The sequence below is a fragment of the Frondihabitans sp. 762G35 genome (genome assembly GCF_002074055.1).
Taxonomy (GTDB): Bacteria; Actinomycetota; Actinomycetes; order Actinomycetales; family Microbacteriaceae; genus Frondihabitans.
Map to the genome: position 1 here is coordinate 1419231 of NZ_CP014619.1, position 115343 is coordinate 1534573.

The following is a 115343-nucleotide window of genomic DNA, read 5'->3' on the forward strand; positions in this document are numbered from 1 at the left end:
TCGGTCCCGCACTACGTGCACAACGCCCCGTCGCCCAAGGCCTCCCTCGCGATCCTCGACAAGGTCCAGGAGATCACCGGCGTGGCGGTCCCCCGCGACGAGCTCGTCGAGGAGGCCGAGGCCTGGGAGAGCGGCATCGACGCGCTCGCCGCCGACGACGACGACATGGCCGGCTACATCGAGCAGCTCGAGCAGGCCCGCGACACCGTCGATTCGCCCGAGGCGAGCGGCGAGGCGATCGCTCAGGAGTTCGAGCGCTACCTGCGTCGACGCGACGGCAAGTCCGGCGACGACCCCTGGCGCCCGCCCGCCGTCTGAGTCGCGCATCACAGACGGCGCCCGAGCGATGGCTCAGGAGCGCGGAATCAGGCGCGCAGGTCGATGCCCAGCAGGGCGTGCACCGCGTCGACGTCCACGCTCGTCGGCGGCACGTCCTCGACGACGGCGCGCTCGACGGCCGCCACGGCGTTCGGCGTGTCGAGATCGTCCGCCAGGGCGTCCCGCAGCGCGGCGACCAGGGGTGTCGCCTCCGCCCCCGGCGTCGCGTCGGCCGCCCAGGCGACCCAGTGCGTGATCCGGGCGATCGACGCGGTGACGTCGTCGTCGAACCACTCCCAGTCGCTCCGGTAGTGGTGCTGCAGGAGCGCGAGCCGCACGGCGCGAGGATCGACGCCCGAGGCGACGAGCTCGCTGACCTTGACGAGGTTCCCGAGCGACTTCGACATCTTCTCGCCCTCGTACGCGACCATGCCGGCGTGCGCGTACAGCGATGAGAAGGTCTCGCCCGTGAGGGCGGTCCCGTGCCCGGCGGACATCTCGTGGTGCGGGAAGATCAGGTCGCTTCCGCCGCCGTTGACGGACAGGGGCAGGCTGAGGTGCTCGAGCGCGATGACGGTGCACTCGATGTGCCAGCCCGGGCGCCCCTCCCCGAGGACGGTCGGCCAGGACGGCTCGCCGTCGCGAGCCGCGCGCCAGAGCAGCGGGTCGAGTGCGTTGCGTTTCCCGTCGCGGTCCGGGTCGCCGCCGCGCTCGCGGAAGAAGCGCATCATCGTCTCGGGATCGAGGCGGCTCTCGATCCCCAGGTGCCAGAGCGTCTCCTGCCCGGCGCGGTCGACGTCGAAGTAGACGTCGTCGCCCGCGGACGAGTCGGGCGTGTCGACGCGATAGGCGAACGACGACTCGAGGAGGGCGGACACGGAGCGGGCGACGTCGTCGACGACGTCGGTCACGGCCACGAAGTGGTCGGGCGGGATCACGCCGAGGTGCTCCATGTCGGAACGGAAGAGGTCGGTCTGCGACGCGGCCAGCTCGCGCCAGTCGACCCCGGTGTCGCGGGCGCGCTCGAGGAGCGGGTCGTCGACGTCCGTGGTGTTCTGCACGTAGGTGACCTCCACGCCGGCGTCGCGCCAGATCCGCCCCAGCGTGTCGAAGGCGAGGTAGGTCGACGCGTGGCCGAGGTGGGTGGCGTCGTAGGGAGTGATCCCGCAGACGTAGAGCTGACCGCCCCGCGACACGTCGGTGACGTGCTTCGAGCCCGTCGCCGTGTCGTGGAGGGTGGGGAGCGGTGCGGATCCCGGGAGGGACGGGAGGGCGGGGACGTTCCAGGAGCGCATCAGCCGATCACCCCGGTGCCGAGCAGCACGAAGAGGACCGCGCCGAGTGCGATGCGGTAGACGACGAACGGCAGGAAGCTCCGCTTCGAGATGTAGTTCATGAAGAACGCGATGACCACGAAGCCGACGACGAACGCCACCACGGTCGCCGCCGCGGTGTCGACGAGGGAGTACGGGTTCGAGGCGTTCGAGTGGATGGCCTGATACATCTCGAACAGGCCGCTCCCGAAAACCGCCGGGATCGCCAGGAGGAACGAGTAGCGCGCCGCCGCCGGACGGGTGTAGCCGAGCGCCAGGCCGGCCGACGTCGTCGCGCCCGAGCGGGAGACGCCGGGGATCAGCGCGAGCACCTGCGCGATGCCGATCCCGACGCCGTGCGACCACCTCATGCGCTCGAAGGGCAGCTGCTTCCTCCCGAGGACGTCGCACGCGCCGAGGACGACGCCGAACACGACGAACACGGTCGCGAGGAGCCACAGCGACCGGAAGTCCGTTGCGATGAGATCCTGCGTGAGGTAGCCCACGACGATGATCGGGATGGTCCCGATGATGACGAGCCATCCCATCCTGACGTCGGGGTCGCGGCGGTCCCAGCGGCCGATGAGCGCCAGGAACCAGCGCGACACGATCCGCGAGACGTCCTTCCAGAAGTAGATGAGCACCGCCAGCTCGGTGCCCAGCTGGATGATGGCGGTGAACGCCGCACCGGGGTCGAACTCCTTGCCCGCGGCGTGCGGGAAGAACAGACCGACGAGCCGAATGTGAGCGCTCGACGAGACGGGGAGGAACTCCGTCAGGCCCTGGACGAGGCCGAGCAGGAGAGCTTGGAAGAAGTGGTCCACGTGCGGCTGACGCCTCTCAGTATGTCGCGAGGAGATCGCGCAGGACGCGGGATCCGAAGGTTAGTGCGTCGAGGGGCACTCGCTCGTCGACGCCGTGGAACATCGCCGGGAAGTCCATCTCCTCCGGCAGACGAAGCGGAGCGAAGCCGTAGCCCTCGATCCCCAGGAGGCTGAGGGCCTTGTTGTCCGTCCCGCCCGAGAGGAGGTACGGCAGGACCGGCGCGCCGGGGTCGTGGCGCCCGAGGGTCGACACGATCGCCTCGACCAGAGGGCCGCCGAACTCCGTCTCCAGGCCGATGTCGGTGTGCAGGGTGACGATCTCGATGTCGTCGCCCACCAGCTCCTGCACCTGGGCGAGCACGGCGCCCTCCTCCCCCGGCATGCAGCGGATGTCGATCAGAGCCGACGCCTCGTCGGGGACGACGTTGTGCTTGTACCCGGCGGTGAGGACCGTCGGATTGGTCGTCACCCGCAGGCTGCCGCGGATGAAGCCGGACGCCGTGCCGGTCTTCAGCACGAGCTCGTCGGGGCTCGTCGACGCAGGATCGACGCCCAGGATGCGCGCGACCTCGGCCAGGAGCTCCGTCGTCGTGTTCGTCATCTGGACCGGCCACTCCTGCCGACCCAGGACGGCGACCGCCTCGGCCAGACGCGTGACCGCGTTGTTCCGGATCATCTGCGACCCGTGACCCGCCGTGCCGCGGGCGATCAGCTTGATCCAGACGAGGGCCTTCTCCCCCGTCTGCAGGAGGTACGCGCGCTTGCCGTCGATGAACGTCGAGTACCCGCCCACCTCGCTGATCGCCTCGCCCATCCCGTCGAAGAGCTCGGGATGGTTCTGCACCAGCCAGTGCGACCCCAGGACGCCGCCCGCCTCCTCGTCGGCGAGGAACCCCACCACGAGATCGCGCTCCGGCCGCTCCCCCGCGCGCAGCAGGTCGCCGAGAGCCGTCAGCATCATGGCGTCCATGTTCTTCATGTCGACCGCGCCGCGACCCCACAGCATGCCGTCGCGCACCTCGCCGCCGAACGGATCGACCGACCAGTTCGCAGGATCCGCGGGCACCACGTCGAGATGCCCGTGGAGCACCAGACCCGGCTTCGACCGGTCGCGCCCCTCCACCCGGGCCAGGACGCTCGTGCGACCCGGCTCCGACTCGAACACCTGAGGCGTCACACCCAGCTCGACGAGCTTCGCCTCCACGTACTCCGCGGCGTCCGCCTCCCCGTTCGATCGGCCGGAACCGTAGTTCGTCGTGTCGAAACGGATCAGGTCGCGCGCGATGAGGGCTGTCTCGTCGAGTTCGGTCATGCCACCACGCTACCCGGGGACGACCGTGTCAAAACCGCCCCCGGGATCGTGCTAATGTTTCGAGGCGGCAAAACGCCGCGAACACTCGTCCGGGTGGCGGAAATGGCAGACGCGCTAGCTTGAGGTGCTAGTGCCCGTATAGGGCGTGGGGGTTCAAGTCCCCCCTCGGACACGAACGAAAAAAGGCCATGCCCTCCAAGGGGCAGGGCCTTTTTTCGTTCGTCGCCTTCTGCGACGCTGTCCGCGTCGCGTCGCTCCGCTGGGGTCCTCCGGACACGTGGCACGGGGGACGGCGCTTCGCGCGTCGTGGGCACGAGGTGCGGCGGCACGGGGGACGGCGCTTCGCGCGTCGGGGGCGCGAGGTGCAATGGCACGGGGGACGGCGCTTCGCGCGCCGTGGGCACGAGGTGCGGCGGCACGGGGGGCGGCGCTTCGCGCGCCGTGGGCACGAGGTGCGGCGGCACGGGGGGCGGCGCTTCGCGCGCCGTGGGCACGAGGTGCGGCGGCACGGGGGGCGGCGCTTCGCGCGCCGTGGGCACGAGGTGCAATGGCACGGGGGACGGCGCTTCGCGCGTCGTGGGCCGGGGGCCGCGCGTCGGGGGATCGTGGCTCGGGACGCTCCGGCAGGAGCCGACGTTAGTTAGGCAGGAGTTCGCTCGGTTTGGCGCGCACTCCGCAGGAGAAACGGCTCCTGCGGGATCGTGACGCAGGACGGTGACGCGGAAACTCCTGCTTTAGGGGCACGGGGGACGGCGCTTCGCGCGTCGGGGACGGGCAGCGAAAAGGCTGCGGGGCTGGGAACGGCTCGGGGGGCGGTCGTAGGGTCGGGGCATGGACTATGTGCGACTGGGAACGAGCGGCCTGCAGGTGTCGGCCGTGACGCTGGGAATGATGAGCTACGGCGACCCGAAGAGGGGCGGCCACGAGTGGAGCCTCCCCGAGGAGGAGAGCCGGCCCTTCATCCAGCGGGCCCTCGAACTCGGCATCACCACCTTCGACACCGCCAACGTGTACAGCGACGGATCGAGCGAGGAGATCACGGGCCGCGCGCTCGCCGACTTCGCCCGCCGCGACGAGGTCGTCATCGCGACCAAGCTCAACGGGAGAATGCGCCCCGGACCGAACGGCGCTGGGCTCTCGCGTCTCGCCGTGATGACCGAGGTCGACAACAGCCTCCGCCGTCTCGGGACCGACTACATCGACCTCTACCAGATCCACCGCTTCGACCCGGAGACCCCGGTCGAGGAGACCATGGAGGCCCTCCACGACGTCGTCAAGGCCGGCAAGGTGCGCTACATCGGCGCCTCCAGCATGTGGGCCTGGCAATTCGCGAAGATGCAGTACACCGCCGACCTCGCGGGGTGGACGCGCTTCATCTCGATGCAGGATCAGTACAACCTCATCCAGCGCGAGGAGGAGCGCGAGATGCTTCCCTTCTGCCTCGACCAGGGCGTCGGCGTCCTCCCCTGGAGCCCTCTCGCTCGAGGCCGCCTCACGCGCGACTGGGACGAGAAGACGGCCCGGAGCGAGACCGACCTCTTCGGCAAGACCCTCTACCGTCAGCAGGAGCAGGGCGATCGGGCCATAGCCTCCGCCGTGGCCCGCGTCGCCGACAACCGCGGCGTCTCCCGCGCGCAGGTCGCCCTCGCCTGGGTCCGCCAGCAGGATGCCGTCACCTCACCCATCGTCGGGGCGACGAAGCCGCACCACCTCGACGACGCCGTCGCCTCCGTCGACCTGGTTCTCACCGACGACGAGCTCGACGCGCTCGAATCGCCCTACGTCGCCCGGAATCCCGAGGGATTCTGACGTCGGACCGACCAAACCACCGCCGCCCCTCGACCGCGAGGGGCGGCGGGGGGCATCATGGGGGAATCCATCGGCGACGACGCCGACGAGACTGACGAAGGGTACCGACCGTGACGGATCACGCGACCACTGAGAGCCCCGACGACGGCAAGGCCCGCGAGGCGCAGTCCGGGCAGGAGCAGACCGACCACGGCACCGACGCGCCCCTGAACGGCGGCGAGCACGTCGAGTCGGGGTCCTACACCTCCACGAAGGAGCACGGCGTCGAGTACGACGGCGCCTTCACCGACAGCGACATCCCCTCCGAGGGCGTCAAGCCCGGTGAGACCGACGCCGACCGCGCCGGCTTCGAGGGAAGCTACGTCGAGAGCGACGGCACCGAGTAACACGAGCCCGGGCCGACCCGAGGGGTCGGTCCGTCGGGCGTGACGATGTCGAGGGCGGAGGCCGGGCATCCTGCGCTGTCATTTTTCCGCCGCGGAGCGAATCGACCCCGCGTGCGGAGTACCGTCGAGGCATGACAACACGAATCGTTATTCTGGGTGGTGGTTCGGCGGGTCTCCACACCGCGCTGTGGCTCCAGCGGAAGCGTCCCCCGCAGAGCGCGAGCATCACGGTCATCGACCCGAGCCCGTACATGACCTATCAGCCGTTCCTTCCCGAGGTCGCCGGCGGCCACATCGATCCGAAAGACGTGACCGTCCCGCTGCGGAAGACGCTGCGCCGGTCGAAGTTCATCCAGGGCGCCATGACCGGGATCGACACGGCGGCCAAGACCGTGACCGTCTCGCACGTCGAGGGAACGACCTCCGAGGTCGCCTACGACCACCTGGTGGTCGCCCTCGGAGCCGTGACACGCACGTTCCCGACACCCGGCCTCGCCGAGAACGCCGTCGGCTTCAAGAGCGTCGAGGAGGCGTTCTACGTCCGCAACCGCGTCCTCGCGAACATCGAGAAGGCCGCGTCGACGACCGATCCCGCCGAGCGGGCGAAGCTCCTCACCATCCTCTTCGTCGGCGGCGGCTACACCGGCGTCGAGGCGCTGGGCGAGCTGAACGACGCCGCCAACGCCGCCGTCGACCAGTACCCGCAGCTGTCCCGCCACGAACTCCGCTTCGTCCTGGTGGAGGCGCTCGACCGCGTCGCCCCCGAGGTCGGCCCGGAGCTCAGCAAGTGGACCCTCGGCGCTCTGCGCGCGCGGGGCATCGACATCCGGCTCAAGACCACGATGCCCTCCTGCGAGAACGGCGACTGCGTCCTCAGCGACGGCGAGACGATCCCCGCCGGCACGATCGTGTGGACGGCCGGCGTCAAGCCGAACCCGGCGCTCGACGCGACCGACCTCCCCCGCGGACCGAAGGGTCACGTCAACGCGAACGCGCGCCTCGAGGTCGTCACCGACGAGGGCAAGCGCGTCGACGGCGTGTGGGCTCTGGGGGACAACGCGCAGGTTCCTGACCTGACCGCGGCCAAGCAGCCGGCCTACTACCCGCCGAACGCTCAGAACGCGGTCCGCCAGGCCCGCACCGTCGCCGAGAACATCCTCGCGTCCATGGCCGGCGAGCCGCTGGCGGAGTACCGCCACGAGTCCGTCGGGACCGTCGCCAGCTACGGCATCGGCAAGGGAGCGGCCCTGATCCAGGGCGTGCACCTCAAGAACGTCCTGGCGTGGCTCGCCCACCGCGGCTACCACCTGCTGGCGATGCCGACCTACACGCGCAAGTGGCGCATCCTGACCGGCTGGATCACGAACTTCGTGAGCGGCCGCGACGAGACGACGCTGGAGAACCTCACCGACCCCCGGGCGTCCTTCGTGGCAGCCGCCGGAGGCGTCAAGGAGTAATCGAGACACCTCTCGGCCACCGAGGCCCCCGCTTGCTGTGCGAACCATAGTGAGCGGGGGTTTCTTCTGTCAATCAGGGGATTTCGGGTGACGTTTCCCGTCCAGAGGGTCCGCCGCGTCTTTCCGAGATCACCCGTCTCACCCGTTGCAACCATTCGGGGTACACGAACTGCGGTCATTGGGGAGGACTCCCGTCCGGGGGGTCTCGACGACCCTCGACGGGGACCCCCCGATCGGCCCTGCGGTTGAGGAACGGGCCCGGAACCCCGATCCCTGCAGGCATGGGGATCGAACGGGGTCCCGAACCGAACGGATCGGTCGCCCGACGACCGGAGCACCGCTCCGCCCCGACGACTCCCCCGGGGCCTCCCGCACGCCTCACCCGGGCCACGGGTCCACTCACCCGTTTCGCTCACCCGACGAGGCACGAGCGGAGTCCCCCGAAATGGGGGCATGTGCTTCGTGTGTCGGATGCAATACCGTCAGAGCACACCCGGTAGAACTGGGGAAGTACCACACCCGAAGAAACACCCGCGGTCCAGCCGCGGAACACCCGTAGAACACACCCGAAAAGCTGCACCCGACACCCGAAATCGTCGACGCGCTCCGAGCCTCGAGACAAGCCGTACCCGACGGCCCCTCACCGGATCAGACATCGCGTCGTCGCCCGGGTGGACGACTGGAACCCGATCTCCGCTCGTCCACTCGAACCCGGCCGCCGATCACTCCCGAAAAGTGATCTGTCGGCACAGCGCCGCCTACCCGAACCTGAGATCCATGCTTACCCTGCAGCCCTCCCGTGCGCTTTCGCGTACCCACAGCCGCCCCGAATCGGTTGTGGAATCATGACCGGCCTCGGCCGCGACATCGGCCAGACCCGCCGTGCCGCGTTCCCCGTGCCGGTGCGATCAGCGCAGGCGGAGTGGGCGGATCCAGGCGATCGGGTGGGCGGCGCCTCCGGAGTCGGCTGGGCGGTGCGCTACCGGCGCCGCCTCCTGGCCACGGACGCGATCATCGTCACCCTGAGCGTCGTCGTCGCCTCCTTCGTTGAGGCGTTCCGCGAGGGCCTCGACAAGACCGCGGCCGGCATCGCCGCGGCCGCTCCCGAGTCGGTCTTCGAATCGATCGGCTACCCCGTCGGGATCGGCGTCCTCTGGGCGCTCTGCCTGGCCGTCCACCGGACCCGCGACCTCGCCGTCGTCGGGACCGGCGCCGCCGAGTACAAGCGCGTCGTCAACGCCACCGTCCTGACGTTCACCGTGATCGCCCTGATCATCTCGATCACCGGCCACCAGAGCATGCGGGCGTACTTCTTCGTCGCGCTGCCCGGGGGTGCGCTCGGCCTCATCGCGTCGCGCTTCACCCTCCGCCGGTGGCTCGTCCGCCAGCGCACGATGGGCAACTACCTGTCCCGCGCCGTCGTCGTCGGAAGTCGCGCCGACGTCCGCTACGTCATCGACCGCATCGACGAGAAGCCCGGCGCGCTCTACGACGTCGTCGGAGCCGTCGTCGACGACGAGGACGTGTCCGGCATCTCCATCGGTCGACGCGTCGTCCCCGTGGTCGCGGGCCTCGACGACGTCTCTCGGGCCGTCTGGCGGATGAACGTCGAGAGCGTGATCGTCGCCGGCGATCCCCGCCACGGCACCGACTACCTCCGCGACCTCGGCTGGAGCCTCGAGGGTCGGGCGACGGAGCTCGTGATCGCCTCGCGGCTCGCGAACGTCGCCGGTCCCCGGATCCACTTCCGTCCCGTCGAGGGCCTTCCCCTGATGCACGTCGAGCTGCCGCAGTTCGACGGGCCGAAGCACCTCATGAAGCGCGCCACGGACGTCGTCCTGTCCGGGATCGCCGTCCTCCTGGCCCTTCCCGTGCTCGCCGTCATCGCGATGCTGGTGCGTCTCGACAGCGACGGCCCGGTCCTCTTCCGTCAGGAGCGCGTCGGTCGCGACGGCCAGCGCTTCACGATGCTGAAGTTCCGCACGATGGTCGTCGACGCGGAGGAGCGCCTCGCCGCGCTGCAGTCGCAGTCCGAGGGCGCCGGCCTCCTGTTCAAGATGCGCGACGACCCGCGGGTGACCCGGGTCGGCCGGATCCTGCGCCGCTACTCGCTCGACGAGCTGCCCCAGCTGTTCAACATCCTCGGCGGCTCGATGAGCATCGTCGGACCGCGCCCGCCGCTCCCCCGCGAGGTCGAGGGCTACGCCGATCACGTCCACCGCCGCCTCTACATCAAGCCCGGACTGACCGGGATGTGGCAGGTGAACGGACGCAGCGACCTCAGCTGGGAGGAGAGCGTCCGCCTCGACCTCTACTACGTCGAGAACTGGTCGATGACCGTCGACTTCGTCCTGATGTGGCGCACCGTGAAAGTCATCCTGAAACCGACGGGAGCCTACTGATGAGCGAATCGACGACCGAGCGAGAGATCGACCGCCCCGTCACCCGGCACGGCGCTCGTCGCAGCCGCGTCCTTGTCGTGCACTCCTCGGACGAGATGTACGGGTCCGACCGCATCGTCCTCGAAGTGGTCTCCGAACTCGTCTCCACGGACGACCTCGACGTGACGGTCTGGCTCCCCACCGACGTGGAGCCCGGCCGTCTCGGCCCGCTGCTCAGCGAGCTCGGCGCGAGGGTGGAGCGGCACCCGCTCCCCATCCTGCGCCGCATGAAGCTGACGCCGGGAGGCTTTCTCCGCCTCGGACGCGATGCCGTCCGGACGCTGGCCCGACTCCAGGGACGCCACTTCGATCTCGTCTACTGCGCCACGAGCGCCTGTCTCCCCGTCGCCCCGCTGGCCCGCCTCGTCGGGATCCGCCGGGTCGTCGGTCACCTCCAAGAACCATGGGGTGCGAAGGACCGGGTAGGTCTTCGCCCCCTGGCGCGCGCGTGCACGGCCCTCGTGGCCGTCTCGCGCTCGGTCCTCGGCGCGTCGGGTCTCGCCGAGGACGCGCGGGCGGTGGTGGTACACAACGGGGTACCCCACCGCTCGCGTGATCTTCCCGCCGAGGCTCCGGCGCACCCGCGACCGCACTACGTCGTCGCCAGCCGCTGGAACCCGCACAAGGGCCACGCGACCCTCCTCCGGGCCTGGGAGAAGGCAGGATGCCCGGGCGAGCTCGTCATCCTCGGCGCCGCTCCCGAGGTGGGTCTCGGCGTCGACGTGCCCGAGCTCGTCGCCCGCCACGTGTCGCGGCCCGAGACCGTCGTCGTCGTCGGCGAGGTCGACGACGCCACCCCGTACCTGCAGGCCGCCGACGCCGTCATCCTGCCGACCGACACGCTCGAGGGCTTCGGCCTCGTCGCCGTCGAGGCCTTCAGCGAGGGTCGCGCCGTGATCGCCAGCCGCTCGGGCGGGCCCGAGGAGGTCATCCGAGAGGGCGAGACCGGCTGGCTGTTCGACTGCCGCGACGTCGATGCACTCGCCCACCTGCTGGCGTCCCTCGACGTCGCGACGCTCGCGGAGGCCGGCAAGCGCGCCCAGCAGGCGTACCTCGACGAGTTCACCCCCGAGCGCATGCGTCGTCGCATCAGCGCCGTCGTCGACGGCGAACTCCACGGTCGTGCCGCGGCACGGTCGCTGGCGGTGGCCTCGTGAGCGCCACCTCCACCTCCTCGCGGACACCGCAGGAGTCTTACTCGCAGTCCCTCGCCCGCCTCGCCTCCGCCCAGAAGTCGTCGAGCGGCGCCCCGGCGTACTCGCGCTTCGTCAACCGGCGCCTCGGGCGCTACTTGGCGGCCCTCGCCTACCAGCTCGGGGCGACGCCGAACCAGGTGACCGCCGTCAGCGCGCTGTTCACGTTCGCGGGCATCGCGGTGATCGCGTTCGTTCCCGTGTCGGTCCTCGGTGCCGTGGCCGTCGTGCTCCTGCTCGTCGCCGGTTACGCCCTCGACTCCGCCGACGGCCAGCTGGCGCGCCTCCGCGGAGGCGGCAGCCCGTCGGGCGAATGGCTCGATCACGTGATCGACGCGACCAAGATCGGCACGCTCCACCTGGCGGTGTTCCTGAGCTTCCTGCGCGCGCCCCAGGGCCGCGAGGCCGTCCTCGGCGTGCCGCTGGTCTACATGGTCGTGGCCGCCGTCGCCTTCTTCGCCATCGTGCTGACCGACCTCCTGCGCCGCGCCGAGAACGTGCGCACCGGCGTGCCGACGCGCGGGAGCCGCTCGACCAGCGCCCTCTACTCCCTCGCCGTCGTGCCGACCGACTACGGCCTGATGTGCCTGTCGTTCATCCTGCTGGCCTGGCCTCTCGGCTTCACGGTCGTCTACCTGGCGTTCTTCGCCGCCAACACGCTCTACCTCGTGCTCGCGCTCCCGAAGTGGTTCCGTGAGCTCAAGGGCCTCGGCGAGCTGCCCTCCCGCGAGGACCGCCCGTGACCGGCCCCGCGCGGGACCGGTCGGGCATCTTCGACGTCGCGGCGCAGCTGCGCCGGCGCTGGGCCGTGCTCGCAGGATCCGCGCTCATCGGCCTCGTCGTGGGCGTCGCGGCCCTCCAGGTCGTGCCCCGCGGGACCGCGCCGGTCGACGCGCCCAACGCCGTCGTGGCCGTCGTCCTGCTCGTCTTCGTGGCCCTCGGCATCGCGGGAGGGGCCGTCGTCGGGCTCGTGCTCGTCCACCTCCACCCGAGGGTCACGACCGTCGACGACGTCCGCCGCGTGACCGGTCTGCCGGTCGTCGCGCTCCTGCCCGCCGCGACCATCGACCCGGACGACGTCGACGACAGCGCCTTCGGCCAGCGGGGGTCGTCGCGCCGCATGCGCACGTCCCTCCGCGAGGGTCTGCTCAACACGCGAGCCCTCTTCGGCGGCGCCCTGCCCGAGCGGATCGTCATCGCCCGCACCGACAGCGTCGCCGAGACCTCCGGCGTCGACGCGGGCCTCGCCCGCGCTCTCGTCGAGAGCGGGTACGTCCCCGCGCTCGTGCGCACCGACTTCGAGAGCAGGATGCTCGCCGGCGAGTCACCCCTCGTCGAGGAGCCCCTCGGCCAGACGACACGCCCGGACTCGCACGGCTACGAGCGTCTCGGCGTCAGCGACCGCGTCTCCTCCGCGCGGCCCGCGGACCGCCTCCACGAGGTCGACCGGTTCCTCGGCGCCCTCGGGGAGCGCTACGACGTCACGGTCTCGCAGGCCGCCAGCAACTCGCTCCCCGTCCCGCTCCGGAGCATCGCTCCCGCGGCCTCGGCCGTGCTCCTCGTGGTCCGGTCCAACCGGACGACGGTGGAGTCGCTCGTGTCGCTCTACGCCGAGCTGATCGCCCTCGACGTCGAGCCGCTCGGCGTCGTGATGACCGCGGTCGCTCCGCGCCACCGTGTTCTGCTGCGCCGCACGTGGATGCCCACCGACTTCCGAGACGCCTCCGCGGGCTCACGGGTCGAGACGTCGTTCCGCGCCGCGTCCTCGGCTCCCGCCCCGGTGCCCGCTCCGGTGCGCAGCGGCTTCTCGATCGCCGACCTCGCGCGACCCCTCGACGACAGGAAGGATCCGTCATGACGTCTCTTACCCCCTCCTCCCCCCGGGTCGGCTACGCCGCCGGCGCGTACGACCTGTTCCACATCGGCCACCTCAACCTGCTCCGCCACGCGAAGAGCCAGTGCGACGAGCTGATCGCCGGGGTGGTCTCCGACGAGATGCTCCAGCTCACCAAGAGCATGTCGCCGATGGTGCCCCTCGCGGAACGCCTCGAGATCGTCAGCCACATCGACTTCGTCGACCGCGCCTACGCCGAGACCGTGCCGGACAAGCTCGACGTGTGGCGGGAGCTCCGCTTCGACGTGTTCTTCAAGGGCGACGACTGGCGCGGCACGGAGAAGGGCCTGCGGCTCGAGCGGGAGTTCGCCGCCGTCGGGGTCGAGGTCGTGTACTTCCCCTACACGATGTCGACGTCGAGCACCGTCCTCCGCCGAGCCGTCTCTCGGCTCGACGACGCCGACGCGGCGTCCGCGGGCGGTCGGTAGCGACTCCGGCGGGTTCGCCTCGCGCCCGGGTTCGCCTCGCGCCCGGGTTCGCCTCGCGCCCGGCGCCGTCTCGTGGTCGGCATCGTCTCGTCGTCGGCTTCGTCTCGTGGTCGGCATCGTTCCTCCACAGGCGGCGCTGGCGCGCAGGATGCCCGGGGCCCTGTGGAGAACAGCGTCGCGCCTCGCCCCCGTGACCGATGCTCGTCGCATGACACTCACCGCACCCTCCAACGCCTCCCGCCCCGTCGCGTCGTCGTCCCCGTCGTCGTCTCCCTCTTCAGGGTCCTCCTCGGCGATTCCTTCTCCGTCGCCCGACTCCTCGACCTTCGACTCCCACCGACCGCTGTCCACGCGCTGCGACCTCGACGCCCGCGTCCGGCAGCTGGTGCCGTGCGCCGTGCAGCGGCAGCTGTGGCTCCTGCTGCTCGACGCCGACGACGTGCAGCTCCCGGTCATGGTCCCCCTGGGTGACATCCCCCTCCGGGGAGGCAGCGCCGACGGCGAGGGTCTGATCGAGATGCTGCGCTCGCTCGCGCGCGAGTTCGCGGCGGCGTCCTTCGTCTTCATCCTGGAGCGCCCCGGTCCGCCGTCACCGCGCTACGACGACCGCCTCTGGCTGACGATGCTGCTCACCATCGGTCCGACCGAGACGTTCGGCGTCCGGGCGGCCTTCCTGGCCCACGACGCCGGGATCACCGGCTACGACGTCGGCGATCTGCCCGATCTCGCCCCCGCTCCGACTGCCGGGTGCGGCGCCTCCGCATCCCGGGCGCTCGTGCAGGACGAATGCTGCGCCCGCTGTGCACCGGGCGCCGACGTCCGGCCGATTCAGGCGTCCTCGGACGAGTCCCGGTGCCGCCACCAGGCCGTCTCGGCGAGTTCCTTCGAGGTGTAGACCCCGAGCGGGTGCCGCTCCGACTCGACGAGAGACCACGCGGTGAGCTTGTATCCGCGCGCGAAGGCCTCGACGAGCGCCTCGGGCGGGCTCGAGTCGTGCCGGCGGACGAGCCAGCTGTCGGGTCCGCTTTCGTCGAGCATCCTGCGATCGTACTGGCTGGGCGCGGGGTCGCCCTCTGCGGTGGGCGACCGGCCTGGTCGGCGCCCGGGTCGCTGCACTTTCGTGTCGGCCCCGGCGGCGGGCGGCCCCGCGCGCGCTGCGATTCCACGTTTTGCCACGTGGGCGGAATGTGAGCGGCGTGTTGTGGAGTCTCGCGGGGTGGGGCGTGGCCGCGTGTGGCCGACGCGTGTTGCGACTCCACGTTTTGCCACGTGGGCGGAGGCTGAGCGGCGTGTTGTGGAGTCTTGCGGGGTGGGGCGTGGCCGCGTGTGGCCGGCGCGTGTTGCGACTCCACGTTTTGCCACGTGGGCGGAATGTGAGCGGCGTGTTGTGGAGTCTCGCGGGGTGGGGCCCGGCGGCGCGGGGCCCGGGCGTGCTGCGACTCCACGTTTTGCCACGTCGGTGGAACGTGAGCGGCGTGTTGTGGAGTCTCGCGGGGTGGGGCGTGGCCGCGTGTGACCGATGCGTGCCGCGACTCCACGTTTTGCCACGTCGGTGGAACGTGAGCGGCGTGTTGTGGAGTCTCGCGGGGTGGGGCGTGGCCGCGTGTGACCGATGCGTGCCGCGACTCCACGTTTTGCCACGTGGGCGGAAGCTGAGCGGCGTGTTGTGGAGTCTCGCGGGGTGGGGCCCGGCGGCGCGGGGCCCGGGCGTGCTGCGACTCCACGTTTTGCCACGTCGGCGCAAGGTGATCGGCGTGTTGTGGAGTCTCGCGGGGTGACCGGCGGCGACCGGCGCCGGGGCAGGGGCAGGGGCGGGGCCGCGACCGCGCTAGCGGCGGCTGCCGATCCGGCCGCGGAGCACGTCGATCCGCTTCTGGATCTGCTCCGTGGAGGCCTGAGCGACGGCGGGGCCGCCGCTGATCCGGCGCAGGTCGGCGTGGATCGTGCCGTGGGGTTCGTTCGAGTGGCGCGACCAGATCGAGACGAGGCGGCTGAGCTCCTGCCGCTGCTCCTTGATGGTCTGGTAGAGCGGCCGGGCCTCCTGCACGACCTGCGTCGGCAGACCCGTCTTCGGGGCGCGTTTCGCGCGGCCCGCCTGGGTGGCCTGGCGCTGACGGAGGAGGTCGCGCACCTGGTCGGGCTCCAGGAGCCCGGGGATGCCGATGAAGTCGAGCTCCTCCAGGCTGCCGATCTCGCCGCCGGAGCCGAACTCTCCGCCGTCGTAGAGGACGCGGTCGAACGAGGCCTGCGCGTCGAGGGCCTCGAACGGCTGCTGCTCGAGAAGGCTGGACGCCTTCTCCTCGCGGTTGGCCTCGGCGACGAGGGCGTCCTCCTCGGGGGTGAAGAGCCCGTCGTCGGCGTCGGTGGGTCGGTCGAGGGCGTGGTCGCGTTCGAGCTCGAGTTGTCCGGCGAGAGCCATGAGGCTCGGGACGCTCGGAAGGAAGATCGATGCGGTCTCTCCGCGGCGTCGGGCACGGACGAACCGGCCCACCGCCTGGGCGAAGAAGAGCGGCGTGGAGGCGCTGGTGGCGTAGACGCCGACGGCCAGCCGGGGGACGTCGACTCCCTCGGAGACCATTCGGACAGCGACCATCCAGCGGCTGTCGCCGTCGGAGAACGCCTGGATCCGGTCGCTCGCGGCCTTCTCGTCGGAGAGGACGACCGTCGGTCGCTCCCCCGTGAGCCGGGTGAGGATCGTCGAGTAGGCGCGTGCGGCCGTGTGGTCGGTCGCGATGACGAGGCCGCCGGCGTCGGGGACGCCGCGCCGGACCTCGGTGAGCCGCTTGTCGGCGGCCGACAGCACGGCCTGCATCCAGTCGCCCTGCGGGGACAGGGCCGTTCGCCAGGCCTGCGCGGTGATGTCTTTGGTGACGGCTTCGCCGAGCGTGGCGCTCATCTCGTCGCCCATCCGGGTGCGCCAGCGCATGGCTCCGGCGTAGGCCATGAACAGGACGGGGCGCACGACGCCGTCGGCGAGGGCCCGACCGTACCCGTAGGAGTAGTCGGACTGCGAGGTGCGGATGCCGTGCTCGTCGGGCGCGTACTGGACGAACGGGATCGGAGCCGTGTCGGAGCGGAACGGGGTACCAGTGAGGGAGAGCCGTCGGGTCGCTCGGCCGAACGCCTCGCGGATGCCGTCGCCCCAGGTGAGGGCGTCGCCGCCGTGGTGGACCTCGTCGAGGATGACGAGGGTGCGCCCCGCCTCCGTGATGGCCCGGTGGACCTCGGGCTTCATCCCGACCTGCGCGTAGGTGATCGCGACGCCGTGGTAGTGCCGCCCGAAGGTGCCGTCGCCGTTCTTGAACATCGGGTCGAGCCGGAGGTTGACGCGGTCGGCGGCGTCGGCCCACTGGCGCTTGAGGTGCTCCGTCGGGGCGACGACGACGACGCGGTCGATCTCACCGCGCGAGAGGAGCTCGGTCGCGAGGCGGAGGGCGAAGGTCGTCTTGCCGGCGCCGGGTGTCGCGGCGGCGAGGAAGTCGCGCGGCGACGTCGCGAAGTACTTCTCCAGCGCCTCGGCCTGCCAGGCGCGCAGCTTGCCCGCGGTGCCCCAGGCGGCCCGCTCGGGGAAGGCGGGCGAAAGGTGCTCGGCGGCCGAGTTCCCGGCGGAGACGCCCGCGGATTCGACGGACTCCGCCTGGCCCAGATCGGGGCCCTGCGGCTCGTCGGGAGGGGTTGTGCTGGCGATGCTCACTTCGCCCGATTCTACTCGGGGCGCCACGGCGGCTCCGACACGTCCGGGGTGTTGCGGGGAACGACGGGGGCCTGCGCCGGAGCCTCGGGCGTGTCGCGACGCTCGGGCCGCGTGCCGCGCGACAGGCGCTTGGTCGACGTGCCCAGGAGGCTCGCGGACGTCACGCTCCCGGGGCCGAAGCGGGCGCGAAGGGCGTCCATCGTCGTCTCCGCCTCGCGCCAGTCGGCGTCGTCGTCCCAGAGCCCCACGGCTCCGGAGGAGCCGCCCTCGAGCGTCAACTGCTCGAGCCGCACGCCGACCAGGCGGATCGGCGTCAGCTGCTTGCCGGAGGCCTCGTAGACGCCGCGCACCTCCTCGTAGATGCGGCGACCGAGGTCGGTCGGCTCGGCGAGCGTCTTCGAGCGCGTGATCGTCGTGAAGTCGCCGAAGCGCAGCTTGAGCACCACCGTGCGCCCGGACGCGCCCGCCGCGCGGAGTCTCCTGCCGACCTGGTCGCTCAGCCGGAAGAGCTCGCGCCGGATCTGGTCGGCGTCGGCCACGTCGTGCTCGAACGTGACCTCGTGACCGACGCTCTTCTCGTCGACCCTCGTCTCGATCCGCCGGGGGTCGCGCCCCCACGACAACGCGTGGATCTTCGCCCCGCCCGCCTGCCCGATGGCGCGCTGCAGGAACTCGAGGGGCGCGTGCGCGACGTCGCCGATGGTCGCGAGGCCGTAGCCCCGCAGCACCTCTTCGGTGCGACCACCGACGCCCCAGAGCGCCCCGATGGGCCGAGGGTGGAGGAACGCGATCGTCTCGTCGTGCGGGACGATGAGCAGCCCATCGGGTTTCGCGACGCTCGACGCGAGCTTCGCGACGAACTTCGTCGACGCGGCCCCGATGCTGCAGTGCAGTCCCGTCTCGGCGAAGACACGGCGGCGGAGCGCCGTCGCGATCTCGAAGGTGGAGCCCAGGAGCCGCCGGGAACCGGTCACGTCGAGGAACGCCTCGTCGATGCCCAGGCGCTCGACGAGCGGGGTGACGTCGTCGAACATCGACATGACGACCGACGAGAAGTGCCGGTAACGCTCGAAGTGCGGTTCGAGGACGATCGCCTGGGGACAGCGCCGAAGGGCGACGGCCATCGGCATCGCGGAATTGACGCCGTACTTGCGGGCCTCGTAGGTGGCCGCCGTGACGACCGACCGCTGCGAGCGATGACCCACGACGACCGGCAGGCCGACCAGCTCGGGGTGCTCCAGCAGCTCGACGGAGGCGAAGAAGGCGTCCATGTCGACGTGCAGGATGCCCGCCGTCGCGTCGTCGGTCGCGTACGCCGTGACCTGCCGACCGCTGCCGTCCTGTTTGCTCACCCGCCGCCTCCTTCGAGACCATGCTCACACGAGCCACCGACACCCGTGAGCACGAGCCACCGACCCCCGCGAGACGACGGAGCAGGGTCCCGCCGACGCCGCGGGGGACGCCGGAGCCTCGCCTACAGCGGCCCGAGCAGCCTCTGCGCCACGGTGGCGTGCGCCGAGTCGGTCGACGACGGGTGGAACCGTCCCGCCAGCACGTCGCGGTACAGCCGTCCCAGCTCGGTGTCGGCCCGGAAAGACGACCCGCCCGCGATCGTGATGGCCTGGTCGACGACGCGCGCGGCGGTCTCGGTGGCGCGCACCTTGAGGCCGACGAGCCTCGGGAACCAGTCCGCTCCGTGATCGACGAGGGCGTCCACATCCTGCGCTACGCGGTCGACCTGAGGTTCGAGGCCGTCGACGTCGATGGCGGCGTCCGCGACGCGCCACCGGACGACGGGATCGAGGGCCAGCGAGGCGCCACCGGCCCGCCGCGAGGTGCGCGCGGAGGCGGCGTCGACCGCGAGTCGGAGGGCCCGGCGGGCGATGCCCCGGTAGACGGCGGCGATGAGCGTCTCGAAGGCGGCGAAGATCCCGAACACGAGCGGATCCGCGCTCGGGCCGACGGGCAGGACGCGGACGATCCGCGAAGCGGCGACCGGCGCGCCGTCGAGCACCGTCGTGTGGCTCTGCGTAGCCCGCATGCCCACCGTGTCCCAGTCGCCGAGCGAGCGGTGCCCCGGGTCGTCGCGCCGGAGGAAGCCGTGCACGATCGTGGGTGCCGCCTCGTCGGAGTCGTCGCGGCCGAAGACGCCGAGCCGCGTCCACACGGGAGAGAGCGAGGTGAAGATCTTCGTGCCCGTGAATCGGTAGCCGCCGTCTCCTGCGGGCTCGGCGCGGGTGACCGAGTCGAACAGCACGAGGTCGTTGGACGGTTCGCTCACCCCGAAGGCGAACACCTCCCCGGCGGCCGCGTCGTCGAGGACCAGCCCCAGCGAGTCGTCTCCGCGGGCCCTCAGGATGCTCGCCGTCGCGGTCCAGACGAGGTGCATGTTGACCGCGAGGGCCGTCGCGGGTGCCGCCTCGGCCAGCCGGCTCTGGAGTCGGGCGATATCCTCGAGGCCGAGCCCCGAGCCTCCTGCGGCCACGGGAACGGCGAGACGCAGGTAGCCGAGGGCGCGCAGCTCCTCGAAGTCCTCGGTCGGGAATTCGTTGCGCTCGTCGTACCCCGCGGCTCGCGAGCGGAAGCGCTCGAGGAGCGCGTCGTCGAGGAGGAGGGTCGGGTCGACAGGGGCGATGGTCACCCGACCACGCTATGCCGAAGGCGTACCGTTGGGAACATGGCTCGTCTTCATCCGTGGTCCCGCTACGTCGCCATCGGCGACTCGTTCACCGAAGGGGTCGGCGATCCCGAGCCCCGCGTCCCCGGAGGCATGCGCGGCTGGGCCGATCGCACGGCCGAGGTGCTGGGCTCGTCGACGGACGACTTCGCCTACGCCAACCTCGCGATCCGGGGCCGGCTCCTGCAGCAGATCATCGACGAGCAGACGGACGCGGCCCTGGAGCTCCGCCCCGACCTCGTCACCGTCTCGGCCGGCGGCAACGACATCATCCGTCCCGGCACCGACCCCGACGAGGTCGCCTCCCGCCTCGAGGGGCTCGTCGCCCGCCTCGGTGCCGACGGCGCGACGGTCGTCCTGTTCACCGGCCCGGACATCGGGCAGACGCCCGTGCTGGGGCGGATCCGCGGCAAGGTCGCGATCTACAACGAGAACATCCACACGATCGCGCTCCGTCACGACGCCGTGGTCGCCGACATGTGGGCTCTCCGCGAGCTCGCCGACAGCAGGATGTGGGCGCCCGACCGCCTGCACTTCTCGCCGCTCGGCCACCACACGATCGCGCGCATGGTCCTGTCGTCGCTCGCCGTCGAGAACGACCTCCAGCCCTACGAGCTCCCGCCCGCGGAACCGCAGCTGTGGCGCGCGGCGCGGCGCGAGGACATCGGCTGGGCCCGGGAGTACCTCGTGCCGTGGGTGCTCCGGCGGGTCCGGCACCAGTCGTCGGGCGACGGCCGGTCCGCCAAGCGTCCCACGCCGCTCGCGGTCTTCCTGGGCGACGACAGGGCGGAGTGACGCCTCCTCTCGCGCCGGGCGTCAGCCGAGCTGCGGGTTCGTGATGCGCCACCACGCGGTCGGCGCCGTCAGGGCGCGGTCGAGCCGGAGCGGCACGGCGACCTTCTCCCCCGCGATCGCCACGTCGAGCGTTCCGACGCGCTCGCCGGCAGTCCCCGAGCGCAGCCGCTCGGTCGAGACCTCCGTCGAGATCGCAGGAGCCCCGTACACGAGCCGCGAGACGGTCGCGTCGGCCTCGGCCCGTGCCGTCGCGCCCCACTTCGTCGAGTAGGTCCCGACGACGTCGCCCTTCTTCACCGGGGTGACGGTCCGGAACCCGGCCCTGACGGAGGCCAGCAGCCTCCGGACGTCGGTGTCGAGGGAGTCGTGGTCCTTTCCGCCGAGCATCACCCCGACGATGGTCACCTCGCGCCCCGCGATCGTCTCGCGGGAGGCGAACAGGAGGCAGGCGCCCGCCTCGTCGAGGGTGCCGGTCTTGATCCCCTCGACGCCGTCGACGCCGAGCAGCCGGTTGGAGTTGGTGACGACCCCCACGCCCGGGATCGACACGCGCTCGGTGGCCACGATGGCCTTCACGTCGGGGTTCTGGAGGGCGAGGGTGCCGAGGCGGACGAGATCGGCGGCGGTGCTCCTGTTCCTCGGGTCGAGGCCCGTGGGCTCGACGAGCGTCGTGTTCGAGAGGTGGTTCTCCCGGAGCCAGGTGCGGGTCGCGGCGACGAACTGGTCGTTCGACCCGAAGGCCCAGGCGGAGAGCGCCCCGGCGTAGTTGTTCGCCGACTTGATGAGCGCGACCTGGAGCGTCTGCCGCTCGCTCAGCCGCGCACCCGTCGCCATCGGTGCGACCTCGCCGTTCTTCGCGAGGTAGGTGTCGTAGAGCGCGTGGTCGGCCGCGGTGAAGGTGATCGTCGGCCCGGACCCGCCCCGGAGGGGCCGCTTGTCGAGCACGACGAGCGCGGTCACGATCTTGGAGATCGACGCGATCGAGCGCGGTCTCGTGTCTCCGGAGGTGGTGAGGCTGTCGTCGAAGCCGAGGGCCTCGACGCCGGTCGCCCCGTAGGTCGGGAAGGTCGGGTCGACCGGGGACGAGGACGGTGGAGCGGGCGAGGTCACGGAGGCGGCGGCGGTCGGCGGCGGTGCCAGGAGCGTCGCCGGGAAGTAGACCGCCGAGGCGACCACGACGACGGCGAGGAGCGCCCCGACGAGCCGGCGCCGCACCCGGTGGGCGCCGGAGCCCGACCGGCTCACGCCTCGGCTCCTGCGGAGGGGGTGGCGCCGACGCGGAGCGCCCACAGCGCGACGGCGGAGGCGGCCGCCACGTTGAGGCTGTCGACGCCGTGGAGCATCGGGATGGTGACGACGCGGTCGGCGGCCCGGAGCGCGTTCGTCGACAGGCCGTCGCCCTCGGTGCCGAACAGGAGCGCGACGCGCTCGGGTGGATCGGCCGCGTAGGCGTCGAGGGTCACCGCGTCGTCGCTGAGGGCAAGCGCCGCGATCTCGAAGCCGGCCGCCCGGAGCAGGTCGCTGCCCTCCGGCCAGTCCGGCAGGCGGGTCCACGGCACCTGGAGAACCGTCCCCATGCTGACGCGGACGCTCCGCCGGTAGAGCGGATCGGCGCAGCGGGGGGTGACGAGGACCGCGTCGGCGCCGAGACCCGCGACGGCGCGGAAGATCGCGCCCACGTTGGTGTGGTCGACGATGTCCTCCAGGACGACGACGCGCCGGGCATCCTGCAGGATCTCGGCCACCGTCGGCAGGGCCGGACGGTGCATGGACGCCAGGGCGCCCCGGTGGAGGTGGTACCCCGTCAGCTGCTCGAGGAGCGCAGGCTCCCCCACGAAGATGTCGCCGTCGAACTCGCGGACGAGAGGCTCGATGTCGGCCAGCCACTTCTCGCCGAGCAGGATCGAGCGCGGCCGATGCCCGGCCGCGAGGGCCCGGGAGATGACCTTCGACGACTCGGCGATGTAGAGGCCGTCCTCCGGTTCGCGCTTGCGACGCAGGGCGACGTCGGTGAGTCGCGAGTAGTCGTCGAGCTCCGGCCGATCGAGGTCGGAGATGGGGGTGATGCGCACGGCACGCTCCAGGAGGAGACCCCGGCGCAGCGACGGTCGGAGGACCACGCACAGGAGTCGGAAACATATCGGAAAGAGACGTTGTTTAGGCTAACGTCACCCGCCTTTGAGGAGCACCACCCATGCCGGACCCAGCCACCACCCACGTCGCAGGGCCTCCCGCCGACCACGGAGCCGCCCTCGACCGAGGTCTCGACGAGGCCGTCGCCGTCCTCCGGGGCCGCCGCGTCGCTGTCCTGACGGGCGCCGGCGTCTCCACCGACTCCGGGATCCCCGACTACCGAGGCGAGGGGGCACCGGTCCGGCACCCCATGACGTTCCAGCAGTTCGTGGCGAGCGAGGAGCGCCGCAAGCGCTACTGGGCGGGCAGCCACCTTGGCTACCGCGCGTTCGCGTCGGCTCGGCCCAACCCGGGGCACCGGGCGCTCGCGGCGCTCGAGGAGGCGGGCATCACCAACGGCGTCGTCACGCAGAACGTCGACGGCCTCCACCTGCGGGCAGGATCCGCGCGCGTCGTCGACCTGCACGGCACCGTCGACCGCGTGGTCTGCCTCGACTGCGGGCAGGAGTTCGCCCGCGACACGATCGCCGCGCGCATGGCCCTCGAGAACCCGTGGCTCGAACACCCCGAGGAGGTGCGCCTCAACCCGGACGGCGACGTCGAGGTCTCCGACATCGACTCCTTCGAGGTGCCCGCGTGCACCGTGTGCGGCGGCGTCCTGAAGCCCGACGTGGTCTTCTTCGGCGAGTTCGTCCCGGTGGAGCGCTTCGCCGAGGCGAAGGCGATGGTGCAGGGCGCCGAGGCGCTGGTGATCGCGGGGTCGTCGCTGGTCGTGAACTCCGGCATCCGGCTCCTGGAGGCGGCCCTCCGCCGCAAGGCGGCGGTGGTGATCGTCAACCGGGGCGTCACCAAGGGCGACGCCCGGGCCAGCGTTAAGCTGAACGCCGGCACGTCGGAGACTCTGGCGCGCCTTCTCGAACGGCTCGTCGACGCGTAGTCCCCCCGCAGCGCGACGCCGCCGCGGAAAGGACGACACCCGATGACCCTCCTCTACCTGGTGCGACACGGCGAGACCGACTGGAACAGGGCGCGCAGGATCCAGGGCGCCACCGACATCCCCCTCAACGACCTCGGTCGCGAGCAGGCCCGAGCCGCGGCCGATCTCCTCTCGCGCCGCCGCTTCGACCGGGTCGTCGCGAGCCCGCTGGTCCGCGCCCACGAGACGGGGGCGATCATCGCTTCGCGCCTCGGCCTCCCCGAGCCGACTCCGGCGCCCGGCATGGTCGAGCGCAGCTACGGCGAGGCGGAGGGCCTGACCTTCCAAGAGGTGGAGGCCCGATTCCCGGACGGCACGGAGGTGCCGGGTCGCGAGAGCCGGGCCGACCTCCTCGTGCGCGTGGAGCGCTCGCTCCTCGAGATCGCCCGGGAGGCCGCCGGCCGGTCCGTCGTCGTCGCCACCCACGGAGCGGTGATCCGCGCGATCGTCAGCCACGTGGCTCCCGACGAGGAGGTGGCCGTCGGCGTACCGATCCGCAACGGTTCGATCCACTCGTTCGAGGTGGTCGACGGGGCTCTCGCCCTGGTCACCTTCGACGACCCGATCGAGGTCGAGTCGGAGGCCGCCGGGCGCTACGCGTTCGACTACCAGAACGCCCTGGAGGGCCGAGGCGACCTCTGAGCGCTTCGGCGGCTCCTGTCAGCGCGGCGCGCGGCCGACGCGCTCCAGCACCTCCAGGAGGGCCTGGGCCGAGGTCTCCCAGCTGAACGAGGACGCCTGATCGATCGAGGCCGCGCTCCTCCGGTGCCACTCCCCCGGCGCCTCGAGGAGCCGGACCGCCTCGGCGATCGCGCGGGGCGACTCCTGGTCGAAGTAGATCGCGGCGTCGCCGCCGATCTCGCGGAAGATCGGGATGTCGCTCGCGAGGGCGGGCGTGCCGACGCTCATGCCCTCGATGAGCGGGATGCCGAAGCCCTCGGCCCGCGAGGCCGACACGACGGCCGTGGCACCGAGCAGGGTCTCGAAGTACTCCTCGTCGCTCGACCCGCCGTGGAAGACCAGCGACGACGCCGGTGCGAGGCTCTCGAGCGTCTCGCGCTCGCGCTCGCTCACACGGCTCATCAGGTGCAGCCGGTACCCGTCGAGGAGCGGGAGAGCCCTGGCCAGGGTCTGGACGTTCTTGTAGGGCATGAACGAGCCCATGTAGACGAGGTCCCGGCTCCGGGGCCCGTCGCGCTCGGGGACCTCGACGGGCGAGGGATCGGCCGCGTTCGTGACGACCGTCACCCGGCGTCGGGTGAGGTGGTGCTCCGCGATCTCGCTCGCCGTCGTGCGGCTCACGGTCACGACCTCGTCCGCGCGGTTCAGCAGCAGCCGCTGGGGCCACCACGCGAGGTGGTAGAGCCGCCAGAGCAGCCGGATCGGGGCCGCGAACTCCGGCGGCGGCGTGCGGTTGGTGTAGTAGATCAGGTCGTGCAGGGTCAGCACGAGGCGGTAGCGCCGCCCCAGGGATCCCATCGTCTGCATCGGCGACCAGACGACGTCCGGACGGAGCCGGTTCACCTGCAGGGCGACGAGGGGCTCCAGGATGCTCGTGGGCGCCGAGACCAGCCGGTGCGGCGCCTCCGGCAGCTTGTCGAGCTGCCGCACGTCGCTGATCAGCATCGTGACCTCGTGCCGCTCGGCGAGGGCCCGGACCACCCCCGCGGTGAACCGGGAGATGCCGTCGTGGCGGCCCACCCGCACGTAGCGGCAGTCGACGACGATGCGCAGGGCGGGAGGCGTCATCGGAGGAAGTCCTCGATCGCGATCGCCGCCTCCCGCGGCTTCTCGTAGTGGATGAGGTGGCCGACACCGTGGATCACGTCGAGCTGCGCGTCGGAGAACAGCGTCTGCAACGTGTACTGCGCCGGCAGCGCCGTGATGTCGTCGCGGTCCGCCGCCACCAGGAGCACCGGAACGTCGATGCGCGACGCGTACGTCGACACGTCGCTCGACACGCTCGCGCGGAACGCTTCGAGAACCACCTGGCGGGACGCGAACCTCGAGAAGTAGCTGTCGTGCTGGTCGTGGATCCACGCCCGGAGCGAGGTCGACCTCGTCTTGGCCATGGCGACGCTCGCGACGCGGGTGACGATTCGGCTGCGGAGAGCCGCCTGCCCGATCCGCTCGGGGAGCGCCGCGCCCGCCCAGTAGTAGAAGACCGCGAGGCGCGTCAGCACCCCCCGCGGACCCTGGAGCGCAGGAGCCGCGATCGGGTTCACGAGGATCAGCTTCGCCGCGCGCACCCCCTGCGCCAGCGCCGCCGCCGACACGATCGAGCCGAAGGAGTGCCCCAGTACGACGACCGAGTCGCGGGCGGACCCGGCGGTCCGCTCGAGGAAGCCGTCGAGCCACGACGCGTACGTGGCGACGCTGTGCTCGCGGCCCGGGAGAGCCGGCGACTCGCCGAAGCCGGGGAGATCCGGGGCGAGCACGCGGATCCTGCCCTCGGCCACGCCGTCGAGGAACGCCACGACCGGCTCGAGACCGTGGTGCTCGCCGCGGAAGCCGTGCACGGCCACCAGGGTCAGCGGGGCGTCGTCGCTGCCGTAGACCCAGTAGTGCGCCGTGGTGCCGAAGACGTCCACGGCGCGCCGCACCGTCGGGATGGCCGAAAGACGCGCGGCGTAGGGCGATTCGACGGTGGGCTCGGGGGAAGTCGGGGCACTCACCCGGCCAGTCTAGGGACGTGACCCCGCGTGTCCCGGCCCGGCGGAGGGCGAGTGTGAACGTCGGGGCCGCGGGCGGTTGTAGCGTTGGTGGGGTCCAGACCGTCCGGTGACACCCCCACTCATCGAGGAGACAGGTGAGCTTTACCGCCCCCATCCAACTGCCCGGCCTCACCCTCGACCCCCAGTGGTATCGACGCAGCGTCTTCTACGAGGTGATGGTGCGCTCCTTCGTCGACAGCAACGGCGACGGTGCGGGCGACATCGCGGGGTTGGCCTCGAAGCTCGACTACCTGCAGTGGCTCGGCGTCGACGCCCTCTGGATGCCGCCGTTCTTCCAGTCGCCCCTCCGCGACGGCGGCTACGACATCTCCGACTACAAGGCGATCCTGCCCGAGTTCGGGACCCTCGACGAGTTCCGCGACCTCGTCACGAAAGCGCACGAGCGCAATATGCGCATCGTCATCGACATGGTGATCAACCACACCTCCGACGCGCACGAGTGGTTCCAGCAGTCCCGCGAAGATCCGGACGGCCCCTACGGCGACTTCTACGTCTGGAGCGACACCGACGAGAAGTACGAGAACATCCGCATCATCTTCGTCGACACCGAGGAGTCCAACTGGACCTTCGACCCGGTCCGACGCCAGTTCTTCTTCCACCGCTTCTTCTCGCACCAGCCCGACCTCAACTACGAGAACCCGAAGGTGCACGAGGCGATCTACGACGTCATCCGGCACTGGCTCGACCTCGGCGTCGACGGCATCCGACTCGACGCGATCCCCTACCTCTACCAGTCCGACGAGGGCAACGGCGAGGGCGAGCCCGAGACGCACGAGTTCGTCAAGCGCCTTCGCACGATGGTCGACGAGGAGTACCCGGGCCGGATCATGATCGCCGAGGCCAACCAGTGGCCCCGCGAGGTCGCCGCGTTCTTCGGCACCGAGGAGGAGCCCGAGTGCCACATGGCGTTCGACTTCCCCGTGATGCCGCGCATCTTCTACTCGCTGCGCTCGCAGAGCGCCGGCGAGCTGACGCGGATCCTCTCCGAGACGACCGACGTCCCCGAGTCCGCCGGCTGGGGCGTCTTCCTGCGCAACCACGACGAGCTCACGCTCGAGATGGTCTCGGAGGAGTACCGGCAGGCGATGTACGGCTGGTACGCCTACGACCCCCGGATGCGGAGCAACATCGGCATCCGGCGTCGCCTCGCACCCCTGCTCGACAACTCCCGGGCCGAGCTGGAGCTCGTGCACGCGCTGCTCTTCTCGCTCAAGGGGTCGCCGTTCCTCTACTACGGCGACGAGATCGGGATGGGCGACAACATCTGGTTGAACGACCGCGACGCGTCGCGCACGCCGATGCAGTGGACCCCCGACCGCAACGCCGGGTTCTCGACCGCCGACCCCGGGAAGCTCTACCTCCCGGTCGTCCAGTCGCTCGTCTACAACTACGCCCTGGTCAACGTCGAGAGCCAGCTCGCGCAATCGCGATCGCTGCTCCACTGGATCCGCAACGTCATCCACGTGCGGAAGGCGCACCCGACCTTCGGCCTCGGCACGATGACGGTGCTCCCCACCGACCACGAGTCGGCGCTCGCCTTCGTCCGGTCGTACGCCGGATCCGGCACCCAGTTCGGCGACTCGGCGGAGGACGTCCTGTGCGTCTTCTCCTTCGCGCACAACCCGGCGTCCGTCACCATCACCGAGCCCCGGTTCGCCGGTCGCACCCTCTACGACCTCTTCGGAGGCGGGACCTTCCCGTCGTTCGACGACGAGGGGCGGGTGACGCTCACGATGGGCACGCAGGCCTTCTTCTGGTTGCACGTCGGCGGTCCCGCGGCGCCGACGGTGCTGGCGGCTCTGCCTCCGGTCGGAGATGTCGGTGGCGGGCTCTAGGCTTTCCGCGTGAGTGAATCGGCCGTGATCCTGCCTCCGGGCGCCCTGCCCTCATCGTGGTGGAAGGCCCTCGGCGTCTTCGACCTCGAGACGACCGGCATCGACGTCGAGACGGCGCGGATCGTCACCGCCCACGTCGGCCTGATCGACGCCACGGGCGCGTCGATCGCGCACGGGGAATGGCTCGCGGATCCCGGGGTCGAGATCCCGGAGCAGGCGGCCGCGGTCCACGGCGTCTCGACCGAGCAGGCCCGAGCCGAGGGGCGGCCGGCCGCGGAGGTCGTCTCCGAGATCCTCGAGGCCGTGCGGGCCGTCTTCGCGCGCGGCGTCCCCCTCGTGATCTACAACGCGCCCTACGACCTCACCCTCCTCGACCGGGAGGCGCGACGCCACGGGCTCGAGCCTCTCGACCTCTCGACGGGCACGGTCGTCGATCCGCTCGTGATCGACAAGGCCGTCGACAAGTGGCGGAAGGGCAAGCGGACCCTCGAGGCCGCCGCCGTCTTCTACGAGGTCGTGCTCGACGACGCCCACAACGCCGGGGCCGATGCCATCGCCGCGGGCCGGGTCGCCCAGGCCATGGCGAAGCGGTACCCCGACCGGCTCGACATCCCGGCGACCGACCTCCACTCGCTGCAGGTCGGTTGGTGCGGCGAGCAGGCCGCGAGCTTCCAGGAGTACATGCGACGGAAAGACCCGACGTTCACCACGTCGGGCGCGTGGCCCGTGCGTCCGCTCTGAGCGCACTCCGCCCGACGCTCCCCCCGCCCGACGCTCCCCCCGCCCGACGCTCCCCCCGATCGCACACGGCTTCCCCCGCAAACGACTGGACCCGTCAAACGACTGAACCCTCGTGTTCGGCCGGCGCGGTGGTCCTAGGACCACCCGCACGGCCGAACACGAGGGTTCAGCAGGGGTGCGAGGCTGTTACGCCTTGCCGCCGAAGTTCTTGAAGCGCTGGTTGAACTTCTCGACGCGACCGGCCGAGTCGAGGATGCGCTGCTTGCCCGTGTAGAACGGGTGCGACGCGGACGAGATCTCGACGTCGATGACGGGGTACGTGGCGCCGTCGAGCTCGATCGTCTTGTCGCTGGTCGCGGTGGAGCGCGTGAGGAACGTCTCACCCGACGCGAGGTCGCGGAACACGATCGGGTTGTAAGCGGGGTGCGTATCGGTCTTCATGGGGTTCCTCAGAGTCTCAGGGTGCGCTGGTTTTTGCCAGCGCGGAATGGGTGGCCAGGGCCAACTGGAGAGCTTACCAGAGCGGCGCACAGGAACTGAAGAGGTCGCCCTGTGCAAGCATGGATGCCCGTGAGCACCAGACCAGAGACCGACGTCGAGCCGGAGAACGACACCCGTTTCTTCGGACAGCCCCGTTCCCTCGCGACCCTCTTCGGGGTCGAGCTGTGGGAGAGGTTCTCCTTCTACGGAATGCAGGGCATCCTGCTGCTCTACCTGTTCACCTCGACCGCGCAGGGCGGCCTCGGCATCGACCAGGCCACCGCCGCGGGCATCGTCGGTGCCTACGGCGGCGGGGTGTACCTCTCGACCGTCCTCGGCGCCTGGATCGCGGACCGTCTGCTCGACGCGCAGCGCACGCTCCTCGGCAGCGCCACGATCGTCATGCTCGGCCACATCGCCCTCGCCCTGCTCCCGGGCGTGTCGGGTGTGACGGTGGGCCTCATCCTGATTGCCGTCGGCTCCGGCGGGCTCAAGGCGACGGCGACGAGCCTCGTGGGATCCCTCTACGGCGAGCAGGATCCCCGCCGCGACGCCGGCTTCTCGCTCTACTACCTCGGCGTGAACCTCGGCGCGTTCTTCGGGCCGCTGCTCACGGGCCTACTGCAGGTGACCTGGGGCTTCCACGTCGGCTTCGGCCTCGCCGCGATCGGCATGGCTCTCGGCCTCGCGCAGTACGCGGTGGGCCGCAGGAACCTCCCGGCCGTCTCGCGCCGCCTGCCGAATCCCCTTCCGCGGCGACTGCTCCCCCGCGCCGTGGCCGCCGCCGCCGTGGGCGTCGCGGCCGTCGTCGTCCTCGTGGCGACCGGCGTCATCACCGCTTCGAACCTGGCCGTGATCGTCATCGCGGTGACGGCCGTCGCGGCGGTGGCCTACTTCGTCGTCATCCTCTCGAGCCGCTCCGTCGCGCCGGACGAGCGCAGTCGCGTGGTCGCGTTCATCCCGCTCTTCCTGGCGAGCACGGTCTTCTGGTCGATCTATCAGCAGCAGTTCACCGTGATCACGATCTACTCCGCGGAACGTCTCGACCGGTCCGTCCTCGGGTGGGAGTTCCCGGTCGCGTGGGTGCAGTCGATCAATCCCGTCTTCATCATCGTGCTCTCGGGCGTGTTCGCGGCGCTCTGGACCCGGCTCGGGCCGCGTCAGCCGTCGACGCCGGTGAAGTTCGGACTCGGGACCCTCGTCGTGGGACTCGGCTTCCTGCTGTTCCTGCCGTTCACGGGGACCGGGCCGCACGGGACGCCCGTGGTCGCCCTGGTGGGTATCCTGCTCGTGTTCACCGTCGCGGAGCTCCTGCTCTCGCCCGTCGGGCTGTCGGCCTCGACGAAGCTGGCACCGGCTGCGTTCCGGACCCAGATGGTGGCGCTCTTCTACCTGTCCGTCGCGCTGGGGTCGGCGATCTCCGGTCAGCTCGCCGGGCTCTACGCCACCGGCTCGGAGGTGCCGTACTTCGGCGTTCTCGGAGTCGTCGCCATCGCGGCGGGCGCGGTTCTGCTCCTGCTTTCGCGGCTCGTTCTGCGGCTCATGCGCGGGGTCCGCTGAGGCGGCTCCGCTCGAGCAGCGACGACGCGGGATCTAGGAGATGGCGCGGGCGGTGTAGCGCCCGCCCTCCTCGGTCACCGTGAGCGCCAGGCCGAAGGCCTCGCCGAGCGTCTCGGCGGTGATGACCTCGGCGAGAGGACCGGCCGCGATCACGGAGCCCTTGCCGAGCAGCAGGGCGTGCGTGAAGCCTCGCGGGATCTCCTCGACGTGGTGAGTGACCATGACGATGGCGGGGGCACCCTCCGAGGAGGCGTAGCCGCCGAGCATCTGCAGGAGCTCCTCGCGGGCGCCGAGGTCGAGGGAGGCGGCGGGCTCGTCGAGGAGGAGCAGCTCGGGGTCGGTCATGACCGAGCGGGCGATCTGGACGCGCTTCTGCTCCCCGTCGCTCAGTTCGCCGAAGAGGCGCTCGGAGAGGTGGTCGAGCTTCCACTCGTCGAGGACGCGGTGCGCACGACGGACGTCGACGCTCTCGTACTCCTCGTTCCAGCGACCGGTGACCGAGTACGCCGCGGTGAGGACGACGTCGACGACCTTCTCCTTGGCCGGGATGCGGCGGGCGATCGTCGTCGAGGCGAACCCGATGCGGGGCCGCAGCTCGAAGAGGTCGACGCTCCCGAGGTCTTCGCCGAGGATCTCGACGTCGCCCGAGGACGGGTGCGTCTGCGCTGCCGCGACCTGGAGGATGGTGGTCTTGCCCGCGCCGTTGGGCCCGAGCACGACCCAGCGTTCGTCGGAGTCGACCGTCCAGGAGACGGAATCGACGACCCGGGAGCCTTCCCGGACGACGGACACATCGGTGAGCTGGAGAACGGTCGGCATGGGTCGACTCTATTCCACGCCGGCCGTGTGGGCCGCGCACGGACCGGGTCTGTGGACAACTCGTGTCGCGGCCCTCGCCCTCCGCGTCAGACGAGGGAGCGGTAGACCTCGAGGGTGCGGTCGGCGATGTTCGACCAGCTGAAGTCCTGCTCGGCGCGGGCGCGACCGGCGCGTCCCATGAGGGCGGCGAGACCCGGATCCTGCACGGTCTCGATCAGTTTGTCGGCCAGGTCGCGGACGAACCTCTCCGGGTCGAGGGGGGTGCCGGTACCGTCGTCGGCCTGCTCGATCGGGACGAGGTGACCCGTGAAGCCGTCGGCGACGACCTCGGGGATCCCGCCGGTGGCCGTTCCGACCACGGGCAGCCCGCACGCCATGGCCTCGAGGTTGACGATGCCGAGGGGCTCGTAGACGGAGGGGCAGACGAAGACGGTCGAGGCGGAGAGGACCGCGCAGAGCTCGTCGCGGGGCAGGATGCGCTCGATCCAGACGACGCCGGTCCGCGACTCCTGCAGCTCCTCCACCAGCCCGGTCACCTCGCGCATGATCTCGGGGGTGTCGGGAGCGCCGGCGCAGAGGATCAGCTGGACCTCGGGCGGCAGCAGCGCGGCGGCCCGCAGGAGGTACGGGAGGCCCTTCTGGCGCGTGATGCGGCCGACGAACACGACGGCGGGGCGGTCGGGGTCGATGCCGAGGGAGCGGACGATCTCTGGCTCGTCGAGCCGGCGCCAGCCCTCGAGGTCGATGCCGTTGTAGACGACGCTCACCTTGGACTCGTCGATCGACGGGTAGGACCGCAGGATGTCGCGTCGCATCCCCTCGCTGACGGCGATGACGGCGTCGGCCGTCTCGTACGCCTGCTTCTCGATCCAGCTCGACACGCGGTAGCCGCCTCCGAGCTGCTCGGCCTTCCAGGGCCGGAGCGGCTCCAGGGAGTGCGCGGTCAGGACGTGCGGGATCCCGTGGAGCATCTGCGCCAGCTGACCGGCAGCGTTGGCGTACCAGGTGTGCGAGTGGACGACGTCCGCGCCCTCGACGTCCTGGGCGATGGCGACGTCGACGCCGAGGGTCTTCAGGGCCGGATTCGCGTGGGAGAGCTCGGCCAGGTCGGGGTAGCCGGTCGTGCCGTCCTCCTCGACGGCGTTCCCGAACGCTCGGACGCGCACGTCGATCGACGGACGGAGGGCTTTGACCAGCTCCGTGGCGTGGACTCCGGCGCCTCCGTAGACGTTCGGCGGATATTCCTTGGTGATCACATCGACTCGCACGGCCCTAACGTAGTCGCCCGCGTGTCAAACGTGCCATTCTGGCTCCATGGCATCAAAGAAGATCTTCGGCATCGTTCTCGCTGGCGGAGAGGGCAAGCGGCTGATGCCCCTGACGGCGGACCGCGCGAAACCCGCCGTCCCCTTCGGCGGCAACTACCGTCTCATCGACTTCGCCCTCTCCAACCTCATCAACTCCGGCCTCCGGCAGATCGTCGTGCTGACGCAGTACAAGTCGCACAGCCTCGACCGCCACGTGTCGCAGACCTGGAGCATCGAGGGTCTCCTCGGCGCCTACGTCGCGTCGGTGCCGGCGCAGCAGCGCCTGGGCAAGCGGTGGTTCGCCGGATCCGCCGACGCGATCCTCCAGAGTCTCAACCTGCTCCGCGACGAGAAGCCCGACATCGTCGTCGTGGTCGGCGCCGACCACGTCTACCGGATGGACTTCGCCCAGATGGTCGAGGCGCACATCGCCTCCGGCAAGAGCGCGACCGTCGCCGCGATCCGCCAGCCGATCTCCCTGGCCGACCAGTTCGGTGTCATCCAGGTCGACCCCTCGGACGCCACGCTGATCGACAAGTTCCTCGAGAAGCCCAAAGACCCGGTGGGCCTCAGCGACTCCCCCGAAGAAGTGCTCGCGTCGATGGGCAACTACGTCTTCAACGCCGACGCCCTCATCGACGCCGTCCTCCGCGACGGCGAGAACCCCCTGTCGAACCACGACATGGGCGGCGACATCATCCCCGACTTCGTCTCGCGCGGCGACGCGGCGGTCTACGACCTCAACCGCAACGACGTCCCGGGATCGACCGAGCGCGACCGCTACTACTGGCGCGACGTCGGGACGATCGACTCCTTCTACGACGCTCACCGCGACCTCATCGCCGCGCTCCCCGTCTTCAACCTCTACAACACGGCGTGGCCGATCTTCAGCCAGCAGCTCAACTCGCCCCCGGCGAAGTTCGGGCGCGACGAGCACGGGAACCCGGGCTCGGTCATCGAGTCGATCGTCTCCCTCGGGACCCTCGCCGTCGGCTCGCACGTCGAGCGGAGCGTCGTCGGGCCCTGGAACACGCTCGACTCGGGCTCGCGGGTCGTCGACTCCGTCCTCTTCGACCGCATCTACGTCGGGAAGAACTCGATCGTCAACCGCGCCATCCTCGACAAGGACGTCGTCATCGTCGACGGGGCCCACGTCGGCCTCGACGCCGAAGCGGACCGGGCCCGCGGGTTCACCGTGACCCCGTCGGGCATCACGGTCGTCGGCAAGGGCGTCCGCGTCGAGCCGTGAGCGCCCCGTTCTCCGGTCGCCGTGACGCCGTGCCCGCAGGCCTGACCGGCCGGACGACCCGCGAGGCGTAACACTGCCGCTCAGCCGCTAGCGTGGAGGAGTGCCGCGCTTCCTGGTCGTCCTCGACGTCGACTCCACTCTCATCGAGAACGAGGTCATCGAGCTCCTCGCCGACGTGGCGGGGTCCCACGGAGCCGTCCGCGACATCACGGAGCGGGCGATGGCGGGGGAGCTCGACTTCGCGGAGAGCCTCCGGGAGCGGGTCGCGACCCTGCGGGGGCTGACGGAGGCCGACGTCGACGGCGTCGCCACGCGGATCCTGCTGACCCCGGGGGTCCCCGAGATGATCGCCGGCGTCCACGCCGCCGACGGACTCGTCGCCGTCGTCTCGGGCGGATTCCACGAGCTGCTCGATCCGCTCGCGGAGCGGCTCGGCCTCGACCGCTGGCGGGCGAACCGGCTCGAGGTCTCCGGGGGCGTCCTCACGGGCCGTGTCGCCGGGCCGATCGTCGACGCCGCCGCCAAGGCCGCCGCCCTGACCGAGTGGGCGCAGGAGTCGCGGGTCCCCTTGTCGAGGACGGTCGCCGTGGGCGACGGCGCCAACGACCTCGAGATGATGCGTGCGGCCGGCCTCTCGGTCGCCTTCGACGCGAAACCGCGTGTGCGCGAGCGGGCCGACGTCTCGATGGCCAGCCGCGACCTCTCGCAGGTGCTGCCGCTGCTCGGGCTGCGCGGCTGAGCCGAATTCCGCGTCCGACCCGATCCTGCCGTCGCCGCCCGATCGGAGAGCGCTAGCGCCGGTCGGGGATCAGTGGCCCATCCCGAGGCCGCCGTCGACGGGGATGACGGCTCCCGAGACGTAGCCGGCGTCGTCGGACGCGAGCCACGTCACGGCCTTGGCCACGTCGTCGGTCGATCCGAAGCGGCCCGCGGGGATCGACTTCTTGTACTCCGCCTGCTGCTCGGCGGGGAGCACGGCCGTCATGTCGGTCTCGATGAAACCGGGGGCGACGACGTTGGCCGTGATGCCGCGGGCGCCGAGCTCGCGGGTCACGGAGCGGGCGAAGCCGACGAGGCCCGCCTTCGACGAGGCGTAGTTCACCTGGCCGGCGCCGCCGTAGAGGCCGACGACGCTCGAGATGAGGACGATCCGGCCGAAGCGCGCCTTCAGCATGCCCTTCGACGCGCGCTTGACGACGCGGAACGCGCCTCCGAGGTTGGTGTCGAGCACCGAGGTGAAGTCGTCCTCCGACATCCGCATCAGCAGGGTGTCCTTCGTGATGCCCGCGTTCGCGACGACGACCTCGACGGGCCCGAGGGCACCCTCGATCTCGGTGAAGCCGGCGTCGACGCTCGCCGAGTCGGTGACGTCGGCGCGCACGGTCAGGCTGCCCTCGGGACCCTCGCCCGATCGGGCCGTCACCGCGACCCGGTGGCCGTCGGCGACGAACTGCTGCGCGATCGCGAAGCCGATGCCGCGGTTCCCACCGGTGACGAGGACGGTCCGGGGCGTGGTCATGTGGTCTCCAAGTTGTTCGATGACGAGTGATCCGCCGCGGGAGATGCTTCGAACCTCGACCGCTGCGACCCCGACAAGCCTAGTCTCGGGACAGACGACTTAGCATTGACCCGAGCGTCACCCCCGAATCCCCCAAGCAGATGAAGACCACCATCAAGACTCCCCACCGGGGCCGGAAGGCCGCCCCCATGAACTCGATCACGACCCTCCCGCCGTCGCCCGCCGACGAGCGCCGCGGTCGCATGATCCGGTACTCCCTGGCGATGCTCGTGCGCATGGTCTGCATCATCGTCGCGTTCCTCGTCCCCGGATGGTGGGCGCTGGTCCCCGCGATCGGTGCGATCGTCCTCCCCTACGTCGCGGTCGTCCTGGCCAACGTCGGCCAGGAGGGCGAGCGCGGTCAGGTGGAGGCGCCGGGCGGACTCCAGATCTACCGGCCCGAGCCCGTGTTCGACCCCGCCGACTACGAGCCCTCGCCGCGTGACCCGTTCGCCTCCGCCGACAGTGCGGCGAGCGACAGGCGGCCCCGAGCCGGAGGCACGGGCGAGACCCAGCCCAGTCCTCGATGATCCTCGGCTCCCCCGGGCCCGACGTCGTCCAGTGCTCCCGCGCGGGCTGCCGCGCGGACGCCACCCGCGCCGTCCACTGGAGGAATCCCAAGATCCACTCCGTCGACCGAGTGAAGACCTGGGCGGCCTGCGACGAGCACGTAGACTTCCTCGAGGGTTTCCTGCGGTCCCGCGACTTCCCCGTGGTGGTGACCGCACTGGGTGTGACCGTCGAATCGGTCGGAGCGGAGGCGTCCTCGTGAAGGAGTGGCGATTCGCGCTGTCCCGCAAGTGGCTGGGGTACTTCGCGGTCGCCGTCGTCTTCGCCATCGTGTGCGCGTTCCTCGCCCACTGGCAGTGGCAGCGCCGGGCCGAGAACCTCGCCCTGCTCGACCGGTTGAACGCCAACTACAGCGCCCAGCCCGTCGCTCTCACGAGCATCCTGCCGGAGCTCTCGTCGTACAGCGACGCCGACGAGTACCGCCCCGTGAAGGTCACCGGGACCTACCTCGTCGACAAGACGTTCCTCGCCCGCGACCGCAGCTACAACGGCTTCCCGGGCTTCGAGGTGCTCGTCCCCCTCCAGACCGCGTCGGGAGACGTCTTCATCGTCGACCGCGGCTGGGTCCCCACCGGCAACCGGCAGGACGCCCCGGACTCGATCCCCGCTCCCCCGAGCGGAACCGTCACCGTCGTCGCCCGCCTCGCCCCCGCCGAGCCGACCGTCCCCGGTCGCACCGACATCCCGGGCACCAACCAGCTCGCCGTCATCAAACCCGGCGACATCGCCTCCCGGATCCAGCTCCCCACCTACACGGCCGCCTTCGGTCAGCTCCGCAGCGAGTCGCCCAAGGCCGCCGACCTGCCGAAGCTCGCGCAGAAGCCGCAGGTCGACTACGGGCTCAACCTCTCGTATGCGATCCAGTGGATCCTGTTCGCCCTCGCCGCCTTCGCCTTCTTCGGCTACGTGATCCGCCAGGAGTACGACGCGATCCACAGCGACGAGGAGGACCAGCGCTGGCTCGAGGAGGCCCGGGCGTACCGCCGGTCGCGCCGGGGCCCCGACGACGCCGAGATCGAGGACGACCTCCTCGACGAGGTCGGCTACGAGGGGTCGGAGCCGGGCACCAGGATCGGGCGCTGACGCCGGCTCCGCCGGCGTCCTGCGCCTTCCGGTCACGCCAGCGTGATCAGATCCGAGTAGTCCTTCGTCCAGTGGTCCTCGGTGCCGTCGGGCATGATCAGGACGCGCTCGGGGTTCAGCGCCTCCACGGCACCCTCGTCGTGGCTCACGAGGACGACCGCGCCCTCGTAGTTGTTGAGCGCGTCGAGGATCTCGAGGCGGCTCGCCGGGTCGAGGTTGTTGGTGGGCTCGTCGAGCAGGAGCACGTTCGCCCCCGACACCACGATCATCGCCAGCGCCAACCGCGTCTTCTCGCCGCCGGAGAGCACACCGGCGGGCTTCGCCGAGTCGTCGCCGGTGAAGAGGAATGAGCCGAGGACGCGTCGCGCCTCCATCTCGGTGATGTTCGGCGACGACGACACCATGTTCTCGAGCACGCTGCGCTTGACGTCGATGGTCTCGTGCTCCTGCGCGTAGTAGCCGACGCGCAGCCCATGACCCGGTTCGAGCTGCCCGGTGTCGGGCTCGTCGACTCCGGCCAGGATGCGGAGCAGGGTCGTCTTGCCGGCACCGTTGAGCCCCAGCACGACGACCTTCGATCCGCGGTCGATCGCGAGGTCGACCGCCGTGAAGATCTCCAGCGATCCGTAGCTCTTGGAGAGGTTGGACGCCATGAGCGGGGTGCGACCGCAGGCCGCGGGAGTCGGGAAGCGCAGCTTCGCGACGCGATCGACGGCGCGCACCTCCTCGAGACCCGCCAGGAGCTTCTCGGCCCGCGCCACCATCTGGTGAGCGGCGGCGGCCTTCGAGGCCTTGGCGCCGAAGCGGGCCGCCTGCTTCTGCAGGGCTCCCGCCTGCTTCTCGGCGGTGGCGCGCTCCTTCTTGCGACGCTCCTCGTCGGACGCGCGCTGGCGCTGGTAGTGCTTCCAGCCCATGTTGTAGATGTCGATCTGCTGGCGGTTCGCATCGAGGTAGAAGACGCGGTTGACGACCTCGTCGACGAGCTGGATGTCGTGGCTGATGACGATCACCCCGCCCTGGTAGGTCTTGAGGTACTCGCGCAGCCAGACGACGCTGTCGGCGTCGAGGTGGTTGGTCGGTTCGTCGAGGATCATCGTGTCGGCGGCCGAGAACAGGATGCGGGCCAGCTCGATGCGACGTCGCTGACCGCCCGAGAGGGTCGACAGCGGCTGCTCCAGGATGCGATCGGGCAGGCTCAGATTGCTCGCGATCGACGCGGCCTCCGCCTCGGCCGCGTATCCGCCGAGGGCGTTGAACCGGTCGTCGAGGTCGCCGTAGCGCTTCATGGCCTTCTCGGCCACGACCGGATCGGGCGACCCCATCTGCTCGGTCGCCTCGCGGATGCCGAGCAGGATCTGGCCGAGCCCCCGGGCGTCCAGGATGCGGGTGCGCGCGAGGTCCTCCGGGTTGCCGGAGCGGGGATCCTGCGGCAGGTAGCCGATCTCGCCCGTCTTCTCGATGGTGCCGCCGGTCGGCAGGGTCTCCCCCGCCAGCGTCTTGGTCATGGTCGTCTTGCCGGCGCCGTTCCGGCCGACCAGGCCGATCTTGTCGCCCTTGTCGACCCGGAAGGTGACGTCCTCCATGAGGAGGCGGGCGCCCACGCGAATCTCGAGGTCGTGCACGGAAAGCACAGCAAAAGTCCAATCATCTGAGGAGGTGTCCACAACGCTGCCCGCCGATGGGCCGCCCCTAGGATGATAGGGATCGAGCGTGGAACCGCTGATGAACGCGTTAGGCGTCGGTCAACCTACCCATTCTAGGAGATTGCATGACGAACACCGCCGCACCCGCTCTCCGGCCCGTCCTGGCCGACCGTTTCGTGACGCGCAGCCTCGCCACCGACGCCGCCCTGATCGCGGGCGGCGTGGCCGTCATGGGCGTCCTCGCGCAGGTCACGGTGCCCCTGTGGCCCGTCCCCGTCACCGGGCAGACCCTCGGCGTGCTCCTGGTCGGCGCCACCCTCGGGGCGCGCCGCGGTGCGCTCTCCCTGCTCGCCTACATGCTCGTCGGGCTCGTGGGCCTTCCGATCTTCGCCGACGCGAACGGCGGGTTCTCGAGCATCCTGCTGCCCAGCTTCGGCTTCGTGATCGGATTCGTCCCCGCCGCCTTCGCCATCGGCTGGCTCTCGGAGCGCGCCTGGGACCGCCACGCCGCCCGATCGCTCGTCGGTTTCTTCCTGGCGAGCCTCATCCCGTTCGCGATCGGCCTGCCGTGGCTCGCCGTCGCGCTCGGCAACCTCGGCTACCCGAACGACTTCGCCGCGGTCATGGCCGCCGGGTTCACGCCGTTCATCGTCGGCGGGCTCGTGAAGTGGCTCATCGCCGCAGGGGCTCTGCCGCTGGCCTGGCGCCTCACCGGGCGTCGGTAGCCTCCGGGCGCACGCCCCCGCGGCGTGCGCCTCCCCTGCACACGACGAAACCCTCGGTTCCGGCTTCCGCGGTGGTCCTAGGACCACCGCGTCGGCCGGAACCGAGGGTTTTCGCGTCGATGCGCGTGCTAGATGCTGAAGCCGATGGCGCGCATCATGTCGCGACCGTCGTCGGTGATGCGGTCGGGGCCCCACGGCGGCATCCACACCCAGTTGATGCGGAAGGCCTCCACCACGCCGTCGAGGGCGTTGGCGGTCTCCGACTCGATGACGTCGGTGAGAGGGCAGCCGGCGCTCGTCAGCGTCATGCTGATGATCAGGGCGTCTTCGTGCTCGTCGTCCATGGCCAGGTCGTAGATGAGGCCGAGGTCGACGATGTTGACGCCGAGCTCCGGGTCCATGACCTCCTTGAGCGCCTCTTCGACCTGGTCGAACTTCTCCGGAGCGAGTGCGACGGCCACGGTCAGCTGCCGTTCGCGGCGGCGGCCGCGGTGACGTAGCGGTCGTAGCCCTCGTTCTCGAGCGTGTCGGCGAGCTCGGGGCCACCCTGCTCGGCGACACGGCCGTCGACGAAGACGTGGACGAAGTCGGGCTTGATGTACCGCAGGATGCGCGTGTAGTGGGTGATCATCAGGATGCCCAGATCGGTGGCCTGGTGGGCGCGGTTCACGCCTTCGCTGACGATCTTCAGTGCGTCGACGTCGAGGCCGGAGTCGGTCTCGTCGAGGATCGCGAACTTCGGCTTGAGGAGCTCGAGCTGCATGATCTCGTGGCGCTTCTTCTCGCCGCCCGAGAAGCCCTCGTTGACATTGCGCTCGGCGAAGCTGGGGTCCATCTTGAGGTCGCTCATGTGCGAGCGGAGGTCCTTCACCCAGGTGCGGAGCGCAGGAGCCTCGCCGTCGAGGGCGGTCTTCGCGGTCCGGAGGAAGTTCGCGACCGTGACGCCCGGGATCTCGACCGGGTACTGCATGGCCAGGAAGAGACCGGCCTTCGCGCGCTCGTCGACCGACATGTCGAGCACCTCGACGCCGTCGAGGCGGATGGAGCCGCCGTCGACCTTGTAGCGGGGGTGCCCGGCGATCGTGTAGGCGAGGGTCGACTTGCCGGAGCCGTTGGGGCCCATGACGGCGTGGATCTCACCCTTCTTGATGGTGAGGTCGACACCCTTGAGGATGGGCTTGTTGCCCTGGTCGGTGTCGATCGAGACCTGGAGGTCGCGGATTTCGAGGGTGGACATCGTGTTCCTATCTGTGGCGCTGAGAAGAAATCGGGGTGCGGTCTACGAGGCGATGTTGACGCTCGTGTCGACGTACACGTCGCCGTCGACGACGGAGACGGCGAAGACCGGCACGGGCTCGTAGGCGGGGAGGGTGAGCGGCTTGCCCGACGTCAGCTCGAACTTCGAGCCGTGGGCCCAGCACTCGAGGCTGTCGTCCTCGACGAAGCCCTCCGAGAGGGAGATGTCTCCGTGCGTGCAGGTGTCGCCGATGGCGTGCAGCGTTCCGGAGGAGTCGCGGACGACCGCGACGGCGACACCGTCGACGACGACCTTGATCGCCTCGGCGACGCTGACGTCGGAGTCGGAGCAGACCTTCGTCGCCATCAGAGGGTCGCCCCGGGCTGGCTGTCGACGTAGGGCGCGCGGACCGGAGCCGTGGCTCCTGCCTGCGCTCGCGCCTCGGCGCCGTCGGTGAGCTCGGCCTCGAGGGAGGCGATCAGTCGCTCCTGCAGGTCGGAGTCGCCGATGCGCTGGACGATCTCGCTGAGGAAGCCGAGGACGACGATGCGTCGGGCCTCCTCCTCGGGGATGCCGCGCGACTCGAGGTAGAAGAGGTGCTCGTCGTCGAACCGGCCGGTGGCGCTGGCGTGACCGGCTCCGAGGATGTCGCCGGTCTCGATCTCCAGGTTGGGGATCGAGTCGGCGCGCGTGCCCTCGGAGAGGACGAGGTTGCGGTTCTGCTCGTAGCTGTCGGTGCCGGGGGCGGTCCGCCCGATGAGGACGTCGCCGATCCAGACGGTGCGTGCGCCCTCGCCCTGGAGCGCGCCCTTGTAGTTCACGCGGCTCTTGGTGGTCGGGGCGTCGTGGTTGACGTAGACCTGCTGCTCGAGGTGCTGGCCGGCGTCGGCGAAGTAGACGCCGTTGAGGTCGGCGTCGGCGCCCTGCTCCGCGAGGTGCGAGGAGGTGTTGACGCGCACGATCGACCCGCCGAGGCTGACGACGAAGTGCTTGAGGACCGCGTCGCGACCGAGGCGCGCACGGTGGCTCGCGAGGTGGATCGCCTCGTCGTCCCACTCCTGGACGCTCACGACGGTGAGCTGCGCCCCCTCGTCGACGACGATCTCGACGTTCTCGACGAGGTTCGCGGGCCCGGAGTTCTGCAGGATCACGATGCTGGAGGAGTTGGCCGTCGCGTGGACGATCGTGTGACCCGCCCGGGCGCTCGTGTCGAGGCCGGACCGGCCGATCGTGATCGACGACGGCTCGTCTCCCGTCAGCGTGACGAGGAGGACGTTCTCGACGTTCGACGCGGCGTTCGCAGCGGCTTTGTCCTCCGGCGCGCCGGCCCTGCCGACGAGCTCGTGCGACGTCGACACCCACTCGACGGCGGCCCCGGGCGTCTCGCGCGCCAGGTAGGCGTAGGGCGAGCCGTCGAGGGGACCGTCGATGAGATGACGGAGGCGCGACACGGGGCTGAGCTTCCAGTCGACCTCGCGACCCGTGACGTCGGGGAACGCGGTCGGGTCGGACGACGTGAAGCGCTCGGACCGCGTCTGCACGGGGATCCGGCTCCAGCCGCCGTCGCTGTGGGCCTTCGCGCCGTGCTGGACGGGCTCGACGAGGGGGGTCTCGGTTGCTGCGGGAGTTGCGGACATCTATCCGACGGATCCTTCCATGCTCATCTCGATGAGCTTGTTCAATTCGAGGGCGTACTCCATCGGGAGCTCACGGGCGATGGGCTCGATGAAGCCTCGGACGATCATGGCCATGGCCTCGTCCTCCGCCATGCCGCGCGACATCAGGTAGAAGAGCTGCTCCTCGCTGACGCGCGAGACGGTCGCCTCGTGGCCGAGCTGCACATCGTCGACCCGGATGTCGATGGCCGGGTACGTGTCGGAGCGGGAGATGGTGTCGACGAGGAGAGCGTCGCAGCGGACCGTGTTGGCGGAGTGGTGCGCACCCTCGTCGACGCGGACCTCGCCGCGGTAACCGGCGCGGCCACCTCCGCGGGCGATCGACTTCGAGACGATCGACGACGTCGTGTACGGCGCCATGTGGATCATCTTCGCGCCGGCGTCCTGGTGCTGGCCGGGGCCGGCGAAGGCGACGGACAGGGTCTCGCCCTTGGCGTGCTCGCCGGCCAGGTAGATCGAGGGGTACTTCATCGTCACCTTGGAGCCGATGTTGCCGTCGATCCACTCCATGGTGGCGCCCTCGTGGGCGATGGCTCGCTTGGTCACGAGGTTGTAGACGTTGTTGGACCAGTTCTGGATCGTCGTGTAGCGGACGCGGGCGTTCTTCTTCACGATGATCTCGACGACGGCGGAGTGCAGCGAGTCGCTCTTGTAGATGGGAGCGGTGCAGCCCTCGATGTAGTGCACGTAGCTGCCCTCGTCGGCGATGATCAGCGTGCGCTCGAACTGGCCCATGTTCTCGGTGTTGATCCGGAAGTAGGCCTGCAGCGGGATCTCGACCCGGACGTTCTTCGGCACGTAGACGAAGGACCCGCCGGACCAGACGGCCGTGTTGAGCGCGGCGAACTTGTTGTCGCCCGCCGGGATCACGGTGCCGAAGTACTCCTTGAACAGCTCGGGGTGCTCGCGCAGCGCCGTGTCGGTGTCCATGAAGATGACGCCCTGGGCCTCGAGGTCCTCGCGGATCTGGTGGTAGACGACCTCGGACTCGTACTGAGCCGCGACGCCGGCGACGAGGCGGTTGCGCTCCGCCTCGGGGATGCCGAGCTTCTCGTACGTGGCCTTGATGTCGTCCGGGAGCTCCTCCCAGCTGCCGGCCTGCTTCTCGGTCGAGCGCACGAAGTACTTGATGTTGTCGAAGTCGATGCCGGAGAGGTCGGCTCCCCAGGTGGGCATCGGCTTGCGCTCGAAGAGCGCGAGGCCCTTGAGGCGGTTGGCGAGCATCCACTCGGGCTCGCTCTTGAGGTTCGAGATGTCGGTGACGACCTCGGGGTTCACGCCACGGCGCGCGGACGCGCCGGCTGCATCGGAGTCGGCCCAGCCGAACTCGTACTGGCCGAGCCCTTCGAGTTCCGGTCGGTCAATCAATACGTCGGACATACCTAAACCTCTTCCTGTGTCTGACGAACGCGCTCTGCCTGAAGAACGCGAGGAACACTCGGGGCATTCCCTCTTCGGCACGACAGAGCTCGCAGCTTGCGCTGCTTAGAATCGTCGAGTAGCTCCGCTGCTCCCTCTGATGAGGGTGCAGTCGGCTGAGGCCCGTGAATGCGGCCCCGGCTGGTGGTCTCTCGACTCGGCGGTCGCCGTCGACCCGCCCGTTCCGGATGTATTCCCGAACCCCACGATTCTACAGGTCGAGGCTCGAAAAGTGACGAAGGGCAGCAATCCGTGAGCAACGCACAGGCAACGGCCACCGGACTGGTTTCGCGAGTATGGTCCTGGCTGCCCGACACCGTCGACCGCCGCGTGCGATTCCTCGCCTGGGCGTCGTTCGTCTGCCAGGTGGTGCTCATCGGCACCGGCGGGCTCGTGCGCCTCACCGGGTCCGGACTCGGCTGCCCGACCTGGCCCCAATGCACCGACGGGTCGTTCGTCTCGACGCCGGAGATGGGCATCCACGGGATCATCGAGTTCGGCAACCGGTTGCTCACGTTCGTGCTCGTGATCATCGTGATCGCGGCGTTCGTCAGCATCCTGCGATTCCGTCGCCAGCGGCGGGACCTCTTCCGCCTGACCCTGATCCAGGGACTCAGCATCCCGTTCCAGGCCGTCGTCGGCGGTCTGAGCGTGCTCGCCAAGCTGAACCCGTACGTCGTCGGCTCGCACTTCGTGATCTCGATGATCCTCGTGGCCCTGACCGCGACGCTCGTCTACCGGGCCTACCGCGGGCCGCGCGGGACCTCGTCGGCGACGCCGTCGTGGTACGCCACGTTGGCTCGTGTGGCAGCGGTGTTCGTCGGGATCACGGTGGTCCTGGGCATCCTGACCACTGGTGCCGGCCCCCACGCCGGAGACGCCAACACGCATCGCAACGGATTCGACACGACCGTCATCCAGCACGTGCACGCGATCCCGGCGTACGTGCTCTTCGCCCTGACGCTCGTGCTCGTCGTCGGGGCGCTCCGCTCCGGGCTGCCGCGACGGTTCCCGTCTCTCCTGCTCGGTGTCGAGCTGCTGCAGATCGTCGTGGGGCTCACCCAGGCGCGGACGGGACTCCCCGCCGGGCTCGTCGGCACGCACATGGTCCTGGCAGGCCTCCTCGTGGGGGCGATGACGGCGGTCGTGCTGACGCTGCGGGCTGACGCCGACCTGACGAAGCCGGTGCCCGAGGCGGCGGAGGTCGCTGCGGCCTGACGTTCGGCGGCGCGCCGAGGGACCGCAGGATGTGAGACTCCACGTTTGGCCACGCCGGGCGAAGGTGAGTGGCGTGTCGTGGAGTCTCGCCGGGGGCGTGGGCGCAGCGCGCGCGGGATTGCGTGACGTGAGACTCCGCGTTTGGCCACGCCGGGCGAAGGCGAGTGGCGTGTCGTGGAGTCTCGCCGGGGGCGTGGGCGCAGCGCGCGCGCGGGGTGGAGCTGCCTAGAAGGGCAGGAGCGGGTCGATCCCGACCGCGAGGAAGATCAGCGTCAGATACGTGATCGACGAGTGGAAGACCCTCATCGGCTGCACCTCGGCGACGTGCTGGATGGCACGACCGTAGAGGCGGTGCGACTCCCAGATGAACCAGGCCCCGCTCGCCACGGCGACCGCCGTGTAGACGACTCCCATGTGCGCGACCGGCACGAGCAGCAGCGAGCACGCGACGGTGGCCCACGCGTAGAGGATCACCTGGAGGCCGACGTGGGCGCGACCGCGGACGACGGCCAGCATCGGCACGTTGACCGACGCGTAGTCGTCGCGGTAGCGCATCGACAGCGGCCAGTAGTGCGGCGGGGTCCAGAGGAAGATGACGAGGAACAGGATGACCGGGGCCCAGGTGAGCGACCCGGTGACGGCCGCCCAGCCGATGAGGACCGGCATGCATCCGGCGATGCCGCCCCAGACGATGTTCTGCGGGGTGCGGCGCTTGAGCCAGAGCGTGTAGACGAAGACGTAGAAGAGGATGGCGCCGAGCGACAGGGCGGCGGAGAGCGGGTTGACCGTGAACCAGAGCCAGACGATCGAGGCGACGCCGATGACGTAGGCGAACACGAGAGCCTCGCGATCGCTGACGTCGCCCGTGACGAGCGCGCGATCCTTGGTGCGCTTCATGATGCGGTCGATGTCGCGGTCGATGTAGCAGTTGAACGCGGAGGCGGAGCCGGCGCTCAGGGCGCCGCCGATCAGCGTCGCCGCGATGAGCCAGAGATTGGGCACGCCGCCCTGGGCGAGGAACATCGTCGGAGCGGTCGTGACGAGCAGGAGCTCCATGACCCGGGGCTTGGTGAGGGAGACGTACGCACGGACCTTGCGTTTGACGCCGATGCGGGCTCGACCCGCTTCGGGGCCGGAGCGAGTGTCGAGTGCAGCAGTCATACGTCCTCTGGGAAACGGGCCCCGGAGTGGGGCGGGCGGCCGTCGGAGAGCCCGACCTCGGCCTTGGCAGAGTCTAAACGATGAATGTCTACGCTCACGGCGATAAGCACGACGTCGAGCGGACGGCGGAACCCGGTACCTCCCTATACTGGCAGGTGCTTGCCAGTTGCAGCACCCGGGCGCCGACCTCACTGATCGTGTCGATGTCGCCCTAGACGCATGTCTGCAGCGGGGCCGATAAGCCTGAGTCGACGGAGCCTCGGCAGGCGCCATGTCAGTGCGGGGGCGAAACCCGTGCTATCTCGCATCAAGAAGGGTCATCTTCAAGTGGCAGATCTGCAATGGGAATCCATTGACAACAAGGCGGTCAACACGGTTCGCGTCCTCGCGGCCGATGCGGTGGAGAAGGTGGGAAACGGCCACCCCGGAACGGCGATGAGCCTGGCACCCGCTGCCTATCTCCTCTTCCAGAAGGTCATGCGGCGTGACCCCAGCGACAGCACCTGGATCGGTCGCGACCGGTTCATCCTCTCCGTCGGGCACTCCTCGCTCACGCAGTACATCCAGTTCTACCTCGGCGGCTACGGCCTCGAGCTCGAGGACCTCGAGGCGCTCCGCACGTGGGGCTCCAAGACCCCGGGCCACCCCGAGTTCGGCCACACCGACGGCGTCGAGATCACGACCGGCCCGCTCGGCCAGGGTCTCGCCAGCTCCGTGGGCATGGCGTACGCGGCACGCTTCGAGCGCGGTCTCTTCGACCCCGAGGCTCCTGCCGGTACCAGCCCCTTCGATCACTTCGTCTACGTGATCGCCGGCGACGGCGACATGCAGGAGGGCGTGACCAGCGAGGCCGCGTCCCTCGCGGGCCACCAGCAGCTCGGCAACCTCATCGCGATCTACGACTCCAACCAGATCTCGATCGAGGACGACACCAACATCGCCTTCACCGAGGACGTCCACAAGCGCTTCGAGGCCTACGACTGGGACGTCCAGGTCGTCGACTGGAAGAAGACCGGCGAGTACGTCGAAGACGTGCAGGAGCTCAACGACGCCATCGACCGCGCCAAGGGCGTGACCGACAAGCCGTCGCTCATCATCCTGAAGACGATCATCGCGTGGCCCTCCCCCACCAAGCAGAACTCCGGCAAGTCGCACGGCTCCGCCCTGGGTGCCGAGGAGATCGCCGCGCTCAAGCGCGTCGTCGGCTTCGACCCCGACAAGTCGTTCGACGTCGACCCGGAGGTGCTCGAGCACACCCGCAAGGCCGTCGAGCGCGGCCAGGCGCAGCACGCCGAGTGGAACGCCCGTCTCGACGAGTGGGCTGCGGCCAACCCCGAGAAGAAGGTCCTCCTCGACCGGATCCTCGCGGGCGACCTGCCCGAGGGCCTCGCAGAAGCCCTCCCGGTCTTCGAGCCCGGCAAGGACGTCTCGACCCGAGCCGCCTCCGGCAAGGTCATCAACGCCATCGCCGGCGTCGTCCCCGAGTTCTGGGGCGGATCGGCCGACCTCGCCGAGTCGAACCTCACGACGATCACGAACGCGCAGTCGTTCGTGCCGACCGAGTGGTCGACTCACGAGTGGACGGGCAACCCCTACGGACGCGTCCTCCACTTCGGGATCCGGGAGCACGCCATGGGTGCGATCCTCAACGGCATCGCCCTCCACGGCAACACGCGCCCGTTCGGCGGCACGTTCCTGATCTTCAGCGACTACATGCGCCCCGCGGTCCGCCTGGCGGCCCTGATGAAGTCGCCGGTCACCTACGTCTGGACCCACGACTCCGTGGCGCTCGGCGAGGACGGCCCGACCCACCAGCCGGTCGAGCAGCTCGCCGCCCTCCGCGCGATCCCGGGGCTCGACATCGTGCGTCCCGCCGACGCCAACGAGACCGCCTACGCCTGGCTCACCATCCTGCAGCGTCACTCCGGCCCCGCCGGTCTCGCGCTCAGCCGCCAGAACCTCCCCGTGTTCGAGCGCGGCGACGGCGACGCCGAGGGCGAGACCTTCGCGTCGGCCAAGAACGTCGCCAAGGGCGCCTACGTCCTCGCCGAGGCCCCGGGCGGAACGCCCGACGTCCTCCTCATCGCCACCGGCAGCGAGGTCCAGATCGCCGTCGAGGCCCGCGAGGTCCTGCGCGGCGAGGGCATCAACGCCCGCGTCGTCTCGGCCCCGTCGCTCGAGTGGTTCGACGAGCAGAGCGCCGAATACCGCGAGTCGGTCCTCCCCGCCGGCGTCAAGGCGCGCGTCTCCATCGAGGCCGCCGTGTCGATGTCCTGGAAGGGCATCGTCGGTGACGCCGGACGCAGCGTCTCGATCGAGCACTTCGGTGCCTCGGCCGACTACAAGACCCTGTACGAGAAGTTCGGGATCACCACGGAAGCCGCCGTCGCCGCGGCCAAGGATTCGCTGGCCGCTCTCTGAGCGCCCGGCCAGTACAGAAGGTAACGACACACATGACCGACACATCCACCTCCACCCCCACCCCCACCGCAGAGCTCTCGGCCGCGGGCGTCAGCATCTGGCTCGACGACCTGTCGCGCGAGCGCATCAAGGCCGAGGGCCTCCAGAAGCTGATCGCCGAGCGGAACGTCGTCGGCGTCACCACGAACCCGACCATCTTCGCGTCGGCTCTCGCCAAGGGCGAGGCCTACGACGAGCAGGTCGCCGAGCTCGCCAAGGCCGGCACCGGGGTCACCGATGCCGTCTTCGAGATCACGACTGACGACGTCGCCGACGCGTGCATCGTCTTCAAGCCGATCTACGACGCCACCGCCGGCTACGACGGCCGCGTGTCGATCGAGGTCGAGCCCGGCCTCGCCCACGACGCCGCCGGGACCATCGAGCAGGCGAAGAGCCTGTTCACGAAGGTCGACCGCGAGAACGTCCTCATCAAGATCCCCGCGACCGTCGAGGGACTCGAGGCCATCACCGCCGTCATCGCCGAGGGCATCAGCGTCAACGTCACGCTGATCTTCTCGCTCGAGCGCTACCGCGCCGTGATCAACGCCTACCTGACCGGTCTCGAGCAGGCCAAGGCCGCGGGCAAGGACCTCACGAAGATCCACTCCGTCGCCTCGTTCTTCGTGTCGCGCGTCGACACCGAGATCGACAAGCGCCTCGACGCGATCGGCACGGACGAGGCCAAGGCCCTGAAGTCGAAGGCCGGCGTCGCGAACGCCCAGCTCGCCTACCAGGTGTACCAGCAGGCCTTCGAGACCGAGCGCGCCCAGGGCCTCATCGCCGCCGGCGCCAACAAGCAGCGCCCGCTGTGGGCGTCCACCGGCGTGAAGGACCCCGCGGTCCTCGACACGACGTACGTCGTCGAGCTCGTCGCGGCCGACGTCGTCAACACGATGCCGGAGAAGACCCTCGAGGCCACCTTCGACCACGGCGTCATCGCCGGCGACACCATCACCGGGTCCTACGCGAAGGCCAACGAGGTCATGGACGCCATCGCGGCCCAGGGCGTCTCCTACGACGAGGTGACCGCGGCTCTCGAGTCCGAGGGCGTCGAGAAGTTCATCGTCTCCTGGAACGAACTGCTGGACACCGTCACGGCCGCTCTGGAGGCCGCCAAGTGACCGTCGCCATCACCGCGAGCGGCGACGCTCTCGAGGCCGTCAAGCGCGTCGTCCCGATCCTCGTCGACGACATGGTCGCCTCCGGCATCACGGCACAGAACCCCAGCCTCTGGGGTCCCGACGCCGAGTCGGAGTCGGCGAAGCGTCTGGGCTGGACCGAGGCGGTCGCCGTCTCCGCCCCGCTCGTCCCGCAGATCGTCGAGCTCCGCGAGAAGCTCGCCGCCAAGGGCCTGACGCGCTTCGTCCTGGCCGGCATGGGCGGCTCCTCGCTCGCACCCGAGGTCATCACGCGGACCTACGGCGTCGACCTCGTCGTGCTGGACGCGACCGAGCCGACCCAGGTCCTGACCGCACTCCACGAGGACCTCGAGCACTCGGTGCTCGTCGTCTCGTCGAAGTCGGGCTCGACCGTCGAGACCGCCAGCCAGCGCAAGACCTTCGAGAAGGCCTTCGGAGACGCCGGCTACGACGTCACGGAGCGCATCGTCGTCGTCACCGACCCGGGCTCGCCGCTCGATCGGTCGGCGCGCGAGGCCGGCTACGTCGTCTTCAACGCCGACCCCAACATCGGCGGTCGCTACTCCGCGCTGTCGGCCTTCGGCCTCGTGCCGTCGGGCCTGGCCGGAGCCGACATCGGCGAGCTCCTCGCCGAGGCCGACGCGGTCACCGTCGAGCTCGCGCAGGATCGCGCCGACAACCCCGGCCTCGTGCTGGGCGCGGTGCTGGGTGGCACGAAGCCCCTCCGCGACAAGATCGCCATCGTGGCCGACGGCACCCACATCCTGGGCTTCCCGGACTGGGCAGAGCAGTTGATCGCCGAGTCGACGGGCAAGCTCGGTCGTGGGCTCCTGCCGGTCGTGATCGGTCTCGACGCCCCGGAGATCACGGAGGGCCTGCACGACGTGCAGATCGTCCGTCTTGTCGCCAACACCGAGGAGACGCGCGACGTCGCCCCCGGCGAGGTCGAGATCTCGGGATCGCTCGGCGCTCAGATCATGGTCTGGGAGTACGCGGTCGCCGTCGCCGGTCGACTGCTCGAGATCAACCCGTTCGATCAGCCCGACGTCGAGTCGGCCAAGATCGCCACGCGGGCCCTCCTCGACGACCGTCCGGAGCCGGCTCCCGCCGCCTTCGAGGTCGACGGTGTCGAGGTCCGCGAGGTCGGCGGAGTCGAGCTCGGCGACTCGCTCGCCAGCGCGGTCGAGGGGCTCCTGTCCCAGCTGACCGACGAGGGCTACGTCTCGATCCAGGCCTACGTCGACCGGGTTCACAACCCGGAGCTCGAGGAGACCCGCGACGTCCTCGCGGCGCGCACCCAGCGCCCGGTGACGTTCGGCTGGGGACCCCGGTTCCTGCACTCGACCGGTCAGTACCACAAGGGAGGCCCGGCCAACGGCGTCTTCCTCCAGATCACGCAGGTCGCCGAGACCGACCTCGAGATCCCCGACAGCCCCTTCACCTTCGGCACCCTCGTCGCGGCTCAGGCCGCGGGCGACGCCAAGGTGCTCTCGGAGCACGGTCGACCCGTCCTCACCCTCACGGTGAAGGACGTAGCGGCAGCGTTGCCGGCCATCCTCAGCGCACTCCGTTGATCGTGGGGCGGGCGCAGGGCATTCCTCCTGCGCCCGCCTCTCCCGGTTCCGGAGTACCACTCGAGCACCACAACGCAAGGACACAGACACCACACATGGCACCGGTGGAAATCACGCCGGAGTTCAACCCCCTGAGGTTGCCCTCCGATCGACGACTCAACCGAATCGCCGGTCCGAGCGGCCTCATCATCTTCGGCGTGACGGGCGACCTCTCGCGCAAAAAGCTGATGCCGGCCGTGTACGACCTGGCCAACCGCGGTCTCCTCCCCCCGGGCTTCGCACTCGTCGGCTTCGCCCGACGCGAGTGGGAGGACCAGGACTTCGAGCAGGTCGTCTACGAGGCGGTCAAGCAGCACGCCCGCACCCCCTTCGACGAGGACGTCTGGCGGCAGCTCAAGGAGGGCATCCGGTTCGTCCAGGGCAACTTCGACGACGCCGAGGCCTTTGCCCAGCTCAAGGCCACCATCGACGAGCTCGACGTCGCCCGCGGAACGATGGGCAACCACGCCTTCTACCTCTCGATCCCGCCGAAGTTCTTCCCGCTCGTGACCGAGCAGCTCCGCAACTCCGGCCTCGTCGACGACGACGCGTCCAGCGACAGCGTCGAGCGCCCTTGGCGCCGCGTCGTGATCGAGAAGCCCTTCGGCAGCGACCTGAAAACGGCGCGCGAGTTGAACGCCGTCGTGGAGACGGTCTTCGAGCCCGACTCGGTCTTCCGGATCGACCACTACCTCGGCAAGGAGACGGTCCAGAACCTCCTGACCCTCCGCTTCGCCAACCAGATGTACGAGCCCCTCTGGAACTCCAAGTACGTCGACCACGTCCAGATCACCATGGCCGAGGACATCGGCGTGGGCGGCCGCGCCGGCTACTACGACGGCATCGGCGCCGCGCGCGATGTCATCCAGAACCACCTCCTGCAGCTCCTCGCCCTCACCGCGATGGAGGAGCCGGTCAGCTTCAAGGCCAAGGATCTCCGGGCCGAGAAGGAGAAGGTCCTCTCCGCCGTGCGGATCCCCGAGGACCTCGCCACGGGCACCGCCCGGGGTCAGTACTCCGGTGGCTGGCAGGGCGGCGAGAAGGTCCTCGGCTTCCTCGACGAGGCCGGCATGAACCCGGAGTCGGTCACCGAGACGTTCGCCGCGATCCGTCTCGAGATCGCCACGCGCCGCTGGTCGGGCGTTCCGTTCTACCTCCGCGCCGGCAAGCGACTCGGTCGCCGCGTAACGGAGATCGCCGTGGTCTTCAAGCGCGTCCCCGAGAACGTCTTCGGCCTGCAGGACGGCGCCGAGCTCGGCCAGAACGCGCTCGTCATCCGCGTGCAGCCCGACGAGGGCGTCACGCTCCGCTTCGGCTCCAAGGTCCCCGGCATCGGCACGCAGGTGCGCGACGTCACGATGGACTTCGGGTACGGGCACGCCTTCACCGAGGCAAGCCCCGAGGCCTACGAGCGACTCATCCTGGACGTGCTCCTCGGCGATCCCCCGCTCTTCCCCCGCCACGAGGAGGTCGAGCTCTCGTGGAACATCCTCGACCCGATCGAGGAATTCTGGGCGACCCAGGGGCAGCCGGAGCAGTACCGCCCCGGCACCTGGGGCCCGCATTCCGCTGACGAACTGATGGCCCGTGACGGCCGCACCTGGAGGCGTCCGTGATCGTCGATCTTCCCGACAGCACCATCAGCCGCGTGTCGAAGGCGCTCGTCAAGATCCGGGAGGAGGGCGGCGTCGTCGCCCTCGGCCGGGTCCTGACGCTCGTCATCTCCACGAACCTCGGACACGAGGAGGAGGCCATCGAGGCCGCCAACGAGGCGTCCCGTGAGCACCCGATGCGCGTCATCGTCATCTCCACCGACGTCGACGGACCGGGTCAGGCGGAAGCGCGGCTCGATGCCCAGATCCGGGTCGGCGGAGACGCCGGCGCGAGCGAGGTCATCCTCCTGCGCGCCTACGGCGACATCGCGACCGACGAGGAGGGGCTCGTCACGGGCCTCCTGCTCCCCGACGCACCGGTCGTGGCCTGGTGGCCCGGCAAGGCGCCGAGCGTCGTCTCCGAGTCTCCCCTCGGGCGCATCGCCCAGCGTCGCATCACGGACGCCGCGGCACAGAGCAACCCCCGTCAGTCGATCGTCGACCTGGCCAAGACGTACGAGCCCGGCGACACCGACCTCGCCTGGACGCGCCTCACCCTCTGGCGCACACAGCTCGCCGCCGCCCTGGATCAGCCGCCCTACGAGCCCGTCACGGCGGTCGAGGTGAGCGGCGCTGCGGATTCCCCCTCGACGCTGCTCCTGGCGGCGTGGCTGCGGCTCCAGCTGCAGGTGCCGGTGAACCACGAGCTGACGACGCGGGCCACCGGGTCGAGCGGGATCCACGGGGTCCGCCTGATCCGCGCATCCGGCCCCATCGAGCTCGAGCGCTCGCTCGTGAACGTCGCGACCCTCTCGCAGCCGGGACAGCCGACCCACGACTTGGCTCTGCCACGCCGCAACCTGCGCGACTGCCTGGCCGAGGAACTCCGTAGACTCGACCCTGATTCCCTCTTCGGGAACGTCGTGAAGACGGGCGTCGCCCAGCTGGGCGCCGACCGAGAGAACAACTGATCCAGAGCGATCTGATCCCCGAGAGTAACTGAGGCAGACTGAGACGTGACGAACGAACGCCGGGTGCTGGTTCACCCCGACAAGGAATCACTGGGCGCATCCGTCGCCGCTCGATTCATCACCAAGATCATCGACGTCATCGAGGAGCAGGACTACGCCTCGATCGTCCTGAGCGGCGGGTCGGTGAGCACGCTCGTGCTGGCGGCCATCAACCACTCGGGTGCTCGCGACAGCGTGGACTGGTCGAAGGTGTCCGTGTGGTGGGCCGACGAGCGCTGGGTCGGAGCGGACGACGCCGATCGCAACGACCGCCAGAACGGCGTGGACCTCCTCGACCACATCGGGGTGCTCCCCGAGAACGTCCACCGCTTCAAGGCGGTCGGCGAGGTCGAGAGCATCGAGGAGGCCGCGTCCGCCTACATCGCCGAGCTGAAGGCGCACGCGCAGGGTGACGACGAGTCACCCCGCTTCGACATCACGCTCCTCGGTGTGGGCCCCGACGGACACGTCGCGTCGCTCTTCCCCGACAAGCCGCAGGTGGGCATGACCGAGCCGACCGTGCTGACGATCGACGACAGCCCCAAGCCGCCGCCGGAGCGTCTGACGCTCAGCCTCCCGGCCATCAACAACTCGCAGCGCGTGTGGATGATCCTCGCCGGTGCCGAGAAGGCCTCCTCGCTGGGCCTCGCCCTGGCGGGCGCCGGTGCCGACCAGGTGCCCGTCGCGGGCGTCAAGGGCCGCAAGCGCACGGTCTTCTTCGTCGACCAGGATGCCGCGGCCGAGGTCCCCGAGCAGCTCATCGCCTCCACCTACTGAGACGGCTCCACTGAGACGTCGCCGGTTGCGGTGTCTGTCCCCCGCGGATGTTCCCGCGGGGGATTTCTCTTTGCCGAAACGCCACAGCGCCGCACCGTGCCGGCGGCCCGCAGGATCACGACGGAAGGCCCGGCACGAATGCCGGGCCTTCCGTCGTCGCCGTGACGCTACTTCTTGGCGGGAACCTTGCCGCGCCGCTCGCGCAGAGCCTGCAGGGCCTCGTCGAGGAGCTGAGCCGCCTCCTCTTCGGTGCGGCGCTCCTTCACGTAGGCGAGGTGAGTCTTGTAGGGCTCGAGCTTGGCCACGACGGGCGGGTTGTCCTTGTCGCGCCCGGCGGGGAGACCGCTCGACGGCGAGTCGACGGTCTCGGGGATCTCCTCGTCGGGGACGTTCGCCGCGAAGTGACGGACGACCTCGTTACCGAGGGCATCCCAGTAGGAGATGGTGATGCGCTCGGCGTGGTAACCCCGATCCTGCTCCCCCATCGGCCCGGCTCCGACACGCGAGCCTCGGATTGCACTGCCACCTGATGCCATTAGGACCCCGCTGAGAATTTGGTGATGAGCCCGAGGACCACGATGCACGCGATCCAGATGAGCCCGAGGATGACTGTGATCCGGTTGAGGTTGCGCTCGGCCACACCCGACGCGCCGAGGTTGCTGGTGACACCGCCGCCGAACATGTCGGAGAGGCCGCCACCGCGACCGCGGTGAAGCAGGATGAGCAGGGTCAGCAGGAGGCTCGTGATACCGAGCAGCACCTGCAATACGACCTGGAGAATTAGCACGGAGAACCTTTCACGTGGCGGATGGCCGCTAACGAGTATAACCGGGGCTGTGCCGGTTCTCAGACTCCGACGTGGTTCTGGTAACGGACGATGCTGGCGAACTCCGGGATGTCGAGACTGGCACCGCCGACGAGGGCGCCGTCGACGTTCGGCTCGCGCATGAAGGTCGCGATGTTGCCGGACTTGACGGAACCGCCGTAGAGGATCCGGGTGCTCGAGGCGGCGTCGGCCCCGAGGACCTCGGCCAGCGTCTCGCGGAGCGCTGCGGCGACCTGCTCGGCCTGATCGGGCGTCGCCGCCTGGCCGGAGCCGATGGCCCAGACGGGCTCGTAGGCGACGACGATCTCGGCCGTCTTCGGAAGCGACGCCAGTGCGGCCCGGAGCTGGGCCGTGGGCACGGCGCTGGGGCCGTGCTTCTCCAGGTCTTCGGCGGTCTCGCCGACGCAGAGGACCGGCACCAGACCGTGGCGGTGGGCCGCTGCCACCTTGGCGGCGACTATCTCGTCGGTCTCCCCGTGCAGGGTCCGTCGTTCGGAGTGCCCGACGATGACGTACTTGACGTCGAGTCGAGCGAGGAAGGCCCCGGAGATGTCACCCGTGAAGGCGCCGGAGTCGTCGGCGGACAGGTCCTGCGCGCCCAGCTCGAGATCGAGCTTGTCGGCGTCGATCAACGTCTGCACGGAGCGCAGATCGGTGAACGGCGGGAAGATCGCGGCCTCGACCTTGGCGAAGTCGTGCTTGGCGTCTTTGAGGCTCCAGGCGAGCTTCTGGACGAACGCGATCGACTGCAGGTGATCGAGGTTCATCTTCCAGTTGCCGGCGATGAACGGGCGACGTGCGGTTACCATCCGAGGACCTCCAGTCCGGGGAGCTTCTTGCCCTCGAGGAACTCGAGGCTGGCTCCACCACCGGTGGAGATGTGGCCGAACTGGTCGTCGCGGAAGCCGAGCGCGCGGACCGCCGAGGCGGAGTCTCCGCCGCCGACGACGCCGAGGCCGTCGACCCGCGTCAGTGCGTCGGCCACGACGCGCGTGCCTGCCGCGAACGCGTCGAACTCGAAGACGCCCATGGGTCCGTTCCAGAAGACCGTCTTCGACGACGCGATGATGTCGGCGAAGGTCTTCGCGGTGTCGGGCCCGATGTCGAGACCGATGCCGGACGCTCCGAACGAGGTCGACTCGATGGCCGAGGCCTCGACCGTCTCGTGCTCGGCGTCGGCGGAGAAGCTCTCCGCCACGACCACGTCGGTCGGCAGGACCAGTCGGATGCCGCGGGACTCGGCGTCGCGCAGGTAGCCGCGGACCCGCTCCAGCTGGTCGCTCTCGAGGAGGCTCTTGCCGACCTGGTGGCCCTGCGCCGCCAGGAAGGTGAACAGCATCCCACCGCCGATGAGGAGGTTGTCGACGCGGGGCAGCAGGTGCTCGATCACACCGAGCTTGTCGCTGACCTTCGAGCCGCCCAGGACGACCGTGTAGGGCCGCTCCGGCTTCTCGGTGAGGCGCTCGAGCACGTCGAGCTCGGCCGTGATGAGCGATCCTGCTGCACTCGGGAGGAGCCGGGGCAGGTCGTAGACGCTGGCCTGCTTGCGGTGGACGACACCGAAGCCGTCGGAGACGAAGGCCTCGCCGAGAGCGGCGAGCTGCTCGGCGAAGGCCTTCCGCTCGGCGTCGCTCTTCGAGGTCTCGGCCGCCTGGAAGCGGAGGTTCTCGAGCACGATGATCTGGCCGTCCTCGAGCGAGTGGACGGCCGAGGCCGTCTCGTCGCCGACGGTCTCCGGAGCGAAGCCGACGGAGGTGCCGAGCAGCTCGCCGAGTCGCTGCGCGACGGGAGCGAGGCTGTACTCCGGCTTGACCTCCCCGTCGGGTCGACCGAGGTGGGAGATCACGATGACGCGAGCCCCCTCGTTGATCAGGGTGTCGAGGGTTCCGAGCGAGGCGCGGACACGCCCGTCGTCCGTGATCGCGCCGTCTTTCAACGGCACGTTCAGGTCGCAACGGACGATGACGCGCTTACCGGCCAGGGAGCCGAGAGACTCGAGAGTGCGAAGAGGCATCGGTGCAGCGGCGCCTAGAGCTTCGCCGCGACGTACTCGGCGAGGTCGACGAGGCGGTTGGAGTAGCCCCACTCGTTGTCGTACCAGGACGTGATCTTGACGAGGTTGCCGATCACCTTGGTGAGACCGGAGTCGTAGATCGAGGAGTGCGGGTCGGTGCGGATGTCGCTCGAGACCAGCGGGTCTTCGGAATAGAGCAGGATGCCCTTCAGCTCACCCTCCGCGGCGGCCTTGTAGGCGGCGTTGATCTGGTCGACGGTCACCGGGGTCGAGGTCTCGAGGGTGACGTCGGTGATCGAACCGGTCGGCACCGGGACGCGCAGAGCGTAGCCGTCGAGCTTGCCGGAGAGCTCCGGGATGACCTGGCCGATGGCCTTGGCGGCACCGGTCGAGGTCGGCACGATGTTGAGGGCCGCGGCGCGTGCGCGACGGGGGTCCTTGTGCGGGCCGTCCTGCAGGTTCTGGTCGGCCGTGTAGGCGTGCACCGTCGTCATGAGACCGCGCTCGACACCGAAGTTGTCGAGGAAGACCTTCATCAGGGGCGCCAGGCTGTTCGTGGTGCAGGAGGCGTTCGAGATGATGTGGTGGTTGGCGGGGTCGTAGGTCGACTCGTTGACGCCGAGCACGATTGTCGCGTCGTCGCCGGTGGCCGGAGCCGAGATGATGACCTTCTTGGCGCCCGCATCGATGTGCTTCTGCGCGTCGGAGGCCTTCGTGAAGAAACCGGTCGACTCGATGACGATCTCGACGCCCAGCTCGCCCCAGGGGAGGTTGGCGGGGTCGCGCTCCTCGAACACGCGGATCGGCTTGCCGTTGACGACGATGGTGTCGCCGTCGAGCTCGACGGTCGCGTCGAGGCGACCGGTGATCGAGTCGAACTTGAGGAGGTTGGCGAGGGACGCGTTGTCGGTCAGATCGTTGACGGCGACGATTTCGAGGTCACTCCCCTTCGCGAGGGCGGCCCGGAAGTAGTTGCGGCCGATGCGGCCGAAGCCGTTGATTCCGATCTTGACGCTCAAGGGAACTCCAGATTTTCAGGCGTCTGTCGACGCGGTTGTGTACAGCGAAAAACGGCGGCTGCGACCTCGCGCTTCAGCCTTTACGACAGTAGCAGGAGGCACCTCGTGTGTCAGAAGACGAGGAGTCCGTCGGTCTTGGTGGTGGCGGTGGTGTAGCGGGCCTGGACGTTCTCCCACGAGACGACGTTCCAGAACGCCTTCACGTAGTCGGCGCGCACGTTGCGGTAGTCGAGGTAGTACGCGTGCTCCCACACGTCGAGCATCAGCAGCGGCACGATGCCCAGCGGCACGTTGCCCTGCTGGTCGAACAGCTGGAACACCAGCAGCTTCTTCCCGATGGTGTCGTACCCGAGGACGCTCCACCCCGATCCCTGCACGCCGAGCGCGGTCGCGGTGAAGTGCGCAGTGAACTGATCGAACGACCCGAACTGGTCGTCGATGACCTGGGCGAGGTCGCCGGTGGGCTTGTCACCACCGTCGGGCGACATGTTCGTCCAGAAGATCGAGTGGTTCACGTGACCGCCGAGGTTGAACGCGAGGTCCTTCTCCAGCTTGTTCACGTTCGCGAGGTTCCCGCTCTCGCGGGCCTCCGCGAGCTGCGCCACGGCCGTGTTCGCACCCGTGACATACGTCTGGTGGTGCTTGGAGTGATGCAGCTCCATGATCGTGCCCGAGATGCTCGGCGCCAGAGCCGAGTAGTCGTACGCGAGGTCGGGAAGGGTGTATTCAGCCATGAACTGTCTCCTAGCTCGAGGGCCCGCCTTCTCCGCGATCGGAGACTCCGGCGGGTGGACGATTTAAGTCTAGTGACGACTCAGGGAACGAAGATGGATCGTCGCGTGAACGCTCAGGCAATCCTCACGCCGGGCGGACCGTGGACCGGGCGGGGCCGGGACCTCGCGGCACGGGGACGGGGGTCCTGCGTCAGTCGAGATCGAGGTCGGCCGGGAGGTTCGCCTCGGTGCCGGGGATCCCCTGTTCGGAGGCCTTCTTGTCGGCCATGGCCAGGAGGCGCCGGATGCGGCCGGCGACGGCGTCCTTCGTCATCGGCGGGTCGGCGTGGTGCCCGAGCTCGTCGAGGCTGGCGTCGCGGTGGGCGAGACGCAGCTCGCCGGCGTAGCGGAGGTGGTCGGGGATGTCGTCGCCGAGGATCTCCATGGCGCGGTCCACGCGAGCGCAGGCCGCCACGGCCGCCTGGGCCGAGCGTCGGAGGTTGGCGTCGTCGAAGTTCACCAGGCGGTTGGCCGTGGCGCGGACCTCGCGGCGCTGGCGCAGCTCCTCCCAGTCGGCGACGCTGCGGGCGGCGCCCATCTGCTTGAGCATGGCGCTGATCGCCTCGCCGTCGCGGATGACGACGCGGTGGATGCCGCGGACCTCGCGGGCCTTCGCGGCGATCCCGAGGCGACCCGCGGCTCCCACGAGCGCCATGGCGGCCTCGTTGCCGGGGCACACGACCTCCAGGGCGGCCGAGCGGCCGGGATCGGTGAGGCTGCCCTGCGCGAGGAACGCGCCCCGCCAGATGGCCGCGAGGTCGTCGCGCGACCCCGTCGTCAGGCGGTTCGGGAGGCCGCGGACGGGGCGTCTCCTGGCGTCCATCAGTCCGGTCTGCCGAGCGAGCGTCTCGCCGGCCTCGTGGATGCGGACGAGGTAGTGGCTCGTGCGGCGGAGGCCCGTCGCCGCGATCACCGTGACGTCGCTCCGGGCGCCGTAGAGCTCCGCCAGGTCTTTGCGGACGCGGCGGGCCAGGAGCGCGCTGTCGAGCTCCGCCTCCACGGCGATGCGGCCGGAGATGACGTGGAGCCCCCCGGCGAAGCGCAGGATCGTCGCGACCTCGGCCGCGCGGACGGTCGTCTTGCCGACCTCGACGCGGGCGAGTTCTTCTTTGACGTCGGCAGTCTGAGCCAAGACACATTCCTTTACGAGATTCGAGTTGTTCTGTCGGCGCTGGTGAGGCGCTTTCCCTGGGGCGTGCGTGCGGACACGCGCTTCACGGATGGAGGGGAGACGGAGCCGCAGCGGACGGCCGTCGGTCGGTCGTCTCGGCCCGGGCCCGGCGACCGACCCGGTTCGCCGGTGTGGCGTGGACGTCGCAGCGGGTCATTCCCGCCCGAGATCTCGGTGCTTCACGCTCACGGCGACCCCGGGGAGCCCGCGCAGGTGGGCCGCGAGTTCGCCGACGAGGGTCACCGACCGGTGCTTCCCGCCCGTACAGCCAATGGCGATCGTAGCGTGTCTCTTGTTCTCGCGCTGATAGCCCGCCATGACCGGCTCCAGGGCGGCGCCGAAGGCCGTGACGAACTCGCGCGCTCCGGCCTGCGCGAGGACGTACTCCTGCACGGGGGCGTCGAGGCCGTTCTGAGGTCGCAGAGCGGGCACCCAGAACGGGTTGGGCAGGAATCGCGCGTCGCCCACCATGTCGGCGTCGGCGGGAAGACCGTACTTGAATCCGAAGCTGAGGACCGTGACCTGGACGCCGGCCGTCTCGGGGCCCGAGAACATCTCCGTGATGGACGTCGCGAGCTGGTGGATGTTGAACTCGGACGTGTCGATGATGACGTCGCTCGTCTCGCGCAGCTCCTCCATCCGGCTGCGTTCGGCCAGGATGCCGTCGAGCAGCGTGCCGTCGCCCTGGAGCGGGTGGGGTCGCCGCACCTGCTCGAAGCGTCGCACGAGGGCGGCATCGGTCGCGTCGAGGAAGAGGACCCGCACCTTCGTCGGCATCGAGCTCTGCAGAGCGCGCACCGCCTCCTGCGCCTCGGAGAAGAGGCGGCCGCCCCGGACGTCGACCACGGCGGCGATCTTGGGCAGGGAGTCCCCCGCCCGCTCGGCGAGGTCGATGAGGGGTCGGAGCATCTGCGCCGGCAGGTTGTCGACGACGTACCAGCCCAGGTCTTCGAGAGCGTTGCCGACCGTGGACCGCCCCGCGCCCGACATTCCCGTCACGATCAGGACGTCTTGCTGTTCGGCTGCGTCGGTCACGGACACACGCCCTTTCGATAGCGGCTCGCGGACGGGGACGATCTTACTCGGCGCGCGACACGCCGACGGGCTCGGGCCGACCGGCCTCCCCCGTCGCCTGGGCTTCTTCGGTCGCCTCGGCCTCCTCCGTCGCCTCGGCCTCCTGCCGGGTGCCGAGCGTCGCGGTGATGCTCGCGGCCAGGGTCGGCCCGATCCCCCGGACCTCGGCGATCTCGGCGGGTGAGGCCTTCTTGAGCCGGGCGACCGAGCCGAAGTGCTTCAGGAGCTCCGCCACCCGGGCCTTGCCCAACCCGGGGATCTCGGCCAGCTGGGTCGAGATGTCTCGCTTGCGCTTCTGCCGCTGGAACGTGATCGCGAAACGGTGGGCCTCGTCGCGGATCCGCTGGATGAGGAAGAGGGCGTCGGAGTTGCGGGGCAGGATGACGGGGAAGTCGTCGTCGGGAAGCCAGATCTCCTCGAGCCGCTTCGCGATGCCGCAGAGCTGGATGCCCGTCACGCCGAGGTCGTCCAGCGCGCGCTGTGCGGCGGCGACCTGGGGTTGGCCGCCGTCGACGATGAGGAGGTTGGGCCGGTAGGCGAACCGCTTCCGCTGCTCCCCCACCTCCTCCACGGGCGCCGTCTCGTCATCGAGCCGAGCGAGACGCCGCGAGAGCGTCTGGTAGATCGACTCGGTGTCGTCGGTCGAGGACGGGATGCTGAAACGGCGGTACTGGTCTTTCCGCGGGAGGCCGTCCTCGAAGACGACCATCGACGCGACGATGTTCGTCCCCTGGAGGTGCGAGACGTCGTAGCACTCCATCCGGAGCGGCGCATCGGCCATGCCCAGCGCCTCCTGGATGTCGGCCAAAGCCGTCGAGCGCGTCGCGAAGTCGGCGCTCCGCTTCGTCTTGTAGAGCATGAGCGACTGGCCGGCGTTCAGTGTGGCCGTCTGCATGAGGTTGGCCTTGTCGCCGCGCTGAGGCGTGTGGAGCTGGACCCTGCCGCGACCGCGCAGGTCGGACAGCCAGGTCTCGAGCGCGGGGGCGTCGTCGGGCAGGGTCGGCACGACGATCTCCCGAGGGAGCTCGGTGCCCTTGGAGTAGACGTCCTGGAGAACCTGCTCGACGATGTCGCCCGTCGAGATGTCGATCTCCTTGTCGAGGACCCACCCGCGGACACCGCGGATCCGGCCCCCGCGGACGGTGAACTGCTGGACCGCCGCGGCGAGCTCGTCTTCCGCGATCGCATACAGGTCGAGATCGACGGAGTCGCGGAGGACGACTGCGGACTTCTCGAGGACCGCCTCGAGCGCTCCGACCTGGTCGCGGAAGCGCGCGGCGTCCTCGTAGCGCTGCTCCTCCGCGGCCACCCGCATGTCTTTCTGGAGTCGGGAGATGACCTTCCGGTCGTAGCTCGACATGAAGCGGATGAACTCGTCGACGATGACACGGTGCTCCTCGACGGTCACCCGACCGGAGCACGGCCCTCCGCAGCGGCCGATCTGACCGGGGAAGCAGGGCTTGCCGGTCTGCATCGCCTTCTTGTAGCTCGAGTCGGAGCAGGTGCGGATCGGGAACACCTTGATCATCAGGTCGATCGTGTCGTGCACCGCCCAGATCTTCGGGAACGGCCCGAAGTACTTGGCCCCTTTGATGCGCGTGTTCCTCGTGACCATCACCCTCGGCGCCTCGTCGGCCAGGGTGATCGCCATGAAGGGATAGGACTTGTCGTCGCGGAACTTGACGTTGAACGGCGGATCGAACTCCTTGATCCAGGTGTACTCGAGCTGGAGCGCCTCGATGTCGGTGCCGACGACCGTCCACTCGACGCTCCTGGCGGTGAGCACCATCCGCCGGGTGCGCTCGTGGAGGGAGGGCAGGGGCGCGAAGTAGTTGCTCAGCCGCGCCCGGAGGTTCTTCGCCTTGCCGACGTAGAGGACGCGCCCGCGCTCGTCGCGCCAGCGGTAGACGCCGGGCTGGGTCGGGATGTCGCCCGCCTTCGGGCGCCAGGATACGGTGTTGCTCATCGGGTCGCGGGTCAGCTCCTAGCGGCTCAGCGCGCCGGCCTTGACCGCCGCCTGCTTCTTCTTCGGAGAGCGGGGAGTCGACGGGCGCGGCCCTGCGGGCTTCTGCGAGAGGATCTCGGCCAGGAACCGGCCGGTGTGGCTCTCCTCGACCTTGGCCAACTGCTCGGGTGTCCCGGTCGCGAGCACGCGCCCACCGCCGGCGCCGCCTTCGGGCCCCATGTCGATCAGCCAGTCGGCGGACTTGATGACGTCGAGGTTGTGCTCGATCACGACGACCGTGTTGCCCTTCTCGACGAGGCCGTTGAGGACCAGCAGGAGCTTGCGCACGTCTTCGAAGTGGAGACCAGTCGTCGGCTCGTCGAGCACGTAGATGCTGCGACCGTTGGACCTCTTCTGCAGCTCGGTCGCGAGCTTCACGCGCTGCGCCTCGCCGCCGGAGAGCGTGGTCGCGCTCTGGCCGAGGCGGACGTAGCCGAGGCCGACATCGACGAGCGTCTTCATGAAGCGCGAGATCGCGCTGATCGGCTCGAAGAAGACCGCGGCCTCGCTGATCGGCATGTCGAGCACCTCGGAGATGTTCTTGCCCTTGTAGTGCACCTGGAGGGTGTCGCGGTTGTACCGCGCTCCCCCGCACACCTCGCACGCGACGTAGACGTCGGGCAGGAAGTTCATCTCGATCTTGATGGTGCCGTCGCCCGAGCAGTTCTCGCAGCGGCCGCCCTTGACGTTGAAGCTGAAGCGTCCGGGGAGGTATCCGCGCGCCTTCGCCTCGACGGTCTCGGCGAACAGGTTCCGGATCCGGTCGAAGACGCCCGTGTAGGTCGCGGGGTTGGATCGCGGGGTGCGCCCGATCGGCGCCTGGTCGACGTGCACCACCTTGTCGAGGTTGTCGAGGCCGGTCACGCGCGTGTGCTTCCCGGGGATCTGCCGTGCCCCGTTGAGCTCGTTGGCGAGGACGCGGTAGAGGATGTCGTTGACGAGAGACGACTTGCCGGAGCCGCTGACGCCGGTGACGGCGACGAAGGTGCCGAGCGGGAAGTCGACGGTCACGTTGTCGAGGTTGTTGGCCCGCGCGCCCACGACCGACAGGAGACGGTTCTTGTCCATCTTGCGTCGCTTCGAGGGGGTGTCGATCGAGCGTCGACCGGCGAGGTAGTCGCCGGTGACGGACGACTCGTTGGCGAGCAGTGCGTCGTATCCACCCGAGTGGACGACCTGGCCGCCGTTGACGCCGGCGCCCGGTCCGATGTCGACGATCCAGTCGGCGGTGCGGATGGTGTCCTCGTCGTGCTCGACCACGATCAGCGTGTTGCCGAGGTTCTTGAGCTTGACGAGGGTGTCGATGAGGCGGCGGTTGTCGCGCTGGTGGAGACCGATCGACGGTTCGTCGAGGACGTAGAGCACGCCCGTCAGGCCCGAGCCGATCTGGGTGGCCAGCCGGATGCGCTGGGCCTCGCCTCCCGAGAGCGACCCCGCCGCTCGCGCCAGCGTCAGGTAGGTGAGACCGACCTCGAGGAGGAATTCGAGGCGGACGCGGATCTCCCGGAGGACCTGTGCGGCGATCCGCGCCTCGCGAGACGTGAGCACGACGTCGTTCATGAAGGAGAAGGCGTCGCTGAGGCTCAGCTCGGAGACGTCGGCGATGCTCCTGCCGTCGACCAGCACGGCCAGGACCTCGGGCTTGAGTCGCTTTCCCTTGCAGACGACGCAGGGGATCTCGCGGAGGTAGCTGGCGTACCGCTGCCGCTGCGAGTCGCTCTCGGCCTCGGCGTACTTGCGCTCGATGTAGGGCATGACGCCCTCGAAGCCGGTGGAGTACTTCATCTCGCGGCCGAAGCGGTTGCGGTAGCGGACGGTCACCTCGAAGTCGTTGCCCTCGAGGACTGCGCGTCGCACCTCGGGCGAGAGCTTCTTCCACGGGGTGTTCAGCTTGAAGCCGAGATCGCTCGCGAGACCCTCGAGGAGCTTCTGGAAGTAGTTGTAGAGGCCCTTGCCGGAGTTCGTCCACGGCAGGATCACGCCTTCGGCGAGGCTCAGCTCCTCGTCGCCGAGGAGCAGGTCGGAGTCGACCGACATCTTGGTGCCGAGGCCGGAGCACTCCGGGCAGGCGCCGAACGGGGCGTTGAACGAGAACGTGCGCGGCTCGATCTCGGTGAGCTGCAGCGGGTGCTGGTTGGGGCACGAGAGCTTCTCGGAGAACGTCCGGAACGCCTCCGGACCGCTCTCGTCGACGAAGTTGATCGTCACGAGGCCGTCGGTGAGTCGAAGCGCGGTCTCGAGGGAGTCGGTGAGACGGGTCAGCACGTCGTCGGAGGCCACGAGACGGTCGATGACGACGGAGATGTCGTGCTTGATCTGCTTCTTGAGAAGCGGAGGCGAGCTGAGCTGGACGGTCTCGCCGTCGACGATGGCCCGCGAGTAACCGGAGGACGCCAGCTCCTTGAAGAGGTCGACGAACTCGCCCTTCTTCTGCGAGACGACCGGGCTGAGCACCTGGTAGCGGCGACCCGTCTCGAGAGTCATGAGCTGGTCGGCGATCTGCTGCACCGTCTGCTTGCTGATCTTCTCGCCGCAGACGGGGCAGTGCGGAGTCCCGATACGAGCCCAGAGGAGACGCATGTAGTCGTAGATCTCGGTGATCGTGCCGACGGTCGACCGCGGGTTGCGGTTGGTCGACTTCTGGTCGATGGAGACCGCGGGGCTCAGGCCCTCGATGAAGTCGACGTCGGGGCGATCGACCTGGCCGAGGAACTGCCGGGCGTAGGCCGACAGCGACTCCACGTAGCGGCGCTGACCCTCCGCGAAGATGGTGTCGAAGGCGAGCGACGACTTGCCGGATCCGCTCAGGCCGGTGAAGACGACCAGGGAGTCGCGCGGGATCTCCAGGTCGACGTTGCGGAGGTTGTGCACTCGGGCGCCGCGCACGCTGAGCTTCGACACGTCGCCCGGGTCGGCCACGCTCGCGACCACGGCGGTGCCGAGGAATTCGGTCGTGGCGGTCGCTTCGGGGGTGGTGGGTGAAATCGACACTCTGTCCATTCTAGGGAAGACGGTGAGGGAGGTTGTCAGGCCGTGACTGGCTGGAGGCGCGTGAGGCGAGCCGAGAGGTTCCAGAGCCGGGCCGCCGCTCGGCGGTCGCGCGTGTGGGGCCTGGCGCGGACGAGAGAGGGGGCTCCCGTGAGCTGGAACCAGCCGTCCGGCCCCCAGTATTCCCCGCCCTGGACGTCGGTGCCCACGGCCGCGTAGGCCAGGGGCCTCGCCCCCTGCTCCTTGCCCTGGCAGACGGTGCGCAGGAGGCCGACGAGGGGTGCGGGAAGTCGTCGTCGAGCGATGATGCCCGGACGCCGCTCGGTGAGCGTGTCCAGAGCGAAGCCCGGGTGCGCCACGACGCTCCTGACCGGGGACCCCGCCTCGCGCAGCCGGCGATCGAGTTCGAACCCGAAGGTCATCACGGCGAGCTTGCTCCGCGCGTACGCCGTGTGGCCGCGGTACCTCGCCACCATCATCGGATCGTCGAGGTCGAGCCGGACGAAGCGATGGCTGATGCTGCCGAGGTGGACGATGCACCCGGCCTCGGCTTCGGTGAGAGCAGGCAGCAGTCGCGTCACGAGTGCGAAGTGACCCAGGTGGTTCGTACCGAACTGCAGTTCGAAGCCGTCGACCGTCGTCTGACGCCGGGAGGATCCGACCACGCCCGCATTGGCGACCAGAGTGTCGACAGGACCGCCCGAGAGGATGCGTTCTGCACAGCGCCGGACCGACTCGAGGTCGGCCAGGTCGAGGACGACGATCTCGAGGTCGGCGTCCGGGACGTGCGCCAGGATGCTCTCCACCGCGGCGCGCGCCTTGGTCTCGCTCCGGCACGCCAAGACGACGCGCGCCCCGGTGGCGGCCAGCTGTTCGGCCGCGAAGTAGCCCAGCCCCGCGTTGGCGCCCGTGATGACGATGCGCGGCCGCTTCACCACGTCGGGCCGGTGGGCCCCCGCCTCGTCAGCGGACATGGCCCGCCGCCTCCATGCCGCGGAGGTCTTTCTTGAGCTCGGCGACCTCGTCGCGGAGGCGGCCGGCCAGCTCGAACTTGAGTTCGGCGGCGGCCTGGAGCATTTGGTCGTTGAGGTCGGCGATGATCGACTCGATGTCGTTCGCCGCACTCGCGGCCTTGCCCTCGCGCCGGAGGTTCGGTGTGGGAGCGCGCTTCGAGCCCTTCCTCCCGGCGAGGAGCTCGGCCGTGTCAGCACCCTCGCGGGCGAGGACGGCGGTGATGTCGGCGATCTTCTTGCGCAGGGGCTGCGGATCGATGCCGCGCTCCAGGTTGTAGGCGATCTGCTTGTCGCGTCGCCTCTCGGTCTCGTCGAGGGCCTGCTTCATGGAGTCGGTCATCCGGTCGGCATACATGTGCACCTCGCCGGACACGTTGCGGGCGGCACGACCGATGGTCTGGATGAGCGATGTCGAGGAGCGGAGGAAGCCCTCCTTGTCGGCATCGAGGATCGAGACGAGCGAGACCTCCGGGAGGTCGAGGCCCTCTCGGAGGAGGTTGATGCCGATGAGGACGTCGTAGACGCCCTGGCGGAGCTCCGTCAGCAGTTCGACGCGACGCAGCGTGTCGACGTCGGAGTGGAGATAGCGGACCCGCACACCAGCCTCGGTGAGGAAGTCGGTGAGCTCCTCCGACATCTTCTTCGTGAGAGTGGTGACGAGGACGCGCTCGTTGAGCTCGACCCTCTTGTGGATCTCCTCCAGGAGGTCGTCGATCTGCCCCTCGGAGGGCTTGACGACGATCTTGGGATCGATGAGGCCGGTGGGCCGGATGATCTGCTCCACAACGCTGTCGGTGATCCCGAGCTCGTAACGCCCCGGGGTGGCGGAGAGGTAGACCTTCTGGCCGACGCGGTTGAGGAACTCCTCCCACTTGAGAGGTCTGTTGTCGAGCGCGCTGGGGAGACGGAAGCCGTGCTCGACGAGGGTGCGCTTGCGGGATGCGTCGCCCTCGTACATGGCACCGATCTGCGGCACGGTGACGTGGGACTCGTCGATGACGACGAGGAAGTCGTCGGGGAAGTAGTCGAGGAGACAGTGCGGAGCCTCCCCCGCCACGCGACCGTCGATGTGGCGCGAGTAGTTCTCGATGCCGTTGCAGAATCCGATCTGCTCCATCATCTCGAGGTCGAACGTGGTCCGCATCCGGAGGCGCTGCGACTCGAGCAGTTTGCCCTGCTTGTCGAGTTCGCTGAGGCGACCGGCGAGTTCCTCCTTGATGGTGCCGATGGCCCGGTGCATGACGTCGGTGCCTGCGACGTAGTGGGACCCCGGGAAGACGGAGACGGCGTCCATCTCGCGAACGACGTCGCCGGTGAGGGGATGGAGGTAGTACAGCGCCTCGATCTCGTCGCCGAACATCTCGATGCGGATGGCCAGCTCCTCGTACATCGGGATGATCTCGATGGTGTCGCCGCGCACGCGGAAATTGCCCCGGGAGAAGTCGATGTCGTTGCGCTGGTACTGCATCGCGACGAAGCGGCGGATGAGGGTGTCTCGGCTGATGTTCTCGCCGACCTGCAGGGCGATCATCGCCTCCATGTAGCCCTCGGGAGTACCGAGACCGTAGATGCAGGAGACGGTGGAGACGACGATGACGTCGCGTCGGCTCAGGAGGGAGTTGGTCGTCGAGTGACGCAGGCGCTCGACCTCGGCGTTGATCGAGGAGTCCTTCTCGATGAAGGTGTCTGTCTGAGGCACGTACGCCTCGGGCTGGTAGTAGTCGTAGTACGAGACGAAGTACTCGACGGCGTTGTTCGGGAAGAGCTCGCGGAATTCGTTCGCGAGCTGCGCCGCCAGCGTCTTGTTGTGCGCGAGCACGAGCGTCGGGCGCTGGACGGCCTCGACCAGCCAGGCGGTCGTCGCCGACTTGCCCGTACCGGTCGCGCCGAGCAGCACCACGTCGGTTTCGCCCGCGTTGATGCGGCCGGCGAGTTCAGCGATGGCGGCGGGCTGATCGCCGCTCGGCTGGTACTCGCTGACCACTTCGAAGGGGCGGACACTGCGAGTCGGTTCCATGGAATCGAGTCTACGAGCGACCACTGACACTCGGCCCGGCCCCGGTGCTCCTTGGCCCTCCTCCGTCGTCGCTGACAGCGAACACGACGGCCCGCAGGAGACGCGGACTACTCGCCGCGGTCGGCTTTCGCGGCGGCCACCCGGGCCAGCTCCCCGAAGAGGACGTCCACCTGCGCGAGAGTCTGCTCCAGCGACCCGGACGAGTCGACGACGTGGTCGGCGACCGCGAGGCGCTCCTCGTCGGTGGCCTGGGCGTCGATGCGTCGGGCGGCGTCGACGGCGGGCATCCTGCGGAGGTCGACCAGACGGGCGAGGCGGGTGTCGCGCGGAGCGTGGACCACGACGATCGTGTCGAACTCGGATGTTCCCCGGGCCTCGACGAGCAGCGGGACGTCGTAGACGACGACGCGCGCCGGATCGTGGAGGACCGCCTCGGTCATCCGTCGCTGGCTCAGTTCGTGCACGGCGGGGTGCGTGATCGCCTCGAGGTCCTTCCGCGCGGCAGGATCCGCGAAGACGATGGAGCCGAGCGCCGGTCGGTCGAGGCTGCCGTCGGGCAGCAGGATCCCGCGGCCGAAGCGCACCGCGATGGCGTCGAGCCCCGGGGTCCCGGGTTCGACGACCTCGCGGGCGAGGCGGTCGGCGTCGATGACCGCGGCGCCCAGTTCTCCGAGGCGCGTCGCCACGACGGTCTTGCCGGCGGCGATGCCGCCTGTCAGTCCCACTACGAACACGGGTCGAGCATAGTCGGCTGCTCGTGGCGGGGCGGGCTCGGAGCGCCGAGGGCCGCTCGGGGGCACCCTGACGCAGGAGCCTCGTGGCGGGGCTCCTGACCACCCGTCGGTTCTGCGCTCGGTCACCTGACCGGCGGCGCGATCTCGGCCGGATCTCCTGCGTGACGTTATTCAGGCCTGATCTCCGTCGCAGCAGGCGCGCGGGCGGGCATGGTCGTCGGCCGCCCCAGGGGCGACGGGCCCCGCGGCGCCCGCAGGGCGCGCCTCAAACGCCGAATGGCCGGCCGCCCCATAGGGGCGACCGGCCATTCGCGGTGTGACTAGTTGTTGTTCGACAGCTTCTCGCGAAGCGCGGCGAGCGACTCGTCGTCGGCGAGGGTGCCGGCGCCCGAGGGGGTCTCGGCCGAGAACGACGAACCGGAGGGAACGTCGAACGTGGTCGTCTCCTCGAGGAGCGACGCGGCGACCTGCTTCTTGTGCGCTTCCCAGCGAGCCTGGGCGGCAGCGTAGTCCTGCTCCCACTTCTCGCGCTGGGCGTCGAAGCCCTCGCGCCACTCGTTGGTCTCCGGGTCGAAGCCCTCGGGGTACTTGTAGTTCCCCTGGTCGTCGTACTCGGTGAGCATGCCGTAGAGCGCCGGGTCGAACTCGGTGCCCTCGGGGTCGACACCCTCGTTGGCCTGCTTGAGGCTCAGCGAGATGCGGCGACGCTCGAGGTCGATGTCGATGACCTTGACGAACACCTCGTCGCCGACCGACACGACCTGCTCGGCGAGCTCGACGTGCTTGGCGGAGAGCTCGGAGATGTGGACGAGGCCCTCGATGCCGTCGGCGACGCGGACGAACGCACCGAACGGAACCAGCTTCGTGACCTTGCCGGGCGCGACCTGACCGATGGCGTGCGTGCGGGCGAAGACCTGCCACGGGTCCTCCTGGGTGGCCTTGAGCGAGAGCGACACGCGCTCGCGCTCGAGGTCGACCTCGAGGATCTCGACGGTGACTTCCTGCCCGACCTCGACGACCTCGGAGGCGTGCTCGATGTGCTTCCAGGAGAGCTCGGAGACGTGGACGAGACCGTCGACGCCACCCAGGTCGACGAACGCACCGAAGTTGACGATCGACGACACGACGCCCTTGCGGACCTGGCCCTTGTGGAGGTTGTTGAGGAACGACGTGCGGCTCTCGGACTGCGTCTGCTCGAGGAGAGCGCGACGCGAGAGGACGACGTTGTTGCGGTTCTTGTCGAGCTCGAGGATCTTGGCCTCGATCTCCTGCCCGAGGTAGGGCGTGAGGTCGCGGACACGACGCAGCTCGATGAGCGACGCGGGGAGGAAGCCGCGGAGCCCGATGTCGACGATGAGGCCGCCCTTGACGACCTCGATGACCGTTCCGGTGACGACGCCGTCGGCGTCCTTGATCTTCTCGACGTCTCCCCAGGCACGCTCGTACTGAGCACGCTTCTTGGAGAGGATCAGGCGACCTTCTTTGTCTTCCTTCTGGAGGACGAGGGCCTCGACCGTGTCGCCGACGTTGACGACCTCGCTGGGGTCGACGTCGTGCTTGATCGAGAGTTCGCGCGAAGGGATGACGCCTTCGGTCTTGTACCCGACGTCGAGGAGGACCTCGTCGCGGTCGATCTTGACGACGGTGCCCTCGATGAGGTCTCCGTCGTTGAAGAACTTGAGAGTCTTTTCGACCGCGGCAAGGAAGTCTTCAGCAGATCCGATGTCGTTGACGGCGACCTGCTTGGGTGCCTTGGTCGTTACGATTGTCATGTAGTGGTTGCTCCAGCTGGGCATTTCTCGGGCCGGTCTCCGTCTCGCACGCGGAGGGCTGTCTCTCGGACGGTCTCGGCGTGAGGGAGTGTTGGTGGATCGCGGCGTGCGGATGATTCGACGCAGTTTGCGCCAGTGGAGTCTAACGTCTCGCGGCCACCCTCGACAACCCGGCCGCCGTGTGTCGCAGGACGGCCGGATCGCCGGAAAGACGGGGCGAGGGAGAGGCCCCGAGCCCCTCGCTCAGGACAGCAGAGCGCGTCGGAGCGTGTCGAGGCCGACGCCGCCGAGCGCCAGGGCGTCGCGGTGGAAGCGTCGCACGTCGAAGGAGTCTCCCTCACGGTCGGCGAGCTCTCGGCGGAGCTCCTCCCAGATGCGCTGGCCGACCTTGTAGGACGGCGCCTGCCCCGGCCAGCCGAGGTAGCGATCGACCTCGAACCGGACGAAGCCCTCCTCCATGTTCACGTTGTTCTTCATGAAGGCGAAGGCGTTCTCGGCGTTCCAGGTGCCGCCGGCGGGGACCCCGGGAGTGCCCGGGAACGGCTTGCCCAGGTGCACTCCGATGTCGAGGACGACGCGGGCCGCTCGCATCCGCTGCCCGTCGAGCATGCCGAGCCGGTCGCCCGGGTCGCTGAGGTAGCCGAGCTCGTCCATGAGCCGCTCCGCGTAGAGCGCCCACCCCTCGGCATGGCCCGACGTGCCCGCGATGGCGCGGCGGTAGGTGTTGAGGGTGGCGCGGTTGTAGGTGGCCATGCCGACCTGGAGGTGGTGACCGGGAACGCCCTCGTGATAGACGGTCGTGGTCTCTCGCCAGGTGTTGAAGCGGGTGACGCCGACGGGCACCGACCACCACATCCGGCCGGGGCGGGAGAAGTCGTCGCTCGGGCCAGAGTAGTAGATGCCGCCCTCCTGAGTGGGGGCGATCCGGCACTCGAGGGCGCGCAGTTCGTCGGGGATGTCGAAGTGGGTGCCGGCGAGCTCGGCGACGGCCTGATCGCTCTTGGACTGCATCCAGCGCTGGAGGGCGTCCGTGCCCTCGAGGGCGCGCTCGGGGTCTCCGTCGAGCACCTCGATGGCGCGGGCGACCGAGGCCCCGGGCTCGATGGCGTCGGCGATGGCCTCCTGCTCGGCCGTCATCCGCGCGAGCTCTTCGAGGCCCCACTCGTAGGTCTCGTCCAGGTCGATCGTGGCGCCGAGGAAGCGTCGGGAGTGGAGGGCGTACGCCTCGCGGCCCACCCCGTCTTCGTCGGCGGCCACGGGCAGGAGCTCGTCTCGCAGGAAGGTCGCGAGGGTCGCGTAGGCCTCGGCGGCGGAGGCGGCGTTGGACGTCAGCTCGTCGGCCAGCGGCACCGGAAGGGAGTCGCCGCTGCCGAGTCGCGCGCTCGTCGCCAGCGTCGGGAAGAATCCGTCGCTCGCGGCGAGGCGGTCGGCCTGCTCGGCGACGGCACGCACCTGGTGCTTCGCGGGGACGACGCCCTCCGCGATGCCGAGGCGGAGCGTCTCGAGATAGCCGCCCATCGCGCGCGGGAGGTCGCCCAGGCGCGACGCGACGTCGGCCCAGTCGGCCTCGGTCTCGGTGGGCATCAGGTCGAGGACGTCGCGGAGTCGCTGCGGCGGCGACTCGATCACGTTGAGGTCGCGCAGCGGGAGCCGCAGGGCGTCGTGCTCGAGGTCGAGCGCGAGAGAGGACTCGAGGTCGTCTTTCGTGACCCGGTCGACCGCGTCGACGGCCTCCGTCGCGCGGAGCTCCGCGAGGGTGCTCGTGGCCGCGCTGATGTAGGCGGCCTGACCTCGAGGCGAGAGGTCGCCGTACTCGCCGGTCCGGCCCGGACGACCGAGCCAGGTGGCGAGCGTGGGCTCGAGGTCGGTCAGGGTGTCGACCCACCGCTCGGCGATCGCGTCGACGGGGGTGGGCACTCGAGGTGCCGCGGTCTGCGGGGTGGTGGCGTTCTCAGAACTCATGCGTCGAGCCTAGCGACGGCCACCGACGCCGTTCCGGTCGTCGTTCAGACCTCTACGGTGGTCCCGTTCTGGATCGCCTCGACGACGGCGGTGACGGCGGGGTCGCCCAGGAAGAGCTGGAACGGGATCACGGGAACCCCCTCCGCCACGACCTCCCGCACGCGGGCCGCGAGGTTGTTCTGGGTCACGACGACGTCGGCGTCGGCCGGGATCTCCCGCACGGCGGCGTGCTCGACGCTGACACCGCTCTTCTTCAACTGCTTCTTGAGGGTCGTGGCCAGCAGGATGCTCGACCCCATCCCCGCATCGCACGCGACGATCAGCTTGGTGACGGTGGCTCCATCGAGGGTGGTCATGGTGCTCTCTTCCGTGGACGTCGTGCGGTGTGATCGGGCCGGGTGGCGGTCTCGGGCGGGACGCCTCCCCATGATGCTCCCCGGCGGCCGGCCCGGGTCCAGGCCCGGCGACGCCCTCGGGGAGAGGTGACGGTCGCGCAGTCAGTGCGCGGCGGCGTCCCAGCTCTCACCGAGCCCGACCGAGACGTCGAGCGGGACCCGCAGGTCGGCCGCGGAGCCCATCCGGCGGCGGACGACGTCTTCGATCTCCTCGGCCTCCCCCGCGGCGACCTCGACGATGAGCTCGTCGTGGACCTGCAGGAGCACGCGCGAGCGGAGCTCGCGCGCCACGAGCTCCTCGTGCACGCCGAGCATGGCGATCTTCATGATGTCGGCGGCCGACCCCTGGATCGGCGCGTTCAGCGCGGCGCGCTCCGCGTTCTCGCGGAGGACGCGGTTGGTCGACTTGAGGTCGGCGAAGGGTCGGCGCCGACCGAAGATCGTCTCGGTGTAGCCGTCGTCTCGCGCCTGCTCGACGACGTTGCGGAGGTACTCCCGGACCGCTCCGAACCGCGCGAAGTAGTCGGTCATCAGCTGCCGGGCCTCGGCCGTCTCGATGCGGAGCTGCTTGGAGAGGCCGAACGCGCTGAGGCCGTAAGCCAGGCCGTACGACATCGCCTTGACCTTCGTGCGCATGAGAGGCGAGACGTCGGAGGGCTCGACGCCGAAGATGCGGGAACCGACGAAGCGGTGGAGGTCCTCGCCCTCGGTGAACGCCGTGATGAGCCCCTCGTCGCCGGAGAGGTGCGCCATGATGCGCATCTCGATCTGCGAGTAGTCGGCGGTAAGGAGCGTCTCGTACTCGGAGGAGTGGCGGAAGGTGGCCCGGATCGCGTGCCCCACCTCGGTCTTGACCGGGATGTTCTGCAGGTTGGGATCGACCGACGAGATGCGCCCCGTCGTCGTACCCGTCTGGTCGTAGGTGGTGTGGATCCGGCCGCCGTCGTCGACGGCTTTGTCGAGGGTGTCGATGATCTGACGCAGCTTCGTCGCGTCTCGGTGCTTGAGCAGCAGGTCGAGGAACGGGTGAGGGTGCTTCTCCTGCAGGTCGGCGAGCGAGCCGGCGTCGGTGGAGTAGCCCGTCTTCATGGCGCGCGTCTTCGGCATGTCGAGCTGCTCGAAGAGCACCTCCTGGAGTTGCTTCGGCGAGCCGAGGTTGACCTCGCGGCCGATGACCTCGAACGCCTCGGCCGCCAGGGTCGCCGCCGTGTCGGCCAGCCGGGCCGACAGGCCGCGGAGAGCCGGGCGGTCGGTCGCCACGCCGGTCAGCTCCATGTCTCCGAGCACCGGCACGAGCGGAAGCTCGATGGTGCGCAGCACTCGGAGCGATCCCTCGTCGAGGGTGGACTCGATCTCGGCCGAGGTGCGCAGGGCGAACCAGGCCTCGAGGGCCACTCCCCCGGCATCCTCCGCCGGGACCAGCTGGTTGGGGTCGGCGGTGGGCAGCCGCTCGCCGAGGTGCTCGTAGGCGAGATCGGCGAGGGCGAAGGAGGTGCGGCCGGGCCGCAGGAGCCACGCCGAGATACGCGGGTCGCCCGCCAGCCCCGCGAGGCCCAGCCCGGCCCTGACGAGGGCCTTGTAGGCGCGCTTGGCATCGTGGACGACCTTCGGGGAGTCGCCCACGAGCCAGGACTCGAGCGCGAGGTAGTCGCCGCGACCGCTGGCCCAGGGCACGTGGACCGAGTCGTCGGACGCCGCGATGCCGAGGCCGGTCACGGTGCCGTCGGGGCCGTAGTCGACGGCGACGCCGACGGCAGGATGCTCGGGGCCGGCGTGAGTGCGGAGCCAATGCGCCAACTCCTCGTCGATGAGCGTGCGGACCACGGGGGCGACCGGACCGGTCGGCTCGGCGACGGGCGCGGCGGCGCCGCCCGCGGCTCCTGCGCCCGTGCCGTCGGCGAGGGCGGTGACTCGCTCGAGCAGCGTGCGGAACTGCAGTCGGTCGAAGACCTCGCGGACGGCCGCCACGTCGATGGGGCGGCGCTCGAGGTCGTCGGGGCCGACGGGCAGTTCGACGTCGGTCACGAGGCGGTTCAGGCGCCGGTTGCGCTCGGCCCGCTCGTACTGCTCTCGGAGCCGGTCGCCGACGACACCCTTGATCTCGTCGCGGTGGGCGATGACCTCCTCGAGGGAGCCGAACTGGGTGATCCACTTGACGGCGGTCTTCTCGCCGACCTTGTCGACGCCGATCAGGTTGTCGCTCGACTCGCCGACGAGCGCCGCGATCTCGGGGTACTGGTGCGGCTCGATTCCGTAGCGCTCGTAGACCTTGTCGCGGTCGTAGCGGGTGAGGTCGGTGACGCCGCGGGCCGAAGGGTAGAGGAGGGTCACGTCGTCGTTGACCATCTGGATGGCGTCCCGGTCTCCCGACACGACGAAGACCGAGTAGCCCGAGGCGGAGCCGCGACTGGCGAGGGTGGCGAGGATGTCGTCGGCCTCGTAGTCCTCCTTCGTGATGGTGGTGATGCCCATCGCGTGGAGGGCCTCCTGCAGGAGCGGGATCTGACCCACGAACTCGGCGGGGGTCTCGGAGCGCGTGCCCTTGTACTCGGGGTACTCGCGCGTGCGGAACGAGTAGCGGGAGATGTCGAAGGCGACGGCCAGGTGGGTGGGCTTCTCGTTCTTGAGCAGGTTCAGCAGCATCGAGATGAAGCCGTGGATGGCGTTGGTGTGCTGCCCCTCGCGGTTGACGAAACTGTCGACCGGGAGGGCGTAGAACGCCCGGAATGCGAGGGAGTGGCCGTCGATCACGAGGAGGGTAGGCTTTGCTGCGGAAGGCACGTCGCCAGCCTAGCGGCCGCCTCCGACACTGTCGCGGCCGGTCTCGGGACCCCGCCATCGCACGTCGAGATCACCGGGAGTCGCCTTGTCCGAGAGCACCACGAGCCGTTCAGACGCCTCCGGATCGAGCGCCGACGGCCTCGCCTTCCTGGAGCGCCGCGGTGCCGGCGAACTCGCCGAGAAGATGGGCATCGAGATCGTCGAGCTGAGCGCCGAGCGCGTCGTGGCGACGATGCCCGTCGAGGGCAACCGGCAGCCGGTGGGGATCCTGCACGGGGGCGCTCACGTCGTCCTGGCGGAGTCGCTCGGGTCGATGGCCGCCAGTGTGCACGCCGGCCCGGGCCGCATCGCGATGGGCATCGAACTGAACGCTAGTCACAGCCGCTCGATCGCGACGGGCACCGTCACCGGCACGTGCACCGCGATCCATCTGGGGCGGACGCTCACGACGCACGAGATCGTGCTGACGGACGAGCAGGGCCGTCGCCTGTCGACGGTGCGGATCACGAACATCCTGCGCGACGCCTGACCCGCCTTCTCAGCGCAGGGGGCCGAAGAAGGCGCGGAGGTCGTCGGCCAGGAGGTCGGGCTCCTCGATCGGAGCGAAGTGGCCTCCGCGGTCGAACTCGGTGTAGCGCCGGACGTCGTACGTGCGCTCGGCCCAACTGCGCGGCGGACGGGCGATGTCACGGGGGAAGAGGGCGATCGCCGTCGGCACGTCGACCCTCCGCACGGGTGGTGTGATGCCCGCGCCCGACTCGTAGTAGGGCCGGAACGATGTCGAGATCGACTCGGCGAACCAGTACAGAGACGCCTGGGTGAGCAGGAAGTCGTCGCTGAACCGGCTCGAGACGTCGCCGTGACAGTCGCTCCAGGCCCGGTACTTCTCGAGGATCCAGGCCAGGAGCCCCACCGGGGAATCGTTGAGACCGTAGGCCAGCGAGACGGGACGCGTTCTTTGCTGGTGGGCGTAGGCGCCCTCCTCGGTCGACCACCTCGCCACGTCGTCGAGGTAGGTCCGCTCCTCGGGCGTCACCGCGTCGGGGCCCGGATCTGCCGGTGAGGCGACGGCCATGAGGTGGATGCCGACCAGCGCCTCCGGGTGCGCTTCGGCGAGCCGGGAGGTGATGCCGGCCCCGAGGTCGCCCCTGTGAGCGGCGTAGCGGTCGAATCCGAGGTGGTCGTGCATGAGCGCGTGCCACAGATCGTGCGTGTGGACGGGCGCGACGAGCGACTCCCGCTGCGGTGTGAGCGCGAAGCCGGGAATCGACGGGACGACGACGGTGAAGGCGTCTTCCGGCCGTCCGCCGAACTCCGACGGGGTGGACAGGCGGCGAGCGAGCGACACGAGCTCGTAGAACGTGCTGGGCCAGCCGTTGGTGAGGACGATCGGAAGGGCGCCCGGCGTCTCCGCCTCGAAGAGGAGGTAGTGGAGCGGTGCTCCGGCCACCTCGGCGATGTGCGAGGGCAGCGCAGCGAGCTCTCGCTCGTGGGCCCGCCAGTCGTAGCCGTCGGCCCAGTACTCGCTGAGCCGACGCAGTACGGCAGCGTCTGTGCCCGCCTCCCAGCCGACCGTGGGCCACGGTTTCGGCCAGCGCGTGCGTCGGAGCCGATCGCGGAGGTCGTCGAGATCGGCGTCGGGGACGTCGAAGAGGGTGTGGTCGGTCATGGCCCGACGCTAGCGCGAGCCTCCGACACGAGAACCGAGAGCCTCCGACAGGAGAACGCGGAAGGCTACTTCTTGACGCTGAGCTGCTCGATGATCGCCTGGGCGACGTCGTGCATGGTGAGGCGTCGATCCATCGACGCCTTCTGGATCCAGCGGAAGGCCTCGGGCTCCGTGAGCCCCATCTTCTCGTTGAGGAGACCCTTGGCGCGGTCGACGAGCTTGCGCGTCTCGAACCGCTCGACCAGGTCGGCGACCTCGGCCTCGAGGGTGATGATCTGGGTGTACCGCGAGAGGGCGATCTCGATCGCGGGGAGGAGGTCGTTGGGCGTGAACGGCTTGACGACGTAGGCCAGTGCTCCGGCCTCGCTGGCGCGCTCCACGAGCTCCTTCTGACTGAAGGCGGTGAGCAGGACGACCGGGGCGATGTGGTTCTTGCTCAGCGTCTCGGCCGCGGAGATGCCGTCGAGCTTGGGCATCTTGACGTCCATGATGACGAGGTCGGGTCGGAGCTCCGTCGCGAGGGCCACGGCGGTCTCGCCGTCGCCGGCCTCGCCGACGACCTCGAAACCGTTGTCGCGGAGGATCTCCACGATGTCGAGGCGGATGAGGCTCTCGTCTTCCGCCACGACGACGCGACGGGGCGCTGCTGGTGTTGCTTCCTGGTCACTCACAAACACAAGCCTACGGTATTGTTTCTCCGGTTGTGGTGCGCCGGATTGGCGGAATGGCAGACGCGGAGCACTCAAAATGCTCTGTCCGAGAGGGCGTGTGGGTTCGAGTCCCACATCCGGCACTCGACCCGATCCGAAGACTCATATCGACTTCTTTGGCCGTTCGGGTGCCACTTCGGCCCAGCCTGAGATAGTGTGAACCGCACTGGTTGTTGTGTTACGCATTTGTACTTCGCGACGGGCTTTCTCCTGATGTGAATCAGGGGTCTGCGTGTCGTTCTAAGAGGGAGCGGACAAAAGCACCGCGACGAGCGATCTCGACAGTCGGGATCGAAACCTCTGATTGAAGGAATAAGAAAAATGGCAACAGGCACCGTGAAGTGGTTCAACTCCGAAAAGGGCTTCGGCTTCATCACCCCCGACGACGGAACCACTGACGTGTTCGCGCACTTCTCCGCGATCGCCGGCGACGGCTACCGCAACCTCGAGGAGAACCAGAAGGTCGAGTTCGAGACGGCTCAGGGCAACAAGGGTCTTCAGGCCGAGAACATCCGCGTTCTCTAGTCTTCCGTGCGATGGCGGCTCCGGCCGCCATCGTGCTTCAAGCCCCGGGCGAGTGATCGCCCGGGGCTTTTTCGTGCGCCCCGACTCGTGGGCCCGGACTCATGTGCCCGGATTCGTGCGCCCGGACACCGCGCCGCCGGCGAAGCCGCCTCCGCACCGCCCCGCACCGCTCGACCTCAGTCGGGAAGGGGCAGCCCCAGGAGTTCCGCGACCGGGGCGAAGTCGTTCCGCGCCGTGAGGTAGGACAGCTCGGCGAGGGCGCCGACGCCCGCGGTGGAGACGGTGCCGGTCGTGGTGGCCGCGGCCGGGGCATCCTGCGCGAAGGGGATCTCGTCGACGGCGACGCGGGCCGCACGGAGACGGCGGAGCAGGAGGCTCCAGAGGACGAGCTCGTCGGCGGTCGCGTCGGCGGGGGCTCGACCCGCGATCTCGACGGGAACCTCCACGGCGGGCAGGCGCTCCCCCTCGACCCGGGGTGGCAGGTCGGGCTGCTGCAGGCGGATCCCGATGCCGGCCGCCACGCCGACCGCGAAGCCGAAGACGAAGAGCAGGATCAGGGCGGCCGGTTGGTCGACCCGGGCGCCGAACCGCGCGGCCACCGTCAGGAAGAGGCCTCCGGCGAGCCCGCCGAGCAGGACGCCCTGGGACAGGTGCGAGCGGAGATGGCGATCACGGCTGACGGACGCCCGGAGGTAGCTGTCGCGGGTCGAGTCGACGTCGAATCCGGAGTCGGACGGCACGGCGTAGAGCCTCGTCGCGTGGACGAAGCATCCCGGGTGCGAACCGTCGACCGCCATGACCTCGATCCTAGGGACGGGTCGCCCCGCGGGGCCCGAGTCTCAGGCAGGTCACGGCTGGAACGCCGAAGGCCGGCGCCTCGCGAGGAGACACCGGCCTTCGGACCTGAGACCCGGACGGGTCGGCGCGGCTACGACTTGGCGTAGGCCGGGGCCGCCTCGTTGTGGGCGTCGCCGACCCGGTGCACGCGCAGGTCGTTGGTCGATCCCGCGATCCCGGGAGGGGACCCGGAGATGACGACGACCTTGTCGCCGTGATCGGCGAGGCCGTTGCCGAGGAGGACGTCGTCGACCTGGCTGAACATGGCGTCGGTGTGCGTGACGGGGTCGACCAGGTAGGACTGCACGCCCCAGCTCATCGCCATGCGACGGCGGATGGCCTCGTCGGTGGCGAACGCGATGATCGGCATCGCGTGGCGGAGGCGCGACATGCGGCGGACCGAGTCGCCGCCCTCGGTGAAGACGCAGACGTAGCGCGCCTGGACGAACTCGCCCACGTCGGCCGCGGCCAGGGTGATCGCGCCGCCGAGGGTGCGGGGCTTCGTGCCGAGCGCGGGGATGCGCTCGAGGCCGTGCTCCTCGGTGGACTGGACGATGCGCGCCATGGTCTGCACGGTGACGACGGGGTACTCCCCCACGCTCGTCTCGCCGCTCAGCATCACCGCGTCGGTGCCGTCGAGGACGGCGTTGGCGACGTCGGACGTCTCGGCGCGGGTCGGGATCGGGCTCGAGATCATCGACTCGAGCATCTGCGTGGCGACGATGACCGGCTTCGCCATGCGGCGGGAGAGCTCGATGGCGTGCTTCTGGACGATCGGCACGGCCTCGAGGGGGAGCTCGACGCCGAGGTCGCCGCGGGCGACCATGATGCCGTCGAAGGCGTCGATGATCGACTCGAGGTTGTCGACCGCCTGCGGCTTCTCGATCTTGGCGTAGACGGGGACCTTGCGGCCCACCTCGGCCATGATCTCGTGCACACGCACGATGTCGTCGGCGTTGCGGACGAACGACAGGGCGATGAAGTCCGCGCCGAGGTCGAGGCCCCAGCGGAGGTCGGCCTCGTCTTTGTCGGAGAGGGCGGGCACGTTGACGGCCACGCCGGGCAGGTTGATGCCCTTGTTGTTGGAGACCGTGCCGGCGACGACGACCTCGGTGGTGACGACGGTGCCGTCGGTCTCGATGACGCGCAGCTTCACGCGGCCGTCGTCGATGAGGAGGGGGTCGCCCGCCTTGACGTCCTGCGGAAGGCCCTTGAAGGTCGTTCCGCAGATCTCCTTCGTGCCGAGGATGTCGTCGATCGTGATCTTGAAGATGTCGCCGACGCTGAGCTCGTGCGGTCCGTCGGAGAACTTGCCGAGGCGGATCTTGGGCCCCTGGAGGTCGACGAGGACGGCGACGGCCCGACCCGAGTCGGCGGCGGCCTTGCGCACGTTCTCGTACACGCCCTGGTGGACGTCGTAGGTGCCGTGGCTGAGGTTCATCCGCGCTACATCGACACCGGCATCGATGATGCCGCGGATGTCTTCATAGCTCGACGTCGCCGGCCCGAGGGTGGCGACGATCTTTGCACGTCTCATGTGTTCCTTCGTAGGGGTGGTTTCGCGGGGCGACGCAACGTTCGCGTCACCCCACCCTATTCCCGCCGATGCCGTCTCCCGTAACCGGGAGGCGACAGGAGCGCGAACTCGGGAGGATGCCGGACGGCTCAGAAGACCGAGATCGGACGGTCGGTGGGCTTCACCGGGGACGGCAGCGAGGTCGTGCCCTCCAGGTAGGTGTCGACCGCGGCGGCCGTCGCGCGGCCCTCCGCGATCGCCCAGACGATGAGGGACTGGCCGCGACCGGCATCGCCGGTGACGAACACGCCGGCCTCGCCGGTCTCGTAGCGCGCATCGCGCTCGATGGCGCCGCGCGAGTCGAACGGGACGCGGAGCTGCTGCTCCAGCGCTTCCCGCTCCGGACCGGTGAAGCCGAGGGCCAGCAGGACCAGGTCGGCGGGGATCTCGCGCTCGGTTCCCGACTTCGGGACGCGGCGGCCGTCGACGAACTCGGTCTCCGCGACCCGGATGGCCCGGACCTCGCCGACCTCGTTCGCCAGGAATTCGACGGTGGACGCGAGGTACATGCGCTCCCCGCCCTCCTCGTGCGCGCTCGAGACCTCGAAGAGGGTCGGAGCCATCGGCCACGGCTGGTCCTCGGGACGCTCCTGCGGCGGCTGCTTGCCGATCGCGAGGTTCGTCACCGAGAGGGCGCCCTGGCGGTGCGACGTCCCGATGCAGTCGGCACCGGTGTCGCCGCCACCGAGGACGACCACGTGCTTGCCCTCCGCGGAGATCTGGTCGGGGATCGACTCCCCCGCGCCGACGCGGTTCTGCTCGACGAGGTACTCCATGGCGAAGTGCACTCCGGCGAGGTCGCGGCCCGGGATCGGGAGGTCGCGCGGGACGGTCGCACCCGTGGCGACGATGACCGCGTCGTAGCGGGCGCGGAGATCGTCCCAGGTGATGTCGACGCCGATCTCGACGCCGGCCCGGAAGCGGGTGCCCTCGGCCTGCATCTGGGCGAGCCGCTGCTCCAGCTGCTTCTTCTCCATCTTGAAGTCGGGGATCCCGTAGCGGAGCAGCCCGCCGATGCGGTCGTCCCGCTCGTAGACGGCGACGGTGTGGCCCGCGCGGGTGAGCTGCTGGGCGGCGGCGAGACCGGCGGGACCGGAGCCGACGACGGCGACGGTCTTGCCGGTGAGGCGCTCCGGCGGGTGGGGGGTGACCCAGCCGTTCTGGAAGGCCTGGTCGATGATCGAGACCTCGACCTGCTTGATGGTCACGGGCGGCTGGTTGATCCCGAGCACGCAGGACGACTCGCACGGGGCGGGGCAGAGCCGCCCGGTGAACTCCGGGAAGTTGTTCGTCGCGTGCAGGCGCTCGATCGCCTGGCGGCCCTCGCCGCGCCACATGAGGTCGTTCCACTCGGGGATGAGGTTCCCGAGGGGGCAGCCCTGGTGGCAGAACGGGACGCCGCAGTCCATGCAGCGGCCGGCCTGGCGGCGGAGCTCGCCCGACTCCTGCTGCTCGTAGACCTCTTTCCAGTCCATGAGCCTGACGGAGACGGGTCGACGCTTGGGCAGCTCGCGCTGCTGGACCTTGAGGAAGCCCTTCGGGTCAGCCACCGGTCACCTCCATGATTCTGTTCCAGACTTCGTCGCCGTCGGGGTCGAGCCCCTCGTCGACCGCCGTCTTCCGGGTGAGCATGACCGCCGCGTAGTCGCGGGGCAGGACCTTCACGAACTCTTCCGCCGTCTTCTCGACGTCGAGCAGGAGCCGCTCGGCGACCACCGAGCCCGTCTCGGCCAGGTGGCGCTGGAGCAGGTCGGTCAGGATCTCGATGTCGGCGCTGCCGAGAGGCTCCAGCAGGAGCTCCCCCGTCGACAGCGCGTCGTCGTTGACGTTCTCGCGTTCGAGGCGGTGGACGTAGGCGGTGCCGCCGCTCATCCCGGCGCCGAGGTTGCGCCCGGTCGTCCCGAGGATGACGGCGAGTCCGCCCGTCATGTACTCGAGAGCGTGGTCGCCCACCCCCTCGACGACGGCGCTCGCACCCGAGTTGCGGACGAGGAAGCGCTCCCCCACGATCCCGCGGATGAACATGCTGCCCTGCGTCGCGCCGTAGCCGATCACGTTGCCGGCGATGACGTTCTCCTCGGCCGCGAACGTGGCCGTGCGCGGCGGACGGACGACGACGGTGCCGCCGGAGAGGCCCTTGCCGACGTAGTCGTTGCTGTCACCCTCGAGGCGCAGCGTGATGCCGCCCGGGAGGAACGCCCCGAGGGACTGCCCCGCCGAGCCGATAAGGGTGATGTCGATGCTGCTGCCCGTGGGGAGGCCGTGCTCGCCGTGGCGGACGGTCACCTCGTGCCCGAGCATCGTGCCGACGGCCCGCTCCGTGTTGCGGATGGGAAGCGTCAGCTCGATCCTGCCGCCCGCCTCCAATACCTCGGAGGTCGCCGCGATGAGCTGGTTGTCGAAGTGCTTCTCGAGCTCGTGGTCCTGCGCGACGCGGTTGCGGCGCGGTTCGTCGTCGGAGAAGACCGGGCCGACGAGGACCGGCTCCAGGTCGAGGCCCGAGGCCTTCCAGTGGTCGACGGCGCGGTCGACGCCCAGCAGTTCGCTGTGGCCGATCGCGTCGTCGAGCGAGCGGAAGCCGAGCGCGGAGAGGTATTCGCGCACCTCCTGCGCCAAGAACTCGAAGAAGTTGACGACGTACTCCGCCTTGCCCGTGAAGCGCTTGCGCAGCTCCGGGTTCTGGGTGGCGACGCCGACGGGGCAGGTGTCGAGGTGGCAGACGCGCATCAGGATGCAGCCGGAGACCACCAGGGGTGCGGTCGCGAAACCGAACTCCTCGCCTCCCAGCAGCGCCGCGACGATGACGTCGCGACCCGTCTTCATCTGGCCGTCGACCTGCACGACGACGCGGTCGCGCATGCCGTTGAGCATGAGCGTCTGCTGCGTCTCGGCCAGCCCGATCTCCCACGGGGTGCCGGCGTGCTTCAGCGAGTTGAGCGGGCTCGCGCCCGTCCCGCCGTCGTGGCCGGAGACGAGGACGACGTCGGCGAGGGCCTTCGTCACCCCCGCGGCGACCGCGCCGATGCCCGACTGCGACACGAGCTTGACGTGGACGCGCGCGGTCGGGTTGGCCCGCTTGACGTCGAAGATCAGCTGCTTGAGGTCTTCGATCGAGTAGATGTCGTGGTGCGGCGGCGGCGAGATGAGGCCGACGCCGGGGGTGGCGTGACGCGTGCGCGCCACCCAGGGGTAGACCTTCGACGGCGGGAGCTGACCGCCCTCGCCGGGCTTGGCACCCTGAGCCATCTTCAGCTGGATGTCGGTGGCGTAGGTGAGGTACATGCTCGTCACGCCGAACCGGCCCGACGCGACCTGCTTCACGGCGCTGCGACGCTCGGGGTCGAGGAGCCGCTCCACGTCCTCGCCGCCCTCGCCCGTGTTGGACTTGCCGCCGAGGCGGTTCATCGCGATGGCGAGCGTTTCGTGGGCCTCCTGCGAGATGGAGCCGTAGCTCATCGCGCCGGTGGAGAAGCGCTTGACGATCGACGCGACCGACTCGACCTCGTCGAGGGGCACGACGGGCCGGATGCCCGTGCGCAGCGTGAACAGACCGCGCAGCGTCATGAGGTTCTCGGCCTGGTCGTCGACCATCTTCGTGTACTCGCGGAAGATGTCGTAGCGCCTCGTGCGGGTGGCGTGCTGCAGTCGGAAGACGGTCTCCGGGTTGAACAGGTGGGGCGGCCCCTCGCGGCGCCACTGGTACTCGCCGCCGGTCTGGAGGCGCTCGTGCGCCGCCGTCGCGCCGTCGGCCGGGTAGGCGCTGAGGTGGCGCTGCGCGTTCTCGTTCGCGATGACGTCGATCCCGACGCCGCCGAGGCGCGTCGAGGTGCCGGTGAAGTAGGTGTCGACGAACTCGTGGCTGAGTCCGACCGCCTCGAAGGCCTGCGCCGCGGCGTAGGACGACACCGTCGAGATGCCCATCTTCGACATGATCTTGAGCACGCCCTTGCCGAGCGCCTTGATCACGTTCTTAACGGCCTGCTCCGGCGAGATGCCGGTGATCATGCCGCCGCGCACGAGGTTCTCGCACGTCTCCATGGCCAGGTAGGGGTTGATCGCCGAGGCGCCGTAGCCGATCAGGGTCGCGACGTGGTGGACCTCGCGGACGTCGCCCGCCTCCACGATGAGCCCGACCTTCATGCGGTTCTCGGTGCGGATCAGGTGGTGGTGGACCGCGGCGAGCATCAGGAGCGACGGGATCGGAGCGTGGTCCGCCGTCGAGTCGCGGTCGGAGAGGACGATGAACGCCGTGCCCTCCTCGATCGCCTCGTCGACCTCGCGGCAGAGCTCGGCGATGCGGTCCTCCATGGCGCGGGGGCCCTGGTCGACGCGGTAGAGGCCGCGCAGGGTCGTCGTCAGGCGGGATCCTGCGTGGGGGTCGATGTGCTGGATCTTCGCAAGCTCGTCGTTGTCGATGACGGGGAAGTCGAGGATCACCTGTCGGGCGTGCTCGGGCGTCGCCGCGAGGAGGTTGCGCTCCGGCCCGAGGCCGAGCTTCAACGACGTGACGACGGCCTCGCGGATCGAGTCGAGCGGCGGGTTCGTCACCTGCGCGAACTGCTGCGTGAAGTAGTCGAAGAGCAGACGCGGTCGGTCGGAGAGCACGGCGATGGGGGTGTCGCTGCCCATCGCGCCGAGGGGCTCGGCGCCGGTGCGGGCCATGGGGGTCAGCAGGATGCGGACCTCCTCCTCCGTGTAGCCGAAGGTGCGCTGGCGCCTCGTCACGGACGCCGGAGTGTGAACGATGTGCTCGCGCTCCGGGAGGTCCTTGAGGTGGATGCGTCCCATCTCCAGCCACTCGCCGTACTCCTCGGAGGAGGCGAGCTGCTGCTTGATCTCGTCGTCCTCGATGATGCGGCCGGCTTCGGTGTCGACGAGGAACATCTTGCCGGGGCGCAGACGGCCCTTGCGGACGACCTTGGCGGGGTCGATGTCGATGACGCCGATCTCGCTCGCGAGCACGACGAGACCGTCGTCCGTGACGAGGTAGCGCCCCGGGCGGAGACCGTTGCGGTCGAGCGTCGCACCGGCGAGCGATCCGTCGGTGAAGGTGATGGCGGCGGGGCCGTCCCACGGCTCCATGAGCATCGAGTGGTACTCGTAGAAGTCGCGGAGGACGGGGTCGATGCCGACCTGGTTCTCCCACGCCTCCGGCACCATCATCATGATCGCGTGCGGGAGCGACCGACCGGTGAGGCTGAGGAGCTCCACGACCTCGTCGAACGAGGCGGAGTCGCTGTTGCCGGGGCTCACGATGGGCATGAGGGGCGTGAGGTCGCCGACGAGCTCCGACTCGAGCTGCGACTGGCGGGCGCGCATCCAGTTGCGGTTGCCCCGCACCGTGTTGATCTCGCCGTTGTGCGCGATCATGCGGAACGGCTGGGCGAGCGGCCACGACGGGAACGTGTTGGTCGAGTAGCGGGAGTGGACGATCGCGAGCTTCGAGGCGACCCGCTCGTCGGAGAGGTCGGGGTAGAAGGGCTCGAGCTGGAGCGTCGTGACCATGCCCTTGTAGACCATGGTCCGGCTCGAGAGCGACGTGAAGTAGGCGCCGAGCTCGCGCTCGGCCCTCTTGCGGAAGCGGAAGGCGAGCCGGTCGAGCGCGAGACCCTCGAGGCGCTGCTCGCCGTGGGCGGACGCGACGAAGAGCTGCTCGAACGCGGGCATGGCGTTGCGCGACAGGGTGCCGAGCTCGTGCGGGCGCACCGGGACGTCGCGCCAGCCGACGACGCGGAGCGACTCGCTCGCGGCGAGCGTCTCGAGCGCGTGCTTCAGCTCACGACGCTCCTGGTCGTCGGTCGGCAGGAAGCCGATGCCGACGGCGTAGTGGCCGGCGGCGGGCAGCTCGAACTCGACGACCTCGCGGAAGAACGCGTCGGGGACCTGCATCAGGATGCCCGCGCCGTCGCCGGTGCCCGCGTCGGAGCCGACCGCGCCGCGGTGCTCCAGGTTGCGCAGGGCGCCGAGGGCGGCGTCGATGATGTCGTGGCCCGGGGTGCCCCGGAGCGTGGCGACCATGGCGAGGCCGCAGGCGTCCTTCTCCTGGGCAGGGTCGTAGAGACCCTGGGCGGCGGGGATGCTGCTGAATGTCTGGTGCGCTGGCGTGAGAGCCATGTCGATCCGTCCTCACGAAAATGACTAGTAGACGAAAACTAGTGCAGGGCGGGGCGTCGCTGGCCCGTTTCGCTGTCACTCGACAGGATTTCGAGTGGGTGTGGCAGACGCCGGAGGGCTCAGGGTCGTGAGCGTGCTCGGAGTCGGGCTCCCGCTCGCCTGTGTGCGGGCGAGGGGCTGGTGGTGGTGCTCGCGGGACGAGAGGGAACTCGTACCCGGGTGGCCCGAGGTGGTCGCGGCCGGGTCAGGCCTTGATCGCGGGGGTGGTGCTTGCCGTACGGGAGGTGGCGTCGTCGTCGGCCGCGTCTCCGTCTACGGAGTCTAGCTCAGGGTGATCGACCTCACCGCTCAGGACCGGCGCGAAGTCGGCGTCGTTCGGGCCGCGGCCCGGGACGTACGCGCTCGGCACGCGTCCCGTGTGGCGCCTCGACTGGATGTAGAAGACGAGGACGCCGATTCCGACCGCGAGGAAGGCGACCCACACGTTGACCCGGATACCGAGGACGAGCGTGCTGTAGTCGGTACGGATGGACTCGAACCACATCCGGCCGGTGCCGTACCAGATGAAGTAGAGCGCGATGGTCTTGCCCCACTCGAGCTTCACGTTCTTGTTGATGAGCAGGATGACCGCCATGCCGAAGAGGTTCCAGAGGATCTCGTAGGCGAACGTCGGGTGGAAGAGCGTGCCCGCGGGAAGACCGACCGGGTAGGCCGGGTTGGTCGTCTCGATCTCGAGACCCCACGGCAGCGTCGTCGGGGTCCCGAAGAGCTCGTGGTTGAAGTAGTTGCCGAGGCGGCCGAACGCCTGCGCCAGCATGAGGCCGGGGGCGAGGGCGTCGGCGAAGACCGAGAAGCGGATGCCCGTCTGGCGGCAGCCGAGCCAGGCGCCCAAGGCGCCGAAGGCCAGGGCACCGAAGATCGCGAGCCCGCCCTCCCAGATGAAGAAGGCCGACCACGGGTTCTTGCCGGGGCCGAAGTAGTCGTTGGTGTGGGTCACCACGTGGAAGAACCGCCCGCCGACGATGCCGAAGGGCACGCACCAGATCGCGAGGTCGATGATGATCCAGCGCTCGGCGCCGCGTCGGTTGAGGCGCGCGTTCGTGACCAGGACCGCCGCCACGATGCCGAGAAGGATGCAGATGGCGTAGGCGTGGATGCGGAGGGTGAACGGGAGCGTGGCGCCGAAGGTGTCCTGGAGGAAGGCCGTCACGTCGAGGTACTGCCAGGCGGCGGACGGACTCGGGATGCTCAGAGGCAAGGACACGAACGAGCGCCTTTCTGGTGGAGGGAAGAGAGAGGTCGACGGAGCCGTCGAGGGGCGACGCTACGAGACTTTACTGCCCGCGGCCAAATCGGAGGCGACCTCGCGGAGCCGCTCGACGCCGCCCTCGGCCAGGGCCCGGACGAACGCGGAGCCGATGATGGCGCCGTCGGCGTAGGCCAGGACCTCGCGCACCTGCTCGGGCGTGGAGATGCCCAGACCGACGCAGGCGTTCTCGACGCCGACCGCGCGGAGGCGTGCGACGAGCGTCTCGGCGGCCTGGTCGACGTCGGTGCGAGTGCCGGTGATCCCCATCGTGGAGACGGTGTAGACGAAACCGCGACTCGCCTCGACGGCCTGCCGGAGCCTCGCCTCGCTCGACGAGGGCGCGGCCAGGAACACGCGGTCGAGATCGGCGGCGTCGGCCGCTGCGACCCACTCGGCCGCCTCGTCGGGGACGAGGTCGGGGGTGATCAGCCCCGCGCCTCCTGCGTCGCGCAGGTCGTCGGCGAAGCGCTGCGCGCCGTACTGGGACACGGGGTTCCAGTAGGTCATCACGACGACGGGCGAGGCCGTCTGCGCGGTGATCTCCTTGACCGCGCCGAAGATCTGCTTGACGCGGAAGCCCTCGGCCAGAGCCCGCTGCGTGGCGGCCTGGATGACGGGGCCGTCCATCACGGGGTCGGAGTAGGGCAGGCCGAGCTCGATCACGTCGATGCCGCTCTCGGCCATCGCGACGGCGGCGTCGATGCTCGTCGTGAGATCGGGGAACCCGACGGGCAGGTAGCCGATGACGGCGCCCGAGCGGGATGTCCGGGCGCCCGCGATGGCGGCGGAGACCTTGCTGGTCGTGTCGATCCCGCTCACAGCTGCTGCGCCTCCTCGTCGAGAATGCCGAAGTAGCGGCTCGCCGTCGCCACGTCTTTGTCGCCGCGGCCGGACAGGTTGATGAGGATCGTCGTGTCGGGGCCCCGATCGAGACCGAGGCGGATCGCACCGGCGAGGGCGTGCGACGACTCGATCGCGGGGATGATGCCCTCGGTCTGCGTCAGGAGGCGGAAGGCCTCCATGGCGTCGGCGTCGACGACGGGCTCGTAGGTGACGCGGCCGATCTTGGCGAGCCAGGCGTGCTCCGGCCCGACGCTCGGGTAGTCGAGGCCCGCCGAGATGGAGTGGCTCTCGACGGTCTGGCCGTCGTCGTCCTGCATGAGGTAGGACTTCGCGCCCTGGAGGACGCCCGTGCGACCGAGGGTGATGGAGGCCGCGTGGCGACCCGTCTCGACCCCGTCTCCTCCGGCCTCGAAGCCGTAGAGCTCGACGCCCTCGTCGTCGAGGAACGCGTCGAAGATGCCGATGGCGTTCGAGCCGCCGCCGACGCACGCGCCGACGATGTCGGGGAGGGCTCCGGTCAGCTCGAGGACCTGCTGCCGCGCCTCCTCGCCGATGATCTTGTGGAAGTCGCGCACCATCGTCGGGAAGGGGTGCGGCCCGGCGACCGTGCCGAGCACGTAATGCGTCTTCTCGACGCTCGAGACCCAGTCGCGCAGGGCGTCGTTGATGGCGTCTTTCAGGGTGCGCGACCCGGTCGTCACCGAGACGACCTCGGCGCCGAGGAGGCGCATCCGGGCCACGTTGACGGCCTGGCGCTGCGTGTCGACCTCGCCCATGTAGACGACGCACTCCATGCCGAACAGCGCGGCCGCCGTCGCCGTGGCGACGCCGTGCTGGCCCGCTCCGGTCTCGGCGATGAGGCGCGTCTTGCCGAGCTTGCGGGCGAGGAGGGCCTGGCCGAGCACGTTGTTGATCTTGTGCGAGCCCGTGTGGTTGAGGTCTTCGCGCTTGAGCAGGATGCGGGCGCCTCCGGCGTGCTCGGCGAACCGGGGCACCTCGGTGATGATCGACGGTCGGCCCGTGTAGGTCTTGTGGAGCTGGGCGAGCTCGGCCTGGAACTCGGGGTCGACCGCGGCCGCCCGGTAGGCCTCGTCGAGCTCGTCGAGGGCGGCGATGAGGGACTCGGGCACGTATCGGCCGCCGAAGTCGCCGAAATAGGGGCCCACGGCGTCGCGCAGGGTGGTCATCAGACCTCCAGGAAGGTGGTGAGGGCGTCGACGGGGTCGCCGTGGACGACGAGGGCCTCGCCGACGAGGACTACGTCGGCACCGGCCCTGCGGTAGTGGGCGACGTCGGAGGGGGCGGTCACGGCGGACTCGGCCACCCGGACGACGCCGGAGGGGATGCGGTCGGCCAACGATCCGAAGAGGTCGGGATCGAGGTCGAACGTGGTGAGATCGCGGGCGTTCACGCCGAGGACGGTGGCGCCCGCGTCGAGGCCGCGCTCGACCTCCTCGGCCGAGTGGGTCTCGATGAGGGCGGTCATGCCGAGGCTCAGGACGAGTTCGTGGAGCTCGACGAGCTTCGCCTGCGCGAGACCGGCGACGATGAGGAGGACGAGGTCGGCGCCGGCGGCACGGGCCTCGAGGACCTGGTAGGCCTCGGCGATGAAGTCCTTCCGGAGGACCGGCACGGAGACGACGTCGCGGACGGCCTCGAGGTCGGCCAGGGTGCCCTTGAAGCGGCGGCCCTCGGTGAGGACGCTGATCGCGCTGGCGCCGCCCGTCTGGTAGCTGAGCGCGAGCGAGGCGGGGTCGGGGATCGCGGAGAGATCGCCGCGCGACGGGCTCGCGCGCTTGACCTCGGCGATGATCTTCACGCGCTCGGCCGGTTGGAGGGCGGCGCGCGCGTCGACGGCCTGCGGTCGGGCGAGCGCGTCGCGCTCGACGACGCTGAGCGGGCGGACGGCCCGTCGAGCCTCGGCATCGGCGAGGGCGCCCGCGTAGAGGTCGTCGAGCACCTAGCTGTGCGCCTTCGGCACGTAGCGGTGACCGCCGACGCCGTAGCCCAGACGCTTCAGGACGAAGCCGGTCACGAGGCCGAGGAGCAGGACGCCGAACGAGATCCACACCACGATGGGCAGGTCGAAGCAGAACGCGATGGTGCCGACGGCGAACGCGACCAGCATGATGACGACGGCCGTCCAGGCGGCGGGCGAGTTGCCGTGGCCTTCGCCGGCGTCGTGCTCGTCGTCGTGCTTCGGGCCCGGGGTTGCCTTGCTCGAGGTCTGGGTGCTCACGGTGCTCCTTGAAAGTGCTTGATGTACTGGAGCGAGTCTACCGGGTGCGGCCCGGCCGGCGATCGTCCGCCTCCGGGTCGAGAGACTCTCCGGCGCCCTCCGGAGAGGCCTCCGCCGGAGCCGTCGGATCGGCCCCGACGCTCAGGGTGTCCCAGGCGGCCACGGGGTCGGTGGGCGCGTTCTCGTCGACGATGCGGACCGACTGGTAGCGCTTCGCCGACTCGGGCCAGGAGCCGCTCGTCACGATGACGGCGAGCCCGAGCAGGACGCCGAGGACGCCCCCCACGAGCGCGACCCACGGCCAGGGCGTCACGGTGTGCGACAGGACGAGGCGCTGGACCGACGCGTCGCCGCTGACCCCGGTGGCCTTCGTGAGAGCGCTCGAGGCGGCGGACACGGGGTCGCCAATCGAGAGGGCCGAGGAGAGGATGACGCAGCCGCCGAGCACCATCTCGAGGACGCCCAGCACGACGCGGAACGCCCGCCCGGCGATCGTGATCGCCCCGAACAGGGCGAGGCCCGCCAGGGAGAGCGCCGAGAGGGCCGGAGCGGCGACGCCGCCCGCCGCGGCGACGTCGATCGTGCCGCCCTCCGGGGTCGACGCGCGCACGGCGACCCAGGTCTGCGTGGACGCCAGGAACCCGACCGCGGCGAGAGCGAGCCCGAGGAGGATCGTGACGAGCTTGAGACGACGCGCGGGCATCAGCCGAGCCTCCTGAGGGCGTTGGCGACGGCGACCGCGCGGAGCGGAGCGGCCGCCTTGTTGCGGGCCTCCTGGTTCTCGGTCGCGGGGTCGGAGTCGGCCACGAGGCCGGCGCCCGCCTGGACCCGGGCGACGCCGCCCTGCAGGAGCACCGTGCGGATGGCGATCGCGAGGTCCGCGGATCCTGCGAAGTCGAAGTAGCCGACGACGCCGCCGTAGATGCCGCGCTGGGCGGGTTCGAGGGCGTCGATGATCTCCAGGGCGCGGGGCTTCGGAGCGCCGGAGAGGGTTCCGGCGGGGAAGGTCGCACGGAAGGCGTCGATGGCGTCCTTCCCCGGCGCGAGGTCGCCCTCGACGCTCGAGACGAGGTGCATGATGTGGCTGAAGCGCTCGACGTGCATGAACTCCGTGACCTCGACGCTTCCCGGGCGGCAGACGCGGAGCAGGTCGTTCCGGGCCAGGTCGACGAGCATCAGGTGCTCGGCGCGCTCCTTGTCGTCGCCCTCGAGGGCGGTCGCCAGGGCGATGTCCTCCTCGGGGGTCGCTCCGCGGGGCTTCGATCCCGCGATCGGGTGGGAGTAGACGCGGGTGCCGTCGACCTTGACGAGGGCCTCCGGCGAGGAGCCGACGATCGAGTAGGGCTCGCCGTCGACGTCGTCGAGGGTGACCAGGTACATGTAGGGGCTCGGGTTCAACGTCCGGAGCACCCGGTACACATCGATCGGCGACGCCGTCAGCTCGTGGTCGAAGCGCTGCGAGATGACCACCTGGAAGACGTCTCCGTCGCGGATGAAGGTCTTGGACCGCTCGACGGCCGCCTCGTACTCCGCGTCGCTGGATCGCCGCGTGGGCTGGGGCTCCGTCGTCATGTCGACCTCGGCCAGGTGGGCCTCGCTCGGGGCGGCCAGGCGGGACTGCAGGGAGTCGAGCTGCTCCTGCGCGCGGTCCCAGAGCGTGTCGGCGTCGTCGAGGCCGTCGTTGAGGGCGGTCGCGATGAGGAGGGCGGTACCCGTGCGGTGGTCGATCACGACGAGCTCCGAGGCGAAGCTCAGCGCCTGGCTCGGCACCTCGAACTCCGCGGGCGGACCGTCGGGGAGGCGCTCGAGCTGGCGCACGGCCTCCCAGCCGATGAAGCCGACGAGGCCGCCGGTCAAGGGCGGGTAGCCCTCGATCCGAGGGGTGGCCCAGCGGTCGTGGAGCGCCGACAGGACCTCGAGCGGCTGTCCGTCGGCGTCGCCGAGGGCGCGCTCGCGGGAGAGGCCGTAGTCGATCCAGGCCGTCTCCGCTCCGCCGTCGGCGTCGAGCGAGGTCGTGAGGACCCCGAACGACGACACCCCGACGAACGAGTAGCGCGACCAGATGCCGCCCTGCTCGGCGGACTCGAGGAGGAAGGTGCCCGGCTTCGACGCCGCGAGCTTCCGGTAGATGCCGACCGGGGTCTCGCCGTCGGCGAAGAGGCTCCTCACCACGGGCACGACGCGGTGCCCCTCGAGGAGCGCGTCGAACTCGGCGCGGTCCGTGGTGCGGGGCTCGCCGGAGGCCCGACGGGACGTGGTGGCGGTGGTGTCAGTCATGCTGGCCGATCGTGGGAGAGAGCGGGTCGACGTCGAAGCAGGCGTGCTCGCCGGTGTGGCAGGCGGCGCCGATCTGGTCGACGGTCACGAGGAGGGTGTCGCCGTCGCAGTCGAGGGCGGCGGAGCGGACGTACTGCGCGTGTCCGGACGTGTCGCCCTTCCGCCAGTACTCTCCGCGCGACCGCGACCAGAAGGTGACGCGACCCTCCGTCAGGGTGCGGCGGAGCGCCTCCTCGTCCATCCAGCCCATCATCAGGACGTCGCGGCTGTCGTGCTCCTGGATGATGGCGGGCAGGAGCCCCTTGGCATCGAAGACGGCGCGCTGCACGACCGGCTCGACGGTGTCGCGGGTGAGCTCGTCGGTCATGCGTGCCCTCTCTTCTGGTGGCTCGGGTGGCTCTCGATGCCGGTGGTCGTCGCCCTGCGGGTCGGCCCTAGCGGACCGTCGCGCCGGATTCGGCCAGGCGGCGCTTGACGTCGCCGACCGTCAGCTCCCCATTGTGGAACACCGAGGCGGCGAGCACCGCATCGGCTCCCGCTCGGATCGCCGGGGCGAAGTCGTCGAGGGCTCCGGCGCCGCCCGACGCGATGACCGGCACGGTGCTGTTCTCGCGCATCAGGGCGACCAGCTCGAGGTCGAAGCCGCGCTTCGTGCCGTCGGCGTCGATGCTGTTCACCAGGAGTTCTCCGGCTCCGCGCTCGATCGCCTCCCGGGCCCAGGCGACGGCGTCGAGGGTCGTCTCGGTCCGCCCGCCGTGGGTCGTGACGACGAAGCCCGAGGCGGTCGACGGCGATCGCTTGACATCGAGCGAGAGGACGAGCGCCTGGGCGCCGAAGCGGTCGGCGATCTCCCCCAGCAGGTCGGGCCGGGCGATGGCCGCGGAGTTGACGCCCACCTTGTCGGCACCCGAGGCCTGGAGCCTCGCGACGTCGTCGGTGGATCGCACTCCCCCTCCGACGGTGAGTGGGATGAAGACCTGCTCGGCCGTCGCTCGCACGACGTCGTACATCGTGGCGCGCTCCTCGACCGTCGCGGTGACGTCGAGGAAGGTCACCTCGTCGGCGCCCTGCTCGTAGTAGGCCCTGGCCAGCTCGACCGGGTCGCCGGCGTCGCGGAGGTCGAGGAAGTTGACGCCCTTCACGACCCGCCCCGCGGCCACGTCGAGGCACGGGATCACGCGGACGGCGAGCCCTGCCATCAGAGTCTCGCGGCGTGGATCGGGCTGACGAGGATCGCGCGGGCGCCGAGGTCGTAGAGGTCGTCCATCACCTGGTTGGTGTCGGTGCGTCGGACCATGACGCGCACGGCCGACCACTCCGGGTCGTGGAGCGGCGACACCGTCGGCGACTCGATGCCGGGGGCGAGTCGCGTCGCCTCGTCGAGCAGGCGGGTCGGGAGATCGTAGTCCATGATCACGAACTGGCGGGCCACGAGGACGCCGTGAAGGCGTCGCTGCAGCACCTCGAGGCCGGGCAGCTCCGCCTTGGCCGAGATCAGCACGGCCGTGGACTGCAGGATCACGGGCCCGAAGATCTCGAGCCCCGCCGCGCGGAGCGTCGTGCCCGTCTCGACGACGTCGGCGATCGCGTCGGCGACCCCGAGCTGCACGGCGCTCTCGACGGCGCCGTCGAGGGAGACGAGCTGAGCCGTGACTCCTGCGCGCTCGAGGAAGGCGCCGACGAGACCGGCGTAGCTGGTCGCGACGCGCACGCCCTCGAGGTCGTGGAGCTCGCGGAAGCGGCCGGCGGGACCGGCGAAGCGGAAGGTCGACGAGCCGAAGTCGAGCGGAGCGACCTCGCTGGCCGTCGAACCGGAGTCGAGGAGGAGGTCGCGACCCGTGATGCCGACGTCGAGGGCGCCCGAGCCGACGTAGGTCGCGATGTCGCGGGGGCGCAGGTAGAAGAACTCGACGCCGTTGCGCTCGTCGGCGAGGTAGAGCGACTTCGGGTCGCGGCGGCCGGAGTAGCCGGCCTCGAGGAGCATCTGGCTGGCGGTCTCGCTGAGGGAGCCCTTGTTGGGCACTGCTACGCGGAGCATGGGGGTCGTTTCTGTCTCGGAGGGGTCGGGCGGGTCAGGGGGTCTCCGGGTCAGAGATGGCGGTACACGTCGGCGGGCGTGAGGCCCTTCGCGATCATCAGCACCTGGAGGTGGTAAAGGAGCTGCGAGATCTCCTCCGCGGTGGCGACGTCGCCCTCGTATTCGGCGGCCATCCACACCTCGGCGGCCTCCTCCACGATCTTCTTGCCGATCTGGTGGACCCCGGCGTCGAGCTCTTTCACGGTGCCGGAGCCCTCGGGGCGCTCGGTGGCCTTGGCGCTGAGCTCTGCGAACAGGTCGTCGAAGGATTTCACGACGTCTACGCTACCGGTGCCGCGGCGAGCCGGAGGGCCGCGATGCGGTCGCGGGGCTCGGATCCGTCGCCCGCGTAGACCGCGGAGCCGGCGACGACCGTGTCGGCGCCGTTCTTTACGGCGGTGCGGATCGTGCGGTCGTTGATGCCGCCGTCGACCTCGAGCCACACGTCGAGGCCCGAGGCGTCGATCGCCTCGCGCGCTTTCCGGAGCTTCGGCATCGTGTCGTCGAGGAAGCTCTGCCCGCCGAATCCCGGCTCGACGGTCATGACGAGGATCATGTCGATCTCGTCGAGGAGGTCGAGCCACGGCTCGACGGGGGTGCCCGGCTTGACGGCGACGGCGGCCCGGGCTCCGGCGCCGCGGATGTCCCTGGCCAGCGTCTTCGGGTCTCGGGCGGCCTCCGCCGAGAACGTCACCGAGAACGCGCCGGTCTCGGCGTACCGGGGAGCCCAGCGATCGGCGTCCTCGATCATGAGGTGGACGTCGAGGGGCAGCGGGCTGACCTCCTGGATGCGCTGGACGATCGGCAGCCCCAGGGTGAGGTTCGGGACGAAGTGGTTGTCCATCACGTCGACGTGGACGAGGTCGGCGGTGGCGATGCGCTGGAGGTCGCGTTCGAGGTTGACGAAGTCGGCCGACAGGATGCTGGGACTGATGCGGAGGGGCACCCGCCGAGTCTACCGGGGCACCGTGCGGGCGAGCCGGGCTGCTAGCTCTCCTTGCGCAGCAGGGCGACGAACATCGCGTCGGTGCCGTTGCGATGCGGCCAGAGCTGGGCGTAGGGGCCCGCGCCGAGGTCGAGCCGCGCCGTCGCGATCCCGTCGAGGACGGCGGGGGCGTCGAGGAGTTCGACGGGGACGTTCTCGGGGGTGCGTCGCCACGCCTTCAACCCGGCCTCGACCACGGCTCGCGTCTCGGCCGTGTGCGGCGAGCAGGTGACGTACGCCAGCGTGCCGCCCGGGGCGAGGGCCCTCAGGGCCGAGGCGAAGAGGCGGGTCTGGAGCGCGGTCAGCTCGGCCACGTCGCGCGGCTGCTTGCGCCAGCGCGCTTCCGGGCGGCGCCGAAGGGCGCCGAGCCCGGTGCAGGGGGCGTCGAGCAGGATGCGGTCGAACGCCTCCGGTTCGTCGCTCCCGGTGAGCGTGGCGTCACCCTGCCGCACGGCCACGGTGTCGGGCGCGAGCGTCGCGACGACCGCCTCCAGGGCCTGTCGCACCAGCCCCACGCGCGCCGGGACGATCTCGTTGGCGACGAGGGTCGCCCCGCCCCGCGCGGCCTCGGCGGCGAGGAGGGCCGCCTTGCCGCCGGGACCGGCGCACATGTCGAGCCAGCGCTCCCCCGCCGTGATCGGGGCGACTCGCGACAGGGCGAGCGCGGCGAGCTGCGAACCTTCATCCTGCACTCGAACCCTGCCCTCGCGCACGAGCGGGAGGCCGGCCGGGTCGCCGGAGGGGGCCGTGACGGCGACGGGCGACAGGCGGCCCTTCGAGGTGCCGGGCACGTCGTCTCGGTCGGCGAGCCCCGGCAACGCCACGAGGCTGACCCGCGGCGGCGCGTTGTCGGCCCCGAGGAGCGCCTCGAGCTCGTCGGCGCGCCCCTCGGCCGCGAGGGCCCCGCGGAAGGCGCGGATGATCCACTCGGGATGGGAGTACTCGGCCGCGAGGCGGTCGTCGGCCGACGTCGTTGCCTCGAGGACGCGCTCGCGCCACTCCTCGGGCGTCGACCGTGAGATCGTGCGGAGGACGCCGTTCACGAACCCGGTGCCCGAGCGGCTCCCGACCTCGCGCGCCTGCGAGACGGACTCGTCGACGGCGGCGTGCTGCGCGACCCGCGTCGCGAGGAGCTGGTGCGTCGCGAGCCGGAGCACGTCGAGGAGCGCCGGGTCGATGGCGCTCGTCGCCCGTCGGGCCGCGAGGGCGATCACGCGGTCGTAGTAGCCCGACATCCGCAGGGTGCCGTAGGCGAGCTCCGTCGCCAGGGCGGCGTCCTGCGCCGACAGGCGGGCCCGCAGGATGCGCTGCGGAAGCAGCAGGTTGGCGTAGGCGTCGTCGTGCTCCACCGCCCGGATCACGTCGAGGGCTACGCGGCGCGCGGGCTGGATGCCGCTCATCGGGTGCCTCCCGTCGTGTCGGCCGCCGTCGTGTCGACCTCCGGTGTCGACAGGTCGAACGACGGCCGGGAGCCGTCGGGGAGGCCGCGGATCCAATCGCCGGCCGGCATCGGCTTCTTGCCGGAGGGCTGCACGGTGACGAGCTCGAGGGCGTCCGACGACGTGCCGACGAAGACGCGCCTGCCGAGGACCTCGACGCGACCCGGCGCGGGGCGCTCGGTTCCGGCGTCGGCGGTGCGCAGTTCGAGGACCTTGACGCGGAGGCCGCCGTACTCGGCGAACGCGCCCGGCTCCGGCGTCACGCCACGGTAGCGGTCGTGGACGGCGGCGGCGTCGCGCGCGAAGTCGAGTCGGGCGTCGTCGAGCGTCAGCTTGGGGGCCAGGGTGACCTCCCCCTCCTGCGGAACGCCCACGGCGGAGCCGTCGGCCAGCTGGTCGACGACGGCGGTCAGGAGGAGCGAGCCGGATCGCGCCAGCTCGCGGAGGAGATCGCCGGCGGTCTCGTCGCCTCCGAGCTCACGCGGGAGCGACCCGTAGACGACGCCCGCGTCGAGCTCGGGCACGAGCTGGAACACGGCCGCGCCGGTCTCCCGGTCACCCGCCATCAGGGCGCGCTGCACCGGGGCGGCTCCGCGCCAGCGCGGGAGCAGGGAGAAGTGCAGATTGATCCAGCCGAGGCGCGGCGTCGAGAGCAGCGGCTCGCGCAGCAGCGCGCCGTAGGCGACGATGACGCCCAGATCGGCGTCGAGGGCCCGGATGCGCTCCGTCACGTCGTCGGTGATGCGGCGGGACCGGATCACGGGCAGGCCGAGCTCCTCCGCCGCGGAGGCGACGGGAGTCGGGGTCAGGACCCTCTTCCGCCCCTGGGGCGTGTCGTCGCGGGTGAGGACGGCCACCACGTCGTGCTCGCTCTCGACGAGGGCGTGGAGGGAGGGGACGGCGGCCGAGGGGCTGCCGGCGAAGACGAGGCGCACGGGGATTCCTGATCAGTCGGAGAACGGCTCGACGTCGTCGAACCGCACCTTGAGTGTAGAGACGGTGCGGCGCGCGTTCGACCCGCGGGGGTCGCCGGGGATGCGGCGGCGGTCGGTCGCAGCACGGATGACGCGACCCCGGAGGAGCGCCGCCACGTCGGAGCCGCGGGCGTAGTCGAAGCGCACGATGGCGCGCACCGTGCCGCTCTCGACGTCGACCGGCCCCAGCGTCTCGCCCCGGATCTCCTCGGGCAGCTCGGCCAGCGCGCCCTCGACCGTCTCGGTGCGCCCGGTCAGGGTCGCGACGCGAACCGCCGGCGGGAACCTCAGGTGCCGTCGGTCGGCGAGCTCCGCCGAGGCGAAGCGCGCGAGGTTCCACGTCGCCAGCGCCGAGGCCATGGTCCCGCCGACGCCGACGAGGAACACGGGAGCGCGTCGAGCGGCCAGCGCCGTCGCGTCGGCCCACCAGCGCAGGCAGTCCTCCGCGACCCGGAGGCTCTCCCTCGCCAGCATCCGCTCGCCGTCGAGCAGCAGGATCGCGCGATAGCCGCCCGGCGCGATCGGCTCGGCGCCCCGCGTCGCCACGACGATCGCCGACTCGCCGTCGACGCGGGTCAGCGGGCGGGAGCCGTCGCTGACGACCACCTTGACGCCGGGGAAAGCGCGACCGAGTTCGTCGGCGGTCCGGCCCGCCCCCGTGCCGACGGTGCGCATCGTGGTGTTCTCGCAGGTCGTGCAGTGCCAGCCCACCGCGAGGGCCCCGCACCAGGCGCACGCGGGAGTCGCCTGGGCGTTCGCCTTCTGCAGCGGCCCCGCGCACCGCAGGCAGCGGGCGGTGTCGCCGCACTCGTCGCATGCGAGTCGCGGCGCGTAGCCGGGATGCGCGACCTGGACGAGGACCGGCCCGAACTCGACGGCCGCCTTCGCCTCCGTCCACGCGGCCGACGGGATCCTGGCGTTGGCGGCGAACCCCTCCCGGGACCCCTGCTGCGTCGTCGGGATGACCCGCGGCTGGTAGCGGGGATCGGGCGACACCTCGGTCAACCAGCCGATCTCGACCAGCCGCTGCACGTCGGTGCTCCGCGCGTGCCCGGCGAACACGAGCGCAGGATGCTGCTGCTCGGCTCGGAGGAGCGCCGCGTCTCGGGCGTGCACGTACGGGCTGAGGGGCTCGGAGAACAGCGGATCGGAATCGTCCCACAGGGCCACGAGCCCGAGTCGCGCCGCGGGCGCGAGCAGGACGGAGCGGTTCCCCACGAGGACGAGGGCCTCGTCGCCCCGCGCTCGCAGCAGGGCCCGGTAGCGCTCCGGGTTCGACTGGCGGGAGTCGAGTCGCACGACGCGGCCCGGGTCGACGACGGCCTCGAGAGCGGCGACCAGCTGCTCCTGGTCGCGGTAGTCGGGGACCGCGAGGATGGCGCTGTCGCCGTCGGCGAGGCTCACGGCGGCGAGCTGCGCCAGGGTGACGGCCCACTGACCCACCCAGAGCACCTCGCCGTCGGCGTCCGCGGGCAGCTCGGCCAGGAGCGGCAGGGCATCGAGGGCGATCCTGGCCCGGGCACGCACGGCGCCGGCGAGGTCGGTGGAACGGTAGTGGTCGATGGTCGGAGTCGCCTCCGGGGCGGCCGCGATCGGCACGCCGTCCGGGTCTGCGTCACCGGCGGCAGCCACCGTTGCGGCTGAGGCTCCCTCCGTGACGGCCTCGGCGGCCTCGGTGGCGTCGACGACCCGCGCCTCCCGCGCAGCCAGCCACGCCTTCTCGACGCGCACCTGCCGCGTGGGGACGGCCAGCCGGAGCACGTCGCTCGCCGAGCCTCCCGCGCGATCGGCCAGCGCCCGGGCGAGTCGCCACACCTCGGGCGCCAGCACGGGCACGGTGGAGACGAGCTCCTCCAGCTCGCTGAGCGACCCTTCGTGCTCCGACCCGGTGGCGAGCTCGACGACGAAGCCGTCGGCCACGCGCCCCGCGGAGCGGAGGGGTACCTTGACCCGCATGCCGGGGCCGACCTCACCCACCAGCCGCTCCGGCACGGCGTAGTCGAAGAGCCGGTCGAGCTGCGGCAGCGGGGTGTCGACCAGCACCCGCGCGACGACCCGGGCCACGGTAGCGACCCCTAGAGCCCCGCTGCGGCGCGGAGGGCGTCGACGCGGTCGAGCTTCTCCCACGTGAAGTCGGGGAGATCGCGACCGAAGTGGCCGTAGGTGGAGGTCTGGCCGTAGATGGGCCGGAGCAGGTCAAGGTCGCGGATGATCGCGGCGGGACGCAGATCGAAGACCTCGTTGATGGCGTCGATGATGACGTCGTCGGAGACGTGGCCGGTGCCGAACGTCTCGACGTAGAGGCCGACCGGCGCCGAGCGACCGATCGCGTAGGCGATCTGGATCTCGAGACGCTCGGCGAACCCGGCCGCCACGGCGTTCTTCGCGACCCAGCGCATGGCGTAGGCGGCGGACCGGTCGACCTTCGACGGGTCCTTGCCGGAGAAGGCGCCGCCGCCGTGACGGGACGCCCCACCGTAGGTGTCGACGATGATCTTCCGGCCGGTGAGGCCGGCGTCGCCCTGCGGGCCGCCGATCTCGAAGCGCCCGGTCGGGTTGATGATGAAGCGGGTCGCCGAGGAGTCGAGACCCGCGTCGTCGAGGACGGGGCGGATCACGTGCTCGATGACCTCGCGCTCGAGCTGCTCGCTCGACACGCGGGGCGAGTGCTGGGTCGAGAGGACGACCGTCTCGACGGTCTTGGGCACGTAGCCGTCGTAGCCGACCGTGACCTGCGTCTTGCCGTCGGGGCGGAGGTAGTCGAGGATGCCCTCCTTGCGGACGGCGGCGAGGCGCTCCGCCAGCCGGTGCGCGAGCCACACGGGCAACGGCATGTACTGCGGCGTCTCGGTGGTGGCGAAGCCGAACATGATGCCCTGGTCGCCGGCGCCCTGCGCGTCGAGGGCGTCGTCGACCGAGAGCCCCGTGCGCGTCTCGAGCGCGTTGTCGACGCCCTGCGCGATGTCGGGCGACTGCGCGCCGATCGAGACCTCGACACCGCAGGTGCGACCGTCGAAGCTGACGGAGGAGTCGTTGTAGCCGATGCCCGTGATGAGGTCGCGGACGATCGTGGGGATGTCGACGTAGCCCGTCGTCGTGACCTCGCCCGCCACGTGCACGAGACCCGTCGTCACCAGCGTCTCGACGGCCACGCGGCTGTGCGGGTCTTCGGCGAGGAGGGCGTCGAGGATGCGATCGGAGATCTGGTCGCAGATCTTGTCGGGGTGCCCCTCGGTGACGGACTCGGAGGTGAAGAGACGGAGGGCAGAAGTCACGGAATTCCTCGGGGACGGTGCGAGAAGGGGCGCGCCAACTCTACCGCCGCCCCACCGACACTCCCCCGGGCTCGCGTCACACGGAGAGACCGTCTGGCAGGGTCGACGGATGGACACCGTCGACCTGCGGACACCGCGACTCCTGCTCAGGCCCCCCGGTGAGGGCGACGTCGACGCGATCGCGGCCGCGTGTCAGGATCCCGTGCTGCAGGCGCGAGTCCCCGTCCCCGTCCCGTACACGCGGCGGTCGGCGGTCGACTTCGTCCGCGGCTACAGCGCTCCCCGCTGGGCCTCCGGCGCCAAGTGCACGTGGGCGATCGAGGCCGAGGGGCTCTTCGCGGGCATGATCGGCGTGCAGATCCTCGAGGGTGGTCGGGGCGAGATCGGATATTGGCTCGCCGAGGAGCATCGGGGCCGCGGCCTCCTCACCGAGGCCGGCGCGCGCGTGGTCGCCTTCGCCCTCGATCCGGCGCCCGAGGGCCTCGGCCTCGCCCGGCTCGCCTGGCGTGCCTTCTCGGGCAACGTCGCCTCGGCCCGGGTGGCGCAGAGGCTCGGCTTCCGCTTCGAGGGGGTGGCACGCCTCGGCGCCGTCGGCCGGAACGGCCTCGAGGACGACTGGCTCGCCGGCCTCCTGGCGACCGACACCCGGGCTCCGGTCCCCTGGGCCGTGCTCGACCCGCACGCCTGACGCGACGTCGGCCGGACGCCCCGCGAACGCCGACGGCCCCTCCGCCGGAGCGGAGGGGCCGTTAGGCGTCGCGGGACAGCGTTACTCGGCGACGACCTCGAGGGGCTTCGCGACGAGCTTGTCCTCGTTGATCTCGTGCATGGCCACGGAGAGCGGCTTGTCGTCGATAGTCGAGTCGACCAGGGGGCCGACGTTGTCGAAGAGCGAGCCCTCGTGCAGGTCGGCGTAGTAGTCGTTGATCTGGCGCGCGCGCTTCGAGGCGAAGATGACGAGCGCGTACTTCGACTCGACCTTCGAGAGCAGGTCGTCGATGGGCGGGTCGATGATGCCCTTGTTTCTGTCGGCCATGGTGCCTCCTAAGCTTTGTGAGCCCGTGCAGCCTTCGACTGCGCTGCGGGCAATGTCATCAAGTCTACGACCTCCTGGGCCGCTTCGCTGACGTCGTGGTTCACGACCTTGACGTCGAACTCGTCCTGAGCGGCCAGCTCGATCTTCGCGGTCTCGAGCCGGCGCTGCTGTTCGGCCTTGTCCTCCGTGCCGCGGCCGATGAGCCGACGGACCAGTTCCTCCCAGGTCGGGGGCAGGAGGAAGACGAGCACCGCCTCCGGCATGACGGCCTTGACCTGGCGGGCCCCCTGCAGATCGATCTCGAGCAGGACGCTCCTGCCCTTGTCGAGCGCGGCGTCGATCGGCGGCCGGGGGGTGCCGTACCGATAGGAGTTGTGGACCGTCGCGTACTCGAGGAGCTCGCGGTCGCGGATCTTGCGGTCGAACTCCTCGTCGGTGACGAAGTAGTAGTGGACGCCGTCGATCTCGCCCGGTCGGGGCTTGCGCGTCGTGGCCGAGATCGAGAGCAGGACCTCGGGGTGGTGCTCGCGGATGTGCGTCGACACCGTGCCCTTGCCGACCGCCGTCGGGCCGGCGAGGACGACGAGGCGCGACCGGAGCCGCCCCTTGGCCTCCCGCTGCGACAGCCAGTCGCCGAGGATCGCGCGCTGGCGCACCCCGAGACCGCCCACGCGCTTCGAGTCGGCGATGCCGAGGGAGTCCATGATGCGCGCCACGCGCGTCGGGCCGATGCCCGGGATGCTGGTGAGGAGCTCGCGGACGCGCAGGGTCGCCTCCGGTGCGGTGACGTCGCCCTGCCAGCCGGCCTCGGCCGCGTCGAGCGCGGTCCGTCGGCGCTCGGCGACGTCGTGCTTCACCTCGGCGCGGGCGCGGCGCGCGGCGACGGCGGCCTTGGCCGCGGCGGCGCGGTCGACCGGGGGCGGGGTCATGCGAGGCACGACGACACCTCCTCGGACGCGTCGCGGACGGCCGCGGCGACTCCCGCCGGCCCGGCGGAGAGGAGCGAGCGCGAGGCCGAGACGAGCACCTGGCCGGACGCCTCGCCGAAGAGGCGGCGGACGTCGGCGTAGCGAGCGCCCTGGGCGCCGAACCCCGGGGCCAGAACGGGCGTGGCGACGAGCGAGGCGGTGTCGATGCCGTAGTCGGCGAGGTCGACGGTCGCGCCGAGCACCACCCCGACGGAGCCGGGGCGGTCGGCGCTCAGATCCTGATCAGCGGCGGAATTGTCGTGGAACACGTCGTCGACGATACCGGCGGCGACGGTCCGACCGGTGCCGAGAATCGCCGTCTGCGTCAGACGCGCCTCCGGATTCGACGTGGCGGAGAGGACGAACACCCCGGCACCCGCCGAACGCGCACGTCGGAGGAAGCCCGCGTTCGCCCCGAGCCCCTGGTACGCGGCTGCCGTGACGGCGTCGGCGCGGAGCGGCGACGACGGGTCGAGCCAGGCGTCGCCGTAGGAGTCCATGGTCGTCCCGATGTCGCCGCGCTTGGCGTCGGCGATCACGAGCAGCTCCGTCTCGCGAGCCGCCGCGAGGACATCCTCGAGGGCCCGGAACCCGGCGGAGCCGTACCGCTCGTAGAAGGCGACCTGCGGTTTGACGACCGGTGCGACTCCTGCGGCCGCCTCGACGACGCGGAGCCCGAACTCGCGAGCCCCCTCCGCCGACACCGGGAGGCCCCACTCCCCCAGCAGGTAGGGGTGCGGGTCGATTCCGACGCAGAGCTGCCCGAACCGCCGGAACGAGGCGCGCAGCCGGAGGCCGAACGCGTCGGTCACCGCTTGGCCTCCCGCTCCAGGGCGTAGTCCTGGAGGCTCGTCACGTCGTAGCCGGTGTGGATCGCCTCGATGGAGGCGACGGCCGCGGCGAGCTGCGCCATCGTGGTGAAGAGGGCCTTGTCGGCCGCGACGGTGGCGGCACGGATCTCGTAGCCGTCGGCGCGACCGCTCGACCCGGAGGGCGTGTTGATGACGAGATCGACATCGTCGCGGTTGATGAGGTCGACGACCGACTCCCCGCCCTCGGAGTACTTGCCGACGATCCGCGTCGGGATGCCGTTGCGGGTGAGGACGGTGGCCGTTCCCTCGGTCGCGATGATCTCGAAGCCGAGCTGCTGGAGCCGCAGCACCGGCAGCACGATGGCCCGCTTGTCGCGGTCGGCCACGCTCACGAACGCGACTCCCCCGGTGGGCAGCCCGCCGTACGCGGCCGTCTGGCTCTTCGCGAACGCCCGCGGGAAGTCGCGGTCGATGCCCATGACCTCGCCGGTGGAGCGCATCTCCGGGCTGAGGACGCTGTCGACGACCTGCCCCTCCTTGGTGCGGAAGCGCTTGAACGGCAGCACCGCCTCCTTGACGGAGATGGGCGAGTCGAGGGGCACGTCGGAGCCGTCCTCGGCGGGCAGGAGCCCCGACCCGACGAGGTCGCGGATCGACTGCCCCACCATGATGAGCGACGCGGCCTTCGCGAGCGGGATGCCGAGCGCCTTCGAGACGAAGGGCACGGTGCGGCTGGCGCGCGGGTTCGCCTCGAGGACGTAGAGCACGCCCGCGGCGATGGCGAACTGCACGTTGAGGAGGCCGGAGACCCCGATCCCCTCCGCGATCTTCAGGGTCGCCTCGCGGACCCGGTCGATCTCGCCGCGGCCAAGGGTGACCGGCGGGAGCGTGCAGCTCGAGTCGCCGGAGTGGATCCCGGCCTCCTCGATGTGCTCCATGATCCCGCCCACGTAGAGCTCGTGGCCGTCGTAGAGGGCGTCGACGTCGATCTCCACGGCGTCGTCGAGGAACCGGTCGACGAGGAGCGGCTGGTCGGGTCCGATGATGGCTTGGTCTTTCACGCGCTCGAAGTAGTCGGCCAGCAGCTCCGACGAGTAGACGATCTCCATGCCGCGGCCGCCGAGGACGTACGAGGGGCGGACCAGGACGGGGTAGCCGATCTCCTCGGCGACCTCGACGGCGGTGGCGTAGTCGGTGCCGGTGCCGTTGCGGGGGGCCAGGAGCCCGGCCCCGTCGAGGATGGCCGAGAACAGGCCGCGCTCCTCGGCCGAGTCGATGGCGGACGGCGAGGTCCCGAGGATCGGGACCCCCGCCTCCTCGAGGCCCGCGGCGAGACCGAGGGCCGTCTGGCCGCCGAGCTGCACCACGACGCCGACGAGCTCGCCGGAGAGGCTCTCCGCGTGGACGACCTCGAGGACGTCCTCGAGCGTGAGCGGCTCGAAGTAGAGGCGGTCGCTCGTGTCGTAGTCGGTGGAGACGGTCTCGGGGTTGCAGTTGATCATGATCGTCTCGAAGCCGGCCTTCGACAGGGCGAAGGAGGCGTGCACGCACGAGTAGTCGAACTCCACACCCTGGCCGATCCGGTTGGGGCCGGACCCCAGGATGATCACCTTGCGACGGTCGCTCGGGGCCACCTCGGTCTCGAAGTCGTACGACGAGTAGTGGTACGGCGTGAGGGCGGGGAACTCGCCTGCGCAGGTGTCGACCGTCTTGTAGACGGGGCGGAGGCCGAGGGCGAGTCGTGCGTCGCGGACCCCCTGCTCGGTGAGCGACCGGAGCTGGGCGATCTGGACGTCGCTGAAGCCGTGCTCCTTCGCCTCGCGGAAGGTGTCCTCGTCGAGCTCGGTCGCCTCGTGCACCCGCTCGGCGACCTCGTTGATGAGCACGATCTGGTCGATGAACCAGGGGTCGATCTTCGTGGCGTCGAAGACCTGCTCGGCCGTGGCTCCGGCTCGCAGCGCCTGCTGGACGGTGACGATACGGCCGTCGGTGGGCACGCTCGAGAGCTCGAGGAGCGCGTCGACGGATCCGGGCTCGCCCGACCAGTGGAAGCTGGAGCCGCGCTTCTCGAGCGAGCGGAGGGCCTTCTGCAGGGCCTGGGTGAAGTTGCGGCCGATGGCCATGGCCTCGCCCACGCTCTTCATGGTGGTCGTGAGCGTCGTGTCGGCGGCCGGGAACTTCTCGAAGGCGAAGCGCGGGACCTTGACGACGACGTAGTCGAGCGTCGGCTCGAACGAGGCCGGCGTCACCTTGGTGATGTCGTTCGGGATCTCGTCGAGGCGATAGCCGATGGCGAGCTTGGCCGCGATCTTCGCGATCGGGAAGCCGGTCGCCTTGGAGGCCAGGGCGCTCGAGCGGGAGACGCGCGGGTTCATCTCGATGACGATGATGCGTCCGTCGGCCGGGTCGATGGCGAACTGGATGTTGCAGCCGCCGGTGTCGACGCCCACCCGGCGGATGATGTCGATCCCGATGTCGCGGAGTTTCTGGTACTCGCGGTCGGTCAGGGTGAGGGCCGGAGCCACGGTGATGGAGTCGCCGGTGTGGACGCCGACGGGATCGACGTTCTCGATCGAGCAGATGACGACCGTGTTGTCGGCCGTGTCGCGCATGAGCTCGAGCTCGTACTCCTTCCAGCCCGTGATGCTCTCCTCGAGCAGCACCTCGCTCGTGGGGCTCGAGTGCAGGCCGTCGCCGACCATGCGGAGGAGCTCCTCGGGCGTGTGGGCGAAGCCGGAGCCGAGACCGCCCATCGTGAAGGACGGCCGCACCACGAGCGGGTAGCCGAGGTCGTCGGCGAAGGCGAGGGCCTCGTCGAGGTGGTGCGCGATGTGCGAGCGGGCGACGTCGGCGCCGGACTCGAGGACGAGCTCCTTGAACATCTGGCGGTCCTCGCCGCGCTGGATCGCGTCGACCTTCGCGCCGATGAGCTCGACCCCGTGCTTCTCGAGGATGCCGGCCGCGTCGAGCGCGATGGCCGCGTTCAGCGCGGTCTGGCCGCCCAGGGTGGGCAGGACCGCATCCGGACGCTCCTTGATGATGATCGACTCGAGCACCTCGGAGGTGATCGGCTCGATGTAGGTGGCGTCGGCGAAGTCGGGGTCGGTCATGATCGTCGCCGGGTTCGGGTTGACCAGGATGACGCGGATGCCCTCCTCGCGGAGGACCCGGCAGGCCTGCGTGCCCGAGTAGTCGAACTCGGCCGCCTGGCCGATGACGATGGGGCCGGAGCCGATGACGAGGACGGAGTTGATGTCGGGGCGTTTCGGCATTACTTGCTTTCCTGGTTCGAGGCGCGGGCGATGACCAGCTCGCGGAAGCGGTCGAAGAGGTGGTTGCTGTCGTGGGGCCCTGCGGCCGCCTCGGGGTGGTACTGCACCGAGAAGGCCGGGATGTCGAGGGCGCGGAGCCCCTCGACGACGTTGTCGTTCAGAGAGAAGTGGCTGACCTCGACGCGTCCGAAGCCGGCCGGGGAGTCGAGGACGCCGTCGACCGGGGCGTCGACCGCGAAGCCGTGGTTCTGGCTCGTGATCTCGACGGTGCCGGTGGTCTTGTCCCACACCGGCTGGTTGATGCCGCGGTGGCCGAAGGGCAGCTTGTAGGTGCCGAAGCCGAGGGCGCGCCCGAGGAGCTGGTTGCCGAAGCAGATGCCGAAGAACGGCAGGCCCTCGCGGAGGGCGCCCTGCAGGAGCTCGACCTGCGCGTCGGAGGCCGCGGGGTCGCCGGGGCCGTTCGAGTAGAAGAGGGCGTCGGGTGCGATCGCGCGGAGCTCCTCCGCGGTCGCCGACTGCGGCAGGACCGTCACGTCGAAGCCGCGCTGGGCCAGATAGCGGAGCGTCGACGTCTTGACGCCGAGGTCGAGGACGGCGACCCGGCCGATGCGCTCGCCCTCGGCGGGGAGGTCGTAGCGCACCTTCGTGGACACCTCGCCGGACAGGTTGCGGCCGGCCATGCCGTCCTGGTCGCGGACGAGCCGGAGCTGCTCCTCCGGGTCGAGGGCGGCGTCGCCTCCCGAGAAGACGCCCGCGCGCATCGAGCCGACGTCGCGGAGTCGTCGGGTGATCGCGCGGGTGTCGACCCCGCGGATCCCGACGATGCCGTCGTCTGCCAACTGGTCGTCGAGGGTGCCCTGCGCGCGGAAGTTGGAGACCACGCGGCTGGCGTCGCGGACGACGAAGCCGGCCACCCAGATGCGGCTCGATTCGGGGTCCTCGTCGTTGACGCCCGTGTTGCCGATGTGCGGCGCGGTCATCACGACGATCTGCCCGGCGTAGGACGGGTCGGTCAGGGTCTCCTGGTAGCCGGTCATCCCCGTCGCGAAGACGGCCTCGCCGAGGGTCCGCCCCTCGGCGCCGTAGGCGCGCCCTTCGAAGCGGGTTCCGTCTTCGAGAACCAGTACGGCCTTCTGTGTCACTGAGTCTTCTCTCCTGGGGTCGTATCGGTGCGGGGTGCGGGTGCGGCGTCCGGCAGGAGGGTCTCGACGGCGTCGATGACCTCCCGGGGGTCGCCGCTGTCGCGGAGGTAGGTGTCGACGTCGGTGTCGCCGAGGCGCCAACCGATGCGGATGAGGCCGTCGGTCTCGACGACGCGGTCGATGGTCCAGGTCGAGCGTCCGACGTCGCGGAGGCTCGCCCGCTCGACGAGGATCGGCGCGGCTCCTGCGATGTCGAGGACCACGCCCTCGGGATGCACCTCGACGACGGCGCGGCCGCGGAAGCCGAGCCCCCGGACGACGACCCGGTCGAGCGGGTTCTCCGCCTTGGAGGTCGCGACGTAGAAGAGGTCGCGCTCGAAGGACGAGGGGGCGAGGTCGACCGGGGCGGACACCGGCAGGGGCAGACCGGCCTGGCTCCTGCCCCGCGCGCGCCAACCGGCCCGCATGAGGAGGAACAGGGCGAGGAAGAGGAGCAGGAAGCCCGCGCCGATCAGCCAGCGGGTCACGAGGCCTCCGCGAAGCGGGATGCTCGGGCGAGCCGCTCGACCTCGCCCGAGTCGACGACCTCGCCGCCGAGGACCGTCGCGTAGCCGCCGTGGAAGACGGCCTCCACGCGGCCCGGCAGCTCGGAGCCGAGGAACGGGGAGTTGGTGCTCTTGCCGGCGAGGTCGGCGGTCGAGAAACTCCTGGTCACCCTTCGATCGTAGAGCGTGATCTCGGCCGGGCCGCCCACGCCGATCGGAACGCCCTGGCCCTCGACCTGCCCGATGCGCGCCGGTGCCACGGAGAGCACCCGCTCGACGTCGGCCCAGCCGAGGAGGCCGGTGTCGACCATGGTCCGGTGGACGACGGCGAGCGCGGACTCGAGGCCGACCATCCCGTTGGCCGCGTTGTCCCACTCGCACGACTTCGCCTCCGCGGTGTGCGGGGCGTGGTCGGTCGCGACGATGTCGACGGTGCCGTCGGCCAGGGCCTGGCGGAGCGCCTCGACGTCCTCCGACCGGCGGAGCGGCGGGTTGACCTTGTAGCGCGCGTCGTAGGTGGAGACGAGGTCCTCGGTGAGGAGCAGGTGGTGCGGGGTGACCTCCGCGGTCACGTCGAAGCCGCGCGACTTCGCCCAGCGGATCACCTCGACGCTGCCGGCCGTGGAGACGTGGCAGACGTGCAGCCGCGCCCCGACGTGGTGCGCCAGGAGCACGTCGCGCGCGATGATCGCCTCCTCCGCCACGGCCGGCCAGCCGCCGAGCCCGAGGGTGGCGCTGAGTTCGCCCTCGTTCATCTGCGCGCCCACGGTGAGCCGGGGCTCCTGCGCGTGCTGGGCCAGGACCCCGCCGAAGCCCTTGATGTACTCGAGCGCGCGACGCATCAGGAGAGGGTCGGCGACGCAGGAGCCGTCGTCCGAGAACACGCGGACGCGGGCCCTCGACCTCGCCATGGCGCCGATCTCCGACAGGTGCGTCCCGGCGAGGCCCTGCGACACGGCCCCGATGGGCCGCACGGTGACGAAGCCCGCCCGGTCGCCCAGGGCCTGCACCTGCTCGACGACCCCGGCCGTGTCGGCCACGGGCGAGGAGTTGGCCATCGCGTTGACCGCGGTGAAGCCGCCCCGCGCGGCCGCCCGGGAGCCGGTGAGGACCGTCTCGCTGCCCTCGAAGCCCGGCTCGCGGAGGTGCGTGTGCAGGTCGACGAGGCCGGGGAGGGCCAGGAGCCCGTCGGCGTCGATCTCGGTGGCGCCCACCTCGGTGAGGTTCGTGCCGAGCGCCTTCACCACGCCGCCGCCGAGCAGGATGTCGGTCTTCCGCCCCGAGCTCAGCTCGGCGCCCTTAAGCAGGTAGTCGGTGGTCATCGTTCGTCCTCTCGGTCGCCGGCCAGGGTCAGGTAGAGCACGGCCATGCGGACGGCGACGCCGTTCGCGACCTGCTCCCGCACGGTCGACTGCTTCGAGTCGGCCGCCTCGTCGCTGATCTCCAGCCCGCGGATCATCGGCCCCGGGTGCATGATCAGCGTGGTCTCCGGAAGCGCGCGGAACCGCTGCGCGCTGAGCCCCCAGGAGCGGGAGTACTCGCGGGCGTTCGGGAAGAACGCCTCGTTCATCCGCTCCTGCTGGATGCGCAGCATCATCACGACGTCGGGCTCGACGCTCGCGAGGGCCTCGTCGAGGTCGAAGTGGACGTCGGCGCCGAAGGCCGCCACCCCGTTGGGTAAAAGCGTCGGCGGCGCCACGAAGGTCACCTCGGCGCCGAGGGTGCGCAGCAGCCAGACGTTGGAGCGCGCGACGCGCGAGTGCAGGATGTCGCCGACGATCACGACGCGGACGCCGTCGAGGCCCCGTCCGCGACTGTCGGTGCCGTGGATCCTGCGCCGCATGGTGAACGCGTCGAGGAGCGCCTGCGTCGGGTGCTCGTGCGTGCCGTCTCCGGCGTTCACCACGCCGGCCTCGACCCAGCCGCTCTCGGCCAGCACTCGGGGCGCACCGGAGGCGGGGTGCCGGATGACGATGCCGTCCGCCCCCATCGCCGCGAGAGTCTGCGCGGTGTCCTTCAGCGACTCGCCCTTCGAGACGCTGGAGCCCTTCGCCGCGAAGTTGATGACGTCGGCGGAGAGCCGCTTGGCGGCGGCCTCGAACGAGATGCGGGTGCGGGTGGAGTCCTCGAAGAAGAGGTTGACGACGGTGATGCCGCGGAGCGTCGGGAGCTTGCGGACCTCGCGGGTCGAGACGTCGGCCATGTCCTCCGCGATGTCGAGGATCCGCACGGCGTCGTCGCGCCCGAGATCGGCGGTGCTCAGGAGATGCCTCACTGCTCGCCCCCCTCGATCGTGACGCGCTCGTCGTCGTCCGTCTCGGCGAGGCGCACGAAGATGCGCTCCGCGGCGGACGACGGCAGGTTCTTGCCCACGTAGTCGGCGCGGATCGGGAGTTCGCGGTGGCCGCGGTCGACGAGCACGGCCAGTCGGACGACGCTCGGTCGCCCGATCGCGCTGAGGGCGTCGAGGGCGGCGCGGATCGTGCGGCCCGAGAAGAGCACGTCGTCGACGAGGACGACGGTCTTGCCGTCGATGCCGCCGTCGGGGACGCTGGTCGGACGCGGGGAGCGGGTCGGCTGGCGCCGGAGGTCGTCGCGGAAGAGGGTGACGTCGACGGCCCCGATGGGGATCGTCTGGCCCGAGATGGACTCGAGGGCCCGCCCGATCCGGTCGGCGAGGATCACGCCGCGCGTCGGGACGCCCAGGACAACGAGGTCGTCCGCCCCGCGGTTGGCCTCGAGGATCTCGTGGGCGATGCGCGTCAGCGCACGCTTGATGTCAGCCTGACTCAGCACGTCTCGTGTGCTCAATCGGACCTCCTTCCCCGCCTCTCGGGACGGAATTTAAAGGACGTCGGTGTGTGGATCGCGACCAGCCTAGCGTGCCTGCCGAGGCCTGCGGCTACGAGGCCGTGGTG

At 70.2% G+C, this 115343-nt stretch carries 103 protein-coding genes and 2 tRNA genes (2 of these 105 cut by a window edge); 34 read left to right on the plus strand and 71 right to left on the minus strand.

The annotated features are described in order from the left end of the window. Window positions 1-318, plus strand: partial view of a proteasome assembly chaperone family protein gene (locus AS850_RS06860; protein ID WP_119868436.1) — the 3' end only. 591 nt of this gene lie to the left of the window's left edge; the window shows 318 of its 909 coding nt (coding positions 592-909); its start codon lies beyond the left edge, outside the window; the stop codon is at window positions 316-318. Window positions 319-365: 47 nt separating this feature from the next. Here AS850_RS06860 and mshC read toward each other — a convergent pair whose 3' ends face one another. From mshC to AS850_RS06875, 3 genes are read right to left on the minus strand one after another with little or no spacing between them, the layout of a single operon-like run. Beyond that, window positions 366-1613, minus strand: a complete 1248-nt coding sequence (mshC, locus tag AS850_RS06865; protein WP_119868437.1) for a cysteine--1-D-myo-inosityl 2-amino-2-deoxy-alpha-D-glucopyranoside ligase — start codon at window positions 1611-1613, stop codon at window positions 366-368. Beyond that, window positions 1613-2455, minus strand: a complete 843-nt coding sequence (locus AS850_RS06870; RefSeq protein WP_119868438.1) for an undecaprenyl-diphosphate phosphatase — start codon at window positions 2453-2455, stop codon at window positions 1613-1615. Before AS850_RS06870 ends, mshC begins: the two co-directional genes overlap by 1 nt. A 16-nt stretch (window positions 2456-2471) precedes the next feature. Then, window positions 2472-3767, minus strand: coding sequence for a M20/M25/M40 family metallo-hydrolase (locus AS850_RS06875; protein ID WP_119868439.1), 1296 nt, complete (start codon window positions 3765-3767; stop codon window positions 2472-2474). An 87-nt stretch (window positions 3768-3854) separates the two neighbouring features. Between AS850_RS06875 and AS850_RS06880 the strand changes: the two genes are divergently transcribed. From AS850_RS06880 to AS850_RS06925, 10 genes are all read left to right on the plus strand, one after another. Then, window positions 3855-3939, plus strand: a tRNA-Leu gene (locus tag AS850_RS06880). 659 nt (window positions 3940-4598) lie between these two features. After that, window positions 4599-5576, plus strand: coding sequence for an aldo/keto reductase (locus AS850_RS06885; protein WP_119868440.1), 978 nt, complete (start codon window positions 4599-4601; stop codon window positions 5574-5576). Between the two features lie 110 nt (window positions 5577-5686). After that, complete coding sequence (locus AS850_RS06890; protein ID WP_119868441.1) at window positions 5687-5962, plus strand: hypothetical protein; 276 nt, start codon at window positions 5687-5689, stop codon at window positions 5960-5962. Window positions 5963-6093: 131 nt separating this feature from the next. After that, complete coding sequence (locus tag AS850_RS06895) at window positions 6094-7419, plus strand: NAD(P)/FAD-dependent oxidoreductase (RefSeq protein WP_119868442.1); 1326 nt, start codon at window positions 6094-6096, stop codon at window positions 7417-7419. 845 nt (window positions 7420-8264) lie between these two features. Continuing rightward, window positions 8265-9821: a sugar transferase gene (locus AS850_RS06900; protein ID WP_119868443.1), complete on the plus strand. Its 1557-nt coding sequence runs from the start codon at window positions 8265-8267 to the stop codon at window positions 9819-9821. After that, window positions 9821-11017 (plus strand): glycosyltransferase family 4 protein, encoded by a 1197-nt coding sequence (locus AS850_RS06905; protein WP_119868444.1) that lies wholly within the window; start codon window positions 9821-9823, stop codon window positions 11015-11017. The genes AS850_RS06900 and AS850_RS06905 overlap by 1 nt, the downstream gene beginning before the upstream one ends. Continuing rightward, window positions 11014-11796, plus strand: coding sequence for a CDP-alcohol phosphatidyltransferase family protein (locus tag AS850_RS06910; protein ID WP_119868445.1), 783 nt, complete (start codon window positions 11014-11016; stop codon window positions 11794-11796). Before AS850_RS06905 ends, AS850_RS06910 begins: the two co-directional genes overlap by 4 nt. Then, window positions 11793-12911: a CpsD/CapB family tyrosine-protein kinase gene (locus AS850_RS16485; protein WP_164088409.1), complete on the plus strand. Its 1119-nt coding sequence runs from the start codon at window positions 11793-11795 to the stop codon at window positions 12909-12911. Before AS850_RS06910 ends, AS850_RS16485 begins: the two co-directional genes overlap by 4 nt. Then, a complete protein-coding gene (locus AS850_RS06920) occupies window positions 12908-13375 on the plus strand; it encodes an adenylyltransferase/cytidyltransferase family protein (protein WP_119868446.1) in 468 nt (155 codons plus the stop codon). The genes AS850_RS16485 and AS850_RS06920 overlap by 4 nt, the downstream gene beginning before the upstream one ends. Before the next feature lie 208 nt (window positions 13376-13583). Continuing rightward, window positions 13584-14270 (plus strand): hypothetical protein, encoded by a 687-nt coding sequence (locus AS850_RS06925; RefSeq protein WP_119868447.1) that lies wholly within the window; start codon window positions 13584-13586, stop codon window positions 14268-14270. On the opposite strand, the gene AS850_RS06930 is transcribed toward AS850_RS06925, so the two are convergent. The 4 genes from AS850_RS06930 to AS850_RS06945 all read right to left on the minus strand — a co-directional run bounded on the left by AS850_RS06930 (window position 14204) and on the right by AS850_RS06945 (window position 19710). Next, complete coding sequence (locus tag AS850_RS06930) at window positions 14204-14413, minus strand: hypothetical protein (protein WP_119868448.1); 210 nt, start codon at window positions 14411-14413, stop codon at window positions 14204-14206. The two genes, AS850_RS06925 and AS850_RS06930, sit on opposite strands and share 67 nt — an antisense overlap. Window positions 14414-15203: 790 nt before the next feature. Continuing rightward, window positions 15204-17021: a DEAD/DEAH box helicase gene (locus AS850_RS06935; RefSeq protein WP_119870190.1), complete on the minus strand. Its 1818-nt coding sequence runs from the start codon at window positions 17019-17021 to the stop codon at window positions 15204-15206. A 59-nt stretch (window positions 17022-17080) separates the two neighbouring features. After that, the gene (gene dinB, locus AS850_RS06940) at window positions 17081-18421 is read right to left on the minus strand and encodes a DNA polymerase IV (protein WP_119868449.1); all 1341 of its coding nucleotides are present in this window, start codon (window positions 18419-18421) and stop codon (window positions 17081-17083) included. 122 nt (window positions 18422-18543) lie between these two features. Beyond that, entirely contained in the window at window positions 18544-19710 is a 1167-nt protein-coding gene (locus tag AS850_RS06945) for an acyl-CoA dehydrogenase family protein (RefSeq protein WP_119868450.1), read from the minus strand. 36 nt (window positions 19711-19746) lie between these two features. Between AS850_RS06945 and AS850_RS06950 the strand changes: the two genes are divergently transcribed. Continuing rightward, window positions 19747-20541: an SGNH/GDSL hydrolase family protein gene (locus tag AS850_RS06950; RefSeq protein ID WP_119868451.1), complete on the plus strand. Its 795-nt coding sequence runs from the start codon at window positions 19747-19749 to the stop codon at window positions 20539-20541. A 21-nt stretch (window positions 20542-20562) separates the two neighbouring features. On the opposite strand, the gene AS850_RS06955 is transcribed toward AS850_RS06950, so the two are convergent. Beyond that, the gene (locus AS850_RS06955) at window positions 20563-21786 is read right to left on the minus strand and encodes a D-alanyl-D-alanine carboxypeptidase family protein (RefSeq protein ID WP_164088410.1); all 1224 of its coding nucleotides are present in this window, start codon (window positions 21784-21786) and stop codon (window positions 20563-20565) included. Beyond that, entirely contained in the window at window positions 21783-22613 is an 831-nt protein-coding gene (locus tag AS850_RS06960; protein WP_119870191.1) for a TrmH family RNA methyltransferase, read from the minus strand. Before AS850_RS06960 ends, AS850_RS06955 begins: the two co-directional genes overlap by 4 nt. Window positions 22614-22735: 122 nt before the next feature. On the opposite strand from AS850_RS06960, the gene AS850_RS06965 reads away from it, so the two are divergent. Together AS850_RS06965 and AS850_RS06970 are read left to right on the plus strand one after the other, a co-directional pair. Continuing rightward, entirely contained in the window at window positions 22736-23611 is an 876-nt protein-coding gene (locus AS850_RS06965) for a Sir2 family NAD-dependent protein deacetylase (protein WP_119868453.1), read from the plus strand. A gap of 42 nt (window positions 23612-23653) precedes the next feature. Beyond that, the gene (locus AS850_RS06970) at window positions 23654-24292 is read left to right on the plus strand and encodes a histidine phosphatase family protein (protein ID WP_119868454.1); all 639 of its coding nucleotides are present in this window, start codon (window positions 23654-23656) and stop codon (window positions 24290-24292) included. Between the two features lie 18 nt (window positions 24293-24310). On the opposite strand, the gene AS850_RS06975 is transcribed toward AS850_RS06970, so the two are convergent. Next, window positions 24311-25384 carry a glycosyltransferase family 4 protein gene (locus AS850_RS06975; RefSeq protein WP_119870192.1) on the minus strand — a complete coding sequence of 358 codons (1074 nt, stop codon included), beginning with the start codon at window positions 25382-25384 and terminating at the stop codon, window positions 24311-24313. A gap of 11 nt (window positions 25385-25395) precedes the next feature. Then, window positions 25396-26325: an alpha/beta fold hydrolase gene (locus AS850_RS06980; RefSeq protein ID WP_119868455.1), complete on the minus strand. Its 930-nt coding sequence runs from the start codon at window positions 26323-26325 to the stop codon at window positions 25396-25398. A 134-nt stretch (window positions 26326-26459) separates the two neighbouring features. Here AS850_RS06980 and treS point away from each other — a divergent pair, with 134 nt between their 5' ends. Both treS and AS850_RS06990 read left to right on the plus strand, forming a co-directional pair. Next, on the plus strand, window positions 26460-28220 hold the full coding sequence (gene treS / locus AS850_RS06985; protein ID WP_119868456.1) for a maltose alpha-D-glucosyltransferase: 1761 nt from the start codon (window positions 26460-26462) through the stop codon (window positions 28218-28220). A 9-nt stretch (window positions 28221-28229) separates the two neighbouring features. Next, window positions 28230-28961 carry a 3'-5' exonuclease gene (locus AS850_RS06990; RefSeq protein WP_236940865.1) on the plus strand — a complete coding sequence of 244 codons (732 nt, stop codon included), beginning with the start codon at window positions 28230-28232 and terminating at the stop codon, window positions 28959-28961. A gap of 186 nt (window positions 28962-29147) precedes the next feature. Here AS850_RS06990 and AS850_RS06995 read toward each other — a convergent pair whose 3' ends face one another. After that, window positions 29148-29402, minus strand: coding sequence for a type B 50S ribosomal protein L31 (locus tag AS850_RS06995; RefSeq protein ID WP_119868457.1), 255 nt, complete (start codon window positions 29400-29402; stop codon window positions 29148-29150). A gap of 123 nt (window positions 29403-29525) precedes the next feature. Between AS850_RS06995 and AS850_RS07000 the strand changes: the two genes are divergently transcribed. After that, the gene (locus tag AS850_RS07000) at window positions 29526-31001 is read left to right on the plus strand and encodes an oligopeptide:H+ symporter (RefSeq protein ID WP_119868458.1); all 1476 of its coding nucleotides are present in this window, start codon (window positions 29526-29528) and stop codon (window positions 30999-31001) included. Window positions 31002-31034: 33 nt separating this feature from the next. Here the strand turns inward: AS850_RS07000 and AS850_RS07005 are convergent, their stop codons facing one another. Together AS850_RS07005 and glgA are read right to left on the minus strand one after the other, a co-directional pair. Beyond that, entirely contained in the window at window positions 31035-31820 is a 786-nt protein-coding gene (locus tag AS850_RS07005) for an ABC transporter ATP-binding protein (protein ID WP_119868459.1), read from the minus strand. Between the two features lie 86 nt (window positions 31821-31906). Further along, window positions 31907-33088, minus strand: coding sequence for a glycogen synthase (gene glgA / locus AS850_RS07010; protein ID WP_119868460.1), 1182 nt, complete (start codon window positions 33086-33088; stop codon window positions 31907-31909). A gap of 46 nt (window positions 33089-33134) precedes the next feature. Between glgA and AS850_RS07015 the strand changes: the two genes are divergently transcribed. Together AS850_RS07015 and serB are read left to right on the plus strand one after the other, a co-directional pair. After that, window positions 33135-34376 (plus strand): glucose-1-phosphate adenylyltransferase, encoded by a 1242-nt coding sequence (locus tag AS850_RS07015; protein ID WP_119868461.1) that lies wholly within the window; start codon window positions 33135-33137, stop codon window positions 34374-34376. A 100-nt stretch (window positions 34377-34476) separates the two neighbouring features. Next, on the plus strand, window positions 34477-35115 hold the full coding sequence (serB, locus tag AS850_RS07020) for a phosphoserine phosphatase SerB (protein WP_119868462.1): 639 nt from the start codon (window positions 34477-34479) through the stop codon (window positions 35113-35115). A 69-nt stretch (window positions 35116-35184) separates the two neighbouring features. Here the strand turns inward: serB and fabG are convergent, their stop codons facing one another. After that, on the minus strand, window positions 35185-35895 hold the full coding sequence (fabG, locus tag AS850_RS07025; RefSeq protein WP_119868463.1) for a 3-oxoacyl-ACP reductase FabG: 711 nt from the start codon (window positions 35893-35895) through the stop codon (window positions 35185-35187). Between the two features lie 140 nt (window positions 35896-36035). Here fabG and AS850_RS07030 point away from each other — a divergent pair, with 140 nt between their 5' ends. From AS850_RS07030 to AS850_RS07040, 3 genes are read left to right on the plus strand one after another with little or no spacing between them, the layout of a single operon-like run. Next, window positions 36036-36464: a DUF3099 domain-containing protein gene (locus AS850_RS07030; RefSeq protein ID WP_236940867.1), complete on the plus strand. Its 429-nt coding sequence runs from the start codon at window positions 36036-36038 to the stop codon at window positions 36462-36464. Beyond that, window positions 36461-36706, plus strand: a complete 246-nt coding sequence (locus tag AS850_RS07035; RefSeq protein WP_119868464.1) for a hypothetical protein — start codon at window positions 36461-36463, stop codon at window positions 36704-36706. Before AS850_RS07030 ends, AS850_RS07035 begins: the two co-directional genes overlap by 4 nt. Continuing rightward, entirely contained in the window at window positions 36703-37587 is an 885-nt protein-coding gene (locus AS850_RS07040; RefSeq protein WP_119868465.1) for an SURF1 family cytochrome oxidase biogenesis protein, read from the plus strand. The genes AS850_RS07035 and AS850_RS07040 overlap by 4 nt, the downstream gene beginning before the upstream one ends. Before the next feature lie 32 nt (window positions 37588-37619). On the opposite strand, the gene AS850_RS07045 is transcribed toward AS850_RS07040, so the two are convergent. Then, a complete protein-coding gene (locus AS850_RS07045) occupies window positions 37620-39218 on the minus strand; it encodes an ABC-F family ATP-binding cassette domain-containing protein (RefSeq protein ID WP_119868466.1) in 1599 nt (532 codons plus the stop codon). A gap of 137 nt (window positions 39219-39355) precedes the next feature. On the opposite strand from AS850_RS07045, the gene AS850_RS07050 reads away from it, so the two are divergent. Next, complete coding sequence (locus tag AS850_RS07050; protein ID WP_119868467.1) at window positions 39356-39955, plus strand: biotin transporter BioY; 600 nt, start codon at window positions 39356-39358, stop codon at window positions 39953-39955. 128 nt (window positions 39956-40083) lie between these two features. On the opposite strand, the gene AS850_RS07055 is transcribed toward AS850_RS07050, so the two are convergent. From AS850_RS07055 to sufB, 5 genes are all read right to left on the minus strand, one after another. Next, the gene (locus AS850_RS07055) at window positions 40084-40356 is read right to left on the minus strand and encodes a metal-sulfur cluster assembly factor (protein WP_236940897.1); all 273 of its coding nucleotides are present in this window, start codon (window positions 40354-40356) and stop codon (window positions 40084-40086) included. A gap of 62 nt (window positions 40357-40418) precedes the next feature. Further along, window positions 40419-41192: a Fe-S cluster assembly ATPase SufC gene (gene sufC, locus AS850_RS07060; protein WP_119868469.1), complete on the minus strand. Its 774-nt coding sequence runs from the start codon at window positions 41190-41192 to the stop codon at window positions 40419-40421. A 42-nt stretch (window positions 41193-41234) separates the two neighbouring features. Then, window positions 41235-41558: a non-heme iron oxygenase ferredoxin subunit gene (locus AS850_RS07065; protein ID WP_119868470.1), complete on the minus strand. Its 324-nt coding sequence runs from the start codon at window positions 41556-41558 to the stop codon at window positions 41235-41237. Then, the gene (gene sufD, locus AS850_RS07070; RefSeq protein ID WP_119868471.1) at window positions 41558-42829 is read right to left on the minus strand and encodes a Fe-S cluster assembly protein SufD; all 1272 of its coding nucleotides are present in this window, start codon (window positions 42827-42829) and stop codon (window positions 41558-41560) included. Before sufD ends, AS850_RS07065 begins: the two co-directional genes overlap by 1 nt. Next, the gene (gene sufB / locus AS850_RS07075; protein WP_119868472.1) at window positions 42830-44248 is read right to left on the minus strand and encodes a Fe-S cluster assembly protein SufB; all 1419 of its coding nucleotides are present in this window, start codon (window positions 44246-44248) and stop codon (window positions 42830-42832) included. Window positions 44249-44539: 291 nt separating this feature from the next. Between sufB and AS850_RS07080 the strand changes: the two genes are divergently transcribed. Further along, window positions 44540-45505, plus strand: coding sequence for a COX15/CtaA family protein (locus tag AS850_RS07080; RefSeq protein WP_236940868.1), 966 nt, complete (start codon window positions 44540-44542; stop codon window positions 45503-45505). Window positions 45506-45730: 225 nt separating this feature from the next. On the opposite strand, the gene AS850_RS07085 is transcribed toward AS850_RS07080, so the two are convergent. Continuing rightward, entirely contained in the window at window positions 45731-46666 is a 936-nt protein-coding gene (locus tag AS850_RS07085; protein ID WP_119868474.1) for a heme o synthase, read from the minus strand. Between the two features lie 327 nt (window positions 46667-46993). Between AS850_RS07085 and tkt the strand changes: the two genes are divergently transcribed. The 6 genes from tkt (at window position 46994) to pgl (ending at window position 55257) form a co-directional block, all read left to right on the plus strand. Next, entirely contained in the window at window positions 46994-49087 is a 2094-nt protein-coding gene (gene tkt / locus AS850_RS07090) for a transketolase (protein ID WP_119868475.1), read from the plus strand. A 32-nt stretch (window positions 49088-49119) separates the two neighbouring features. Beyond that, window positions 49120-50247: a transaldolase gene (gene tal / locus AS850_RS07095; RefSeq protein WP_119868476.1), complete on the plus strand. Its 1128-nt coding sequence runs from the start codon at window positions 49120-49122 to the stop codon at window positions 50245-50247. Beyond that, a complete protein-coding gene (locus AS850_RS07100; RefSeq protein WP_236940869.1) occupies window positions 50244-51839 on the plus strand; it encodes a glucose-6-phosphate isomerase in 1596 nt (531 codons plus the stop codon). The genes tal and AS850_RS07100 overlap by 4 nt, the downstream gene beginning before the upstream one ends. Before the next feature lie 95 nt (window positions 51840-51934). Continuing rightward, a complete protein-coding gene (gene zwf, locus AS850_RS07105; protein ID WP_119868477.1) occupies window positions 51935-53494 on the plus strand; it encodes a glucose-6-phosphate dehydrogenase in 1560 nt (519 codons plus the stop codon). Then, window positions 53491-54441: a glucose-6-phosphate dehydrogenase assembly protein OpcA gene (locus AS850_RS07110; RefSeq protein ID WP_119868478.1), complete on the plus strand. Its 951-nt coding sequence runs from the start codon at window positions 53491-53493 to the stop codon at window positions 54439-54441. Before zwf ends, AS850_RS07110 begins: the two co-directional genes overlap by 4 nt. A 45-nt stretch (window positions 54442-54486) precedes the next feature. Beyond that, on the plus strand, window positions 54487-55257 hold the full coding sequence (gene pgl / locus AS850_RS07115; protein WP_119868479.1) for a 6-phosphogluconolactonase: 771 nt from the start codon (window positions 54487-54489) through the stop codon (window positions 55255-55257). 167 nt (window positions 55258-55424) lie between these two features. On the opposite strand, the gene AS850_RS07120 is transcribed toward pgl, so the two are convergent. From AS850_RS07120 to polA, 17 genes are all read right to left on the minus strand, one after another. Further along, entirely contained in the window at window positions 55425-55793 is a 369-nt protein-coding gene (locus AS850_RS07120; protein ID WP_119868480.1) for an RNA polymerase-binding protein RbpA, read from the minus strand. Next, window positions 55793-56044, minus strand: coding sequence for a preprotein translocase subunit SecG (gene secG, locus AS850_RS07125; protein ID WP_119868481.1), 252 nt, complete (start codon window positions 56042-56044; stop codon window positions 55793-55795). The genes AS850_RS07120 and secG overlap by 1 nt, the downstream gene beginning before the upstream one ends. Window positions 56045-56103: 59 nt before the next feature. After that, window positions 56104-56892, minus strand: a complete 789-nt coding sequence (tpiA, locus tag AS850_RS07130; RefSeq protein ID WP_119868482.1) for a triose-phosphate isomerase — start codon at window positions 56890-56892, stop codon at window positions 56104-56106. Then, on the minus strand, window positions 56886-58097 hold the full coding sequence (locus AS850_RS07135; protein ID WP_119868483.1) for a phosphoglycerate kinase: 1212 nt from the start codon (window positions 58095-58097) through the stop codon (window positions 56886-56888). The genes tpiA and AS850_RS07135 overlap by 7 nt, the downstream gene beginning before the upstream one ends. A 14-nt stretch (window positions 58098-58111) precedes the next feature. Continuing rightward, window positions 58112-59116, minus strand: coding sequence for a type I glyceraldehyde-3-phosphate dehydrogenase (gene gap, locus AS850_RS07140; RefSeq protein WP_119868484.1), 1005 nt, complete (start codon window positions 59114-59116; stop codon window positions 58112-58114). 110 nt (window positions 59117-59226) lie between these two features. Continuing rightward, entirely contained in the window at window positions 59227-59850 is a 624-nt protein-coding gene (locus AS850_RS07145) for a superoxide dismutase (RefSeq protein ID WP_119868485.1), read from the minus strand. A gap of 190 nt (window positions 59851-60040) precedes the next feature. Continuing rightward, window positions 60041-61021 carry a DNA-binding protein WhiA gene (gene whiA / locus AS850_RS07150; RefSeq protein WP_119868486.1) on the minus strand — a complete coding sequence of 327 codons (981 nt, stop codon included), beginning with the start codon at window positions 61019-61021 and terminating at the stop codon, window positions 60041-60043. A 192-nt stretch (window positions 61022-61213) separates the two neighbouring features. Beyond that, complete coding sequence (gene rapZ / locus AS850_RS07155) at window positions 61214-62050, minus strand: RNase adapter RapZ (RefSeq protein ID WP_236940898.1); 837 nt, start codon at window positions 62048-62050, stop codon at window positions 61214-61216. A gap of 88 nt (window positions 62051-62138) precedes the next feature. Continuing rightward, entirely contained in the window at window positions 62139-64100 is a 1962-nt protein-coding gene (gene uvrC, locus AS850_RS07160; protein ID WP_119868487.1) for an excinuclease ABC subunit UvrC, read from the minus strand. Window positions 64101-64118: 18 nt separating this feature from the next. Continuing rightward, entirely contained in the window at window positions 64119-67070 is a 2952-nt protein-coding gene (gene uvrA, locus AS850_RS07165) for an excinuclease ABC subunit UvrA (protein WP_442856911.1), read from the minus strand. Window positions 67071-67165: 95 nt separating this feature from the next. Continuing rightward, complete coding sequence (locus AS850_RS07170) at window positions 67166-68101, minus strand: SDR family NAD(P)-dependent oxidoreductase (protein WP_119868489.1); 936 nt, start codon at window positions 68099-68101, stop codon at window positions 67166-67168. Beyond that, window positions 68091-70157 carry an excinuclease ABC subunit UvrB gene (uvrB, locus tag AS850_RS07175; RefSeq protein ID WP_119868490.1) on the minus strand — a complete coding sequence of 689 codons (2067 nt, stop codon included), beginning with the start codon at window positions 70155-70157 and terminating at the stop codon, window positions 68091-68093. The genes AS850_RS07170 and uvrB overlap by 11 nt, the downstream gene beginning before the upstream one ends. Before the next feature lie 107 nt (window positions 70158-70264). Next, window positions 70265-70891: a dephospho-CoA kinase gene (gene coaE, locus AS850_RS07180; RefSeq protein ID WP_119868491.1), complete on the minus strand. Its 627-nt coding sequence runs from the start codon at window positions 70889-70891 to the stop codon at window positions 70265-70267. Window positions 70892-71211: 320 nt separating this feature from the next. Next, window positions 71212-72663 (minus strand): 30S ribosomal protein S1, encoded by a 1452-nt coding sequence (rpsA, locus tag AS850_RS07185; RefSeq protein WP_119870197.1) that lies wholly within the window; start codon window positions 72661-72663, stop codon window positions 71212-71214. Between the two features lie 243 nt (window positions 72664-72906). Next, window positions 72907-74625 carry a DUF885 domain-containing protein gene (locus tag AS850_RS07190; protein WP_119868492.1) on the minus strand — a complete coding sequence of 573 codons (1719 nt, stop codon included), beginning with the start codon at window positions 74623-74625 and terminating at the stop codon, window positions 72907-72909. Between the two features lie 44 nt (window positions 74626-74669). Further along, window positions 74670-74981 carry a PTS lactose transporter subunit IIB gene (locus AS850_RS07195; protein WP_119868493.1) on the minus strand — a complete coding sequence of 104 codons (312 nt, stop codon included), beginning with the start codon at window positions 74979-74981 and terminating at the stop codon, window positions 74670-74672. A gap of 141 nt (window positions 74982-75122) precedes the next feature. After that, window positions 75123-77801 carry a DNA polymerase I gene (polA, locus tag AS850_RS07200; protein WP_119868494.1) on the minus strand — a complete coding sequence of 893 codons (2679 nt, stop codon included), beginning with the start codon at window positions 77799-77801 and terminating at the stop codon, window positions 75123-75125. 184 nt (window positions 77802-77985) lie between these two features. Between polA and AS850_RS07205 the strand changes: the two genes are divergently transcribed. Continuing rightward, window positions 77986-78330, plus strand: a complete 345-nt coding sequence (locus tag AS850_RS07205; RefSeq protein ID WP_119870198.1) for a PaaI family thioesterase — start codon at window positions 77986-77988, stop codon at window positions 78328-78330. Window positions 78331-78339: 9 nt separating this feature from the next. Here the strand turns inward: AS850_RS07205 and AS850_RS07210 are convergent, their stop codons facing one another. Then, window positions 78340-79470 (minus strand): epoxide hydrolase family protein, encoded by a 1131-nt coding sequence (locus tag AS850_RS07210; RefSeq protein ID WP_119868495.1) that lies wholly within the window; start codon window positions 79468-79470, stop codon window positions 78340-78342. A gap of 65 nt (window positions 79471-79535) precedes the next feature. Then, window positions 79536-80141 (minus strand): ANTAR domain-containing response regulator, encoded by a 606-nt coding sequence (locus AS850_RS16490; protein ID WP_146900783.1) that lies wholly within the window; start codon window positions 80139-80141, stop codon window positions 79536-79538. 39 nt (window positions 80142-80180) lie between these two features. Here AS850_RS16490 and AS850_RS07220 point away from each other — a divergent pair. Both AS850_RS07220 and AS850_RS07225 read left to right on the plus strand, forming a co-directional pair. Continuing rightward, window positions 80181-80263, plus strand: a tRNA-Leu gene (locus tag AS850_RS07220). A 238-nt stretch (window positions 80264-80501) separates the two neighbouring features. Next, window positions 80502-80705 (plus strand): cold-shock protein, encoded by a 204-nt coding sequence (locus AS850_RS07225; RefSeq protein WP_119868497.1) that lies wholly within the window; start codon window positions 80502-80504, stop codon window positions 80703-80705. A 176-nt stretch (window positions 80706-80881) separates the two neighbouring features. On the opposite strand, the gene AS850_RS07230 is transcribed toward AS850_RS07225, so the two are convergent. The 20 genes from AS850_RS07230 to metK form a co-directional block, all read right to left on the minus strand. Further along, entirely contained in the window at window positions 80882-81502 is a 621-nt protein-coding gene (locus tag AS850_RS07230) for a hypothetical protein (RefSeq protein WP_119868498.1), read from the minus strand. A 131-nt stretch (window positions 81503-81633) separates the two neighbouring features. Further along, window positions 81634-83079, minus strand: coding sequence for a pyruvate kinase (gene pyk, locus AS850_RS07235; RefSeq protein WP_119868499.1), 1446 nt, complete (start codon window positions 83077-83079; stop codon window positions 81634-81636). Between the two features lie 128 nt (window positions 83080-83207). Then, window positions 83208-84668 (minus strand): glutamate synthase subunit beta, encoded by a 1461-nt coding sequence (locus AS850_RS07240; protein WP_119868500.1) that lies wholly within the window; start codon window positions 84666-84668, stop codon window positions 83208-83210. Then, window positions 84661-89232: a glutamate synthase large subunit gene (gene gltB / locus AS850_RS07245; RefSeq protein ID WP_119868501.1), complete on the minus strand. Its 4572-nt coding sequence runs from the start codon at window positions 89230-89232 to the stop codon at window positions 84661-84663. The genes AS850_RS07240 and gltB overlap by 8 nt, the downstream gene beginning before the upstream one ends. A 244-nt stretch (window positions 89233-89476) precedes the next feature. Further along, entirely contained in the window at window positions 89477-90496 is a 1020-nt protein-coding gene (gene lgt / locus AS850_RS07250; protein WP_236940870.1) for a prolipoprotein diacylglyceryl transferase, read from the minus strand. A gap of 60 nt (window positions 90497-90556) precedes the next feature. Beyond that, entirely contained in the window at window positions 90557-91360 is an 804-nt protein-coding gene (gene trpA, locus AS850_RS07255) for a tryptophan synthase subunit alpha (RefSeq protein ID WP_119868502.1), read from the minus strand. Then, window positions 91357-92571, minus strand: coding sequence for a tryptophan synthase subunit beta (gene trpB / locus AS850_RS07260; protein ID WP_119868503.1), 1215 nt, complete (start codon window positions 92569-92571; stop codon window positions 91357-91359). The genes trpA and trpB overlap by 4 nt, the downstream gene beginning before the upstream one ends. Beyond that, a complete protein-coding gene (gene trpC, locus AS850_RS07265) occupies window positions 92571-93344 on the minus strand; it encodes an indole-3-glycerol phosphate synthase TrpC (RefSeq protein ID WP_119868504.1) in 774 nt (257 codons plus the stop codon). Before trpC ends, trpB begins: the two co-directional genes overlap by 1 nt. Next, the gene (locus tag AS850_RS07270; RefSeq protein ID WP_119868505.1) at window positions 93345-93623 is read right to left on the minus strand and encodes a DUF6704 family protein; all 279 of its coding nucleotides are present in this window, start codon (window positions 93621-93623) and stop codon (window positions 93345-93347) included. Between the two features lie 37 nt (window positions 93624-93660). After that, on the minus strand, window positions 93661-94326 hold the full coding sequence (locus tag AS850_RS07275; RefSeq protein WP_119868506.1) for a Trp biosynthesis-associated membrane protein: 666 nt from the start codon (window positions 94324-94326) through the stop codon (window positions 93661-93663). Further along, complete coding sequence (locus AS850_RS07280; protein ID WP_119868507.1) at window positions 94326-95900, minus strand: anthranilate synthase component I; 1575 nt, start codon at window positions 95898-95900, stop codon at window positions 94326-94328. Before AS850_RS07280 ends, AS850_RS07275 begins: the two co-directional genes overlap by 1 nt. Continuing rightward, entirely contained in the window at window positions 95893-96267 is a 375-nt protein-coding gene (gene hisI, locus AS850_RS07285) for a phosphoribosyl-AMP cyclohydrolase (RefSeq protein ID WP_119868508.1), read from the minus strand. The genes AS850_RS07280 and hisI overlap by 8 nt, the downstream gene beginning before the upstream one ends. Before the next feature lie 67 nt (window positions 96268-96334). After that, window positions 96335-97099, minus strand: a complete 765-nt coding sequence (gene hisF / locus AS850_RS07290) for an imidazole glycerol phosphate synthase subunit HisF (protein WP_119868509.1) — start codon at window positions 97097-97099, stop codon at window positions 96335-96337. Then, window positions 97099-97938, minus strand: coding sequence for an ATP phosphoribosyltransferase (gene hisG, locus AS850_RS07295; RefSeq protein ID WP_119868510.1), 840 nt, complete (start codon window positions 97936-97938; stop codon window positions 97099-97101). Before hisG ends, hisF begins: the two co-directional genes overlap by 1 nt. A gap of 50 nt (window positions 97939-97988) precedes the next feature. Then, entirely contained in the window at window positions 97989-98252 is a 264-nt protein-coding gene (locus tag AS850_RS07300; RefSeq protein ID WP_119868511.1) for a phosphoribosyl-ATP diphosphatase, read from the minus strand. A gap of 5 nt (window positions 98253-98257) precedes the next feature. After that, complete coding sequence (gene rpe / locus AS850_RS07305; protein WP_119868512.1) at window positions 98258-98923, minus strand: ribulose-phosphate 3-epimerase; 666 nt, start codon at window positions 98921-98923, stop codon at window positions 98258-98260. A gap of 41 nt (window positions 98924-98964) precedes the next feature. After that, the gene (locus tag AS850_RS07310) at window positions 98965-100362 is read right to left on the minus strand and encodes an RsmB/NOP family class I SAM-dependent RNA methyltransferase (RefSeq protein WP_119868513.1); all 1398 of its coding nucleotides are present in this window, start codon (window positions 100360-100362) and stop codon (window positions 98965-98967) included. Beyond that, window positions 100359-101336, minus strand: a complete 978-nt coding sequence (gene fmt / locus AS850_RS07315) for a methionyl-tRNA formyltransferase (RefSeq protein ID WP_119868514.1) — start codon at window positions 101334-101336, stop codon at window positions 100359-100361. The genes AS850_RS07310 and fmt overlap by 4 nt, the downstream gene beginning before the upstream one ends. A 12-nt stretch (window positions 101337-101348) precedes the next feature. Further along, window positions 101349-103439: a primosomal protein N' gene (locus AS850_RS07320; RefSeq protein WP_119868515.1), complete on the minus strand. Its 2091-nt coding sequence runs from the start codon at window positions 103437-103439 to the stop codon at window positions 101349-101351. A gap of 11 nt (window positions 103440-103450) precedes the next feature. After that, window positions 103451-104650, minus strand: coding sequence for a methionine adenosyltransferase (gene metK / locus AS850_RS07325; protein ID WP_119868516.1), 1200 nt, complete (start codon window positions 104648-104650; stop codon window positions 103451-103453). A 109-nt stretch (window positions 104651-104759) separates the two neighbouring features. On the opposite strand from metK, the gene AS850_RS07330 reads away from it, so the two are divergent. Next, complete coding sequence (locus AS850_RS07330) at window positions 104760-105338, plus strand: GNAT family N-acetyltransferase (RefSeq protein ID WP_119868517.1); 579 nt, start codon at window positions 104760-104762, stop codon at window positions 105336-105338. A gap of 81 nt (window positions 105339-105419) precedes the next feature. On the opposite strand, the gene rpoZ is transcribed toward AS850_RS07330, so the two are convergent. The 10 genes from rpoZ to nusB form a co-directional block, all read right to left on the minus strand. After that, window positions 105420-105686 (minus strand): DNA-directed RNA polymerase subunit omega, encoded by a 267-nt coding sequence (rpoZ, locus tag AS850_RS07335; protein ID WP_119868518.1) that lies wholly within the window; start codon window positions 105684-105686, stop codon window positions 105420-105422. Window positions 105687-105694: 8 nt separating this feature from the next. After that, window positions 105695-106615: a guanylate kinase gene (gene gmk / locus AS850_RS07340; RefSeq protein ID WP_119868519.1), complete on the minus strand. Its 921-nt coding sequence runs from the start codon at window positions 106613-106615 to the stop codon at window positions 105695-105697. Further along, window positions 106612-107466, minus strand: a complete 855-nt coding sequence (gene pyrF / locus AS850_RS07345; RefSeq protein ID WP_119868520.1) for an orotidine-5'-phosphate decarboxylase — start codon at window positions 107464-107466, stop codon at window positions 106612-106614. The genes gmk and pyrF overlap by 4 nt, the downstream gene beginning before the upstream one ends. Then, window positions 107463-110738 carry a carbamoyl-phosphate synthase large subunit gene (gene carB, locus AS850_RS07350; protein ID WP_119868521.1) on the minus strand — a complete coding sequence of 1092 codons (3276 nt, stop codon included), beginning with the start codon at window positions 110736-110738 and terminating at the stop codon, window positions 107463-107465. Before carB ends, pyrF begins: the two co-directional genes overlap by 4 nt. Then, window positions 110738-111880 carry a glutamine-hydrolyzing carbamoyl-phosphate synthase small subunit gene (gene carA / locus AS850_RS07355; RefSeq protein WP_119868522.1) on the minus strand — a complete coding sequence of 381 codons (1143 nt, stop codon included), beginning with the start codon at window positions 111878-111880 and terminating at the stop codon, window positions 110738-110740. Before carA ends, carB begins: the two co-directional genes overlap by 1 nt. Beyond that, window positions 111877-112407, minus strand: coding sequence for a PH-like domain-containing protein (locus AS850_RS07360; protein WP_119868523.1), 531 nt, complete (start codon window positions 112405-112407; stop codon window positions 111877-111879). The genes carA and AS850_RS07360 overlap by 4 nt, the downstream gene beginning before the upstream one ends. Next, window positions 112404-113747 carry a dihydroorotase gene (locus tag AS850_RS07365; RefSeq protein ID WP_119868524.1) on the minus strand — a complete coding sequence of 448 codons (1344 nt, stop codon included), beginning with the start codon at window positions 113745-113747 and terminating at the stop codon, window positions 112404-112406. The genes AS850_RS07360 and AS850_RS07365 overlap by 4 nt, the downstream gene beginning before the upstream one ends. Next, window positions 113744-114700 carry an aspartate carbamoyltransferase catalytic subunit gene (locus tag AS850_RS07370; protein WP_119868525.1) on the minus strand — a complete coding sequence of 319 codons (957 nt, stop codon included), beginning with the start codon at window positions 114698-114700 and terminating at the stop codon, window positions 113744-113746. Before AS850_RS07370 ends, AS850_RS07365 begins: the two co-directional genes overlap by 4 nt. Further along, on the minus strand, window positions 114697-115236 hold the full coding sequence (gene pyrR, locus AS850_RS07375) for a bifunctional pyr operon transcriptional regulator/uracil phosphoribosyltransferase PyrR (RefSeq protein WP_119868526.1): 540 nt from the start codon (window positions 115234-115236) through the stop codon (window positions 114697-114699). The genes AS850_RS07370 and pyrR overlap by 4 nt, the downstream gene beginning before the upstream one ends. 91 nt (window positions 115237-115327) lie before the next feature. Beyond that, window positions 115328-115343, minus strand: the final stretch of a protein-coding gene (gene nusB / locus AS850_RS07380) for a transcription antitermination factor NusB (protein ID WP_119868527.1). It continues 401 nt past the right edge of the window; only the last 16 of its 417 coding nucleotides appear in the window; the start codon falls outside the window, past its right edge — the gene reads right to left on this strand; it ends in the stop codon at window positions 115328-115330.

Excerpts from the sequence above, each read along its gene's own strand:
- AS850_RS06965 (WP_119868453.1), top strand. The coding sequence starts at position 22,736 with ATGCCGGACCCAGCCACCACCCACGTCGCAGGGCCTCCCGCCGACCAC.
- AS850_RS07135 (WP_119868483.1), bottom strand. The coding sequence starts at position 58,097 with ATGCCTCTTCGCACTCTCGAGTCTCTCGGCTCCCTGGCCGGTAAGCGC.
- AS850_RS07030 (WP_236940867.1), top strand. The coding sequence starts at position 36,036 with ATGAAGACCACCATCAAGACTCCCCACCGGGGCCGGAAGGCCGCCCCC.
- AS850_RS07275 (WP_119868506.1), bottom strand. The coding sequence starts at position 94,326 with ATGCCCGCGCGTCGTCTCAAGCTCGTCACGATCCTCCTCGGGCTCGCT.
- rpoZ (WP_119868518.1), bottom strand. The coding sequence starts at position 105,686 with ATGGCCGACAGAAACAAGGGCATCATCGACCCGCCCATCGACGACCTG.
- AS850_RS06950 (WP_119868451.1), top strand. The coding sequence starts at position 19,747 with ATGGCTCGTCTTCATCCGTGGTCCCGCTACGTCGCCATCGGCGACTCG.
- gmk (WP_119868519.1), bottom strand. The coding sequence starts at position 106,615 with ATGACCCCGCCCCCGGTCGACCGCGCCGCCGCGGCCAAGGCCGCCGTC.
- AS850_RS07365 (WP_119868524.1), bottom strand. The coding sequence starts at position 113,747 with ATGACCACCGACTACCTGCTTAAGGGCGCCGAGCTGAGCTCGGGGCGG.
- hisF (WP_119868509.1), bottom strand. The coding sequence starts at position 97,099 with ATGGCAGGGCTCGCCGTCCGCGTGATCCCGTGCCTCGACGTGGCCGCG.
- tal (WP_119868476.1), top strand. The coding sequence starts at position 49,120 with ATGACCGACACATCCACCTCCACCCCCACCCCCACCGCAGAGCTCTCG.
- carB (WP_119868521.1), bottom strand. The coding sequence starts at position 110,738 with ATGCCGAAACGCCCCGACATCAACTCCGTCCTCGTCATCGGCTCCGGC.
- AS850_RS07170 (WP_119868489.1), bottom strand. The coding sequence starts at position 68,101 with ATGTCCGCTGACGAGGCGGGGGCCCACCGGCCCGACGTGGTGAAGCGG.
- AS850_RS06885 (WP_119868440.1), top strand. The coding sequence starts at position 4,599 with ATGGACTATGTGCGACTGGGAACGAGCGGCCTGCAGGTGTCGGCCGTG.
- AS850_RS07210 (WP_119868495.1), bottom strand. The coding sequence starts at position 79,470 with ATGACCGACCACACCCTCTTCGACGTCCCCGACGCCGATCTCGACGAC.
- rapZ (WP_236940898.1), bottom strand. The coding sequence starts at position 62,050 with ATGTCGGGCGCGGGGCGGTCCACGGTCGGCAACGCTCTCGAAGACCTG.
- AS850_RS07055 (WP_236940897.1), bottom strand. The coding sequence starts at position 40,356 with ATGGACCCGGAGCTCGGCGTCAACATCGTCGACCTCGGCCTCATCTAC.
- gltB (WP_119868501.1), bottom strand. The coding sequence starts at position 89,232 with ATGGCTCTCACGCCAGCGCACCAGACATTCAGCAGCATCCCCGCCGCC.
- AS850_RS07230 (WP_119868498.1), bottom strand. The coding sequence starts at position 81,502 with ATGGCGGTCGACGGTTCGCACCCGGGATGCTTCGTCCACGCGACGAGG.
- fabG (WP_119868463.1), bottom strand. The coding sequence starts at position 35,895 with ATGACCACGCCCCGGACCGTCCTCGTCACCGGTGGGAACCGCGGCATC.
- AS850_RS07190 (WP_119868492.1), bottom strand. The coding sequence starts at position 74,625 with ATGAGTTCTGAGAACGCCACCACCCCGCAGACCGCGGCACCTCGAGTG.
- trpB (WP_119868503.1), bottom strand. The coding sequence starts at position 92,571 with ATGACCACCCTGCGCGACGCCGTGGGCCCCTATTTCGGCGACTTCGGC.
- mshC (WP_119868437.1), bottom strand. The coding sequence starts at position 1,613 with ATGCGCTCCTGGAACGTCCCCGCCCTCCCGTCCCTCCCGGGATCCGCA.
- pyk (WP_119868499.1), bottom strand. The coding sequence starts at position 83,079 with ATGAGACGTGCAAAGATCGTCGCCACCCTCGGGCCGGCGACGTCGAGC.
- AS850_RS07310 (WP_119868513.1), bottom strand. The coding sequence starts at position 100,362 with ATGAGCGGCATCCAGCCCGCGCGCCGCGTAGCCCTCGACGTGATCCGG.
- AS850_RS06925 (WP_119868447.1), top strand. The coding sequence starts at position 13,584 with ATGACACTCACCGCACCCTCCAACGCCTCCCGCCCCGTCGCGTCGTCG.
- AS850_RS06920 (WP_119868446.1), top strand. The coding sequence starts at position 12,908 with ATGACGTCTCTTACCCCCTCCTCCCCCCGGGTCGGCTACGCCGCCGGC.
- sufD (WP_119868471.1), bottom strand. The coding sequence starts at position 42,829 with ATGTCCGCAACTCCCGCAGCAACCGAGACCCCCCTCGTCGAGCCCGTC.
- AS850_RS07005 (WP_119868459.1), bottom strand. The coding sequence starts at position 31,820 with ATGCCGACCGTTCTCCAGCTCACCGATGTGTCCGTCGTCCGGGAAGGC.
- sufC (WP_119868469.1), bottom strand. The coding sequence starts at position 41,192 with ATGTCCACCCTCGAAATCCGCGACCTCCAGGTCTCGATCGACACCGAC.
- AS850_RS06875 (WP_119868439.1), bottom strand. The coding sequence starts at position 3,767 with ATGACCGAACTCGACGAGACAGCCCTCATCGCGCGCGACCTGATCCGT.
- hisI (WP_119868508.1), bottom strand. The coding sequence starts at position 96,267 with ATGACCGACGAGCTCACCCGCGACACCGTCGAGCCGGTCGTGCAGCGC.
- AS850_RS06905 (WP_119868444.1), top strand. The coding sequence starts at position 9,821 with ATGAGCGAATCGACGACCGAGCGAGAGATCGACCGCCCCGTCACCCGG.
- AS850_RS07050 (WP_119868467.1), top strand. The coding sequence starts at position 39,356 with ATGACGAACACCGCCGCACCCGCTCTCCGGCCCGTCCTGGCCGACCGT.
- AS850_RS06900 (WP_119868443.1), top strand. The coding sequence starts at position 8,265 with ATGACCGGCCTCGGCCGCGACATCGGCCAGACCCGCCGTGCCGCGTTC.
- uvrC (WP_119868487.1), bottom strand. The coding sequence starts at position 64,100 with ATGAGCAACACCGTATCCTGGCGCCCGAAGGCGGGCGACATCCCGACC.
- AS850_RS07145 (WP_119868485.1), bottom strand. The coding sequence starts at position 59,850 with ATGGCTGAATACACCCTTCCCGACCTCGCGTACGACTACTCGGCTCTG.
- AS850_RS07120 (WP_119868480.1), bottom strand. The coding sequence starts at position 55,793 with ATGGCATCAGGTGGCAGTGCAATCCGAGGCTCGCGTGTCGGAGCCGGG.
- AS850_RS07015 (WP_119868461.1), top strand. The coding sequence starts at position 33,135 with ATGGCATCAAAGAAGATCTTCGGCATCGTTCTCGCTGGCGGAGAGGGC.
- AS850_RS06995 (WP_119868457.1), bottom strand. The coding sequence starts at position 29,402 with ATGAAGACCGATACGCACCCCGCTTACAACCCGATCGTGTTCCGCGAC.
- rpsA (WP_119870197.1), bottom strand. The coding sequence starts at position 72,663 with ATGACAATCGTAACGACCAAGGCACCCAAGCAGGTCGCCGTCAACGAC.
- AS850_RS07195 (WP_119868493.1), bottom strand. The coding sequence starts at position 74,981 with ATGACCACCCTCGATGGAGCCACCGTCACCAAGCTGATCGTCGCGTGC.
- zwf (WP_119868477.1), top strand. The coding sequence starts at position 51,935 with ATGGCACCGGTGGAAATCACGCCGGAGTTCAACCCCCTGAGGTTGCCC.
- AS850_RS06970 (WP_119868454.1), top strand. The coding sequence starts at position 23,654 with ATGACCCTCCTCTACCTGGTGCGACACGGCGAGACCGACTGGAACAGG.
- AS850_RS06930 (WP_119868448.1), bottom strand. The coding sequence starts at position 14,413 with ATGCTCGACGAAAGCGGACCCGACAGCTGGCTCGTCCGCCGGCACGAC.
- AS850_RS07035 (WP_119868464.1), top strand. The coding sequence starts at position 36,461 with ATGATCCTCGGCTCCCCCGGGCCCGACGTCGTCCAGTGCTCCCGCGCG.
- hisG (WP_119868510.1), bottom strand. The coding sequence starts at position 97,938 with ATGCTCCGCGTAGCAGTGCCCAACAAGGGCTCCCTCAGCGAGACCGCC.
- AS850_RS07205 (WP_119870198.1), top strand. The coding sequence starts at position 77,986 with ATGGGCATCGAGATCGTCGAGCTGAGCGCCGAGCGCGTCGTGGCGACG.
- AS850_RS07280 (WP_119868507.1), bottom strand. The coding sequence starts at position 95,900 with ATGACTGACACCACCGCCACCACGTCCCGTCGGGCCTCCGGCGAGCCC.
- AS850_RS07085 (WP_119868474.1), bottom strand. The coding sequence starts at position 46,666 with ATGACTGCTGCACTCGACACTCGCTCCGGCCCCGAAGCGGGTCGAGCC.
- sufB (WP_119868472.1), bottom strand. The coding sequence starts at position 44,248 with ATGTCCGACGTATTGATTGACCGACCGGAACTCGAAGGGCTCGGCCAG.
- AS850_RS06895 (WP_119868442.1), top strand. The coding sequence starts at position 6,094 with ATGACAACACGAATCGTTATTCTGGGTGGTGGTTCGGCGGGTCTCCAC.
- AS850_RS07330 (WP_119868517.1), top strand. The coding sequence starts at position 104,760 with ATGGACACCGTCGACCTGCGGACACCGCGACTCCTGCTCAGGCCCCCC.
- tpiA (WP_119868482.1), bottom strand. The coding sequence starts at position 56,892 with ATGGTAACCGCACGTCGCCCGTTCATCGCCGGCAACTGGAAGATGAAC.
- uvrB (WP_119868490.1), bottom strand. The coding sequence starts at position 70,157 with ATGGAACCGACTCGCAGTGTCCGCCCCTTCGAAGTGGTCAGCGAGTAC.
- AS850_RS07225 (WP_119868497.1), top strand. The coding sequence starts at position 80,502 with ATGGCAACAGGCACCGTGAAGTGGTTCAACTCCGAAAAGGGCTTCGGC.
- AS850_RS07065 (WP_119868470.1), bottom strand. The coding sequence starts at position 41,558 with ATGGCGACGAAGGTCTGCTCCGACTCCGACGTCAGCGTCGCCGAGGCG.
- AS850_RS07000 (WP_119868458.1), top strand. The coding sequence starts at position 29,526 with ATGCCCGTGAGCACCAGACCAGAGACCGACGTCGAGCCGGAGAACGAC.